Below are 115,343 nucleotides of genomic sequence, written 5' to 3' on the forward strand. Positions count from 1 at the left end.
TTCCATTGACGTGCCCGCTCCATTCGGCTCACCTGGATAACCGGACGTCCAACGACGCGGAAGCCACCGGGTCGTTGGACGTCGTGGGCCATGAGCCTGCCGACAAGACATGACACCCGTGGTCATGTATTTCGTGAGGACTTCGCATGCGCGCCGACCGGTTGGTCTCTCTGGTCCTCCTGCTCCGCCAGCGCGGGCGGATGACAGCGGACGCACTCGCCCGTGAGCTGGAAGTCTCCACAAGAACGGTGCTGCGCGACATGGAGGCACTCTCCGTGGCCGGCGTGCCCGTCTACGCCGAGCGCGGCCGGCACGGCGGATTCGCCCTGCTGCCGGATTTCCGGACGGCACTCACCGGCTTGACCCACGACGAGGCACTCGCCCTGCTCGTCGCCGGATCACGGCGCGGCGGGCAGCTGTTCGGCCTCGGCTCGGCACTCGCCTCGGCCATACTCAAGGTGATCGACGCCCTGCCCGAGAACCTGCGGGACAACGCGGCCGGAGCGGCGCAACGATTACTCGTGGACCCGGAGACCGACCTCCTCTCCCGCCGGGTGGCCCCCGAGGAACTCTCCGAGGCCGTCCTGGCCGAGGTCCGGGACGCGGTGCTCACCGGACACAGGCTGCGCATCCGCTACGAGGCCGTGGGCCAAGGGCCGAAGTGGCGGACGGTGGACCCGATCGGCCTGGTCACCATTCGCGAGCAGGGCTATCTGCTGGCCAAGCGGACCGGTGAGGACCGCACGTACCGGCTGTCCCGGGTGCTCGCCGCCGAGAAGCTCGGCGAACCCACGCACCGCCCGGACCCGGTCGACCTGGACCAGGCATGGCAGGAACGCAAGGCGCGGTTCCGGAGCGGTGGCGACCGGCTCGCCGTTCTGGTGCGGGTGAAACCGGCCCATCGCGAGCGCTTGGTCGGCACCGTGCTGGCCATCCGATCCGAAGAGACCGACCCGGACGGCTGGACCCGCCTGGACGTGGTCTTCCAGGACTCCCGCCACGCGGAGTGGGCACTGTGGGACCACGCCCTGGGCACGGAGGTGCTCGCCCCGACGTGGCTCCGCGCCTCCCTGCACGAGCGCGCCGTGACGGTCGCCTCCCGCTACGCCCTCGTCCGACCGCCCGGCGGTTCACCCCGCCGGCCGACTCCGCCGTACTCCCACGAACGCACCGGCGCCAACCTCGCCTCCCTCGCGGTCCATTCGGGCGACCTCACCGGGCTCGCCCCCCAGGCGCTGGAGACCGCTCTGGCCGACCTGGAGGACGGCGTCGCCGCACTGGCCACCACCACCGGTGCGGCGGCCCTCGACGGCGTGCTCGCCTGTCACCTGCGCCCGGGCGACCACGCCATCGCGCAGTGCTCCCCGTACGGCGGCGGCCGGGCGCGGTTCCGCGCGCTGGAGCGCACCCGCGGCGTGCGGATCAGTTACGTCTCGGGCCGCAGCACCCGGGAGGTCGCCGAGGCGATCCGCCCCACGACCCGTCTGCTGTACCTGGAGACCCTCGCCAGCCCGTCGGCGGACGTCTGCGACCTGTCCGCCATGACGTCGCTCGCGCGCGGGGCCGGACTCACCACGGTGGTGGACAACACCTTCGCCTCCCCGGTGCTGTGCCGACCGCTGCACCACGGGGCGGACGTCGTGGTGCACCTGACGACCGCTTACATCAGCGGCCACACCGACATCACCGGCGGTGTGGCCGTCTTCGCCGACGAGCAGCGGCACCACCGGGTCCGCGGCCGGATCCGCGCCCTGGGCGAGGAGGCCGACCCCTTCACCGGCTGGCTCACCCTGCGCGGTCTGCGCACCCTGTCGCTCCGGATGCGCCAGCACTGCCAGAACGCGGGCGCCCTGGCCCTGCGCCTGGCCGCGCACCCCGCGGTGGTCGCCGTCCACTGGCCGGGCCTGCCCGACCACCCGAGCCACCGGGTGGCCTCCCGGCTGCTGACGGACCACGGCGGACTGCTCGCCTTCGAGGTCGACGGCGGCCACGGGGCCGCCCGCCGGTTCGTCGACCGGGTGACCCTGGCCCAGTCGAGCACCGCCCTCGGCGGCATGGAGACCCGGGTCCACCATCCGGAGGGCTCCGTCCTGCGCGCGGTCGGCGCGGGCGAGGGAACGGTCCGGGTCTCGGTGGGCATCGAGGACCTCGACCACATCTGGTCCGACTTCGTCCACGCGCTCCCCTCGCCCTGGTAGCGGAGGGCTCCCGGCGCGGGTCGCCCGCCGGGGCGGTACGCAGAAGGCCCCCGGACCGATGGTCCGGGGGCCTTCACGCTGTGGGGCTAACAGGATTTGAACCTGTGGCCTCATCCTTATCAGGGATGCGCTCTAACCAACTGAGCTATAGCCCCTCCGCGCGCTGCGCTGACCTCTGAAGATTAGCGCACGACGCGCCCAGTCCCAAAATCGGTGGTCGGCCCCCGGGCGGGGGCCGTGGGCACCGGCTCCGCCGGGGCTACTCGTCCTCGGCGAGGGTCAGCTCGATGCCGCCGACGAAGCCGGCGGAGAGGTTGTAGATGAAGGCGCCGAGGGTGGCCAGCGCGGTGGCGAGCACCACGTCGATCACCGCGATGATGCTGGTGAACATCAGCACCCGTGGCAGCGACAGGAACGACTGGAGGTCGAAGCCGTTCGACTCGTTGGAGCCGGTGGCCTCCGAGATCGTGCCGCCGACCGTCGAGAACACGCCCATCGCGTCCATGACCATCCACAGCACGGCCGCGGCGATGACCGTGCAGATCCCGAGGGCGATGGAGAGCAGGAAGCTGACCTTCATCACGGACCACGGGTCGGCCTTGGCGACCCGCAGCCGCGCCTTGCGGGTGCGGGGCGTGGTGCGCGCACCGGTCCGCGGCCGGCGGACGGCGTCCCCCGGGGTCGTCTGGTACGCCTGGGGCGGGTGGTAGGGCTGGGCGGGCTGCTGGGGGCGTTCGCCCGGCAGCGGGCCCTCGGCACCGGTGGTGCCGCCGGTCGCGGTGGTGGCTCCCGCGGAGGACCCTCCCGGGTACCCCTCGTGCTGCTGGGTCCGGGGACCTCGGGTGTCCGTCACAGTTCCCCCCTGGGAGACGTGGGATTCTTCGTCGGACGCGGGAGGACCCGCGGCGGAGCCCCGGGCGCCGTCCTCACCGGCGCGCGTGCCGGTGGGTGCGGCGGACCGGGTCGGTCGACCCGCCGCCCCGGCGCCCGTGGCTCCGCTCACGTGTCCCTCCTCGCGCTACTCGGCCGCGGGCACCGTGCCCTCGTCCGTGCCCCGGTCCGCACCGCTGGTGCCCGTGACCTCGGCTGCCGCACCGGTGCCCACACCGTCCTCGGCGTCCTCACCGTCGACCTCTTCGGCCTCACGACCGGCCTCGGCGTTGCGCGCGATGCCGACCACGGCGTCGCGCTTGCCCAGGTTGATCAGTTGGACGCCCATGGTGTCACGGCCCGTCTCCCTGACCTCGTTGACTCGCGTGCGAATCACACCGCCGCCGAGCGTGATGGCGAGGATCTCGTCCGTCTCCTCGACCACCAGCGCACCGACCAGCGAACCGCGGTCCTCCACGATCTTGGCGGCCTTGATGCCGAGGCCGCCGCGCCCCTGGACGCGGTACTCGTCGACGGGGGTGCGCTTGGCGTACCCGCCGTCGGTGGCGGTGAAGACGAACGTACCGGGCCGGACGACGTTCATCGAGAGGAGTTGGTCGCCCTCGCGGAAACTCATGCCCTTCACCCCGGAGGTGGCCCGCCCCATCGGGCGCAGCGACTCGTCCGTCGCGGTGAACCGGATCGACTGGGCCTTCTTGCTGATGAGCAGCAGGTCGTCGTCGGCGGAGACCAGTTCGGCGCCGATCAGCTCGTCGTCGGAGCCGTCCTCGGTCTCTCGCAGGTTGATCGCGATGACGCCGCCGGAGCGGGGCGAGTCGTAGTCCTTCAGCGGGGTCTTCTTGACCAGCCCGGCCTTGGTGGCAAGCACCAGGTAGGGCGCCGCCTCGTAGTCGCGGACGGCGAGGATCTCGGCGATCGCCTCGTCCGGCTGGAAGGCCAGCAGGTTGGCGACGTGCTGACCGCGGGCGTCCCGGCCGGCGTCCGGGAGTTCGTACGCCTTCGCCCGGTAGACCCGCCCCTTGTTGGTGAAGAACAGCAGCCAGTGGTGGGTGGTCGAGACGAAGAAGTGGTCGACGATGTCGTCTTCCTTGAGCTTCGTCCCGCGCACGCCCTTGCCGCCCCGCTTCTGGGAGCGGTAGTCGTGGGTCTTGGTCCGCTTGACGTAGCCGCCGCGGGAGATGGTGACGACGATGTCCTCCTCGGCGATCAGGTCCTCAATGGACATGTCACCGTCGAAGGGCACCAGCTGGCTGCGCCGGTCCTCGCCGTACTTCTCGACGATCGCCGCGAGTTCCTCGCTGATGATGCCGCGCTGACGCACCGGCGAGGCGAGGATCGCGTTGTACTCGGTGATCTTCGCCTGGAGCTCGTCGTGCTCCTGGATGATCTTCTGGCGTTCCAGGGCGGCGAGCCGGCGCAGCTGCATCTCCAGGATGGCGTTCGCCTGGATCTCGTCGATCTCCAGCAGCCCCATCAGGCCCGAGCGCGCCACGTCCACGGTGTCGCTGCGCCGGATGAGGGCGATGACCTCGTCGATGGCGTCCAGGGCCTTCAGCAGGCCGCGCAGGATGTGGGCGCGCTCCTCGGCCTTGCGCAGCCGGAAGCGGGTGCGCCGGACGACGACCTCGACCTGGTGGTTCACCCAGTGGCGGATGAACGCGTCCAGCGAGAGGGTGCGCGGCACCCCGTCGACCAGGGCCAGCATGTTGGCGCCGAAGTTGGCCTGGAGGTCGGTGTGCTTGTAGAGGTTGTTGAGGACGACCTTGGCGACCGCGTCCCGCTTGAGCACGATGACCAGGCGCTGGCCGGTGCGGGAGCTGGTCTCGTCGCGGACGTCCGCGATCCCGCCGATCCTGCCGTCCTTGACCAGGTCGGCGATCTTCTGGGCGAGGTTGTCCGGGTTGACCTGGTAGGGCAGCTCGGTGACCACCAGGCACTGGCGGTTCTGGATCTCCTCGACCTCGACCACCGCGCGCATGGTGATGGAGCCGCGACCGGTGCGGTACGCCTCCTCGATGCCCTTGCGGCCGACCACCAGGGCGCCGGTCGGGAAGTCCGGGCCCTTGATCCGCTCGATCAGCGCGTCCAGCAGTTCCTCGTGGCTGGCCTCCGGGTGCTCCAGGCACCACTGGGCGCCGGAGGCGACCTCGCGCAGGTTGTGCGGCGGGATGTTGGTGGCCATGCCGACCGCGATGCCGGCGGCACCGTTGATCAGCAGGTTGGGGAAGCGGGCCGGCAGGACGGTCGGCTCCTGGGAGCGGCCGTCGTAGTTGTCCGTGAAGTCGACGGTCTCCTCGTCGATGTCCCGGACCATCTCCATGGACAGCGGCGCCAGCTTGCACTCGGTGTAGCGCATGGCGGCGGCCGGGTCGTTGCCCGGGGAGCCGAAGTTGCCGTTGGAATCCACCAGCGGCATCCGCATCGACCACGGCTGCGCGAGGCGGACCAGCGCGTCGTAGATCGAGGAGTCGCCGTGCGGGTGGTAGTTGCCCATGACGTCGCCGACGACGCGGGCGCACTTGTAGAAGCCCTTCTCGGGCCGGTAGCCGCCGTCGTACATGGCGTACAGCACGCGGCGGTGCACGGGCTTGAGGCCGTCACGGACGTCCGGCAGCGCGCGCGACACGATGACGGACATCGCGTAGTCGAGGTACGAGCGCTGCATCTCCGTTTCGAGCCCGACGGGCTCGATGCGCACCGTGGTGCCCTCGGTGTCGGGAGCGCCTGCGGGGTTCTGGTCGGTCATTGCTGGTGCGGGTCCTTTCTGTGCGGTCGGACGGAGACCGACTCAGATGTCGAGGAAGCGGACGTCCTTGGCGTTGCGCTGGATGAACTGGCGACGGGCCTCGACGTCCTCGCCCATCAGGACGGAGAAGAGGTCGTCGGCCTGGGCGGCGTCGTCCAGGGTGACCTGGCCGAGGACGCGGTGCTCGATGTCCATGGTGGTGACCCGCAGCTCCTCGGCGTTCATCTCGCCGAGGCCCTTGAAGCGCTGGATCGAGTCCTCCTTGATCCGCTTGCCGCTCTGCCGGCCCAGGTCGATCAGGGCGTCCCGCTCCCGGTCGGAGTAGGCGTACTCGAAGTCGTCCCGACCCCACTTGATCTTGTAGAGCGGGGGGCGGGACAGGTAGACGTGCCCGGCCTCGACCAGCGGACGCATGAAGCGGAACAGGAAGGTCAGCAGCAGGGTGTTGATGTGCTGGCCGTCGACGTCGGCGTCCGCCATCAGGATGATCTTGTGATAGCGGAGCTTCTCGATGTCGAAGTCCTCGTGGACCCCGGTGCCGAAGGCCGAGATCAGCGCCTGGATCTCCTGGTTGTGGAGGATCTTGTCGATCCGGGCCTTCTCCACGTTCAGGATCTTGCCGCGGATGGGCAGGATGGCCTGGTACATCGGGTCCCGGCCGGACTTGGCCGAGCCGCCGGCGGAGTCGCCCTCGACGATGAAGATCTCGCACTTGGTGGGGTCGTTGGACTGGCAGTCGGAGAGCTTGCCGGGCAGCGAAGCGGTCTCCAGCAGGCCCTTGCGCCGGGTCAGGTCGCGCGCCTTGCGGGCCGCCACCCGGGCGGTGGCCGCCTGGATGCCCTTGCGGATGATGTCCGCGGCCTCGTTGGGGTTGCGGTCCAGCCAGTCGTTGAGGTGCTCGTAGACGGCCTTCTGGACGAAGGTCTTGGCCTCCGTGTTGCCCAGCTTGGTCTTGGTCTGGCCCTCGAACTGAGGCTCGCCGAGCTTGACCGAGATGATCGCCGTCAGGCCCTCGCGGATGTCGTCGCCGGTGAGGTTGTCGTCCTTCTCCCGCAGCAGCTTCTTGTCCCGCGCGTACTTGTTGATCAGCGAGGTCAGGGCCGCCCGGAAGCCCTCCTCGTGGGTGCCGCCCTCATGGGTGTGGATGATGTTGGCGAACGAGTACACGCCCTCGCTGTAGCCGCTGTTCCACTGCATGGCGACTTCGAGGGAGAGGCTCTTGTCCTTGTCCTCCGCCTCCAGGTCGATGACGGTCTGGTGGACCACCTCGCCCTTGCGGGAGTTGAGGTACTTCACGAAGTCGACGATGCCGCCCTCGTAGTGGTACGTCACCGTGCGGGCCTGGGCGTCCGTGTCGTCGCTGGGTTGGCCGGTGTCCGCCCCGCTGGTGGCCTTGGCGGAGTCGCGCTCGTCGGTGAGCCGCAGGGTCAGGCCCTTGTTGAGGAAGGCCATCTCCTGGAAGCGCCGGGAGAGCGTCTCGAAGGAGTACTCGGTGGTCTCGAAGACGTCCGGGTCGGCCCAGAAGGTGACCGAGGTGCCCGTCTCCTCCGTCGCCGCGCCCCGCGCCAGCGGCGCGGTGGGGACGCCCGTCTTGTAGTCCTGCGTCCAGTGGTGGCCGTCCGTCTTGATCTCGACGGAGACCTTGCTGGAGAGCGCGTTCACCACGGAGACGCCCACGCCGTGCAGACCGCCGGAGACCGCGTACCCGCCGCCGCCGAACTTGCCGCCGGCGTGCAGCACCGTCAGCACGACCTCGACGGCCGGCTTGCCCTCGGAGGGCACGATGCCGACCGGGATGCCGCGGCCGTTGTCGACCACCCGCACCCCGCCGTCGGCGAGGATCGTGACGTCGATGGTGTCCGCGTGCCCGGCCAGCGCCTCGTCCACGGAGTTGTCGACCACCTCGTACACCAGGTGGTGCAGACCCCGCTCACCGGTCGAGCCGATGTACATGCCGGGGCGCTTGCGGACGGCGTCCAGACCTTCGAGGACGGTGATCGCACTCGCGTCGTACGACGCGCCGTCCGCCGCGGGGGCGTCGGGCGCTGCGGGTACGACCGGGTCGGCCGGTGCGGAGCCGGCGGCCCCGGCGGGTTCGCCGGTTCCGGTGGACGGGATGTTCTCGTTGGGGTTGCCGGAATCGGCCACGAAGCGCCCTTTCTGGCACAGCACAAGCCAGGCTCCCGGCAATGGCCGGAGCGGCTGCGGCGTGTTGCGTTGGTAAGCCTGTATCAGCGTTGCTCGGTGTGTGTCCCACGAGTGGGGCGGGATTGTCCTCCAGTCTACCGGTAGCGCTGACAGTGATGGGGCTTTGCAGGTGCCTGAGTCCGCATGTGCCGCCCTGAACCGGTCTCTTCTGACTCCCCATATGCGCCCCCGGGGCTGAAGTGGTCCAGAGCGGCACTCAGCGCTTCGGCCCGTCAACCACCAGCAACCGTCGGCGACAGCCGCCCCGCCCCGGACCCGACCGGCGCCGGCGAACCCGGCGCACCGCGGGTCCAAACGGGCCGCAGCGGCCCAGGAAAGCGCCCTTCACCTGCGGAAACGTAGACGTCGCGGCTGCCCGGCCGGACGGTGCGGCACGGGACGGGCGGCCCGCGGCTCAGCCGTAGGTGTCCCCGGGCCCGCTGCTGCCCGGCGCCCGCAACGGACCGTAGCGGTGGCCCGGGCCCACCGGACCCACCACCTTGATCAACTTCACCGTGCCGTGGCCCAGGTCCTCGTTGAGCCGGGCCAGCACCTGCGGGGTCAGCAACCGCAGCTGGGTCGCCCACGCGGTGGAGTCGCACTGCACCACCAGCACCCGCGCCTCCTCGTCGTACCGCTGCGGAACGCAGTGCTTGGCGAGGTCCTCCCCGACGAGCTGGGGCCAGCGCCCCATCACCCCGCCGACCGCCGCCGGAGCCTCCCAGCCCCGCTCGGTGATGAGCCGGTTGATGGCCGCACCGAGCGCCATCGGGTCCCGCCCGTCCCCCCGCGCACCGGAGCGCAGCCCGCCCCGCCGCGCCTGCCGCCGCTGGGCCGTGGCGTCCCCCCGGGCCCGCGCCTGCTCCTTCGCCGCCCGCAGCGCCACCCGGGCGAGGTCCACCCCGCTCGGCCCGCCGGCGGGCGCCACGGGCGGCGGGCCGGCCGCCGGGGCGGGGGCCGCGGGAGCGCCGAAGCCCGGCGCTCCGGACCCGGCAAGGTCGCCGAAGCCGTTCACCGTCGCTCCACCCCGCCCCCGGCCACCGCGTACCGGGCGCCGGTGAGCACCCCGGGCACGTCCTCCTCCACCGCCGCCGTCACCAGGACCTGTTCGCCCGGGGCCACCAGGTCGGCGAGGCGCTCCCGACGTCGCGCGTCGAGTTCCGCGAAGACGTCGTCCAGCACCAGCACCGGCTCGTTGCCCTCGGCGCGCAGCAGTTCGTACGAGGCGAGCCGCAGGGCCAGCGCGAACGACCAGGACTCGCCGTGGCTGGCGTACCCCTTCGCGGGCAGCCGGCCGAGCCTCAGCACCAGGTCGTCGCGGTGCGGCCCGACCAGGGTGACGCCGCGCTCCACCTCCTGTTTGCGGGCCTCGCCCAGCGCGTCCAGGAGTTGCCCGTACAGCTCCTCCCGGCCGGCCGCCGGCCCCGGCGCGGAGCACTTGTACTCCAGTGCGAGGGGCCCGCCGCCAGGGGCGAGCTGTTCGTAGGCCTTGTCGGCCAGCGGTTCGAGGGCGGCGACCAGGTCCGTCCGCTGGGCGAGGAGTTCGGCACCGGCCCGGGCGAGGTGCTGGTCCCACACGTCCAGGGTCGACAGGTCCGCGCCGCGCCCGCCGTGCCGGCGGGCGAGCGCCGCCGACTTCAGCAGGGTGTTGCGCTGCTTGAGGACGCGTTCGTAGTCCGCACGCACACCGGCCATCCGCGGGACGCGCGCGGTGACCAGTTCGTCGAGGAAGCGCCGGCGCTCGCCCGGGTCGCCCTTCACCAGCGCGAGGTCCTCCGGCGCGAACAGCACCGTGCGCACGATGCCCAGCACGTCGCGGGGCCTGACCTGCGAGGAGCGGTTGACGCGGGCGCGGTTGGCCCGACCGGGGTTGATCTCCAGTTCGACGAGCTGCTGCCGATCGCCCTGCCGGACCGCGGCCCGGACCACGGCCCGTTCGGCGCCCATCCGCACCAGCGGGGCGTCCGAGGCGACCCGGTGGCTGCCGAGGGTGGCGAGGTAGCCGACCGCTTCGACCAGATTGGTCTTGCCCTGCCCGTTGGGGCCCACGAACGCGGTGACGCCGGGGTCGAGCGGAACCTCGACCCCGGCGTACGAACGGAAGTCGACCAACGACAGGTGCGTGACGTGCATGGTCGCGGCCGACCTCCCTCGGTGCGGTGGCCCCGCGGCGGCGGAGCGGCGACGGGGGCGGAACGACCCCGGTCGCGAACGGTTGTCAGACGGCCCCGGTGCGGGCCCGCGGGGCGCGCGGCCCGCCCGGAGGGGCCGGGTCAGGCCTTCTCGACCGCGTGGCCGCCGAACTGGTTGCGCAGCGCGGCGATCATCTTCATCTGCGGCGAGTCGTCCTGGCGGGAGGCGAAGCGGGCGAACAGCGAGGCGGTGATCGCGGGCAGCGGCACCGAGTTGTCGATCGCGGCCTCGACCGTCCAACGGCCCTCGCCGGAGTCCTGGGCGTAGCCCCGCAGCCCTTCGAGGTGCTCGTCCTCGTCGAGGGCGTTGACCGCGAGGTCGAGCAGCCAGGAGCGGATCACGGTGCCCTCCTGCCAGGAGCGGAAGACCTCGCGCACGTCGGTCACCGACTGCACGGCCTCCAGCAGCTCCCAGCCCTCGGCGTACGCCTGCATCATCGCGTACTCGATGCCGTTGTGGACCATCTTGGCGAAGTGGCCGGCGCCGACCTTGCCCGCGTGGACCGAGCCGAACTCGCCCTCCGGCTTGAGCGCGTCGAAGATCGGCTGGACCTTGGCGACGTTCTCCTTGTCGCCGCCGTACATCAGCGCGTAGCCGTTCTCCAGGCCCCAGACGCCACCGGAGACCCCGCAGTCCACGAAGCCGATGCCCTTGAGGCCCAGCTCCACCGCGTGCTTCTCGTCGTCCGTCCACCGCGAGTTGCCGCCGTCGACGACCACGTCGCCGGGGGACAGGAGCGCGGCCAGCTCGTCGATGGTGGACTGGGTGGCGGCGCCCGCCGGGACCATCACCCACACCACGCGCGGGCCCTTGAGCTTGCCCACCAGCTCTTCGAGGCTGTGGACGTCGGCGAGGTCCGGGTTGCGGTCGTATCCGATGACGGTGTGGCCGGCGCGGCGGATGCGCTCGCGCATGTTGCCGCCCATTTTGCCGAGGCCGACGAGACCGAGCTCCATCAGTGGTTCCTTAAAGTCGCGATGTGGCGTGCGGACACAGTGGTGTTCCTGCGCCCGACCCTACGCCCGCGGCCTTGTGCACAGCTGTGGGTACGGCCGCTCATACGTATCCCCACCTGCGGATCTTCCCCCTGGTGGCGGCCCGGCCCCGGGGACCGGACGCAGCTGCGGCGTCCTCGGGTCCACCGGGCCGGCACCGGCCGGGGCGTGCCGGGTCAGCCGGAGAGGCGGACCGGCATGATCAGGTACTTGTACGCCTCGTCCGCCTCGGCGTCCACCGCGGGACGGCCGCTGAGCAGGGCGGGCTTGGTGGAGGTCGTGAACGACAGCTGGGCCACCGGGGAGTCGATGGCGCTGAGCCCGTCGAGGAGGAAGGTCGGGTTGAAGGCGATGGAGATGTCATCGCCCTCCAGCACCGCGTCGACCCGCTCCACGGCCTGGGCGTCGTCGCTGGAGCCGGCCTCCAGGATCAGCACGCCCTGCTCGAAGCTCAGTCGCACCGGGGTGTTGCGCTCGGCCACCAGGGCCACGCGCTTGACTGCCTCCACGAAGGGGGCGGTCTCGATCACGGCGACCGAGTTGAACTCGGTCGGGAACAGCGTGCGGTACTTCGGCAGGTCGCCCTCCAGCAGCCGGGTGGTGGTGCGGCGGCCGGCGCCCTCGAAGCCGATCAGGCCCTCGCCCGAGCCGGAGCCGGACAGGGCGATGGTGACGCTGTCCCCGCTGGTCAGCGCCTTCGCGGTGTCCAGCAGGGTCTTCGCGGGCACCAGGGCGACCGCGGAGGAGTCCGGGACCTCGGGCTTCCACAGGAACTCGCGCACCGCGAAGCGGTAGCGGTCGGTGGAGGCCAGGGTGACCGTGTCGCCCTCGATCTCGATGCGCACGCCGGTGAGCACCGGGAGGGTGTCGTCGCGGCCGGCGGCGATGGCCACCTGGGCCGCGGCGGCGGCGAAGACCTCGCCCGGCACGGTGCCGGTCGCGGACGGCATCTGCGGCAGCGCCGGGTACTCCTCCACCGGCAGGGTGTGGAGGGTGAAGCGGGAGGAGCCGCAGAGCACCGTGGCCCGAACCCCGTCGGTGGAGATCTCCACCGGGCGGTTGGGCAGGGCGCGGCAGATGTCGGCGAGCAGTCGGCCGGAGACCAGGACGGTGCCGTCCTCCTCGATCTCCGCGTCGACCGAGACCCGTGCGGAGACCTCGTAGTCGAAGCTGGAGAGGCTGAGGGCGCCGTCCTCGGCCTTCAACAGAAGGCCGGCCAGGACCGGCGCCGGGGGACGGGCCGGGAGACTGCGCGCCGCCCACGCCACTGCTTCCGCGAGTACGTCGCGTTCCACCCGGATCTTCACCTAAGCCCGCCTCCTGTGTTGCTGGCCGCTCGCGCCCCGTGGGGGTCGTCCCGCTGTCCGTGCGGCGGTGCCGTTCGTCGCCCCGCCGTTTTCGTCGTCCCCAGGGTGGGGAGGACTCCGGGACCAGTCTGACTCACCGGACTGACAGTAGGTGCCGCTCGCGGTCAAGTCGCGCGAACGGCTCGCGGGCCGCCGGAGCCGAGTTGTCCACACCCCAGGCTTCGAAGCGAATTCCCCGGTAACTCTAGTCGGTAGTAGTAGTAGGGCCTGTGGATACCGTGGATAACCCCGTTCGCGCAGCTCAGCAGCGGTTTTTTGTCCACCGGGCCTGTGGGCGGTGGGGGTGGATAACCTCGCCTCGCTGTGGACGACCAGAAGTTGTGCACACCCCATGCACAGGGAGGGCCGGGTTCTCCCCAGCGCCGTCCCCAGTTTTGCCCCCGTTCCCCACAGGGCAACCCGCCACTTCGATGTGACGCCTTTCACTCGCCACGGTGACGAGGCGCGTTGGGTTGCCGAACAGTGGACAGCGCTGTGGAGAAGCCCCTCGGAGCTGGGGACAACCGGCGCTGAGCTGTGGGCGAGCGGTGGACAACGGGGTGGGGCCCTCGGGGCGCGATCGCTTGTCCACATCCTGTGGAGAGTGGTTGTCCACGAATCCACACCCCCGTGAGCTGGGCTGATGATCGTCACCGGGCACAGCCTGTGGACACCGTTGGGATAACTCCGCAGTCCCCAAGGTGTGGAAACGAAAAAGTCCCCTGATCTGTGGAGAACACCCGTAACCCCCCGTGGGATTCGAACAGCCGCGGCCGGGGCGCCCGGCCGCGGTCGCCCCGGCCGTCGGGCGTCCGGCTCCCTCCCTGGGGCTCCGGAGGCCGTCCCCCGGGCCCGGACGGCCCCGGACCGCGGTCGGCCCCGGGCCCCGGACCGCGGTCGCCCCGGTCGCCGTGGAAGGCCCCGGGGCAGGGCCCGTGCGGCCGGACACGACGACGCCCGCACCCGTGGGGCACACGGGTGCGGGCGTGGGTACCGCCGGGGCTCAGCCGTTCTTGATGCGGTTGGTCAGCTCGGTGACCTGGTTGTAGATGGACCGCCGCTCGGCCATCAGCGCCCGGATCTTCCGGTCCGCGTGCATCACCGTCGTGTGGTCGCGGCCCCCGAACTGCGCCCCGATCTTCGGCAGCGACAGGTCCGTCAGCTCCCGGCACAGGTACATCGCGATCTGCCGCGCGGTCACCAGCACCCGGCTGCGGGAGGACCCGCACAGGTCGTCCACCGTCAGCCCGAAGTAGTCGGCGGTCGCCGCCATGATCGCCGTCGCGGTGATCTCCGGCGCCGAGTCCTCGCCGCCGGGGATCAGGTCCTTCAGCACGATCTCGGTCAGCCCCAGGTCCACCGGCTGCCGGTTCAGCGAGGCGAAGGCGGTCACCCGGATCAGGGCGCCCTCCAACTCGCGGATGTTGCGGGAGATCCGGGAGGCGATGAACTCCAGCACCTCCGGCGGAGCGTTCAGCTGCTCCTGGACCGCCTTCTTGCGCAGGATCGCGATCCGCGTCTCCAGCTCGGGCGGCTGCACATCGGTGAGCAACCCCCACTCGAACCGGTTGCGGAGCCGGTCCTCCAGGGTCACCAGCTGCTTCGGCGGCCGGTCCGAGGAGAGCACGATCTGCTTGTTGGCGTTGTGGAGGGTGTTGAAGGTGTGGAAGAACTCCTCCTGGGTCGACTCCTTGTCCGCGAGGAACTGGATGTCGTCGACCAGCAGGATGTCCATCTCGCGGTAGCGCTTGCGGAAGCTGTCGCCCTTGCCGTCGCGGATGGAGTTGATGAACTCGTTGGTGAACTCCTCGGAACTGACGTACCGCACCCGGGTGCCCGGGTAGAGGCTGCGTGCGTAGTGCCCGATCGCGTGCAGCAGATGGGTCTTCCCGAGGCCCGACTCCCCGTAGATGAAGAGCGGGTTGTACGCCTTCGCCGGGGCCTCGGCGACCGCCACCGCCGCGGCGTGCGCGAACCGGTTCGAGGCGCCGATGACGAAGGTGTCGAACAGGTACTTGGGGTTCAGCCGGGCCGTGGGCTCCCCCGGACCGCCGGTGGACTGGCCGCCGCCGGGCACACCGCTCCCGGTCGGCCCGCCGTGCGGCACCGGCGCACCGGGACGCCGGGGCGGGCCGCCGGGCCCGCCGCGCCCCTCGGACGGGGACGCCGGGGCGTCGAAGCGGCCCGGTCCCCCGTGCGGAGCCTCGGAGGGCTCCCCGCGCTCGCCGGGGTGGCCCGCCCGTCCGGGGGCGCCCTCGTACGGGCGGCGCCGCTGTTCGTACGGCGGGCGGTCCCCGTCGTAGGCCGGCCGCTCCTGGTCGTAGGGCCCGTGCTCGCCCTCGTACGCGGAACGGTCCGGGGCGTAGCCGGTCCGCTCCGGTGCGCCGCGGTAGTCGAGCTCCTGCTGGCCGGGGGAGGCGTAGGGATCGCGCTCCGGGAAGCCGAGCCGCTGCTGGCGCCAGCCGTAGTCGTCCTGCGGACGGGGCCAGGCGCCCGGCTCGGGGCGCTGGTAGTCCGGATAGGCGGGGCGCACGATCGGCAGCTGGTCGGCCCGGCGGCCCGGGTGCTGCTCCCCTGCACCCGGCTGGTCCGAGGGTCCGCCCGGGTGCTCGTCCGGGGCCCGACGGCCGTAGCCGTCGTACGGGTCCCGGTGCGGACGGGCGGGGGGCTCGGGCTCCTCGTAGCGCTGGGGCGGGACGGGCGCCGCGGTCGGCTCGGCGCCGGCGGACTCGTCGACGGTGATCGCGATCCGGATGGGGCGCCCGCACTCCCGGCTCAGCGTCTCGCTGACGATCGGGGCGAGCCGGCCCTCCAACACGTTCTTGGCGAACTCGTTGGGCACGGCCAGCAGCGCGGTGTCGAGCACCAGCGCCAGCGGCTGGCACCGCTTGATCCAGTGCTCGTCCTTCGTCTCGACCCCCTGTCCGCGACCCTCCCCGAGGAGTTGTTCCAGTACGCGTGGCCACACTGCGGCAAGATCGGCAGGTACGTCAGCCACGGGGCACGCTCTCTCACGGGTCCCCGGCGGTCTTCGGGGACGGGTTGGAAGGAAACTCGGGAGATCGAGGGCCCGGAGTCGGCAGGCCGGGAACGATCGGGCGGGGCGGGAGGTCCGGCCGTTGGACGAGACGGAGACGAATCGGGGTCAAGTCACGGTAGTCAGGGCGACCGGTGCGGTTCAAGTTGTTGTCCACAGGCTGTGCACAGTGTCCCCCAGTCTGCGGCAGCGAGGGGACACGCTGCCACCGCGGAGCCCGGAACCCCGGGCCCTGCGGCCCCGACGACCGCGCCGGCCCGCCCCGGGTGCGGCCTCCGGACCGCTGGTTTGACCTGACGGTCCGGCCGCGCGTACCGTAACCAGGTCGAGTTGTCGATGGCTGCTGCCGCCTGCCTCCGATGGGCACAGATCACCTCTCAGTGATCGTGAAAGCGGTGCACTCGGGCGTAATACGAGCTTCTCGTGGGCGCACGGTGACAGCCAGGCGGCAACGGTCCCCGACAACCACCGAGTCATTTCTGGAGCCCCCGAGTGAGCAAGCGCACTTTCCAGCCGAACAACCGTCGTCGCGCCAAGACCCACGGCTTCCGGCTGCGGATGCGCACCCGTGCCGGCCGCGCGATCCTCGCGTCCCGCCGTAGCAAGGGTCGCGCCCGCCTGTCCGCCTGATCCCAGTCAGGTCATGACGTCGTGCTGCCTTCCGAGCATCGGCTGAGGCGGCGCGAGGACTTCGCGACCGCGGTACGTCGAGGACGCCGGGCCGGCCGCCCCTTCCTCGTCGTCCACCTACGCAGCGGTGCCACCGACCCGCACGCGCCCGGGGAGAGCGTCTCCCCGCCGCGTGCGGGTTTCGTCGTGAGCAAAGCCGTCGGCGGCGCGGTCGTGCGCAACACCGTGAAGCGACGGCTCCGCCACCTGATGCGCGACCGCATCGACCGGCTGCCCCCCGGTAGCCTGGTGGTCGTGCGCGCATTGCCCGGCGCGGGCGACGCCGATCCCGCGCACCTGGCCCGAGACCTCGATGCCGCACTCCAGCGGCTCCTGGGAGGCGGTACGCGATGAAGTACCCGCTGCTGGCTCTGATCAAGCTGTACCAGTGGACCATCAGTCCGTTGCTCGGACCGGTCTGCAAGTACTACCCGTCGTGTTCCCACTACGGCTACCAGGCCATCGACCGGCACGGAGCGATCAAGGGCACGGCACTGACCGCCTGGCGGATTCTGCGGTGCAATCCGTGGTCGCTCGGCGGAGTCGACCATGTTCCGCCGCGCAAGCGTCCGCGGTGGCACGAAATGCTGCGCGACGCCTGGCGCGGACGCAAGGGCGGGAACGCCGCCCTCGGCGCCGTCGGGGATGACCACGCCCCCGTGAGCCCGGCCGCCGAGACCCCGTCCCATGCTCAAGGAGCCTGATTAGTGGATGACATCGTCAGTTCGATCGCAGGTTTGTTCAGCTTCATCACCACGCCTGTCTCCTGGGTGATCGTCCAGTTCCACAAGCTGTTCGGCGCGATCTTCGGTCCCGACACGGGCTGGGCCTGGGGTCTGTCGATCATGTGCCTGGTGATCCTCATCCGGATCTGCCTGATCCCGCTCTTCGTGAAGCAGATCAAGGCGACGCGGGCCATGCAGACGCTCCAGCCCGAGATGAAGAAGATCCAGGAGCGCTACAAGAACGACAAGCAGCGTCAGTCCGAAGAGATGATGAAGCTGTACAAGGAGTCGGGCACCAACCCGCTCTCCTCGTGCCTTCCCATCCTGGCGCAGTCGCCGTTCTTCTTCGCCCTGTACCACGTGCTCAGCAGCATCGCGTCGAACAAGACCGTCGGCGTCATCGACCAGTCGCTGCTGGAGAGCGCGCAGAAGGCGCACATCTTCGGCGCCCCGCTGGCCGCGAAGTTCATGGACAGCGCGGAGAAGGTGCAGAGCCTCGACTCCACGCTGCTGAACGTGCGTGTCGTCACCGCGATCATGATCATCCTGATGTCGCTGTCGCAGTTCTACACGCAGCGCCAGCTGATGACCAAGAACGTCGACACCACGGTGAAGACGCCCTTCATGCAGCAGCAGAAGATGCTGATGTACGTCTTCCCGGTCATCTTCGCCGTCTTCGGTGTCAACTTCCCGGTCGGTGTCCTCGTCTACTGGCTGACCACCAACGTGTGGACCATGGGCCAGCAGATGTACGTGATCCGGCAGAACCCCACCCCGGGCAGCAAGGCGCAGGGCGTGTACCTGGAGCGCCTGCTGAAGCAGGTCACGAACAAGAAGAAGATCGGCAACCGGCGGGACCGCGCGGCAGTGAAGATCATCGTGGCGAAGGGGCGCGACCGCAACGAGAACGAGCGCCGCTTCATCAACGGTCTCTCCAAGGTCGGCCTTGCCGCCCAGCCGGACGGTGCCGTGATGGTCAGCGATGTGGTGACCACCGAGGCGGAGGAAGGCCCCACCGGTACCGGTCGGCGTCAGCAGCCGAAGCGGCAGTCGAAGTCCCAGCGGCAGTCTCGACACCCGGACCAGTCGGGCGCCCCGGAGCCCTCCGAGGACGAGGCGAAGCCCACCAAGCCCAAGCCCGCCGGCGGCCAGCCCGGCTCCGGTACCCGCAGCAGGGCCAAGAGTGGCCAGCGCAAGGGTCCGCACCGTCCATCGCACCCCTCCAAGAAGTAAGAAGGAGTCCATTCCGTGACGGAAGGCACCATCTCCGCCGCCGCTGAAGGCGACACCCTCACCCGCCTTGAGCAGGAGGGTGAGATCGCAGCGGACTACCTCGAGGGTCTGCTGGACATCGCTGATCTGGACGGCGACATCGACATGGACGTCGAGGCCGACCGCGCCGCGGTGTCGATCATCAGCGAGGGCGGTCGTGATCTCCAGAAGCTCGTCGGCCGCGAGGGCGAGGTCCTGGAGGCCCTTCAGGAACTGACCCGGCTCGCAGTGCACCGGGAGACCGGCGACCGTAGCCGACTGATGCTCGACATCGCTGGATACCGCGCGAAGAAGCGCACGGAACTGTCGGAACTGGGCGCCCAGGCCGCGGCGGACGTGAAGAACACCGGCGAGGCGGTCAAGCTCAAGCCGATGACTCCCTTCGAGCGCAAGGTCGTCCACGACGCGGTCAAGGCCGCCGGTCTGCGGAGCGAGTCCGAGGGCGAGGAGCCGCAGCGCTTCGTCGTCGTGCTCCCGGCCTGATCGAGACCCCCCGGCCCCGTCTGTGTACAGACGGGGCCGGTCTGTCAGTTCCCAACGGTAGGAAGGACGGTCCCCGTGACGGACACAGCGGAACTCCCGCCGGCGCCCGAGCAGGCCCGTGAGGTGTTCGGCGATCGTTTCCACGACGCCGTCCGGTACGCCGAGTTGCTGGCCGAGGCAGGAGTTCGACGCGGACTCATCGGTCCGCGCGAGGTGCCCCGACTCTGGGAACGACACCTGCTGAACTGCGCGGTCCTCTCCGAGGTGGTGCCGAAGGGCGTCACCGTCTGCGACGTGGGTTCCGGTGCCGGCCTGCCGGGCATTCCGCTGGCCCTGGTCCGCCCGGATCTGAAGATCACCTTGCTGGAGCCCCTGCTGCGCCGCACCAACTTCCTGAACGAGGTGGTGGAGCTGCTGGGCCTGGACCACGTGACCGTGGTGCGCGGTCGGGCCGAAGAGGTCCTCGGCAAGCTGACCCCGGTTCATGTGGTGACGGCACGTGCGGTGGCCCCGTTGGACCGCCTGGCTGCCTGGGGGGTGCCGCTGCTCCGTCCCTACGGGGAGATGCTGCTCCTGAAGGGCGACACCGCGGAGTCCGAGGTCAAGAACGCCGGCGCGGCACTCAGCAAGCTCGGTGCCGAGCGGACCTCCGTCCTCCACGTCGGTGAAGGCGTCGTGGATCCCCTCTCGACGGTGGTGCGGGTCGAGGTCGGGGAAAGCCCCGGCGGAGTCCGTTTCGCGGCGAAGCGCGCGAAGGCCGCCCGGACCAGCCGTACCCGCCGGCGACGCTGACGCTCCTACTCCACACAAGCTGCGGAGGCCCACGCACCGGAGTGTCGCCGTGGTAGGGGACCGGTTGGCTCGGCATGGTGTTTCACGTGAAACGTCGCTCACTGCTGCACGGGATCATTGGCCGCGGCCGGGCTGCGGCCGAACCTCGCGACCGGAGACTCGGCTCCCTGACCCCGACGGGGGGGACGGAGTTTTCCACAGAGACGGATTTCTCCACAGAAGCACGGGCCTCGCTGGTTCCTCACCCCGATGGCATGGCAGGCTCTCTTCATTGCGAGCCTGAAGTCGAGGAGAGTGACGTGCGGTCCGACGCCAACATCGCGGGACCGATGACCGATCCGGTCCCCGGTCCCCGCACCGCGGAAGAGGATGTTTCACGTGAAACACCGCCGGGGGTGGCCGGGGAGGTGCTGCCACGACCGGAGCAGACCCGTGTGATGGTGGTGGCCAACCAGAAGGGCGGTGTGGGGAAGACCACGACCACGGTGAATCTCGCTGCCTCGCTGGCCCTGCACGGCAACCGTGTTCTGGTGATCGACCTCGACCCCCAGGGCAATGCCTCCACCGCCCTCGGCATCGACCACCACGCCGACGTCCCGTCCATCTACGACGTGCTGGTGGAGAGCAGGCCCCTCTCCGAGGTGGTGCAGCCCGTACCCGATGTGGAGGGACTGTTCTGTGCACCCGCCACGATTGACCTTGCTGGCGCGGAGATCGAACTGGTCTCCTTGGTGGCCCGGGAAAGCCGCTTGCAGCGGGCCATCCAGGCATATGAGCAACCTCTTGACTACGTCTTGATCGACTGCCCGCCCTCTCTCGGCCTCCTGACCGTGAATGCACTGGTGGCCGGAGCCGAGGTGCTGATCCCCATCCAGTGTGAGTACTACGCCTTGGAGGGCCTGGGGCAGCTCCTGCGGAACGTTGACCTCGTCCGGGGGCATCTGAACCCCGCACTGCATGTCTCGACGATCTTGCTCACCATGTACGACGGCCGAACCAGGCTCGCCTCCCAGGTGGCCGAGGAAGTCCGGACGCACTTCGGTGAAGAGGTGCTGCGGACGAGCATCCCCCGATCCGTACGGATCTCGGAGGCACCGAGCTACGGGCAGACCGTGCTGACCTACGACCCGGGGTCCAGCGGCGCGCTCTCCTACCTGGAGGCCGCGCGGGAAATCGCACTCCGGGGAGCCGGGGCGGACGGACCGGGTCACCAGAACAAGCAGCAGAACATGGCGGAGGGGATTCAATGAGTGAACGACGTAGGGGGCTGGGCCGTGGACTCGGCGCCCTGATCCCGGCGGCCCCGACGCCAGGGAAGATCATCCCTGCCGCCCAGGGAGGCGGCGCGCCGGTCCTGCCGGCCGGGCGCCCGCGCCCGGCCGAGAACACCGTGCACTTCGCCGAACTTCCCCTGGACTCGATCAGTCCCAACCCTCGTCAACCCCGTGAGGTCTTCGATGAGGTGGCCCTTGCTGAGTTGGTGACCTCCATCAAGGAGGTCGGCCTCCTCCAGCCCGTGGTGGTCCGGCAGGTGGGCGCGGGACGCTATGAGCTGATCATGGGCGAGCGGCGTCTTCGGGCCTGCAAGGAAGCCGGCCTGGAGCGCATCCCCGCCATCGTTCGGGCCACCGAGGACGAGAAGCTCCTCCTGGACGCCCTGCTGGAGAACCTGCACCGGGCACAGCTGAATCCCCTGGAGGAGGCAGCGGCCTACGACCAACTGCTTCGGGACTTCAACTGCACCCATGACCAGCTGGCCGATCGCATCGGCCGGTCCCGGCCTCAGGTCTCCAACACCCTGCGCCTGCTGAGGCTTTCCCCGCAGGTCCAACGCCGTGTCGCGGCAGGTGTGCTCTCCGCAGGGCATGCACGGGCCCTGCTGTCGGTCGAGGACTCTGAGGAACAGGACCGGCTCGCCCTCCGCATCGTGGCGGAGGGCCTCTCGGTCCGAGCGGTCGAGGAGATCGTGACCCTGATGGGGACCGGTCCGCATTCCGCTCCCCGGCCCAAGGGGCCTCGGGCCGGGGGACGGGTCTCCCCCGCGCTCAGCGATCTCGCCACCCGTCTCTCCGACCGGTTCGAGACCCGGGTGAAGGTCGATCTCGGGCAGAAGAAGGGCAAGATCGTCGTCGAGTTCGCCTCGATGGAGGACCTGGAGCGCATCCTCGGCACCCTGGCGCCAGGCGAGGGCCCGGTGCTCCCCGCACCGGCGGAGGACGCGGAGAGCTGAACCTCCGCCGGTGCGGGACGCGTGAAACGAGCGGTGCACACCGCTCGTTTCACGCGTCCGTCAGACGGACGAGATGAACTCCTCCAGGTCGCGCACGATGGCGGCCTTCGGCTTGGCGCCGACGATGGTCTTGGCGACCACGCCGCGCTGGTAGACGTTCAGCGTGGGGATCGACATCACCCCGTACTTGGCGGCAGTAGCCGGGTTCTCGTCGATGTTGAGCTTGACGACCTCGATCTGCTCTCCGTACTCCTGCGCGATCGCCTCAAGCGAGGGCGCGATCTGACGGCACGGACCGCACCAAGCGGCCCAGAAGTCGACCAGAACGGGCTTGTCGCTCTTGAGGACGTCTTCGTCGAAGGAAGCGTCCGTCACATTCTTGAGTGTGCCGGCCACAGGGGGCTCCTGTTCTGTGAAGGGAAAGAGGATCAGACCGCGACAGCGGCGGCAGCCTCGGCATCGGCCAGAGCGGCGAGGTAGCGCTCGGCATCCAGGGCAGCGGAGCAGCCGGTGCCGGCAGCGGTGATCGCCTGGCGGTACGTGTGGTCGACGACATCGCCGGCGCCGAACACGCCCGTCTGGTTGGTACGGGTCGAGGGAGACTCCACCTTCAGGTACCCCTCGTCGTCAAGTTCGAGCTGTCCCTTGAACAGCTCCGTCCGGGGATCGTGACCGATGGCGATGAAGAGGCCGGTCACGGGCAGTTCGGACTCCTCACCCGACTTGAGGTTCCGCAGGGTGAGGCCGGAGAGCTTCGGGTCGCCGTGGATGGCCGCGACCTCGCTGTCCCAGATGAACTTGATCTTCGGGTCGGCGAATGCCCGTTCCTGCATCGCCTTCGAAGCACGCAGCGAGTCCCGCCGGTGCACGATCGTCACGGACTTGGCGAAGCGGGAGAGGAAGGTGGCCTCCTCCATGGCCGTGTCACCACCGCCGATGACGGCAATGTCCTGGTCCTTGAAGAAGAACCCGTCACAGGTGGCGCACCAGGAGACGCCCCGTCCGGACAGGGCGTCCTCGTTCGGCAGTCCGAGCTTGCGGTGCTGGGAGCCCGTCGTGACGATGACGGCCTTGGCGCGGTGCACGGTGCCGGCGGTGTCCGTCACGGTCTTGATCTCGCCCGTGAGGTCGACCTTGACGATGTCGTCCGGGACGAGCTCGGCGCCGAAACGCTCGGCCTGGGCGCGCATGCCCTCCATGAGGGCCGGCCCCATGATGCCGTCCTGGAAGCCGGGGAAGTTCTCGACCTCGGTGGTGTTCATCAGTGCACCGCCGGCAGTCACGGCGCCCTCGAAGACCAACGGCTTCAGGGACGCGCGCGCGGTGTAGAGCGCTGCCGTGTACCCGGCAGGACCGGAGCCGATGATGATCACGTTTCGGACGTCGCTCACGGCTTCATTCCCTCGTCTCTGGAGATCCGTGTGGAAGCTGGAGGGCTCCCACACCACCCAACGGATACTACGGGGCGGGCATTCCCCCGCGTTCTCGTGCCGCGGTCATCGGGGATAGGAGCGGGTGAAGAGGAGTTCACCCGGTCCGTCACAGGACGCGTCCACCACATAGGCGGAGACCCGGGAGCTGTCGGAGGCATGGGGCAGCACGACCAGATACACGGCCTGGCTCCGGTAGGTGCCCTCCTGGACCGCGAGCACCGGATCGGTGCGGCCGATGGCGTCCTGGACGCAAGCGGGTACAGGAGTGTCCGAGTAGAGGCCCGCGGTTCCGCCGAGGGGCGCGCGGAGCGGTGACGGTTCGCCGGCGCCCGTCTCTGCCGGTGTCAGGAGTTCCGCGACCTGGCGGGGGAGGGTCTCCTCCGAGAAGGTGGTGCGGGCGATCTCGGGACGGGGGTCTGCACCACCGTCCCATGCCAGGAGTGCTCCGATGCCGAGGAGGACGGTGAGGGCAGCGCCGATGAGGGCCGCCCGCCGGGATCGTCGCCTCCGCCCGGGTCGTTCCCCACGCCGGGCGGGGCGGGCTCCGTGTGTTTCACGTGAAACACACGGAGGGGTGCCGCCTGGGAGACCGGTCTCGGCAGCCAGGGCGTGGTCTATCCGCGAGACCACGTCCGCGGGCATGGACGCGGGTTGGTCGGCGTCACCCAGCAGGAGCCGGATCTCCTCCAGCGAGCGACAGATCTCCGCGCATTCCTGGCAGGTGTCCAGATGGAGACGCAGGTCCGTGGCCCGGTCGGCCGGCAGCAGGCCCTCGGTGAGGTCCGAGACCTCCTCGACGGAGGGATGTTCCTTCGGGTCGGTGCTCGTCGTCATGCTCTCCCACCTCCGCCCTTCACCGCAGGGGAATCCGTTGCGTCCGGCGTACGCGCTGCGGGTGGGACGGAGGTCCGGGGCGACTGGTTCCCCGGCTGCGGGGTGCGGAGGTGGGAGAGCAAGGGGAGGAGCTTGGCCCTGCCCCGGGAACAGCGGCTCTTCACCGTTCCGGGAGGAACCTCCAACACCCGCGCCGCCTCGGTGACGGAGTACCCCTGCATGTCGACCAGGACGAGGGCGGCTCGTTGGTCCGGGGGAAGGGTGTCCAGCGCGGCGGCCAGCTGCCGCTGGAGGTCGCCGCGTTCGGCCGGGGCATCGGCCGGCTCGTGCGGTTCGAGGAGGTGTTCCAGGCGCTCGGTGTCATCCACGGGCGAGGTCCTCCGGGACGTCGCCTTGCGCACCCGGTCCAAGCAGGCGTTCACCGTGATGCGGTGCAACCAGGTCGTGACGGCTGCCTGACCACGGAAGGCACCCGCGGCGCGATAGGCCGAGATCAGCGCGTCCTGCACGGCATCCGCGGCCTCTTCCCGGTCCCCCAAGGTGCGCAGGGCCACCGCCCAGAGACGGTCCCGGTGCCGCCGTACCAGTTCACCGAAGGCGTTCGGGTCTCCGTCGACATGGCGGGCGAGGAGGTCCTGGTCCTCCACCCCGTTGTACGCGGCGTCGGCCACGGTCGAACCACCCTCCCCGGAACTGCTCAGCCAGTGAACTTCACATCCGTGATGGCCTGCTTGTAACCCGATTCTCGGTACTGCTCCCCCGTGGCGTAGGGCAGTTCGGTCAGCCAGAGGAGGACATAGCGCGTCTTGGCGGGCTTCTCGACGTTGACCTTGAGTTCCCGCCCCGTGGTGCTGGCCGCGGCGAGCTTCTTCATCGAGCTGAGCGGAGCCGAGGAGGAGAGGGACCCAGCAGCGTACAGGCTGGCCGTGGTCCGGTCCCCGCCGTAGTTCAATTCGACCGTCGCGGAGGCCAGCGACTTCTCCGAACCCAGGTCGTAGACGATCCCGACGCCCTGCTTGTAGGGGGCGAGCGGCGGACCGTCCTTGAAGGTGTAGGTGCGCCAGTGCGTCGCCGCGTTGCCGTCGTGGGTCAGTCCGACGTCCTGGGCGCGCTGCGGGTTGCCGTCCGGGTAGTACTCGGCGGCCCCCTGGACGGACAGCGGCTTCGGCTTCTTCTCGGCGTTCTTCTTGTTCGTCGTGACCGTCTCGGTGTCGCGGGGCTCGGCGCCCTTGTCCTGTTCCATCAGGGCATCGGCGAGCTGCCAGCTCCCGAGCCCGAGAGCCGTGATCAGCAGGGCGGACACGGTCCACTTCAGGGCCCTGCCGGTGCGGCTCTGCAAGGGGGGCGGAGGTACGGGCACGGTCGCTCCGGCACCACCGCGGGGCCGACCGTACGAGCCCGGGTGGTAACCCGTCCGCTGGTAGTCCGGTGGCGCCGTGAACAGGGGCTCCGGCGGGCGGACGCGGGGCATCGCCCCCACGGCCTCGACCAGGTCGTCCGGCGTGGTGCAGGGCGGCTCCTGGCGGGAGGCGGTGGCGCCCTCGTTGACCAGGGCCCGCATGGCGAGCTCCGCGAGTCCCCGGTGGACCCCCGCCCGCACCTGGTCGGGAGCGATCAGCCCGACGCCCTTGGGCAGTCCGTGGAGGCCGTGCGCATCGTCCGGATAGGGCCAGCGTTGAGTGAGCGAGGCGTACAGCAGCGCACCGATCGCCTCGGTGTCGGTGCGCTGCGGGGTGGGCGAGACGATGCCGCGCAGCGCGGCGTTCACCGCGAGCCCGCGGATGCGCCACTGGCCCGTGGAGGTCCTGAGCACCGCGCTCGGGGTCAGCCGCAGATGGGACAACCCCTCCCGGTGGGCGGCGGCCATGGCGTGGGAGATCTGGGACACCATCTGGTAGGCGTCGTGGGCCTCCAGGGTTCCGGCGGCGAGCAGGGCGGTCAACTCGGTGGCATCGGGCAGCCACTCGTGGACGACGTAGACGAGGTCGTTCTCCTCGACCGCGTCCAGCACCTGGACGAACCGGGGATCGCCCAACAGGGCGGCGGAGCGGGCAGCGGCGAGGACGGCGCGTGCCCGGGCGTGGTCGGCGGGGAGCACGTGCACCCCGACGGCCCGACGGAGCTTCTCGTCCACGGCCCGCCAGCTGCTGAACCCGTCCAGACGGGTGACGCACTCTTCGAGACGGTAGCGCCGGGCCAACTTGTGCCCGCTGTGGAGTTCCGGCGGAGTGGTCCGCTCGGACCCGCTCGCCGTGTCGCCGTTCTCCGCGTCCGTGTCCGTGGTGTTCTGCTCCCCGGTCTCGCCGGTACTGGCCACCCCGTCGGCCGTGGTCTGCTCCGCCTTGGCGGTCAGCGGCTCGTCACCGCTGTTGTCTGCCACGTCGACGGCAGCCGTGCTCCGTTCCGCCACCGTCGTTCCCGCCTCCCCACTCCTTGCGCGCTGTCGACGCCCACGCCAATTGTGCCCACAGTCCGGTGCTATGCACGACACGCGGTGGTCGCCGATGGTTGTGCGCCTGCCCCGTTCTCAGCGTCCCAGACGTCCCCGCACCATGCCGACCATCGAGTTGAGCTCCTCGATGCGCATCCTGCGGGCCGCGGCGTAGAACACCGCCAGCAGGGCGATCCCCCCGCCGATCAGGGCCAGGGCCGATCCGAGCACTCCCTGGCCGAGGGCCCGGGTGATGAGGTAGCCGACCGCACCGCCGACGAGGGCGGCGGGAACCGACGCCATGGACAGTCGGGCGTAGGTCCGCACCACCTGGGCGCCGTCCAGGTCACCGCCCAGCCGGACCCGCAGCCGCCGCCAGGCCACCCCCACGCCCACCGCATAGGCGAGACCGTAGGAGGCGGCCATGCCGACGACGGCCCAACGCGCGGGCAGGACGACGTAGCAGACCGCGGACGCGGCGGCGTTCACCGCGGCGACGATCACCGTGTTGTAGAAGGGCGTCCGGGTGTCCTCGTAGGCGTAGAAGCCCCGGAGGACCACGTACTGCACCGAGAAGGGGATCAGCCCCAGGCCGAACGCCATCAGGATGTAGCCCATCGACTGGGCGGAGGTCAGCCCGGTGGAGGCGAACAGCAGGGTGCACATGGGCACGCCGAGCGCGACGAACATGAACGCCACCGGCACGATCGCGACCGCCGAGGTGCGCAGACCGCTGGAGAGGTCGTCGCGGACGGCGCCCGGATCGTCGTCGTGGGCGGCGCGGGAGATCCGGGGCAGCAGCGCCGCCATCACGGAGACGGTGATGATGGCCTGGGGCATGCCCCAGATCAGCTGGGCGTTGGAGTACGCCAGGATGCCCGCACCGTCCTGTTCCGCGGCCTTCCCCGCCGCGGTGGCCAACTGGGTGACGATCAGCACGCCTGCCTGGTTGGCGAGGACGAAGAGGACGGTCCACTTGGCGAGCTTCACCGCCTTGCCGAGTCCCTGGCCCTTCCAGTCGAACCGGGGGCGGAACCGGAAACCGGCCTCACGCAGGTACGGAATCATCGCCAGGGACTGGACCACCAGTCCGAGGAGGGTGCCGATGCCGAGCAGCCGGATGCCCTCGTCCGGGATGGTCTCGACCTTCAGGCCGGACTCGGCGGCGCTGCCGTAGACCCAGATGAAGAGGCCGAAGGTGGCGATCATGACGATGTTGTTCAGGACCGGGGTCCACATCATCGCGCCGAACCTGCCGCGTGCGTTCAGGATCTGACCCATCACCACGTGCACGCCCATGAAGAAGATCGTGGGCAGGCAGTAGCGGGCGAAGGCGACGGCCACGCTGTTCGCGGCCTCGTCGTCGGCGATCGAGTCCGACATCAGTTGGACCAGGAACGGAGCGGCGACCACGGAGAGGGCGACGATGAACCCCAGCACCACCATGACCAGGGTCAGGAGGCGGTTGGCGTACGCCTCGCCGCCGTCCTCGTCCTCCTTCATGGCACGGACGAGTTGCGGGACGAACACCGAGTTGAGCCCGCCGCCGATGCTGAGGATGTAGATCATCGTGGGCAGCGTGTAGGCGACGGTGAACGCGTCGCCGAGGAGCGCCGCACCGAGCGCCGCGGTGATGACGACCGTGCGGACGAAGCCGGTGAGCCGGGACACGATGGTGCCCGACGCCATCAGCGCACTGGACTTCAGCACGCTGGAGCCACGGCTCCTGCGGGCCGGCGGGGCTGCGGGCTCGGGCGCCGGAGCGGGCACCACGGGAACCGGCTCGGCCGGCGGCGGGAACGGTGGTGCCGCGGGCGCCGTCGGCGGCGCGCCCTCGTAGCCCGGACGGACACTCCCGCCCGCCTGCTGCTGGTCGCGGAAGAGATGGGCGAAGGCGTCCGGCTCGTGCCGGACGCCCGCCTGGCTGACGAGGTCGTCCACCCCCACGAACTGCGTCGTGCGGGCGTCGTCCCCGTACGGGAGGTGCTGGGTGGGGCCCTCCGGTTCGGGGGCCGGGGGCTGGGCCCACAGCCGGGGGTCCGGAGCGTACTGGGCGGTCGGCGGGGCGTAGAGCTGCTGGGGGTCGGGGTAGGTGCCCGGCGGGGGCGGGGGGTGCGCGGCGCGGTCGTACAGGGCCTCGGTCACGGGGTCCTGGGCGGAGAGGTCCTGGTTCCGGTAGGGATCCTGGGCGTAGGCGTCCTGGACGTACATGTCGGCGGCGGGCTGCTGCGGGTACGCGTGCGGATCGTGGGGTGGCATCCCGGGCTCCCCGGTGGGGGCGGACGGGTCGTGGGGGTCACCACCCGCACCCTGCCCGCGGTCACCGTCGTACGGCGCGTTCATGCTCTACCCCACCTCATCGTCCCCGGCCCCACGGGCCACGACATCGCTCAACGGTCCACTCTCTCACCCGGGCCGGACGGGTCGGTGCTTTCCGCAGCGGTGTCCGGCGCGGGGTCACTCGGCTGCTCGGGTTCCCCGGCCCCCGGACCCGGGCAGGGAGCGTCGTCCCCGGTCGACGCCCGCGGGTTCGTTGCCGGTTCCGTGCCCTCATCGGCGTCGCCCGGGGTCGCGCTGGCCTGCTCCGCCTCCCGACGAGCGGCACGCTTGCGCTGGTGGTACATGCGGAACCCGGCGAGCACCAGCAACAACAGACCGCCCGCGATGACCAGCATCACCGTGGGCGTCACCTCGTTGACCTGCACGCGGAACCGCATGGTCTCGCCGTACTGGGTGCCGTCGGCGGTGAAGAGCTGCGCCTCGACGTCGACGATGCCGTTGGCGTTGGCGTTGGTGTCGAACTTCAGGGTCTGGACGCGTTCGCCGGCCAGCTTCACGGACTGCTCGTCGTACCCCTCGTCACCGATCTTGAGGCGCTTCGGCTTGGTGGAGGTGAGCCGCAGACGGAGGTTGTCCACGCCCTGGACCAGGTTGTTCTTCACCGTGACGGGAATGGTGGCACTGCGTCCGGAGAGCTGGGCGTCGGACTTGTCGATCAGCTGGACGCTGCGCATCAGGGTGATCAGGTGCTCCTCCACCCCGTCGCGGAAGGTGTTCCCCTCCGCGGTCCGGCCGCGCCAGGAGGTCGACATGCCGCGGTGGATCGCCAGCCCGAAGGGCGTCACCACGCGGTGGGGCGCGGTCAGGATCGTGCTGAAGTCGTCGAGCTTGCGTTGCGTGCGCTGGATCTGCTGGAACGCCGTGATGTTCAGTTCCTGCTTGCGCAGCCGCTCGGAGTAGGCGCGTGCGGACGGCACGCGCGTGGTCGCACCGGGATCCGGCTCGGCCTTGGCCGCCGCCGTCAGTTCCTGCAACTCGGTCCAGCGGCCCGCCTGGAGCGTCTGGATCGCCTTGGCCATGGCCTGCGCCTGGCTGCCCGAGGGCATGCGCTGCGGGGCGACCACGATGCTGCGCGGCTCCCCGGGGTCCTGGAGCGAGATCATCAGGCTGTGCGCCAGGAACTCCTGCACGGCCAGTGCGGAGTCCTCCGCCCGGAGGAGATCGCCCCGGAACACCTTGGAGAGCCGGGCGTCGGCCACCACGGCGGTGGTGCCGTCCCCGATGGGACGGGCCGCGCTCGGGGTGTACGGGAGGTTTCCGGTCTCGCTGAGGGAGTCGCTCCGGGCGATGACCGTGTCGGCGCCGGCGGAGGTGGCGACGTCGATCACCGAAGGATCCACGGCTCCCTCGGCCGGCCAGGCGAAGTTGGTGACCGGCTTGACGTGCAGGGTCGTCTCCACGGTCAGGGCCGCCACGTCGGTGGCGCTCTTCAGGTGGCTGAGCGAACCGGAGACGTTCTTGCCCCGGTGCGCGAGGGAGGCGAGGTCGGGATCGGCGAACGGGAGGGCCACCACCGTTTCACCGCGGACGGCTTCCTGGAGGTCGGTGAGCCACCGGCCGGCCACGGCCCGGTTCTTCCCGGCGATCGTGCGGTCCCCGTCCTTGATCCGGTAGCCCTCGGCCATCGCGGCGACGGAGGCCAAGAGGTCCGGATCGATCACCCACGTCACGTCCAGGGAGCTACCGAGGTCCAGCATCTGCTGGAGCCGGCCGCCCGGCCCGATCTCCTTGGCGAGGCCGTCGTCCTCGAAGACCCGGGTCTGCTGGTCGTTCGAGCTGGTCTCGGCGGTGAGATGGGTGGTCGAGATCAACGGCCACAGGAACGCCGTCTTGGTCTTGGCGTCGAAGTCCTCCGGCTGCCACGGCAGGAACGCCCGCTCGATGCCGAGCACCTGGCCGTAGGACTGGGAGGCACTCCCGGTCAGCGCTATCCCGAGCTGGTACACCGCGTCGGTGCCGAGATCCAGTTCCTTCACGGGCACCGAGATGCTGAAGTCCCGGGTGCGTCCGGGCCCCAGCTCGTCGATCTCCTGCACGTACTTCCCGCCCACCGGGGTGCCGTCCACGCCCGGTACGTGTGCGGTACGCCGTTCGGCGGCGTCCAGGGCGCTACGGGTCCGGAGGGGCTGCCCCACCAGGAGGTCGACCCGGCCGTCCCTGATCGTCTGCTTGCCCGTGTTGGTCAGGGTGCCGCGGACGGTCAGGGTGTCGTCCTCGTCCGGGGCCGTGGGCGTGAGGGCGTCCACGGAGACGTCGACCACGCCCTTGGTGCGGTCCACCGCTTGCGGGGCCCGGGCTTCCGGAGCCGCCGCCGCCCCGGAAGCCAGGGGAAGGGTCGCTGTGGCGAGGAGGGGTAGGGAGAGGAAGAGGGCTCCGGTGCGCCGCAGCCAGCGGCGGGCAGGTGAGGGACTGGTCCCCATGAAGTCTGCCGCCTCGGCCACGCGCTCGCCCGTCCCTCGTCGTCGTCAGTGGTCGTCCAGAAGTGCGTCCACGCATGGTAACGATGCAGGCTGCCCGCAAGTGCCACGGTCCACGACGGATCACCAAGAGGATGCGGGTGCGGAGCGACTCGATCAGCATTTCCCCGGATGAATGCACGGAAGTCCGGAGATGGCGCACCCCCCATGCAGGGTACGGGGCCGCTGCCGGTGATCGAGAGGGATTCCCGGTGCCGGGGCACGTACCCTTTTCTGTTGTGCCGAACGCCAAAGAAGACAACCTCAGCGCCCTGAGCCAGGCGCAGCGCCGTGCCGTCAGTGAGCTGCTCCGGGTCTCCCCCGTCGCCGATGAGCTGGCCCGCAGATTCCAGCAGGCGGGGTACTCCCTCGCCCTGGTCGGCGGGTCGGTCCGCGATGCGCTGCTCGGACGCCTCGGCAACGATCTCGACTTCACCACGGATGCCCGCCCCGCGGAGGTGCTGAAGATCGTGCGCCCCTGGGCGGACTCCGTCTGGGAGGTCGGGATCGCCTTCGGCACGGTCGGCTGCCAGAAGGACGCCCGGGTGGAGGACTCCGCCCCTGCCCAGCGGTTCCAGATCGAGATCACGACCTACCGTTCCGAGGCGTACGACCGTACCTCGCGCAAGCCCGAGGTGTCCTACGGCGACTCCATCCAGGACGACCTGGTGCGTCGTGACTTCACGGTGAATGCGATGGCCGTCGCCTTGCCGGCGAAGGAGTTCATCGACCCCTACGGAGGGCTGGAGGACCTGGCCGCCCGAGTGCTCCGGACGCCGGCCGCTCCCGAGGACTCCTTCTCGGACGATCCCCTCCGCATGATGCGGGCGGCCCGGTTCGCGGCACAGCTGGACTTCGAGGTCGCCCCGGAGGTCATCGAGGCGATGACCGCGATGGCGGACCGCATCGGCATCGTCTCGGCGGAACGCGTCCGGGACGAGCTGAACAAGCTCCTCCTCTCCGCTCACCCCCGGGTGGGGCTGAGCCTGCTGGTAGAGACGGGGCTCGCCGAGAAGGTGCTTCCCGAGCTTCCCGCGCTGCGCTTGGAGCGGGACGAGCACCACCGGCACAAGGACGTGTACGAGCACACCCTGATCGTGCTGGAGCAGGCGATGGCCCTGGAGCAGCAGCCGGACCTCATCCTGCGCATCGCCGCTCTGCTGCACGACATCGGCAAGCCGCGGACGCGACGCTTCGAATCCGATGGTCGGGTCTCCTTCCACCACCACGAAGTGGTCGGGGCGAAGATGACCAAGAAGCGCCTCACCGCCCTCAAGTACCCCAATGACGTGGTCAAGGACGTCTCTCGGCTGGTGGAACTGCACCTGCGCTTCCACGGCTACGGAACGGGTGAGTGGACGGACTCCGCCGTGCGCCGCTATGTCCGCGACGCCGGCCCGTTGCTGGAGCGGCTGCACAAGCTGACCCGCTCGGACTGCACCACGCGGAACAAGCGGAAGGCGTCTGCTCTCTCCCGTGCGTATGACGGGCTGGAGCACCGCATCGAGCGTCTTCAGGAGCAGGAGGAGCTGGACGCCATCCGTCCCGATCTCGATGGGAACGAGATCATGGAGATCCTCGGAGTGGGGCCTGGACCGGTGATCGGCCGTGCGTACTCCCATCTGCTGGAGCTCAGGTTGGAGCACGGCCCCATGGAGCGGGACTCGGCGGTGACCGCACTGAAGGAGTGGTGGACGAACCAGTCGGACTGAGCGGCCCTCCGGTCGTGTTTCACGTGAAACACGACCGGGGTCGGGCGGTGTTTCACGTGAAACACCGCCCACGTCCTCGGGTCAGGAGGAGGGCAACCAGCGCGTACAGCGCCGCCACGAGCACGACCAAGAGGACGGAGCGTCCGTCCGGCGGGAGGACCAGGGCTGCCACCCCGGCAGCCCCGACGAAGGCGATGTTGAACAGCACGTCGTACACCGAGAAGATCCGTCCTCGGAACGCATCGTCCACCGCACGCTGCACCACGGTGTCCGTCGCGATCTTGGCTCCCTGTGTGGTGAGGCCGATGGCGAAGGCTCCGATCAGGACCGACGTGGGTGTGAAGGGCAGGATCGAGACGGGCGTGAGGACCGCAGCGGCTCCCGCGCACACCGTGATCCAGCCGAAGGGACCGATCCTCCCCGCCATCCAGGGCGTGATCAGGGCTGCGACGAAGAATCCGGCACCGGAGACGCCCACCGCGAGTCCCAAGAGGGCGAGGCCGTGCGCGCCGGACGGCCAGGCGTAGCGGCACAGCATCAGCACCATGACGGTCAGGGCCCCGTAGCAGAAGCGCATCACCGTCATGGCGGTCAGTGCCCAGGCAGCGCCGCGGCGTCGGTGCGCCGTGAGATGTCTGAGGCCGGCGCCCAGCTCGCGTGCGGTGCTCGTCAGCTGTGTGCTCCAGCGGAGGCGCTGCGGCTCGGGCCCGAGCGCATGCCGCCCGATGCGGAGCGAGGCCAGGGCCGCGCCCAGGTACAGCACCGCCCCGAGGAGGACCACGGCGGCGTCGGAGTCCGAGAAGACCAATCGCACGCCGAAGGCGAGACCACCGCCGGCGGTGGCGGCCACGGTGCCGGCAGTCGGGGACAAGGAGTTGGCGATCACCAACCGCTCGCCGTCCACCACCCGAGGGAGTGAGGCGGACAGCCCGGCGAGGACGAACCGGTTCACGGCGGTGACGCAGAGGGCGGAAGCGTAGAAGAGCCAGTTCGGTACGTCACTCAGGATCAGGACCGCGGTCGCCACGGCCAGCCCGGCGCGCAGCAGGCTGCCGAACAGGAACACCTGGCGGCGGGACCAACGGTCGAGGAGCACCCCCGCGAACGGTCCGACCAGGGAGTAGGGCAGCAGCAGGACCGCCATCGCCGAGGCGATGTCCGCAGCGGAGGTCTGCTTCTCGGGCGAGAAGACCACGTAGGCGGCGAGAGCCACCTGATACACGCCGTCACCACTCTGGGAGAGCAGCCGTACGGTCAGGAGGCGCCGGAACCCCGGGAAGCGCAGAAGGACTCGCAGATCCCTGACGACAGCCATGGGCCTCACCCTCACATACGCGAGGGGTCCCCGGGCATCGCCCGGGGACCCCTCGGCGGCTCCTGGAGGGTGGCGAGGGCCACCCTCTCGGGCCTCGGTGTCAGACCTCCGGTAGCCGGAGGTCCGCAACCCGGGATCAGCGCTCGACTTCACCCTTGATGAACTTCTCCACGTTCTCGCGGGCCTCGTCGTCGAAGTACTGCACCGGCGGCGACTTCATGAAGTAGCTGCTCGCGGAGAGGATGGGGCCGCCGATGCCGCGGTCCTTGGCGATCTTCGCAGCGCGGAGGGCGTCGATGATGACACCCGCGGAGTTCGGGGAGTCCCACACCTCGAGCTTGTACTCCAGGTTCAGGGGGACGTCACCGAACGCACGGCCCTCCAGGCGCACGTACGCCCACTTGCGGTCGTCGAGCCACGCGACGTAGTCGGACGGGCCGATGTGGACGTTCTTCTCGCCGAGCTCCCGGTCGGGGATCTGCGAGGTGACCGCCTGCGTCTTGGAGATCTTCTTGGACTCCAGCCGCTCCCGCTCCAGCATGTTCTTGAAGTCCATGTTGCCGCCGACGTTCAGCTGCATCGTGCGGTCCAGGACGACGCCCCGGTCCTCGAACAGCTTCGCCATCACACGGTGCGTGATGGTCGCGCCGACCTGCGACTTGATGTCGTCGCCCACGATCGGAACACCGGCCTCGGTGAACTTGTCGGCCCACTCCTTCGTGCCGGCGATGAAGACCGGGAGGGCGTTCACGAAGCCGACCTTGGCGTCGATGGCGCACTGGGCGTAGAACTTCGCCGCGGCCTCGGAACCGACCGGCAGGTAGCAGACCAGCACGTCGACCTGGCGGTCCTTGAGGACCTGGACGACGTCGACGGGGGCCTCGGCGGACTCCTCGATGGTCTCGCGGTAGTACTTGCCGAGACCGTCGAGGGTGTGGCCGCGCTGGACGGTCACGCCGCTGGACGGGACGTCGCAGATCTTGATGGTGTTGTTCTCGCTGGCACCGATGGCGTCCGCGAGGTCGAGGCCCACCTTCTTGGCGTCGACGTCGAAGGCCGCGACGAACTCCACGTCACGGACGTGGTAGTCGCCGAACTGCACGTGCATGAGGCCCGGCACCTTGGACGCCGGGTCGGCGTCCTTGTAGTACTCGACGCCCTGCACCAGCGAGGCGGCGCAGTTGCCCACGCCGACGATGGCTACGCGAACCGAACCCATTCCGGTTGCTCCCTGTGTGTACTCGGAGAAGTCCTGAGCGGACTTCACATGGCGGTGTCGTCGGACGGGTCCGGCCGGGAGTCCCCATGCCGGGGCAGGCCGCCCGCTTTCCCTGAGGTGTCCTGCTGAGCCGTCTCGTGTCGGGCGGGGTCCCCGCCGGGGGCCGGGGCGGGCGGCTGCTGCCGCTGCTCCCGTCCGGCCCGCTCGCTCTCGATCAGCTCGTTCAGCCAGCGCACTTCCCGTTCCACGGACTCCATGCCGTGGCGCTGAAGTTCGAGGGTGTAGTCGTCGAGGCGTTCCCGGGTCCTCGCCAGAGAGGCGCGCATCTTCTCGAGACGCTCCTCCAACCGGCTCCGGCGCCCTTCCAGCACGCGCATGCGCACGTCCCTCGACGTCTGCCCGAAGAAGGCGAAGCGAGCAGCGAAGTGCTCGTCCTCGTATGCATCGGGACCTGTCTGGGAGAGCAGGTCCTCGAAGTGCTCCTTACCTTCCGCGGTCAGCCGGTAGACGATCTTCGCGCGGCGCCCCGCCAGTGCTGTGGCGAGGGCGTCTTCGGAGGTGCCTCCGGACTCCTCGATCAACCATCCGTTTGCGACGAGGGTCTTCAGGCAGGGATAGAGCGACCCGTAGCTGAAGGCGCGGAACACCCCCAGCGATGTATTGAGTCGTTTCCGCAGCTCGTAGCCGTGCATGGGGGCCTCGCGCAGCAGGCCGAGAACGGCGAACTCAAGGATGCCGGAACGCCGGCTCATCGTTGCCTTCCTCCTGTCGGTCCGCTGTGCCATCCGCCGGGGCCGGGCCCCTGTACGGCCTTTATGCCGAACTGATGTATCGACTCGATACATCACGACGATAGAACGGCCTTCCGCCTGCGACAAGAGGGGGCACGGTGAACGGCGTCACATCACTGATTCGTGGGAAGCAAGTTGCCTGATTTGGGGTGAACTTCAGGACTAGGCGGGTTTTGACGGTGCGTAGTCTGTGCGGCATGCAGTCCAGCGGAGCCGAGCAGCGCACTCGTGCGTGGTGGTCCTGGGTGCATTGCGGATGGGTGTCGAGCGGTGCCGCATCCGTATGTCGGGGGAACCGGGAAGACAGCCGCCGTTTTCGGGCGCGGGAGCGCCTGCCCTAGGAGTAGTCGTTCGATGAGCGAGCACCGTCGGAAACCGCCGCAGCCGCAGAGCGGCGGACGCGCCGCGGCACGACGCGGCACGTCCGGATCAACGGGGCGTCGTGCGGCCCCGCACCACACCACGGCGTCCCCTTCCGCCTCGTACGGCTCCCCGGAGGGGGGCCAGGACGCGGAAGAGCGCCCCTACGGAGGAAGGGCGGACGCCCGGCGGGCCGCGCAGCGGTCGGGGACCCGCCGCCGCAGCACGGACGGCGGCGGCCGCGGGGCCGGTGGCGGCGGCCGCAGGTCGGGCGGGGGCGGCGGACCCGGTCGCGGGCGGGGCCGCGGGGGCGGTCCGGAGAAGAAGCGCTTCATCGACTACCCGCGGTCGGACAAGTACGGCTGGCGTCGCTGGTTGCCCTCGTGGCGCCTGGTGACGGGCACCTGCCTGGGCTTCCTGGTCCTGATGATGGGGGCCGCGGGGCTGGGGTACGCCCTGGTCGACGTGCCCAACGCCAACAATGCCGCCCAAGCGGAGAGCAACGTCTTCTACTGGGCCGACGGTTCCCAGATGGCGGCCACCGGAGGCACCAAGAACCGCCAGATCGTGGGGGTCGACCAGATTCCCACCTCCATGCAGAACGCCGTCATCGCCGCGGAGAACGCCACGTTCCGCGAGGACCAGGGCGTCGACCCGATGGGCATCGGCCGGGCCATGTTCAACATGGCCACCGGCGGCGAGACCCAGGGCGGTTCGACGATCACCCAGCAGTACGTGAAGAACATGTACCTGAATCAGGAACAGACGATCAGTCGCAAGGTGCAGGAGCTCTTCATCTCGATCAAGGTCGATGCGAAGAAGAGCAAGGACGACATCCTCGCCGGGTACCTGAACACCGCCTTCTACGGGCGCAACGCGTACGGGATCCAGGCCGCGGCGCAGGCGTACTTCGGCCGGGACTCCAAGCAGCTGAGCACCGAGCAGTCCGTTTTCCTCGCCGCCCTCCTCAAGGGGCCGAACCTCTACAACCCCGACGGCGGCGTGGGCGCCGCGGCGACGCCCGAGGCCAACCGCGAGCGGGTCGAGAAGCGCTGGGCGTGGATTCTGGACCGCCAGGTCGACGTGGGCCTGATGGACGCCGCGGAGCGGGCCAAGTTCACCAAGTTCCCCAAGCTGAAGAAGCAGACCTCGACCCTCGGCGGGCAGACCGGCTACCTGGTCGACATCGCCAAGGACTACGTCGCGAAGAAGACCGGGAAGAAGCCCGAGGAACTGGAGCGCGGCGGCTACCACGTCTACACGACGTTCGACAAGAAGAAGGTCCGGCAGCTGGAGAAGGCGGTGAACGACACCCGCAAGGGCTTCCTCGACGAGAAGAAGCGCGAGAAGGACCGGCTGGTGCAGTTCGGCGCGGCCTCCGTGGACCCGGACAACGGCAAGATCGTGGCGCTGTACGGGGGCCCGGGCTACGACAAGGGCCACTACACCAACAACGCCAACACCAGCGGCGTCCCGGTCGGCTCCACCTGGAAGCCCTTCGTCCTGGCCTCGGCGATGGAGTTCGGCACCTACGCCAACGGCCGTGAGCCGCTCTCTCCGATGACCAAGTACAACGGCAACGACCTCATCGTCATCAAGGACCGCAACGGGAATCCGATCAAGGACGCCCAGGGCCGGCCCTTCCGCCAGAAGAACGAGGGCACCAAGCCCTGGGGGCAGGTCACGCTGGTCGAGGCCATGCAGGAGTCCATCAACACCCCGTTCGTCCAGCTCGGCATCGACGTGGGGCTGGCCAACACCCGCACGACGACGAAGAAGCTGGGCATCCTGGAGGAGAGCTTCGACAAGGGGAACCTGGGCAACGCCTCCTTCTCCCTGGGCACCTCGACCCCCAGCGCCATCCGGATGGCCGACTCCTACGCCACGTTCGCCAATTCCGGCAAGCAGTACGAGCCCTACTCGGTGACCAAGGTCGAGTACAAGAAGAACAACCAGACCCAGGTCCTCTCCGGATTCGAGGCGCCCACCGGGCGGAGGGCACTCTCCGAGCCCATCGCGGACACCGTCACCAAGGTCCTGGAGAACGTCGTGCAGAACGGTACGGCGGAGCGGATCAAGGACATCGGGTTCCCGGTCGCGGGGAAGACGGGCACCACGGACAAGAACAAGTCCGCCTGGTTCGTCGGCTACACCCGGGAGCTGTCCACCGCCGTCACCCTCTTCCGGACGGACCCCAAGGAGGGCGAGCTGCTCTCCATGAACGGCACCGGGGGCATGGACTCCATCCACGGCGGTGACATCCCGGCGCAGCTCTGGGAGGACTACATGGCGGAGGCCCTGAAGGACGCGGAGCACAAGCCGTTCCCCGAGCCCAGCAAGGAGGTCGGCAAGGTCTTCGATCCCTCGCCCTCCGCGACCTCCAGTGCCTCGGCCCCCGAGCCGACCAAGGAGGAGACGAAGGAGCCGAGTGCTCCGCCCACCACGAAGGAGGAGGAAGAGGAGGAGGAAGAGGAGGAGAAGCCCACTCCGCCGCCCTCCCCCGACCCGTCCTGCGACCAGTGGGACTGGGACTGCAACAACAGCTCGGCCAACAGCGTCGGCGGTGCCAACGGTGCCAACGGCAGCTCTTCGGACGGTGGGAGCACCGACGGCAGCGCTGCGAACAGCGGGGGCACCAACGCCGGCACCCCCAACGGCGGAACGACCGAAGGCGAAGCCAACGGCGGAGTCTCGACCGGCCCCGGCACCACCGGGCAGACCGGCACGACCGGCACCACCGGGCAGACCGGTGCCGGTGGAAACAACGGGACCAACGGGGGGAACACCGACGGAGGCACCGACGGCGGGTTCCTCGGAGGGTCGGGCTGATCGCTGAAGGCGATCGATGTTTCACGTGAAACGAGGACCGCTGCACGAACGTGCAGCGGTCCTCGTGCGCTCGGACCCTCCGGGGTTCGTACGGCAGGATATGAGCCATGCCCAGTGCCACGACACCGCCCGATGCGCACCCAGCCGCGGCTCCACCGCCTCGGACGGACGTGGTCGCACCGACCCGGGAGGACAAGGTCGCCGCGGTCGGCAGTGAGCTGATCGGAGGCCAGATCGGTCGGCGTGCCCTGGTCGGCGCCCATTGGTGGACCCCGGTGCGGGTCATCGCGCTCATGACGATCGGCATGTTCGCCCTCGGCATGGTGCAGAAGTTCCCCTGCTACGACGGGGGCTGGTTCTTCGGTGCGAGCTCCCAGTACACCCATGCCTGCTACTCGGACATCCCCCACCTGTACCCGGGGAGGGGCTTCGCCGATGGCTTGATTCCGTACTTCGATCGTCTGCCCGGTGAGATGGAGTACCTGGAATACCCGGTGCTCACCGGTGCCTTCATGGAGGTGGCCGCCTGGCTCACCCCGGGCGGGGGCAGTCTTCAGCACCAGCAACAGATCTACTGGTACGTGAACGCCGGAATGCTGATGGTGTGCGCGGTGATCATCGCGGTCTGTGTGACCCGGACCCACCGGCGGCGGCCCTGGGACGGCCTCCTGGTGGCGTTGGCACCGGCCTTCGCACTGACGGCCACCATCAACTGGGACCTGTTCGCGGTGGCCCTGCTGGCAGCCGCGGTGCTGATGTGGTCCCGGGGCCGACCGCTCGCCTTCGGGGTCCTGCTCGGGTTGGCGACCGCCGCGAAGTTCTATCCGTTCCTGGTGCTGGGACCGCTGTTCCTGCTCTGCTTGCGAGCGGGTGCCTGGCGGGCCTTCGGCAAGGCGCTCTTCGGGGCCGCCGGCGCCTGGCTCGTGGTGAACGTCCCGGTCATGGTGCTGGCTCCCGAAGGCTGGGCGAAGTTCTACGCGTTCAGCCGTGAACGCGGTGTCGACTTCGGGTCCGTCTGGTTGATGATCTCGCAGCGGCTGAACGTGCACATCAGCCCCGACAGTGCCAACAACTACGGCATCGCCCTGATGGCGATCGGCTGTGTGGCGATGATTCCGCTGACCCTGATGGCACCGAGACGGCCTCGGTTCGCCCAACTGGCCTTCCTGGTCGTCGCCCTGTTCATCCTCACCAACAAGGTGTACTCCCCCCAGTACGTGCTGTGGCTGATCCCGCTCGCCGTGCTGGCCAGGCCCCGCTGGCGGGACCTCCTGATCTGGCAGGCGGGAGAGGTGGCGTACTTCCTCGGCATCTGGATGTACCTCGCGTACACCACCAGCGGAGACGCCCACCGCGGCCTGCCCCCGGACGGGTACCACGCCGCCATCGTGGCGCACCTGCTGGGCACTACGTACCTGTGCGTGGTGATCGTGCGGGACATCCTGCGGCCGGACCGGGACGTGGTGCGCCGCAACGGTGAGGACGATCCCTCGGGCGGGGTGCTGGACCGGGCGCCGGACGTCTTCGCCTGGGTTTCCGCAGCACGGCGGGAGCGGACCGCGGAGCCGGCACCGGCCCGCGTGGGATGGGGACGCCCCGACCCCCCGGAGGACGCCGTCCGGAAGCCCCCGGAGCCCATCCGCCCCGTCTGACGGAACGACGGGAGGGCGGCACCGACCGGTGCCGCCCTCCCGTGGATCAGCGCTCGACGAGGCGGTCGAACTGGGTCGTCGTGTGCCGCAGGTGCGCCACCAACTCGTCGCCCACCCGCGGCTCGGGAGCGTCCGAAGGCACGAACAGAATCGAGACCTGCATGTGCGGCGGCTCCGCGAACCACCGCTGCTTGCCGCCCCACACGAAGGGAGAGAGGTTGCGGTTCACCGTCGCCAGGCCCGCCCGCGCCACGCCCTTGGCCCTGGGCATCACCCCGTGCAGCGCCTTCGGCGCCTCCAGGCCGACCCCGTGCGAGGTTCCGCCCGCGACGACCACGAGGTAGCCGTCCGACGCCACCTTCTGCTGGCGGTAGCCGAACCGCTCGCCCTTGGCGACCCGGGTGACGTCGAGGACCGCCCCGCGGTACTCCGTGGCGTCGTGGTCGCCCAACCACAGCCGGGTGCCGATGCGGGCACGGAACCGGGTCTGCGGGAACTGCTGCTGGAGCCGGACCAACTCCTCGGCCCGCAGATGGCTGACGAACATGGTGTGCAGCGGCAGGCGTGCCGCCCGCAGCCGGTCCATCCAGCCGATGACCTCTTCGACGGCGTCCGAGCCGTCGGTGCGGTCCAGCGGCAGGTGGATGGCGAAGCCCTCCAACCGGACGTCCTCGATCGCGGCGTGGAGGTGGGGCAGGTCCTGCTCGCTCACCCCGTGCCGCTTCATCGTCGACATCACCTCGATGACGACACGGGCGCCGACCAGGCCGTGCACCCCGTCCACCGAGGACACCGAGCGGATCACCCGGTCCGGCAGCGGGACGGGCTCCTCACCGCGCCGGAACGGGGTGAGGACCAGTAGGTCCCCGCTGAACCAGTCCTTGATCCGTGCGGCCTCGTAGGTGGTGCCCACGGCGAGGATGTCCGAGCCGAAGCGGGTGGCCTCCTCGGCGAGCCGCTCGTGCCCGAATCCGTAGCCGTTGCCCTTGCAGACCGGGACGATGCCCGGGAACTGTTCGAGCACGTGCTTGTGGTGTGCCCGCCAGCGCGCGGTATCGACGTAAAGCGTGAGCGCCATGCCGGTCCCGGTACCTTTCTCGTGGCTGCGGTGTAACAGAGATATCGACGGAAATTCTGCCAAGTGCCCCCGAAGGCCGTTGCACCGGAGGTCGCGGACCGGCCTCAGCGACGCGACATGTAGATGTCGAGGGCCTTGTGGAGCAGCTTGTTCAGCGGGAAGTCCCACTCGCCGAGGTACTCGGCGGCCTGGCCTCCGGTGCCCACCTTGAACTGGATCAGACCGAAGAGGTGATCCGACTCGTCCAGCGAGTCCGAGATCCCGCGTAGGTCGTAGACGGTCGCCCCGAGCGCGTAGGCGTCCCGGAGCATGCGCCACTGCATGGCGTTCGAGGGGCGGAACTCGCGCCCCTTGTTGTCGGAGGCCCCGTAGGAGTACCAGACGTGCCCGCCGACGACGAGCATGGTGGCGGCGGCCAGGTTGTCGTGGCCGTGGCGAGCGAAGTACAGGCGCATGCGGTTGGGGTCCTCGGTGTTCAGGGCCGTCCACATGCGCTGGAAGTACGACAGAGGCCGGGGCCGGAAGCGGTCCCGCACGGCGGTGATCTCGTACAGCCGCTGCCACTCCTGGAGGTCGTGGTAGCCGCCCTGGACGACCTCCACGCCCGCCTTCTCGGCCTTCTTGATGTTGCGCCGCCAGAGCTGGTTGAAGCCCTTGTGCACGTCCTCCAGGGAACGGTTCGCGAGTGGAACCTGGAAGATGTAGCGGGGCTGCACGTCACCGAAGCCCGCGCCGCCGTCCTCGCCCTGCTGCCATCCCATGCGCCGCAGTCGGTCGGCCACCTCGAAGGCGCGCGGCTCGATGAAGTCGGCCTCCACGTCCCGCAGCCGCTTCACGTCCGGGTCCTGGATGCCCTTCTTGATGGAGGTGGACTCCCAACGGCGGATGATCACCGGCGGGCCCATCTTCACCGAGAAGGCACCCTGCTGCTTCAGGTGCGCCAGCATCGGGCGCAACCAGTCGTCGAGGTTCGGCGCGAACCAGTTGATGACCGGACCCTCGGGCAGGTAGGCGAGGTAGCGCTTGATCTTGGGGAGCTGTCGGTACAGCACCAGCCCGGCGCCCACCATCTCGCCGGTCCTGCCGTCGAACCACCCGAGGCTCTCCGAGCGCCACTCCGCCTTCACGTCGGCCCATGCCGGCACCTGCATGTGGCTTGCCGCGGGCAGGCTCTGGATGTACGCCAGGTGCTGCTCTCGGCTGATGGTCCTCAGGGTCAGGCTCATGCGGGGCGCTCCTCGGGCTCGTATGTCCCCATGCTGACAGGGGCTCCGGCTCTCGCGCCGAAGCCTACTGCGCCTGGGGACGGCCCCGACTGGCCCGTGCACCCTTCCCGCGCGGGAAGGGCGCAACGTCGTCAGCTGATCACGCCGCCGAACAGTCCGCCGTGCGCCATGCCGATGAAGAAGCCGACGGCCGAGGCGCCCAGCCCCAGGACCAGCCCGAACCGTTCGCGGGTCGTCTCCGAGATGTACTGGCCGTATCCGCCCACCAGGATGCCCACCAGGCCGGTCCAGGAGCTGAGCAGGTGCAGACCGCTCCAGATCGACGAGATGATCGCGGTCAGTCCCAGGACCAGGGTGACCACGACGAGCGTGTCCTGTAGGGGATGGGGCTTGCCGTCGGTGGCGAAGATCGAAACGCCGGTGTTCGGTCGCATTGCCTGTGCCATGGGCACCTCCTGCGCAAGGGCGGCGCCACGCGGCGCCCTCCTGTCCGATGGGTCCAGAGTGCGACGGGTTACCGGCGGATTTCAACCGGAAGCGGATGAGCGGGTAGTCTGTACGGTCTGCACCGGTGTCTGCCCACGGCCACCGAACCCGGAAGGGGCTCGATTGTCAGTGGTGCCCGATACCGTTGCGCACGCATAACAACCCTCCTGCCACGGAACGACCGTGGCCGTTGAGTCCAGAGGAGGTGGGTTCCACATGCGTCACTACGAGGTGATGGTCATCCTCGACCCCGATCTGGAGGAGCGCGCTGTCTCCCCCCTGATCGAGAACTTCCTTTCCGTGGTCCGCGAGGCCAACGGGAAGGTCGAGAAGGTCGACACCTGGGGCCGTCGTCGTCTCGCCTACGAGATCAAGAAGAAGCCCGAGGGCATCTACTCGGTCATCGACCTCCAGGCCGAGCCTGCGGTCGTCAAGGAGCTCGACCGGCAGATGAACCTGAACGAGTCGGTCCTCCGGACCAAGGTCCTCCGTCCCGAGACCCACTGAGCCAGCGGCTCGGTTCCGGGATTCCCGAGTAGCAGCACAAGCAGCCAGCAGCAATCGCCGAGAGGTTCCCCATGGCAGGCGAGACCGTCATCACGGTCGTCGGCAATCTTGTCGACGACCCCGAGCTGCGCTTCACCCCTTCCGGTGCGGCGGTCGCGAAGTTCCGTGTCGCGTCCACACCCCGCACCTTCGACCGTCAGACCAATGAGTGGAAGGACGGCGAGAGCCTGTTCCTGACCTGCTCAGTCTGGCGCCAGGCGGCGGAGAACGTCGCCGAGTCGCTTCAGCGAGGCATGCGCGTGGTCGTGCAGGGCCGGCTGAAGCAGCGGTCCTACGAGGACCGTGAGGGTGTCAAGCGCACGGTCTACGAGCTGGACGTCGAGGAAGTCGGCCCCAGCCTGAAGAACGCCACGGCCAAGGTCACCAAGACCACCGGTCGCGGTGGCCAGGGCGGGTACGGCGGCGGCCAGCAGGGCGGCGGCAGCTGGGGCGGAGGCTCCGGCGGCCAGGGCGGCCAGGGCGGTGGCCCCGGCGGCCAGGCTCCTGCCGACGACCCCTGGGCCACCACGCCGTCCGGCGGCGGCCAGCAGGGCGGCGGCAGCTGGGGCGGAGGCTCCGGCGGCAACAGCGGCGGCTACTCGGACGAGCCCCCCTTCTGAGGCGGGTTCGTACCACACTTCTTGATCACACAGGAGAAACACCATGGCGAAGCCGCCTGTGCGCAAGCCGAAGAAGAAGGTCTGCGCATTCTGCAAGGACAAGGTCACGTACGTGGACTACAAGGACACGAACATGCTGCGGAAGTTCATTTCCGACCGCGGCAAGATCCGTGCCCGTCGCGTGACCGGCAACTGCACGCAGCACCAGCGTGACGTCGCCACGGCCGTGAAGAACAGCCGTGAGATGGCGCTGCTGCCCTACACCTCCACCGCGCGATAAGGGAAGGGTGACTGACATGAAGATCATCCTCACCCACGAGGTCACCGGCCTCGGTACCGCCGGCGACGTCGTGGACGTCAAGGACGGGTACGCACGCAACTACCTGATCCCGCGGAACTTCGCGATCCGCTGGACCAAGGGCGGCGAGAAGGACGTGGCGCAGATCCGCCGCGCCCGCAAGATCCACGAGATCGCCACCATCGAGCAGGCCAACGAGATCAAGGCTCAGCTGGAGGGTGTCAAGGTTCGCCTTGCCGTCCGCTCCGGTGACGCCGGTCGGCTCTTCGGTTCCGTCACCCCGGCGGATGTCGCCTCCGCGATCAAGGCCGCGGGCGGCCCCGAGGTCGACAAGCGCCGCATCGAGCTGGGCTCGCCCATCAAGACGCTGGGCGCCCACGCGACGTCGGTGCGCCTGCACCCCGAGGTTGCCGCCAAGGTCAACATCGAGGTCATCGCGGCCTGAGCCGTAGCAGAATGGGGCCACACCTCCGGGTGTGGCCCCATTCGTGTGTCTGGACGGCGGGCTGTTTCACGTGAAACACCCGCGACGGTCAGCGGGTGGCACCCGTGACGATCCAGCGACCGGAGCGCGAACGCCACCAGAGCGTCAGCATGCGCACGGCCATCATGAGGCTCATGGCGACCCAGAGGGCGGTGAGTCCCCAGCCGAGGACAGGGACCAGGAGCGCCATCGGAACGAAGGCGATCAAGGTGATCAGCATGGCGCCGGCGAGGTAGGGGCCGTCTCCGGCACCCATCAGGACCCCGTCCAGAACGAAGACGATGCCGCAGATCGGTTGTGCCAGGGCAATGACGATCAGGGCGGGGAGAGCCGCTGTCTGCACGGCGGGATCGCTGCTGAACAGGGGGATGTAAAGGGGGCGCGAGAGGACGACCAAGGCGCCGAGCACCACGCCGGAGACGACCCCCCACTCGACCATGCGGCGGCAGACGGCCTTGGCCCCTTCCGCGTCGTCGGCACCGAGGTAGCGACCGATGATGGCCTGCCCGGCGATCGCGATGGCGTCGAGCCCGAAGGCGAGCAGGCTCCAGAGGTTCAGGATGATCTGATGTGCCGCGGCTTCGGCGTCGCCCAGTCGTGCGGCAACCGCGGTGGCGATCATCAGGATCAGACGGAGGGAGAGGGTGCGCACCAGGAGCGGGGCACCGGCCCAGGCGCTGGCCCGGATGCCGGCTGCGTCCGGGCGGAGGGAAGCGCCGTGGGTACGTGCTCCCCGTACGACCACGTACCCGTACACCGCCGCCATGCCGTACTGGGCGATCACGGTGCCCCAGGCCGATCCAGCGATGCCCAGGCCGGCTCCGTAGACCAGGACGACGTTGAGGACGGCATTGGCCAGGAAGCCGCCGATGGCGACGTACAACGGGGTCTTGGTGTTCTGGAGGCCGCGCAGGATGCCGGTGGCGGCGAGCACGATCAGCATGGCGGGGATGCCGACCGCGGAGACACGGAGGTAGGTGAGGGCATAGGGCGCCGCCGTGTCGGAGGCGCCGAACAGCGAGATCAGGGCCGGTGCGGTCGGCAAGGTCAGCGCGGTGACCGCAATGCCGAGGAACACGGCGAGCCAGACTCCGTCCATGCCCTGGCGTATGGCTCCCGCGAGGTCGCCTGCACCGACCTTGCGGGCGACGGCGGCTGTGGTGGCATAGGCGAGGAAGACGAAGATGCTCACGGCGGTGAGGAGCAGGGCCGAAGCGATGGCGAGTCCGGCCAGTTGCGCGGTGCCGAGATGACCCACGATGGCGCTGTCGGCCATCAGGAACAGGGGCTCGGCGACGAGGGCGCCGAAGGCGGGCACAGCCAGGGTGACGATCTCACGGTCGTGCCGGCGCCGGGCAGCTTTGGTCGTCGCGGGCACATGTGTCATGGGCACCAAGGTAATCGTCCACAGGTAAGAGATGCAATCTGCGATAGGCCCTTACTTTGATCCTTGGGGGGCGCCATGGGGCGGGGCGGTGCCGGATGGATCGGCCCGGCGTGGAAACTTTTTCTTCTGCACAGGCAGTGCGCGGAGAAGGTGCAGGTCAGGGGTGGTGCAGAGGGGCGGGAGAGGGCTTGTTCACAGTCCTGTCCACCGACTCGTGCACAGGTTTCGGCGGGTTCTCCACAGCGTGGGGGCGGTTTTCCACAGAGCTTGTGGATAACCAGATTGGCTGGGGCTGGCTACGGGCCTACCGTGGTCCGGCGCCCGCCCTGTCCTCCGGCGTCGGAAACCAGGGAAACCCGACGCGTCGCAACGGGAGTCGGGACCCTTATTTGTCAGTGTCGTGCCGTAGGAAAGAAGGGCACGGCGAGGTCCGCTCGGCGGACGGGAGGAGGTGGCCCGGGTGAGCATTTCCGAGCCCTTGGACGAGCCGTGGGCTGACAGCGGGCCCAGCGATCGGCTGCCCGCCTCCCGTCAGCGCGGTGACCGGGGCCGGGGCCGCTCGGACCGCACCGACCGGGGCGAGGGTGCGGATTCCTGGGACGGGGCCGGGCCGGCCTTCGAGCGGGTGCCCCCGCAGGACCTCGACGCCGAACAGTCCGTGCTCGGCGGCATGCTGCTGTCCAAGGACGCCATCGCCGACGTCGTCGAAGTCATCAAGGGCCACGACTTCTACCGGCCCGCGCACGAGACGATCTTCCAGGCGATCCTCGACCTCTACGCCAAGGGCGAGCCCGCCGACCCCATCACCGTCGCCGCGGAACTCACCAAGCGCGGCGAGATCACCCGCGTCGGGGGCGCCTCCTATCTGCACGGCCTGGTGCAGACGGTGCCCACCGCGGCGAACGCCGAGTACTACGCGGAGATCGTCCACGAGCGGGCCGTACTGCGCAGGCTGGTCGAGGCCGGCACCAGGATCACGCAGATGGGGTACGCCGCGGACGGCGACGTCGACGAGATCGTCAACAGCGCCCAGGCCGAGATCTACGCCGTCACCGAGCAGCGCACCAGCGAGGACTACCTCCCGCTCGGCGACATCATGGAGGGCGCCCTCGACGAGATCGAGGCGATCGGATCGCGCAGCGGCGAGATGACCGGTGTGCCCACCGGGTTCACCGACTTCGACTCGCTCACCAACGGGCTCCACCCGGGCCAGATGATCGTCATCGCCGCCCGCCCCGCCATGGGCAAGTCGACGCTCGCCCTGGACTTCGCCCGCGCGGCCTCCATCAGGAACAACCTGCCGAGCGTGATCTTCTCGCTGGAGATGGGGCGCAACGAGATCGCGATGCGCCTGCTCTCCGCTGAGGCCCGGGTGGCGCTGCACCACATGCGCTCCGGCACGATGACCGACGAGGACTGGACCCGACTGGCCCGCCGGATGCCCGAGGTCTCGGCGGCCCCGCTGTACATCGACGACTCCCCGAACCTGTCGATGATGGAGATCCGGGCGAAGTGCCGCCGGCTGAAGCAGCGCAACGACCTGCGGCTGGTCGTCATCGACTACCTCCAGCTGATGCAGTCCGGCGGGTCGAAACGGGCCGAGAGCCGTCAGCAGGAGGTCTCGGACATGTCCCGGAACCTGAAGCTCCTCGCCAAGGAGCTGGAACTCCCGGTGATCGCCCTGTCGCAGCTCAACCGTGGTCCCGAGCAGCGCACCGACAAGAAGCCCATGGTCTCGGACCTCCGCGAGTCGGGCTCCATCGAGCAGGACGCCGACATGGTGATCCTGCTCCACCGGGAGGACGCCTACGAGAAGGAGTCGCCCCGCGCCGGCGAGGCCGACCTGATCGTCGCCAAGCACCGCAACGGCCCCACGGCAACCATCACCGTGGCCTTCCAGGGCCATTACTCGCGTTTCGTGGACATGGCCCAGACGTAGGGCGCGTGCCCTCCCCGCGGTGCCGTCGGGCTGGCCGCACGGACACGGGGCGGAGGAGCCGTCCACTGCCGCGGAACTCGCACCGGGCCGTGCAGACGGCTGACTTCGGCGACCGCGAAGATCGTCGCGCTCCAGCGGGAGCCCTCCGGGGCGGACCTCCGCGTCGACGTTGCAGACCCCATCGACTGCCTCGTCCAGGCCCGTGTGGAAGAGGGCCTGGGAACCGTCGGTTCGAGGGCGGCCCCGGCCCCACTCGACCTCGGAGCGGAGTCCCCCGATTCTTGACCTTAAGGTCAAGAAAAGCGTAGGGTTCCGATCATGGGAAGGCCCAAGCAGTTCGATCCGGACGCTGCCGTCGAGGACGCCATGAACGTGTTCTGGCGGAAGGGCTATGCCGCGACCACGCCGCAGGACCTCGTCGACGCGATCGGCATCGGCAAGGGCAGCCTCTACCACGCCTTCGGCAGCAAACACGCTCTGTTCGAACTGGCGCTCCGCCGCTACCGGGACAGTCAAGCCGTCGCCCTCGTCGCGATGTTCGAGGAGCCCGGCCCGGTCAAGGTGCGTTTGCGCAGGACGCTGATGTTCCTCGCCGAGATGGACCTCGCGGATCCGGACCGCCGGGGCTGCATGGCCGTGAACACCGCGGCGGAACTCGCCGGCACGGACCGGGTGGCGACGGAACTCGTCCAGCGCATGTTCGCCCGGACCGAGGACGCCTTCCGTGCGTTGGTCGAAGAAGGGCGACGTTCCGGAGAGATCGCACCGGAGCGTGATCCCGCGGCCTGGGGAAGCCTGTTGCTGAACACGGTCGTCGGCCTGCGGCTCATGGCGCGTGTCGCCGAAGGTCCTGACCGGCTCGTTCGCGTGATCGACGCTACGGTCGACTCCCTCTAGGGCTCAGGGCCGCATCGTCGGAGCTCGTCCCCCGGGGCGACTGCTGCCCATATTTTGTACCTACAGTTCAAAAATTGGGGAATCGTGCACCTCAACCTCACCGCCAAGACGGCCGTCGTCACCGGTGCCAGCCGCGGCATCGGACTCGCCACCGTCCGGGCCCTGACGGCCGAAGGCGTCCGCGTCGTCGGTGCAGCCCGCACCATCACCTCCGAGCTGAAGGAGACCGGCGCACACCCGGTGTCCGCCGATCTGAGCACCGCCGGAGGCGTCGCCACGCTCATGGACGCTGCCCTCGTCGAACTGGGCGGCATCGACCTGCTGGTGAACAACGTCGGAGGCGGGGACGGTGTGGAGCCCGTCGGCTTCCTCGACACCGACGACTCCCAGTGGGTCCGCGTTCTCGACCTCAACCTGCTCAGCGCGGTCCGCGCCGCCCGAGCGGCTCTGCCGAGCCTGATCGAGCGTCGGGGGTCGATCGTCAACGTCGCGTCCATCAACTCCCGTCTGCCCGCCGCCGGCCCGGTCGCCTACAGCGCGGCCAAGGCGGCCCTCGCCGCGCTCGGCAAGTCCCTCGCCGAGGAGTTCGGGCCCCGCGGCGTGCGCGTGAACACCGTCTCGCCCGGAGTGGTCCGCACCGCCCTGTGGGAGGACCCCGAAGGGTTCGGTGGCAAGGTGGCGGCCGGAGCCGGGGTGGAGCACGCGGCCTTCCTCCGGCACATTCCGGAAGCCTTCGGCATCACCACCGGCCGCATCACCGAGCCCGAGGAAGTGGCGGCCCTCATCACGTTCCTCCTCTCCGACGTCGCGGGCAACATCACCGGCGCCGACCACGTCATCGACGGCGGCACCGTCAAGGCGCTCTGAACCGGGGAGTCCCGCGGTGGTGGGCCCGTGGTGGCCCTGGTTTTCCTAGGGGTCCTAGGTTGAAGCTAGGGCCTCTAGGAGAGAGAAGGGTGAGGCATGCCACGGGCGGGCTTGACGACGGAACGCGTGACGGTCGCGGGCGCCGAGTTGGCGGACGAGGTCGGGTTCGACCGGATGACCATGGCCCGGTTGGCGCGGCGTCTCGGGGTGAAGGACGCGTCCCTCTACGCGCACGTCCGCGGGTTGGAAGAGCTGCGCGGCCGGATCGCCCTGCTGGCGGCGGACGAGAAGACCGTCCGTATCGCGGAGGCGACCGCCGGCCGGTCCGGCCGGGACGCGCTGGTGGCGTTCGCCGACGCGTGGCGGGAGTACGCCCACCGGCACCCGGGCCGCTACGCGGCGACGCAGGCCGCGACCGGCATCGACCCCGAACTGGCCGCGCAGGCGCCCGGCCCCCGGCGGGCGATCGAGCTGACCCACGGCGTACTGAGCCACTACCGGCTGGTGGAACCCGAGCTGACGGACGCGGTGCGGCTGCTGCGCAGCACCTTCCACGGGTTCGTCGCCCTGGAGAGCACCGGCGGATTCGCGCACCGACGTTCCCCGGACCGGTCCTGGGAGCGCGTGGTGGACGGTCTGCACACCCTTCTGGAGCACTGGTCCCCGTCCCGAGGAGGAGAGTCCCGATGACCGAACCGACCACCGGCAGGCTGCGGGTGAACGGTGCCGTGTTGCACTACGAGGTGCGCGGTCGGGGGCCGTTCCTGCTGTTGATCCCCGGGGGGACGGGCGGTGCCGCGTCCTTCGACGGCATCGTCGAGGACCTCGCGGGCGACCACACCGTTGCGACCTACGACCCGCGCGGCATCGCCCGCAGCCCCCTGGACGACCCCGGGGCGGAGCAGTCCGTGGCCGAACACGCCGAGGACGCGCTCCGGGTGCAGGAGGCGCTGGCACCGGACGGGTCCGCGCGGGTGTTCGGGGCGAGTTCGGGGGCGATCGTCGCCCTGCACCTGCTCACCGCGCACCCCGAACGCCTGGTGCAGGTCGTGGCACACGAGCCCCCGGTGGTGGAGGTCCTGCCGGACGCGGCTGAGCACCGCGCGTTCCTGGTGCGGGTGCAGGAGGCCCTGCACGGGCAGGGGCTCGCGCCGGCGATGGCCGTGTTCGCCGCGGGGCTGGCGAAGGACGGCGGGGCACCGGCGCCGAAGGCGCGGCCGGGTGCCTCGCCGCGGGCGGCGGCGGACCTGCCCCATTTCCTCGGGCGGATCGTGCCCCGCTTCATGGCCTACGCACCGGACGTGCCCGCCTTGGAGGTGCTGTCGGAGCGCCTGGTGCTCGGCGCGGGGGCGGACTCGCGGGGGGAACTGCCGCATCGCGCGGTGACCGGCCTGGCCGACCGACTGGGCGGGGTGCCGCACCCCTTCCCCGGCGGGCACCTCGCTCTGACCACGCATCCGGTCGAGTTCGGCGAAACCCTGCGGAAGGTCCTGCGGCCGTCGACGTGAACCCGTCGGCCACCGGACTCCGCTCCCCCGGCGGGCCCCGGTTCGCCGGGCCCGCCGGGGGGTGGTGGGGCGCCGGCTCAGAAAGTGTTGGGTAATCGGGTGATTACTGGTTCTTGAGGTCGTCGGCGAGGCGGCGGGCTGCTTCGGTCTCGATGGGGCCGTGTGGTTCGATCTCCTCGCCGGCGAGGCGGGCGGCCATGAGCCGGATCATGGCGACCTTGATCATCGCTTCGGCGTGCGCGGTCTTGCGCTCGTAGTCCCGTGCCAACCGTCTGCACCGTCCCAGCCAGGAGAATGTCCGCTCGACCACCCACCTGCGGGGCAGCACCTGAAACCCTTTCACACCAGCGTTACGCGGCACCGCGACGATCTCCAGGCTCTCGCACTCAGCCGCCCAGCCGACTAGGCCCGCGTCGACCACGTTGACGTAACCACCGTCGACCCAGACCAGTCCGACCTGCGGAAACTCCTGGCGGACACCACCCAGAACCAGCTTCGCGCCCGCCCGGTCCTGCACCGACGCCGAGTGCACCACCACCCGCAGCACGAGCCCGCACGTGTCCACCAGCAGATGCCGCTTGCGACCCCGGACCCGCTTGCCCGCGTCGTATCCGATCGCCTCCCCGCCCTGATGACTGCGGGCCGACTGCGAGTCCAGCACCGCCGCCGACGGCTGCGGATCCCGCCCGTCCACCACCCGCACCCGCTCACGCAACGCATCGTGAACCCGGTCCCAGGTACCGTCCGCCGACCACGCACGAAACCACCGGTACGCCACATCCCACGGAGCAAGATCGTGCGGCACCAACCGCCACGCACACCCGCTGACCAGCACATACAACACAGTGTCCACGACCAGCCGACGCGGGAACTTCAACCGGCGGCCCGCCCGACGCGGATCCCGAACCGGCAACAACGCCTCGATCACCGCCCACTGAGCATCCGTCAAAGACGACTCGTAGGCAGGCTGACACACGCAGACACACATGCCGGTGATCTTCGCGAACACCCACCCACGAAGATCACCGCCAGGGGATCACGTCATGCAGTTGATCAATTACCCAACACTTTCTCAGGCCGCCTCGGGCTGCGGGACCGCCCGCGGGGTGGCGGCGGGCGCGGCGTCCCACTGCCGGGTGGTCCGGAGGTAGGCGTAGATCACGGAGAGCATCGCCGACACCAGCAGCGGTCCGAACAGCCAGGGGAGGTCGGCCATCTGCGTCGCCAGGTAGCGGTAGGACAGCAGCAGCGCCGTGAAGACCCCCACGCCGTAGGCGACTAGGCGGATGCCCGCGGGCTCCCAACCGCGGTCATGGGCCCGCAGCGCCGCCTCGATGGTGAGCGCGAACACCACGCCGGCGAGGAGGTCCACGCCGTAGTGGTAGCCGAAACCCAGGGTGGCGCCGAGCGTGGCGATCAGCCAGAACGTTCCCGCGTAACGCAGGAAACGCGGCCCCCGTCGGGAGTGGACGAAGATGGTGGTGGCCCATGCGGTGTGCAGGCTGGGCATGCAGTTGCGCGGGGTGATCTCGTCGAACGGCACCGCCTGCGGGGTGTCGATGGAGGGCAGCGCGTTCGGCCAGATGTTGGCCACCGCCCACTGCCCGCCGTCGGCGCCGTAGACGAAGACCGGACCGACCACCGGGAAGATCATGTAGATGCCGGGTCCGAGCAGACCGATGACCAGGAAGGTGCGCACCAGGTGGTGGGTCGGGAAGCGGCGCTCGGTCGCCACGTTGCGCAACTGGTACAGCGCGGCGAGGACCGCGGCCACCGCGAGCTGGACGTAGACGTAGTCGAGTACCGCGGGACCGACCGGCTCGGTGGCCTCGACCAGCCGGCCCACCAGCCAGGACGGGTTGCCGAGTGCCTGATCGGCGGTGGCCAGGTACGGGTCCAGGACCTCGGGCTTGGTCTTCGAGGTGATGAGCAGCCAGGCGTCGCCGGTCTTGCGACCGGCCACCAGCAGCAGGCCCAGCCCCACGCCCTTCAGCAGCAGGAGGCGTTCCGAGCCGGTGCGGCGGGTGAAGGCGATGACCACGCAACCCGCCATCACCCACAGCACGCCGCTGCCGAAGTAGTGGCCGTCCGTGACCTCGATGTCGGTGATCCACCGCACCAGCAGGATCGTGAGGTCGATGCCGACGGCGGTGCCCAGGGCGATGAAGCGCTGTCGCCAGGTGAGCACCACCATCATCAGCGCCATGCTCGCGTAGAGCAGGAAGCCCGATTTAGGCGGGAATATCGCTTCCCGTGCCTGGTTGACGATGGGCCCCGGGAGGCCGTAGTGGCGTGCGGCGATCTCCAGCGCGATGAGGAACCCGAGGGTTATCACGCCTGCCGTTGCCCATAGGATCGCCCGCGGTTGGCGCCACGCGGCGAAGTTCATTCTCTGGTGTATTCGCGAAAGCGCCCGCGATGCTATGGATATCAATTGTTGTTTGGCCGATTGTTAGAAGTATGGGTTAATTGGTCACTCTTTGTGCCGGAGAGTGTCGTTTCCGGTGAAGGCGGGCGATGGGGGCGATCGCCGCGGGTTCGATCATTTTATCGAATCGTTCCATGCGGCCCGCGCCGGCCACGGGCGGGGCGCACCGAGCGGTGCCGGACCGTCCGTCCGCACCCTCGGGGTGCGGGACCACCGACCATGATCACCGGGATGGTGCACGGGCCGGGATCACGGTTTGGGGCAAAAGAACTCGACGGAACGGCCCGTTGTGGGTGCACTGGGAAGATGACGACTTCTCCTGATGGACTGCTTCCCACCACCCGCCGCGCCCTGCTGCACCGACTCGCCGCGGCCCAGACGGACGGACGGGCCCCCTCGCTCGTCGCGGCGATCGGTCGGGGCGGAACGACCGTCTGGGAAGGGGCCCGGGCGGCGGGCCCCCTTCCGGGGGAGACCCAGTACCGCATCGGTTCGATCACGAAGACCTTCACCGCCGTGTTGGTGCTCAGGCTGAGGGACGAGGGACTGCTGGATCTAGGCGACCCCTTGGAGAAGCACCTGCCCGGGACGGGCGCCGGCGAGTTGACCATCGCGGAACTGCTGGCGCACACCGGCGGCCTGGCCGCGGAGACGCCGGGCCCGTGGTGGGAGCGCACCCCGGGGGCCCTGCGTCCGGAACTGGCCGACGTGCTGGGGGAGGAGCCGTTCCGCCACCCCAAGGGCCGGGTCCACCACTACTCCAACCCCGGGTACACCCTGCTGGGCGCCCTGGTGGAGGAGGTGCGCGGCGCCCGGTGGGAGGACGTGCTGCGAGAGGAGGTCCTGGAGCCCCTGGGGCTGCACCGGACGGGCAGCCGGCCGCAGTCCCCGCACGCCGAGGGCTGGGCGGTGCACCCCTGGGCAGACGTGCTGCTCCCCGAACCCGTGGAGGACCTGGGATTGATGGCTCCCGCGGGACAACTGTGGTCCACGACCGGCGACCTGGTGCGGTTCGGCATGTTCCTCGCCCGGGGCGACGAACGCGTGCTGAGTGCGGAGTCCGTGCGGGAGATGCGGACGCCGGCCGCCCCCGCCGCGGCCGCGGACCTGGCCGCGGGGACCTCGTACGGGCTCGGCACCCAGATCCTGAACCTCGGCGGTCGCACCCTGATCGGACACTCCGGGTCACTGCCCGGCTTCCTCGCCGCCCTGTTCTTCAACCCGGAGGAGGACGTGACGGCGGTGGTGCTCGCCAACTGCACCTCCGGGCCCCTGGTGGTGGGGGTCGCCGCAGAGTTCGTCCGCATCGTCGCCGAGGCGGAGCCCCGCATCCCCGAGCCATGGCGCCCGGCGCCCCGGGTGGACCCGGCGGTGCTGGAACTCGCCGGGCCCTGGTACTGGGGCGCCACCCCGCATGCGCTGCGGCTCACGGAGGACGGTGGCGTGCTGCTGGGACCGTTGAACGGCTGGGGCCGCGGTTCGCGGTTCCGAGCCCGTCCGGACGGAACCTGGGTGGGCCTGGAGGGGTACTACGCGGGGGAGGTCCTGAGGGTGGCCCGTCGTTCCGACGGCTCGGTCAGCCACCTCGACCTGGGATCGTTCGTCTTCACCCGCGAGCCCTACGAGGCGGGTGCGCCTGTTCCCGGCGGGGTGCACCCCGAAGGGTGGCGCGGCAGCGCCGCCCCGTGAACCCGAGCCGTTCGTTGATCGGCATCGGCGTCCGAGGTGAGCCGCACCCCTGACGTCGTGGCCGACGGCGGCGGGCGCCGCCGTCCCCGAGGGGTACGGGAGTCCTCGATCGCCTGGAGGCCGTCCGCCCGCGGCCCCTCGTACGGCGTTGCCATGGCGGTGGCAGGTCGGACCGTCCGGTGGACGGACGCGACGGTCAGGCAGCGGCCACGGTGACCGGGGCGAAGCGGCGGGTCCAGTCGCCGGGCAGGCCCGCGGTGCCGTGCACCATCACCTCGTTGTGGAAGGCGGTGGTGAGCCCGCGGGCGTGGAGCCAGGCGAGGAAGGCCTCGTGCCGGGTGTCGACGTCCACGCGCACCGGCCGGCGCGCTTCCCGGGCGAGTGAGGTGACGAGGGCCTGCGCGGTCGCGGTGTCCCGGGCGACGAGGGGGCCGATGACCTCGGTCTCCGTGTTGGGCCAGATCGCGGCGTATCCGATGAGGCGCCCGCGGTCCTCCGCGACCCGGATCCGATCCGCGAAGGCCGGGAGGCGGGTGAGGACATGGGTCCGATCGGAGCCGAAGACCTCACCGTCCAGCCGCAGGATCGATCCCAGGTCGTCGGCGGTGGCGGGGCGGGTGGGACCCGCCTCCCCGCCCGGGGTGAAGGTGCCGGAGACGGATTCGACCTGCCCGACCGTGGTGAAGCCCAGTTCCTCGTACAAGGGCTGGCCGCTCCGCGTGGCATGGAGGGTGAGAGGTGTCGAGCCCGCCTCCGCGAGGACGTGCTGCATCATGCGCCGCCCGACCCCCCGCCGTGCATACCGCTCCGCGACGAGGACCATGCCGATCGCCTTGAGGTCGGGGCGACGGGGTGGACCGTAGGAGGTCACCACGCAGGCACTGAGGAGTCCGTGCCCATCGGGGGCGTCCAGGCCGTAGCCGGTCCCGGCGGCGAGGAGCAGACCCCACTTGTGGTCTTCCCGGGACCAGCCGCGGTCCTGCGAGAGATCGGCACAGACAGCGGCGTCCCGGGGGGTCAGTCGGCGGAAGGGGAGAGCGGGGGAAGGTGTCGACACGCTGGTCAGGCTGTCTGACGAAGCCACTCCGCGTCCACCACTTTGCGAGCTCTGGTCCTGATCTTTCGCCTCCGATGGCTCGGTGGCGGGCTCTGTTTCACGTGAAACACCGTCTCGACCGCCGGGTCACCCCAGATCGGGTGCGTGCATCGCCCGCACGCCTTCGATGTTCCCGTCGAGGTAGTGGCGCAAGGAGAGGGGGACCAGATGGACCGAGGCGATGCCGACCCGGGTGAAGGGCACTCGGACGATCTCGTACTCGCCGCACGGCTCCTCCACCTCGGGGCCGTGGCGGAGCGAGGGATCCATGGACGCCATGCGGCAGACGAAGAAGTGCTGCACCTTCACACCGGGGGCGCCCCCGTCCTCACGGAGGTGCTCCACGGTGTCCACGAAGCAGGGCACCACATCGGTGATCTTCGCGCCGAGTTCCTCGTGGACTTCCCGGTGCAGCGCATCGACCACGGTGGCGTCCTCGGCCTCCACCCCTCCGCCCGGCGTGACCCAGTACGGCTCCACGCCGGGCTTGGTCCGCTTGATGAGAATCAACTCGTCGCCGTCCAGCAGGATGGCGCGTGCGGTGCGTTTGACCACGGGACGGACCGTCATGGGAGGAATGTGGCCCGGTTGGTTCCACGTGAAACATCGCGGGCGGTGCCCCGGGACCTCACCCCGACCGCTCCAGGGCCCGGAGGACGTCGTGGATCAGGTCCTGGGGATCCTCGATGCCGGCGGACAGACGGATGAAGCCCTCGGACACCGCGTCACCGCCCCAGCGGCGGCGGCGCTCCGCGGTGGACCGGACCCCGCCGAAGCTGGTGGCGTCGTCCACCAGGGTCAGTGCCTCCAGGAACCGCTCGGCATGGCCACGGGACGGCAAGGTGAAGGACACCACACAGCCGAACCGTCGCATCTGCCGAGCGGCGATGGCGTGGCCCGGGTCCTCGGGCAGTCCGGGGTACCGGAGTCCGGTGACCTCGGGTCGGGTGCGGAGGGCCTCGGCGAGGGCCAGGGCGTTCGCGTTCTGACGATCGGCACGGACCTGGAGGGTGGCCAGGGAACGATGGGCCAGCCAGGCTTCCATGGGGCCGGGGATGGCTCCGATCAGCTTCCGCCAGCGTCGTACGGCAACGGCGGCTTCCGGGCGACAGCTGACGTAGCCGAGGAGGAGGTCTCCGTGCCCCGTGAGCTGCTTGGTCCCACTCCCCACCGAGAAGTCCGCCCCGAGTTCCAGCGGTCGTTGTCCCAGGGGCGTGGCCAGGGTGTTGTCGACCGCCACCATCGCCCCCCGGGCATGGGCGGCGTCGATGGTGCGCCGCAGGTCGCAGACGTCCAATCCGGGGTTGGAGGGCGTTTCGATCCAGAGCAACCGCGCCCCGTCGAGGACCTCCAGCTGTGCGTCCCCCGCGGTCGGGGCCGTGCGCACCGTGATGCCGTACGCGGTGAGCTGCTCCTGGATCAGGGGCAGCACCTGGTACCCGTCCGAGGGCAGGACCACGCTGTCGCCCGCCCGGAGTTGGGAGAAGAGCGTGGCGGACACGGCGGCCATGCCGGAGGCGAACGTCAGCGTCTCGACCGTCCCCTCGGGCGCGGCCGGCGCTTCCAACTCGCTGATCGCCCGTTCCAACCAGGTCCAGGTGGGGTTCTCCTCCCGCGCGTACCGGTAGGGACCCGTCGCCTCACCGGGTAGGTGGAAGTGCGCCGCGAACACCGGCCCCGGTAGTGCCGGCTCGTGCTTCACGGGTTCGGGCAGCCCCGCGCGTACCGCTCGGGTGCCGTCCCCGACGCTCCGCGCCGCGTCCTCCGCCGTCATCGTCCCGTTTCCTTCCTGTCGTCGACGGGTCCGTCGGGCCCGTCAGTCGTCGTCGGGCAGGACCACGTTCAGTGCCCAGGACACGACGGAGATGATGAGCCCGCCGAAGACCGCGGTCCAGAATCCGTCGACGTGGAAGCCCACGTCCAGCTTCTCCGCGACCCACGAGGTCAGCAAGAGCATCAGCGCGTTCACCACGAGGGTGATCAGGCCCAGGGTCAGGATGAACAGGGGGAAGGTCAGGATCTTCACGACCGGCTTGACGACGACGTTCACCAAGCCGAAGATCAGCGCGACGATGATCAGCGCGACCGCCGCCTCCCCGGTGTCCCCGGTGAGAGTGATCTTGTCGAGCAGCCAGATCGCCACGGCCAGGGCGCCGGCGTTCGCGAGCGTCTTGACGAGGAAATTCATCATGTGTCTGATCGTGACAGACGAGCCCGGCCGGGTGACCCCCCCCCCGGGGGCTACCGTTGCCGCGCGACGGCCGCGGGAACGGGCGGGCGGGACGCGGACCGGACAGGGACGGGCAGGCAGATGAAGGCATTCCGACTGGACGAGTTGGAGATCGAGCGGGCCGCGAACGAGGGCGCGTACCTACAGTTCCTGCGGGAGCGGAACATGTCGGTGGGCCTGTACGCGCTCGATGCCGGGGCTCAGGACCCGCAGCAGCCCCACGGCCAGGACGAGGTGTACTTCGTGGTGAGCGGGCGGGCCTCGATCACCGTGGGCCCGGAGACGACGACGGTGGCGCGCGGCAGCGTCGTGTACGTGCCGGCCGGGGTGGAGCACAAGTTCCACCACATCACCGAGGACCTGCGGGTCCTGGTGGTGTTCTCCCCGCCCGAGAGCTGACCGCGACGGCGGTCCGGACTCGGGGTTCCTTCAGGGTGCGCTCAGGGGAGGACAAGGGGCCGTGGGCGTCCGCCGGGCCCGCGCGCGTCCTAGCATCGGGAGCACGTACAGGATGGAGCACCCTCCGGCCCGGGCCCGCGGGTGCGGACGCCGGTGACGCGGAACGGAGGGAAGGAATCGTGCAGGAGATCCTCGCGGGTGTGCCGTGGTGGGTGAAGTGGGTCGCGGTGCCGGTCATCGCGCTCTTCGTGTTCGGCGGGCTGATCGTCGGAGTGCTCTCCTTCCTCGTGGGCGTGCTCTTCAAGGTGCTGGTGCTCGTGGTGCTGGTCGCCGGACTGATCTACGTGGTCCGGAAGTTCACGGCGTCACGGGGTGACGGGTAGCACATCCGCACGGCACGGGAACCGGAGCCGAGGTCCCCCTCCAGAGGGAAGATTGCCTGACATCTGGAGATAGTCCGGATCGGACGACTACAGTCGAACCGGACACCCACTCGCCACGGGAGTGAGCCTTGGCCTCGGATGATCCCGTCCCCACCCTGATCGGCTCCGTGCAGCGCGCCCTGCGACTGCTGGAGGCGGCGGCCTCGCGTCCCGAGGGCGCGCCCGCCAAGCAGTTGGCGCGCGAGGCCGGTGTGGCCCTGCCCACCGCGTACCACCTGCTGCGCACCCTGGCGCACGAGGGCTATGTGCGCCGGGAGCGCGGCGTCTACCGGCTGGCGGAGGCCGCGGGGCGGTTGGGCGGTGCCGGTGCCAAGCAGAATCGTCGCAGCATGATCCAGGACGCGCTCGGGCACTGCCGCGACCTCCTCGGCGCACCGGTGTACTTCGGGGTCTACCGGAACGGCGAGATCGAGCTCGTGGCGGTGGCCGACAGTCCGGCGCACCCCGCCGTCGAGGAGTGGGCCGACTTCCGGGAGACCGGGCACGCCCATGCGCTCGGCCAGTGCCTGTTGTCCCAACTCGGGGAGAAGGCCCGCCGGGACCACCTGCACCGGCACCCCGTCCGCTACGTGACCCCCTACTCCGTGCGGGACGAGGAGAGCTTCCTCAGGCGTCTCGCGGCGGTGGACCGGATGCAACCCGTGCTGGAGCACCAGGAGTACGCCCTGGGCACGGTCTGCGCCGCCCTGCCCCTCATGGTGGGGACCACGGCGATGGCGATCGGTTTCTCGCTGCCCGCGCACCAGGAGGACCGGTTGCTGCCCATGCTCGCCCGGTTGGAGCGAGAAGTCGGAAGACTGCTAGGGACACCCGCTTTCTCTATCAGCATCTGAAAACTCACTCCTTGTGATCTGTCGTGTACGTTAAGCAAGATGCCATGAGTGTCAGGGGGCTGATTCCTGGCCAGTCGACGCCACACGACGGGGTAGCCAATGCGCGAGTCGGTACAGGCAGAAGTCATGATGAGCTTTCTCGTCTCCGAGGAGCTCACGTTCCGCATTCCCGTGGAACTGCGGTACGACAGTGCTGATCCCTATGCGGTACGGCTGACCTTCCATCTTCCCGGCGACGCGCCGGTGAGTTGGACGTTCGGCCGCGAGCTGCTGGTGGACGGGGTCGCCGAGCCGTGCGGGGACGGGGACGTGCACATCGCTCCGGACGATCCGGAGATCCTCAGCGATGTGTTGATCACCCTTCAGGTGGGCGCGGAACAGGCGGTCTTCCGTGCCGGGGTGGCACCGCTCATCGCGTTCCTCGACCGCACGGACAAGATCGTTCCACTGGGGCAGGAGCGGGCCATGGCGGGCTTCGACACGTTGTTGGACCAGGCCCTGGACCGCATCCTCGCGGAGGAGCAGAGCGCCGGCTGACGCCGTGTCACCAACCGTGCGCCTCAGGCCCGGGCCTTGCGACGACGGCCGCGTCCGCCGGGCGGGAGAACCGTCCGTCCGGCGGCCGGCCCGCCGGTCCGGTCCGCGGCCACCACCAGGGTGGCCAGCGCCGTCGTCACCGGTACGGACGCCACGAGCCCGATCGAACCGACCAGGGTGCGGACGATCTCCTCGGCCACCAACTCGCTGTTGGCCACCGCCCCGACGGAGCTCTGCGCGATCGAGAACAGCAACAGCAGCGGCAGCGCGGCGCCCGCGTACGCCAGCACCAGCGTGTTCACCACCGAGGCGATGTGGTCCCGGCCGATGCGGATGCCCGCGCGGTACAGGGCGCGCCGGCTCATGGTCGGATCGGCCTGGTGCAGCTCCCACACCGCCGAGGTCTGGGTGACGGTCACGTCGTCCAGCACGCCGAGCGAGCCGATGATCACCCCGGCCAGCAGCAGCCCGCTCATGTCGATCGACGGGTACAGGCCGTGGATGAGGCCGGTGTTGTCGTCGGTGTCCCCCGACAGCGCCGCCCAGCCGATGAACAGCGAACCCAGCACCCCGATCAGCAGCAGGGACACCAGGGTCCCCAGGACGGCCACCGAGGTCCGGGCGGAGAGCCCGTGGCACATGTACAGCGCGATGAGCATGATCGCGCTCGCCCCGACCACCGCCACCACCAGCGGGTTCGAGCCCTGGAGGATCGCGGGCAGGATGAAGAACGTCAGCACCAGGAAGCTCACCGCGAGGGCGACCAGGGCCATCAGCCCCCGCAACCGCCCGACCAGCACCACGGCGAGCGCGAACACACCGGCGAGCAGGGCCATCGGGAGACGTCGGTTGACGTCCGCCACCGAGTACTGGAGGTCCCGGGGCGCGTCCGGCGCATAGGCGACGATCACCCCCTGCCCGGTCTCCAACTGCCGGGAGGCGTCCGGCTGCACGATCTCCGTGAACGTCCGGCCCGCGTGGGGTCCCGTGGTCACCTCGATGGTGGCCTTGCCGCAGGTACCCGCGGCCCGCTGCTGGGCCTCGCTGCCCTCCGCGGTCGAGGTGTCGCCGGTCGGGGGCACCGCACCGGCGTTGACGGACGCGCAGTCCACCCGGTCGATCCGGGTCACCGTCGCCTGCTGGGTCTGCCGGTCGAAGCCGACCCCGGTGCGTTCGTGGCCGGGCGCGCCGCCCGGCCACAGCACCGCCAACCCCACCAGGACCGCGGTGGCGAAGGGGATCAGGACGGCCGCGATGATGCGCCGCAGCCGCGCCGAGACCGGAGCCGCCGGCCCGTGGGAGTGGGAGTGCCCGTGACCCCCGTGCCCGCCGTGGCCCGAGTGGCCCCCGTGTTCCGGGCCCCGGGGGCCGGAGGGAGGGGCTGGTGGTGCCGGAGCGGGCGGCGGCTGCCAAGGCTGCCCGGGGGGCGGTACGGGGGGCTGCGGCGTCGTGGTCACCGACCGATCATCGCAAGAACGACCGGGGCCCACTGTTCAGCACGCCAGGGATGGCGCTAGCGTGGGAACACCTTTGCACACGCGGGAGCTCGGAGCACCGGGCTGAGAGGGCGCTGACCTCCGTACCCGGGCCCGTTCGACGCCTCGTGCGTCGGGGCTCCGGCGGAGAGCCGCTGCGTCGACCGCTGAACCTGTTACCGGGTAATGCCGGCGTAGGGAGTAGGTCTCATGACCATCGAGGACGCACGCACGCCTGCCGTGACCGCACCGGTCGCGGACGCCGCGGAGGGCTCCGAGCAGCCGGCCGGGTCGACGCCGACCCCCGGTTGGCACAAGGCGTACGTCGAGGGCACCCGCCCCGACCTGCGGGTGCCGGTCCGTCAAGTCCACCTCACCAACGGTCGGTCGGTCACGCTGTACGACACCTCCGGCCCGTACACCGATCCGCACGCCGACACCGACGTGCGCCGCGGGCTGCCGCCCCTGCGGGAGAACTGGATCGTCGCCCGCGGGGACACCGAGGAGTACACGGGGCGTCCCGTCCGTCCGGAGGACGACGGGATCAAGCACACCTCGCCGCGCGGCGGGCTGCGCAACCTCGACGCGGTGTTCCCCGGCCGCCCCCGGCTGCCGCGTCGCGGACGCGACGGGGCGCGGGTCACCCAGCTCGCCTACGCGCGGCGCGGCGAGATCACCCCGGAGATGGAGTTCGTGGCCCTCCGGGAGGAGGTCGAACCCGAGGTGGTGCGCGCGGAGATCGCGGCCGGCCGGGCGGTGCTGCCGGCGAACGTGAACCACCCGGAGATCGAGCCGATGATCATCGGCAAGCGGTTCCTGGTGAAGGTCAACGCGAACATCGGCAACTCCGCGGTGACCTCCTCCATCGAGGAGGAGGTGGAGAAGATGACCTGGGCGACCCGCTGGGGCGCCGACACGGTCATGGACCTCTCCACCGGCCGCAACATCCACACCACCCGCGAGTGGGTGCTCCGCAACTCCCCCGTCCCGATCGGAACGGTGCCGCTCTACCAGGCGTTGGAGAAGGTGGACGGCAAGGCGGAGGAGTTGACCTGGGAGATCTACAAGGACACGGTCATCGAGCAGGCCGAGCAGGGCGTGGACTACATGACCGTCCACGCCGGCGTGCGACTTCCGTACGTCCCGCTCACCGCACGGCGCAAGACCGGGATCGTCTCCCGGGGCGGTTCGATCATGGCCGCCTGGTGCCTGGCGCACCACAAGGAGTCGTTCCTCTACGAGAACTTCGAGGAGCTCTGCGAGATCCTCGCCACCTACGACGTGACCTACTCGCTGGGCGACGGACTCCGCCCGGGCTCCATCGCGGACGCCAACGACGAGGCCCAGTTCGCAGAGTTGCGCACCCTCGGCGAGCTGAACCGGATCGCCAAGGGCTTCGACGTCCAGACCATGATCGAAGGCCCCGGGCACGTCCCGATGCACAAGATCAAGGAGAACATCGACCTCCAGCAGGAGATCTGCGAGGAGGCCCCCTTCTACACCCTCGGCCCGCTGACCACGGACATCGCGCCCGCCTACGACCACATCACCTCCGGCATCGGCGCCGCGATGATCGCCTGGTGGGGGACGGCGATGCTCTGCTACGTCACCCCCAAGGAGCACCTGGGGCTGCCCAACCGCGACGACGTCAAGACCGGCGTCATCACGTACAAGATCGCTGCGCACGCAGCGGACCTGGCCAAGGGGCACCCCGGGGCCCAGGAGTGGGACGACGCGCTGTCGGACGCCCGCTTCGAGTTCCGTTGGGAGGACCAGTTCAACCTGGCGCTCGACCCGGACACCGCGCGCTCCTTCCACGACGAGACGCTCCCCGCCGAGCCGGCCAAGACGGCGCACTTCTGTTCCATGTGCGGCCCGAAGTTCTGCTCGATGAAGATCAGCCGGAGCATCACCGAGCAGTTCGGCGGTGCTGCGGACGCCACCGCGGAGGAGATCGAGGCCGGGATGCTGGAGAAGTCGAAGGAGTTCGCGGCCTCGGGCAACCGGGTCTACCTGCCGATGGCCGACTGACCGCCCCCGGGCGCGCCGGGCCCGGCCCTATTCGGGCCGGTCCCCCGGTCCGCCGGAGTCCGGGCTGCTGTAGCGCGGACGGGAGTAGCTGGGGCGGGCGTCGGTCCGCCCCTGGTCGGGGCTGCTGAACCCCGGCCGGTGGTAGCCCAGGTGGGGCATCCGGCCGGCCGGGGCGGAGCCCACGGGGCTCCCGCCGGAGGGCCCCGCGGTGCGGGGGTCCGGCTCCGCGCTCGGTTCCTCCGGGGCGGGCGCCTCGGCCAGCACGTTCCGCAGGAAGGGCAGGATGCCCCGCTCCCGGAGCGCCTCCCGCCAGCGCTGCCCGGCCGCTTCCACCTCGGCGTCGATGGCGCGCGGTGCGTCGGCCCGCAGGGCGGTCGCGTCGTTGCGCAGGGCGGAGACCAGGATGCCGGCGCCGGCGATCAGGATCGTCACCGCGGTCAGCGCGCCGAAGGCCCAGCCCGTGTTGAGCAGGGTCCGGCCGAGCGCCAGTTGGGGGGCGAGGGCCCGGAGGGCGTAGCCGACGAGCAGGAAGATCACGGCCGCCGTGCCGGCGAGGACCGGGGCCAGGACGGTGAGCACGGCGAGGACCCCCGCGCCGGCGTGCCCCTCGACCGCGGCCGAACCGTCCGTGCGGGCCTCCGCCCGGGCCCGGGCGCGGACCGAGGTGTACGCCTTGTACTCGGCGTCCGCCGCCGAGGTGATCAGGGCGCTGGCGTCCAGGGCCACGGCGCGGAGCCGTTCGAGGGTGAACCGGTCGCCGGAAACGGCCAGTTCCGGATGGTGCGGGACGGTGCGCAGGGTTTCGTCGAGGAGCCGCTCGTACGCGATGCGGTCCTCTCTCGACAGCTGCCGCGGAACGCTGTTCATGTGCATCCCCCGATGCTCCGTGGGGCGGACGGCCCTCCCGGTGGAGGGCCGTCGAGCAGAAACGGAGGGAAGCCCGCCAAGGGTAGGGCGATGGTAGGCCCGACACCGTACGGGGTGACAGTGGATTTCCGAAAATAGTGCTATCGGACCGCAAGATCCTTCGCTCGGGCGGAGGACCGCGCAACGTTCAAGCGTGCAGCGGGAGTTGCTGTACCAACAGGCTTCCGGCCATGGTCACCCCGCCGTCCATGGCGATCGCCAGCCCGTCGGCGTAGACGTGCGGGCCCTCCACCACCGGGCCGCGGCTGTCGTCGCCGTCCTCGGAGACGACCTCGCCCAGCAGGTAGGGGATGGGGCTGTGACCGTGCACGATGCGGGACCCCCCGTAGGCGGCGAGGAGTTCCCGGGCCGCCCGGGGCCCTGCTTCGTCGCGGAAGGCGAAGCGCTTGGTGAACTTGCGGAACAGGTCCCAGCACTCGTCGGCGTCGTTGCGCGTCAGCGTCTCGCGGACGGTGTCGTTCACCTCCTCGACGGAGGCGCCGTACTCCAGGTAGGCGGTGGTGTCCGAGTGGAGCAGCAGGTGGTCGTCCTCCTCGACCATCGCGTCGAGACGGGACATCCACTGGAGGTGGTGGTCCTGGAGGCGGTCCATGTCGGACTTCTGGCCGCCGTTGAGCAGCCAGGCGGCCTGGAAGGTGGCCGTGCCGGCACCGGAGTTGACCGGCGTGTCGCCGAACCGGCGGGCTCCGATCAGCAGCAGTTCGTGGTTGCCCATGAGGGCCTTGCAGTAGCCGCCGGCGGCGGCGGCCTCGGCGGACAGCTTCATCACCAGGTCGATCACGCCGATGCCGTCGGGCCCGCGGTCGGTGAAGTCGCCGAGGAACCACAGGCGGGTGTTGCCCGCGGACCAGTTCCCCTCGGCGTCGATCAGGCCCTTCTCGTGCAGGGCGGTGACCAACTCGGTCAGATAGCCGTGCACGTCGCCGACCACGTACAGCGGGCCGAGCCCCTCCGGCCCGCGCGGGGCGGGCGCCGGGACCGGGGCCGGCGTCACCGGTACCTGGAGGGTGTCACCGCGGTTGATCACCGGCAGGTCGCGCTGGGTCGGCGTGTAGCCCTCCGGTTCCTGACCCGCCGGGTACGGGCCGCCGCCGGAGGGCGGGGAGTAGGCCGCCGCGGCCGGTGGGGGCGGGGCGAGCCGTGGATCGGGATGGGCGGCGGGCCGGTCCGGTGGTACGGGGCCGGCCTCGTGCACATAGGCCGGCACCCGGAAGTCGCGCACCGTCGGCGTCCGCACGACGGGTCCCTGACCTGCCCCCTGAGTCATCGACCCCTCCACCACCTCGCGCCGCAACTGCACCGGATCGGACTGCCTGGTCGCAGCGGCCCGCGGTGTCGTCCGCCCATCATAGGAATGTGGCTCGCGCTGTGTGATGACCCAGGGGTGGTGAATCGGATCGGCGGCCCGGTTCACCGCGCATTTCTCCCGAATTGAGAGGCACCCGGTTTCCGAACCTCCCCGACTAGCCGGTGTGCGGTGACCGGGGAGGGCTGACGGTGGTCCGCGGGTGACGCCGTTCGGAGGAGGTGCGGACGATCAGTTCCGTGGGTATGACCTGCTGCACCGGTTGGTCGGAGTCCGCACCCTCGATCGCGTCGATCAGGAGTTGGACGACGGCTGTGCCGATGCGTCGGGGCTTCAGGGACAGGGTGGTGATCGGCGGCTCGGTGGTGGCGTACACGGTCGACTCGCTGCAACAGACCAGGAGCAGGTCGTCCGGGACCCGCAGCCCGTACCGGCGGGCGGCGGCCAGCAGGTCGGTGCCGTTCGGGTCGAAGAGGCCGTACACCGCGTCGGGGCGGTCGGGTCGGGCCAGCAGGCGGTCCGCGGCCACGGCACCCGCGCACGGGTCGTGCGCCGGGTACGCCTCGTAGACGGGGTCCTGCCCCACCCGCTCGCACCAGTGCAGGTACGCCGTGGTCGACAGGTGGGTGTAGGTGTCGGTGGTGGTGCCGGTGAGCAGTCCGATGCGTCGGGCGCCCGCCGCGGCCAGGTGGTCGAGGATGCCGAGCACGGCCGCCTCGTGGTCGTTGTCCACCCAGGCGGTGACGGGGAGCGAACCGGCGGGCCGGCCGTCCGAGACCACGGGCAGGCCCTGGCGGACCAGCTCGGTGACGACGGGGTCCTTGTCGGAGGGGTCGATCACCACGGTGCCGTCCAGTGCGACGTTGGACCACACGTCCACGGGGCTGCGGCGGGAGGTCGCCGGCAGGATGACGAGGGCGTACCCCCTGGCCAGCGCCGCGGACGTGGCGGCCCGCGCCATCTCGGCGAAGTAGGCGAACTCGGTGAAGGTGAAAGGTTCATCCCCGTACGTGGTCACGGTCAGGCCGATGAGGCCGGACTTGCCGGTACGGAGGGTGCGTGCGGCGGCCGAAGGTCGGTAGCCGAGCCGGTCGGCGACTTCGCGGACGTGACGCCGGGTCGCGTCCGGTAACCGCCCCTTGCCGTTGAGGGCGTCGGAGACCGTCGTGATGGAGACACCGGCGGCGGCGGCCACATCCCTGATGCCCGCTCGACCCGGCCGGCCGCCTCGGCGGGGGGTGTCCGCCCGGCTCACCTGGTGCTTCCCTGCTGCTGTCATGGCGTGCCGATAGTAGGGCTCCGACGGTGGGGTGGGAGGGACGCAGATTCACAGGTTGACAGGCACGTTTCTGCAAGGTTTTTTCTTTGTTTTGCCTGTGAATGACAAGGTAGTTGAGGGAATGGCCGGTGATTGAGGGGTCGCTCGGGGGTGGTGGCCTCTATGGCGGGTCATGTCTCGAAGAGGTCTCAACTCACCTTGACGAGGGATGCGCGCTACGGCGCGAGCCAGGGGCGCGCGGTTTCCTCCGCGCGCTGCCCCCGCGGTGACGCCCGGAGGGGACGAGGGCGGGGGCACCGTGGAGCGGCTGCGCCCGGAGGGGTCGGGGACCTCGCCGGGGGCTTGTGCGGAACCGGAATCCTCTTAGGGTGTGGAGCATTACGGTGCGGTCGACATCGAGGAGCGGCGTGGTGAGCGAGCAGAGTCCCAGGCTTCGGGAAGCGCTGGAGGGGATTCCCGTCTACAAGCCGGGCAAGCCCGCGGCGGTCGGCGGTCCGGTGGCCTACAAGCTGTCCTCGAACGAGAACCCGTACCCCCCGTTGCCGGGGGTGTTGGAGCGGGTGACCGCCGCTGCCGGGGCGTTCAACCGCTACCCGGACCTGGCGGCCACGGAGTTGGTGAACGAGCTGGCCGAACGGTTCGACGTGCCGGTCGACCACCTGGCGACGGGCACCGGGTCGGTCGGCGTCGCCCAGCAGCTGGTCCAGGCGACCGCGGGGCCGGGCGACGAGGTGCTCTACGCCTGGCGCTCCTTCGAGGCGTACCCGATCATCACCCAGGTCAGCGGGGCGACCTCGGTGCAGGTGCCGTTGACCGCGGAGGACGTGCACGACCTGGACGCGATGGCGGACGCGATCACCGAGCGGACCCGCTTGGTCTTCGTCTGCAACCCGAACAACCCCACGGGGACCGTGGTCCGGCGGGCCGCGCTGGAACGGTTCCTCGACCGGGTGCCCGCGGACGTGCTGGTGGTCCTGGACGAGGCGTACCGCGAGTTCATCCGGGACCCGGAGGTGCCGGACGGCGTCCGGCTCTACCGGGACCGGCCCAACGTCTGCGTGCTGCGGACGTTCTCCAAGGCGTACGGGCTCGCCGGGTTGCGGGTCGGCTTCGCGGTGGCCCACGAGCCGGTGGCCGCGGCCTTGCGCAAGACGGCGGTGCCCTTCGGGGTGAGCCAGCTCGCCCAGGACGCGGCGGTGGCCTCGCTCCGGGCCGAGGACGAGCTGTTGGGGCGGGTGGGGGCGTTGGTGGGGGAACGCGGGCGGGTGCACGCGGCGCTGGTCGAGCAGGGGTGGACGGTGCCGCCCTCGCAGGCGAACTTCGTCTGGCTCCGGTTGGGCGACCGCGCGGGTGACTTCGCGGCGGCATGTGAACGGGCCGGGGTGGTGGTCCGGCCCTTCGCGGGCGAGGGCGTGCGGATCTCCCTCGGGGAACCGGAGGCGAACGACCTGTTCCTGCGGGCCGCGGGGGAGTTCCGCGCGACGCTGTGATCACTGTCATGTGAGGGGGCCGTGGGCCCCCTCGTGGAAGGCCCCCGGGCGCCGAGACCTTCGGTTCCGGGGGTCTCTTGTTGTCTGCTCCTGGGTTTCTTGGGGTGAGTCGCGGTTGTTTCCTCCACTAAGGGGGACCCCGGGTGCAAGCGTCGGGAATGGGTGGGACATAATGCTTGTGAATGTGAACGCGTTCACAAGCTCGCCTGGATCATCCTGTTATGTCAGAGATCAAAAGGGCAAGACTGCGGCTGTGAACACGGCACGTAAGGAGAAGGAGACGTGGATCTTGCTCTGGCGCCGGAGACTCTGGCGCGCTGGCAGTTCGGCATCACGACCGTCTACCACTTTCTGTTCGTCCCGCTGACGATCTCCCTGGCGGCACTCACCGCGGGGCTTCAGACGGCGTGGGTGCGCACGGGGAAGGAGAAGTACCTCCGGGCCACCAAGTTCTGGGGCAAGCTCTTCCTGATCAACATCGCCATGGGCGTCGTGACCGGCATCGTGCAGGAGTTCCAGTTCGGGATGAACTGGTCGGACTACTCGCGCTTCGTCGGTGACATCTTCGGGGCACCGCTCGCGTTCGAGGCGCTCATCGCCTTCTTCTTCGAGTCGACGTTCATCGGGTTGTGGATCTTCGGCTGGGACAAGCTGCCGAAGAAGCTGCACCTGGCGACGATCTGGATGGTCGCGATCGGGACCGTCCTGTCCGCCTACTTCATCCTCGCCGCCAACTCCTGGATGCAGCACCCCGTGGGGTACCGGATCAACGAGGTCGCGGGTCGGGCGGAACTCACGGACTTCTGGGCGGTCCTGAGTCAGAACACCACCCTGACCCAGGTCGCCCACACCCTCACGGCCGCCTTCCTCACCGGTGGGGCGTTCATGGTCGGGGTCTCCGCGATCCACCTGGTGCGGGGGAAGCACGTGCCGGTGATGAAGACCTCGCTGCGGCTCGGCCTGGTCACCGTCGCCGTCGCCGGACTGCTCACCGCGGTGAGCGGTGACCGCCTGGCCAAGGTGATGTTCGAGCAGCAGCCCATGAAGATGGCGGCGGCCGAGGCGCTCTGGGACGGCCAGAAGGGTGCGCCCTTCTCGCTCTTCGCCTACGGGGACGTGGACAAGGGCCACAACACTGTGGCCATCGAGATCCCCGGGATACTGTCCTTCCTCTCCAACGACGACTTCAACTCCTTCGTGCCCGGCATCAACGACGTGAACGCCGCGGAGCAGGAGAAGTACGGCCCCGGTGACTACCGGCCCAACATCCCCGTCGCCTTCTGGTCCTTCCGCTGGATGATCGGCTTCGGCATGGCCTCCTTCGCCATCGGCCTGCTGGGACTCTGGCTGACCAGGAAGAAGTTCCTGCTGCCACAGCAGCTGAGGGTCGGCGAGGACGAGATGCCGCACCTGGTGCTCTTCCGCCGACCGCTGCACGCCAAGTGGGCCCGGGGGTACTGGCTGCTGGCCGCCTGGACGCTCGCCTTCCCCCTCATCGCCAACTCCTGGGGCTGGATCTTCACCGAGACCGGGCGCCAGCCCTGGGTGGTGTACGGGGTGCTGGAGACGCGCTCCGCGGTCTCCCCCGGAGTCAGTCAGGGCGAGGTCATCACCTCGATGGTGGTCTTCACCCTGCTGTACGCGGTCCTCGCTGTCATCGAGGTGAAGCTCCTCGCCAAGTACATCAAGGCGGGCCCGCCCGAACTGACCGAGGCCGACCTGAATCCGCCCACCAAGATCGGTGGGCACAGCGACGACCGGCCGATGGCCTTCTCCTACTGACGGAAGGGCGGACATGCAACTCCACGACGTGTGGTTCGTGCTGATCGCGGTCCTGTGGATCGGCTACTTCTTCCTGGAGGGCTTCGACTTCGGCGTCGGCGTCCTGACCAAGCTCCTGGCCCGGGGGCGGCAGGAGAAGCGGGTGCTGATCAACACGATCGGTCCGGTCTGGGACGGCAACGAGGTGTGGCTCCTCAGCGCGGGCGGGGCCACCTTCGCGGCCTTCCCCGAGTGGTACGCCACCCTGTTCTCCGGCTTCTACCTGCCGCTGCTGCTGATCCTCGTGTGTCTGATCGTGCGCGGCGTCGCCTTCGAGTACCGCGCCAAGCGACCGGAGGAGAAGTGGCAGCGGAACTGGGAGAACGCGATCTTCTGGTGCTCGCTCCTCCCCGCCTTTCTCTGGGGCGTCGCCTTCGGCAACATCGTCCGGGGCGTGAAGATCGACCAGGACAAGGAGTACGTGGGGAACGTCCTGGACCTGCTGAACGGCTACGCCCTCCTGGGGGGTCTGGTCACCCTCAGCCTGTTCACCCTCCACGGCGCGGTGTTCGTCGCGCTGAAGACGGTGGGGGACATCCGGCTCCGGGCCCGGGCGCTCGCCACCAAGATCGGTCTGCTGAGCGCGGTGCTCGCCCTGGGCTTCCTGCTCTGGACCCAGCTCGACCACGGGGACGGCAGCAGCCTGGTCGCCAGTGCCGTGGCGGTGGCGGCACTCTGCGCCGCGCTGGCCACCAACCTGGCCGGCCGGGAGGGGTGGGCGTTCGCCTTCTCGGGCGTCACCATCGTGGCCGCGGTGTCCATGCTCTTCCTGACGCTCTTCCCGAACGTCATGCCGTCCTCGCTGGATCCGGCCTGGAACCTCACCGTCGTGAACGCCTCGTCCACGCCGTACACCCTGAAGATCATGACCTGGTGCGCGGGCATCGCCACTCCGGTGGTGCTCCTCTACCAGGGCTGGACCTACTGGGTGTTCCGCAAGCGCATCGGTACCCAGCACATCGCTGAGGCGCACTGACCGTCCCTGTCCGCGGGTGTGTTTCACGTGAAACACACCCGGCTCCCCCGAGGGTGTGTTTCACGTGAAACCGATCGACCCGAGACTGCTCCGCTACGCCCGGGCCACCCGGGGCTTCCTGGCCCTGGTGGTGGGCCTCGGCCTGGTCGGGGCGGGGCTGGTCATCGCCCAGGCCATGTTCCTCGCGGAGATCGTGGTCGGTGCCTTCCAGGACGGGCGCTCGGTGGCGGACCTGAGGACACCGCTGCTGCTGTTGGTGGCGGTGACCGGGGGGCGTTCCGCCGTCTCCTGGCTCACGGAGATCGCTGCCCACCGGGCCAGTGCGGCGGTGAAGTCCGAACTCCGCGGACGGCTGTTGGACCACGCGGGCGCCCTGGGGCCGGGGTGGCTGAGCGGACAGCGGACGGGAGCACTCATCACGCTCGCCACCCGGGGCATGGACGCACTGGACGACTACTTCTCGCGCTACCTGCCCCAACTGGGACTCGCGGTGGTCGTCCCGGTGGCGGTGGGGCTGCGCATCGTCACCGAGGACTGGGTCTCCGCCGCGATCATCGCGGGCACGCTCCCCCTGATCCCCCTCTTCATGATCCTCATCGGCTGGGCCACCCAGGCCCGGATGGACCGGCAGTGGCGGATGCTCTCCCGGCTCTCCGGTCACTTCCTGGACGTGGTCGCCGGATTGCCCACGCTGAAGGTCTTCGGACGGGCCAAGGCCCAGGCCGAGGCGATCCGCACGATCACCGGGGACTACCGTCTCGCCACCATGCGGACGCTGCGGATCGCGTTCCTCTCCTCCTTCGCCCTGGAACTGCTGGCCACCCTCTCCGTCGCGCTGGTCGCGGTCACCATCGGCATGCGGCTGGTGCACGGCGGGCTCGACCTGTACACCGGCCTCGTCATCCTGATCCTCGCCCCCGAGGCGTACCTCCCGGTGCGCCAGGTGGGCGCCCAGTACCATGCCGCCGCCGAAGGGCTCGCGGCGGCGGAGGAGGTCTTCGAGGTCCTGGAGACCGAGGCGCCCCACGGCGGCACCGAGCTGCCGGGCCCGGGGGGACTGCGGTTCGAGGGGGTGGGCGTGCGCTACCCGGGACGCTGGACGGACGCCGTGACCGGGGCGTCCTTCGAGGTGGGTCCCGGGGAGACCGTGGCGCTCGTCGGACCCAGCGGCGCCGGCAAGTCGACCCTGATCGCGGCCGCGCTCGGGTTCGTCCGGCCCGAGCGGGGCCGGGTGCTGGTCGGGGGCGTGGACCTCGCCCGGGTGGACCGGGAGTCCTGGCACCGTCAGGTGGCCTGGGTCCCCCAGCGTCCCCACCTCTTCGCCGGCTCGATCGCCGAGAACGTCCGACTCGCCCGGCCGGACGCCGAGGAGTCCGCGCTCCGCTCCGCCCTGCGGGACGCCGGGGCGCTGGAGTTCGTGGACGCGCTGCCGGCCGGGGTGGACACCCTCCTCGGCGAGGACGGGGCGGGGCTCTCCGCCGGACAACGCCAGCGCCTCGCCCTGGCCCGGGCCTTCCTGGCGGACCGACCCGTGCTGCTGCTCGACGAGCCCACGGCCGCGCTGGACGGGGACACCGAGGCCGGGATCGTCGAAGCCGTACGGAGGCTGGCCGCCCACCGGACCGTTCTCCTGGTGGTGCACCGGCCCGCCCTGCTAGCGGTCGCCGACCGGGTCGTCACCCTTCCGCTGCCCGAAGCCGCCGCGCCGGCGGGGGCCACCGGCCTCCCCGCCCCGGACGGGGCGGAGAGGGCCACCGCCTTCGGCGACGAACTGTTCCAACCGGGACGGGAGCGCGAGGACACGGCCGCCGTCCCGCGCACGGACCCGGGCCGCTCGGTACTGGCACGGGTGCGCGAGATGGCCGGGCCGCGCCGGGGGCGTCTCGCCCTCGCCCTGCTCTTCGGCAGCCTGGCCCTGGGCAGCGCGGTCGGGTTGATGGCGGTCTCCGGCTATCTGATCTCCCGCGCCTCCGAACAGCCCCCGGTGCTGTACCTGATGACGGCCGTCACCGCGACCCGCACCTTCGGCATCGGGCGGGCGGTCTTCCGCTACGCGGAGCGGCTGGTCTCCCATGACGCGGTGCTGCGGATGCTGGCGGAGACCCGGGTCGCCGTGTACCGGCGCCTGGAACGGCTCGCCCCCGCTGGGCTGCGGAAGACCCGCCGCGGTGACCTGCTGTCCCGGTTGGTCGCGGACGTCGACGCCCTCCAGGACTACTGGCTGCGCTGGCTGCTGCCGGCCGGGGCCGCCGTGACGGTCTCGCTCGGCGCCGTCGGGTTCACCACCTGGCTGTTGCCCGAGGCCGGGGCGGTGCTCGCCGTGGGACTGCTGGCCGCCGGGGCCGGGGTGCCGCTGCTGTCGGGCGCGATCGCCCGGCGGGCCGAGCTACGACTCGCCCCCGCCCGCGGGGTCCTCGCGAACCGGGTCGCGGAGCTGCTGAGCGGAACGGCGGAGCTGACCGTCGCGGGGGCCCTCCCCGAGCGGACGGCGCGGGCCCGGCAGGCCGATGCGGTACTCACCGGGATCGCTTCGCGCACCGCGAAGGCGACCGCGCTCGGCGACGGGCTGACCGCCCTGATCACCGGCCTCACCGTCACCGCCACGGCACTGGTCGCGGTGGCCGCGGTGGCCGAAGGCCGCCTGAACGGGGTCACGACCGCCGTCGTGGTGCTGACCCCGCTCGCCGCCTTCGAAGCGGTCATGGGACTGCCGCTGGCCGTCCAGTACCGCCACCGGGTGCGCAGGAGCGCCGAGCGCGTCCAGGAGGTGCTGGACGCGCCCGAGCCGGTACGGGAACCGGAGACGCCCGCCCCGGCTCCGGAGTCGCCGTTCCCGCTCCGGCTGCACCGGCTCAGCGCCCGCTACGAGGGCCAGCGGGACCGGGCGCTGCACGCCGTGGACCTGACCCTGGAGGAGGGGCGACGGATCGCGGTCGTCGGGGCCTCGGGGTCCGGGAAGACCACGCTCGCCCAGGTGCTGGCCCGGTTCCTGGAGCCGGCGTCGGGAACCTACGAGCTCGGCGGGGTGGCCGCGGAGGCCCTGGACGGGGACACCGTGCGGGAGTTCGTGGGATTGTGCGCCCAGGACGCCCACCTCTTCGACAGTTCGGTGCGGGAGAACCTGCTGATGGCCCGGCGGGACGCGGGCGAGGCGGAGCTGACCGCGGTGCTGGAGCGGGTGCGGATGCTGGACTGGGTCGACTCCCTGCCCGAGGGCCTCGACACGCTCGTCGGCGAACACGGGGCCCGGCTGTCCGGTGGGCAACGACAGCGCCTCGTCCTCGCCCGAGCGCTGCTCGCGGACTTCCCGGTGCTGGTCTTGGACGAGCCCGCCGAGCACCTCGACCTGCCGACCGCCGATGCGCTGACCACGGACCTGATGGCGGCCACCGTCGGACGGACCACGGTGCTGATCACCCACCGCCTGGCCGGACTGGAGGAGGTGGACGAGGTGATCGTCCTGGACGCCGGCCGGGTCGTGCAGCGCGGGACGTTCGGGGAACTGGTGGCGGTCGACGGGCCGTTGGCCCGGATGCGGGATCGTGAGGGGGCGACGGAACTGCTGGCCGCGAGGGTCTGACCGCTTGCGGTCCCGGTGTGCACGGCGCTGTCAGTTGCACGGTTCACAGGAGGTTGTGAGGCTTTGGGCATGGCGGGGAAGCGGAGCGAAGAGGGCGTGGGGCTGTCCGGAGAGCTGGCCGCACGGGTCCCGCAGTTGCTGGACGCGATGCGGTCGGTCGGGACCGGGCTGGAGCTCCACTCGACGCTGGACCGGATCTGCGAGACCGCGGCCGAACTGGCCGGGGCCGAGTACGCGGCGATCGGCGTGGTCGCCGAGGACGGCGACGGACTCTCCGACTTCGTCTACCACGGGATCGACGGGGCGACCGCGGAGCGCATCGGACGGTTGCCGGACGGCCATCGCGGGCTGCTGGGCGCCCTGATCCACCACCCGGAGCCGGTGCTCCTGGCGAACCTGACCACCGATCCGCGCTCCTGCGGCTTCCCGCCGAACCACCCGCCCATGCGCAGCTTCCTCGGGGTCCCCATCCGGGTGCAGGGCGAGATCTTCGGCAACCTCTACCTGACGGAGAAGCACGGCGGCGCCGAGTTCGACGAGGACGACCTGAGCATCGTGCGGGTGCTGGCCACGGAGGCCGGCATCGCCATCGGCAACGCCCGGCTGTACGGGGCGGCCCGACAGCGGGAGCGCTGGATCGACGGCTCCGTCGCGGTGACCACCGCGCTGCTGTCCGGCGGCGCCGCCGAGGACGCGCTCCAGGTCGTCGCCGAGCAGGCCCGCGGACTGTCGGACTCGGCGGCCGGACTGGTGCTGCTGCCCGCCGCCGAGGGCGGGCTGGAGGTCGTCGCCGTGGCCTCCCAGGACCACCCCGAGGGGGCCGGCGGGGTCATTCCCCCGGAGAGCCAGATCGCCGCACTGCTGCTCGCCGGCGAACCGGTGTTCCTGGAGGACGCGGCCACCGACCCCCGGGTGCTCAGCGAACTGGTGCGGCGCTTCGGCCCCGTGATGCTGCTTCCCCTCCAGAGCGAGGGACGGGTGCTCGGCTCCCTGGTCACCCTGCGCGAGCGGGGCGCGCGCACCTTCACCGAGGCCGAGCGGACCCTCGCCGGCCAGTTCGCCGCCCAAGCCGCGCTGGCGCTGAAGATGGCGGAGGCGCAGCGGGACCGGGAACGGCTCGCGGTCTACGAGGACCGCGACCGGATCGCCCGTGACCTGCACGACCTGGTGATCCAGCGGCTGTTCGCGACCGGCATGATGCTGGAGGGCGCCCAGCGCAAGTCCGGCGACCCGGCGGTGCAACAGGGCGTGGGCAAGGCCGTCGACGAACTCGACGTGACCATCCAGGAGATCCGCACCGCGATCTTCGCGCTCCAGCAGGGGCCCGCGGAGGCGCCGTCCGGGCTGCGCACCCGGGTGCTCAGGGAGATCAACACGGCGGCCGTGCCGCTGGGGTTCAAGCCCGCGCACCGCTTCGTCGGCCCGGTCGACGCCGTGGTCGGGGAACTCACCGGCAAGAACCTCATCGCCGCCCTGCGCGAGGCGCTCTCCAACGCCTTCCGACACGCGGAGGCCACCAGGATCGAGGTGGTGGTCGACGCGACGGTCCCGCTGCCGGACGGACGGCCCGGGGTGCGGCTGACGGTGGCGGACGACGGGGTCGGCATCCCCGAGGGCGGCCGGCGCAGCGGCCTGCGGAACCTGAAACGCCGTGCCGAGTCCCTGGGCGGCGACAGTTGGTACGGGCCCGGCATCGGGGACGAGGGCACGGGGGCCAGCGTGGTGTGGCAGGCCCCGCACTGATCCGCAGCCCCGTCCCGCCCCGTCCCGCCCCGTCCCGTCCCGCCCCGTCCCGCCCCGTCCCGCCCCGTCCCGTCCCGTCCCGGACCGGTGGCCGCCGGACCTGTTCGGCGGTACCGGTCTGATCCGTCCGGAGCAGTTCGTCCCCCGGGCGCACGCGCATCCCGCGCCGGGCGCCGCACCCCGCGCGACGATCCGTCACATGGCCTTCCCCCGTCGTCGTGCGCGGCGTTCCCGTCACCGTCCGCTGTTCGTCCCGGCCGTCCTGTGCGTGCTGCTCGGCGTGGCCGTCCCGCACGTCAACGCGTCCGAGGACGGTTACCCGCCCGGGCTGCCCGGCCCCGTTGACGGGGACGCCGGCGCCGAGGTGGCGCGGCTGTACGAGGAGGCAGCCGACGCGTCCCGCACCTACGAGGAGGGGCTCCGAGCCGTGGCCGCCACCCGCGCCCGGGCCCGGGAACTGGAGCGGCGGCTCGCCGCCGAGCGCCGGGCCGTGGCGGCGCTCCGCGCCGACCTCGGCCGGATCGCCGCGGCCCAGTACCGGACCGGCGGCGGAGTTCCGTACACCGCGCGGATGCTGCTGACCGACGATCCGCAGGGTGTGGTGCAGGGTCAGCACGCCCTGCGCCAGGCGGGGCTGAGCCTCCGTCAGCGGATCGAGGAGAGCGCTGCCGCGCAGCGGCGGTTGGCGGCGGACGAGGCGGCGGCCTCCCGGGAGTGGCGGACCTTGGAGCGCCGCAACGAACGCTTGGCGGCGCTGAGACGGGAGATCGAGGAGAAGCTCGCCCGGGCGCAGGAGCGGTTGCGGAGCGAGTCGGAGCGGGCGGTGGCGGCGGGGCGGTGCGCCGGCGCGGTGCGCCTGGCGCAACCCGGGCCGCTGCCCGCGGAGGACTGGGTCGCCCCGCTCGACGGGTACGCGCTGTCGGCCGGTTTCGGCGGAACGGGGCAACGGTGGGCGAGCCGGCACACCGGCCAGGACTTCGCGGTGGACGAGGGCACCCCGGTGCGGGCGGTCGGCGAGGGCCGGGTGGTGGGGGTCGGGTGCGGGGGCGCGTTCGGGATCGCCGTGGTGCTGGCGCATCCGGGCGGCTACCACACGCAGTACGCACACCTGTCCTCGGTCGCCGTGGAGCAGGGGGAACGGGTGCGGGCCGGGCAGTGGATCGGACTCTCCGGGACGACCGGGAACTCCACGGGGCCGCACCTGCACTTCGAGGTGCGGCTGACCCCGCAGCTCGGTTCCGGCATCGATCCGGTGCCGTGGCTCGCCCAGCGGGGCGTGGAGCTGTGACCGGACGGGGTCCCGGCGGGGTGGTCAGAGCCCTTCGGCGAGGATCCGCTCGATGACGACGGCGACTCCGTCCTCGTTGTTCCCGCTGGTCAGCAGGGTGGCTGCGGCATGGACGGCCGGGTGGGCGTTGCCCATGGCGAAGGAGGTGCCGGCCCAGGCCAGCATCTCGATGTCGTTCGGCATGTCGCCGAAGGCGATGACCTCGGCGGGGGAGATGCCCCGCTCGGCACAGCACAGCTCCAGGGTGCTGGCCTTGGACACCCCGGGGCCGCTGATCTCCAGCAGGGCGGTCGGACTGGAACGGGTGACGTTCGCCCGTTCCCCCACGGCCGCGCGGGCGAGGTCGAGGAAGGCGTCCGGGGCGAGGGCGGGGTGGTGGGCGAGCAGCTTGAGCACGGGCTGGCCCTCGCCGGCCGCCCCTTCGGCGAGGAGCTTCTCGGCCGGGGCGACGCTCTCGCCGATGTCGAGCTGGAGCGGCGGGTAGTCCGGCTCGTGGTGCAGACCGCCGGTGCGCTCGACCGCGAAGGCGGTCCCGGGGGCCGCTTCCCGCAGGGCCGACACCACCGAGCGGGCCGCCTCCGCGGGCAACTCGCGGACCTTGAGGAAGCGGGGTGCGAGGGGCCCGCCGTGCAGGTCCACGACGGCGGCCCCGTTGCCGCAGATGGCGATGCCGTGCCCGTGCAGATGGGCGCTGACGACGTCCATCCAGCGGGCCGGCCGGCCGGTCACGAAGAAGACCTCGATGCCGGCCGCCTCGGCGGCGGCGAGGGCGGCGACCGTGCGGGGCGAGACGGTCTTGTCGTCCCGCAGCAGGGTCCCGTCGAGGTCCGTCGCGATCAGCCGGGGCGGGCGGGCGGAGGTGGCCGTCGTCCACGGCCGCGGTGAGGGTGACGTCACCCCGCCATTCTCGCGCATATGCCAGCACGTGCGTGCGAAGGTCCGCACAAGTGAGTGATTCTCGTCGGTGCAGCCCTTCCCCTCCGCTCCGGCACCGGTCCTCCCCGCCGTTCCGGGGGCACCGGCGGACCGCCGCCCGGCGGGGTCGTCGGCCGTGCCGGCGCATCGCCGTCCGAGGCGGCGGGGAGCCCTCACGCGCTGACCTGAGGAGACGCGGGGATCCAGGAAGGGCCGAGGGGGGTGCTCAGATCGGTTCGACGGCGATGCGTGGGTGGCACAGCCGGCGCAGATCGTCCGTGTCGCTCGTGATGACAGTGACATCGCCGTGCTCCACGTGAGCCGTGGCCGCGAGCATCGCATCGATGGCGTGCTTCTGACCGTGCAGACTCTCGGCAGCGAGCAGTTTGCTTGCCACCCGTGCGGTCTCCTCCGTGACGGGACGCACCTTGGCCAGGGAAACGGCGTGGTCGAACGCCGCCTGCGGCACCTTCGGGTCGCGTGCCTCCACCAACGTGGCGGCGCTCGTCACAACGAGTAGGTCCAGCCTGCGGGCGACGTCCAGCCATACGGTCATGTCACGGTGCCGGCGGGAGAGTTTGGAGAGGGCCTCACTGTCGAGAACGAGAGTCCCGCTCATGCAGCGTCCGCCGGGGCGGACCCACCGCGGTGGGCGGCGTGGTGGGCGCGGATGCGCTCCGCCCTGTCCGAGACCTCGGCAGGGTCGACGGGGCCGTGTTCCGCTTCAGCGGTGGCGATGTACTCGTCGATGGCCTCGCGCTGGAGCTGCCGCTGCACGGCCTCCTCGATATAGGAGGAGACGCCTTGTTTGCCGGCGCGTGCGCGGATCGCCTCCAGGGTCTCGGCGCGCAGGGAGACGCTGGTGACTCGGGTCTTGCCGGGGCGGGGCGTGTCCATAAGGCAAGTGTAGTACATGACCTATTAATGCGCTGGCGCTTCATGACGTCTACCGTCGGTCGGCGAGGAGCGCGCCGAGGCGGTCACCGATGACGGAGACGCCCGGGCGGGGCTCGTTCTCGTAGTACCAGGGCTTGCGCCGGTGCAGTAGTGCCTCACCGTGCTCGCTCCAGGCGAAGCCGGGATTCCGCAGGAGTCTCCGGAACACCGCGTCGGCGGTCTCGGGATGCGCGGCGGCCAGTCGTCGGATCGGCAGGGGCGTGATCGACTCCTCGCGCAGGTATGTACGCAGCAGGTCCTGGTGCCGCCTACGGCCCGTGAGGGCGGGGTCCGCGAAGAGGTCCCGCAGCATCCCGTAGTCGGCGTAGAAGTTGAGTCCGTCGACCTGGTCGTAGATGACGCCGACGGTGTCCGCTGCCGCGAGTTCTCGCGGCAACTCGAAGAAGGGCAGGTCCAGGCCGGTGATCCGCCTGCCCCGGGCTCGGGCGCTGCCTTGCTGTGAGGCGGCGGCCTCTTGGCGGTGGCGGTAGTAGGCATTGAGGAGATCCCCGGCTTCGGCAGGGGGGAGGATCAGTTCGTCGCCGTCGCAGAACTCGATGAACGCGGCCCGGTCCTCTCTCATCTGCTGCCATCCCTGCTCGATCTTCGCGGGGTTGCGGAAGACCAGCGAGGGTTGGCTGGCGGCCAGTTCGAGCGCCGCCTGTGCGATGTCGGCGGCACTGGACCGGGGGTAGTGGGACATCGCCCCGGACACCAGCCACGCACTGTCGGCCGAATGAACGGGTACCAGGCAGGTATGGAGGAATCCGCCCCTGGACACTCCGCGGAACGCCGCCCGCCCGACATTCGAGTACGTGCGGTACTCCAGGTCGTCGAGAAGGTTGAGCAGGACGACCGAATCGCCGTCCTTGCGCTGGACCTCGAAGATGCCCTCGACCGGGTCGCGCCAGCCGAGCAGCATTGTCCGGTCGGACGCGGTCAAGTCCTTCCGCCCGGTGATGAACCGGTCCACCACGGTCGAGCCATCCGGCAGGCGGTACCGCAGGATGAAGTGGTCGGTGATCCGGATCGCCTCGCCCTCGTCCAGCCGCCGTGCGGCCCCGGCGGCCTCCAGCAAGAGGGGCGTCAGCCACCGGTCGAAGCGGGCGCTCTGAGCGAAGGAGACCAGTTCCCCCTTCAACTCGGCACTTCGCTCGATGAGATCGGTCAGCGACGGTTCAGCGGCACCCTGATGCTCGCCCTGTACGGCCTCAGCCACGTTCAGCCCTTTCGCACGATCCGGTTCCGCGTGAAGTGAGAAGTTGTCCGACCTCAGCCGGCCCAGTGGCGGTACGCCTCGATCCACTCCGCACCCCGGGGCGACGGGCTGGGCAACGGCAGCTCCAGAATGCCGATCGACTGCCGGAGGCGGCCACGAGAGCACAGCGCCACGATCCTGCCATCGGATGTGAGGCCGACGCCGCGCACGGTCACCTCGACGCCGAGAACCACCGTGGTGAAGGGCACGTCGAGGTGCTCCTCAAGCATGGTGAACAGACCGGTGCGCTGCTCGTCATCGCCGTACGCGTCGGCAGTCGCCTCTTCGATCATGACCTCAAGATCGACCCTGCCCAGGGTGCCCATGTCGTCACGGTAGCGGCCTCCGAGGCAAGGCGGGTGTGGCACGGATCTGCTCCGTCGGCATATCCGCCGCGGCGGGGAGCCCGCGTATCGTCGGGGCCATGCGTCTGAGCACCGTGATCCTCCCCGTAGACCGTTGGCGCGAGGGCGGCCGCGCGAAGTGGCAGCGCGCCGAGGAACTCGGCTTCCACACCGCGTACACCTACGACCACCTCTCCTGGCGGACCTTCCGCGACGGCCCCTGGTTCGGTGCCCTGCCCACCCTCACCGCCGCCGCCACCGCCACGGACCGGCTGCGCCTGGGCACGCTCGTCACCTCGCCCAACTTCCGGCACCCCGTCCCGTTGGCGAAGGAGCTGATCTCGCTGGACGACGTCTCCGGCGGGCGGATCACCCTGGGCATCGGCGCGGGCGGCAGCGGCTTCGACGCCACGGCGCTGGGGCGGGAGGCGTGGTCGCCGAGGGAGCGGGCGGACCGGTTCGGCGAGTTCGTGCCCTTGCTCGACCGGCTGCTCACCGAGGGTGCGGTCTCGCAGCGGGGGGAGTTCTACGCGGCCGAGGAGGCCCGGAACCTCCCCGGCTGCGTCCAGCGGCCCCGGCTGCCGTTCGCCGTGGCGGCGACCGGGCCGCGCGGGCTGAAGCTCGCCGCGCGGCACGGGCAGGCGTGGGTGACGACCGGGGACCCGAAGCTGTACGAGGAGGGCACCCCGGAGCAGTCGCGGGCGGCGCTGCGCGGACAGGTCGAGAGGCTCGGGAAGGCGTGCTCGGAGCTCGGCCGGGACCCGGCGGAGCTGGACAGGGTCTTGTTGCACGGTTTCACCCCGGACCGCAACGGGCCGCTGGAGTCGGTGGACGCCTTCGTGGACTACGCCGGACGCCACCGGGACCTCGGCTTCACCGAACTCGTCATCCACTGGCCGGTCCCCGGCTCGGACTTCGCGACCGACCCGGCCGTCTTCGAACGCATCGCCACCGAGGCGCTCGCCCAGCTGGGGTGAGGCCGTCCCGCCGCCCGGCACCGGGGTGACGGGCCGTCAACCTCCGCACCGGCGCGCGCCGTCAATCGGGTGCGGCAATCCGTCCCCTGGTGGAACGAACGGCGGATTCCGGCCGTCTTGGGGTGGGGAACCGTCCTGCTGGTGGGGCAGCAGGAAGGCCCCGGGCGGTGCGCACGGCGGGGTCGACGGTCCTCGTGCCGCGGGGTGCGTTCGAGTGAGGGGCGCTCCCCCGGCGGGGCGCGACCCGCCGCGCACCGGTCCGGGTTCCTCCCCGACGGTGATCCGTACCGCGGCACGTTCCGGGGCCGGGGCGCGCCGTCAGCCGTTTCGTCCGCGGCTTCCCCACGCTGGGCAGGACAACGGAACGGGAACGGCAAGGGATCGGGGAGAAATGCATCGACGCAAGCTCGCGGGCGCCGTGGCACTGGGCACGGCGCTGTTGACGCTCGGAACGGCGCTGCCCGCCCAGGCGGCGTACGCGGCGGAGGGCGCCGCCGGCGCGCGGAGCACCGCACCGGCGACCGGGGCAGCCGCGCCCGCAGCACGGTCCGCCGCGCCCGACACGGCGGCCCTGCGCGCCGTGCTCCAGAAGGCGCTGTCCCAGGGTGCGCCCGGGGCGATGGCACGGGTCGACGACGGCAAGACCACGCACCGGGTGGTGGAGGGGCTCGCCGACCGGAAGGAGCAGCGCCCGCTGAGCACCGCGGACCGCTTCCGCATCGGCAGCGTGTCCAAGACCTTCACGACCGTGGTCCTGCTGCAACTGGTCGCCGAGGGGAAGGTGGACCTCGACGCCTCCGTCAACCGCTACCTGCCCGAGCTGCTGCCGGACGACGCCGTCACGGTGCGGCACGTCCTGAACCACCGCAGCGGGCTGTGGGACTACACCAACGACCTGTTCCAGCAGACGGTGCCCGGCTTCGAGGCGGTGCGGGACAGGGTATTCACGCCGCAGGAACTCGTCGACCTGTCCCTGACCCGGGCCCCGTCCCCCGCGCCGGGCACGGCGTACGGGTACTCGAACACCAACTTCGTGGTGGCCGGCATGCTGGTCGAGGAGGTCACCGGCCGGTCCATCGGGCAGGAGTACCGGTCGCGGATCATCAAGCCGCTGGGGCTGAAGAACACCGTGTACGTGCACCCCGACACGGCGATCCCCGGGCGGCACGCACGGGGCTACCTGACGCCGGACGCGGCGGGTGCGCCGTTGGTGGACTCCACCCGGCAGACCGCCTCCTGGGCGCAGGCGGCGGGGGCGGTGATCTCCCACCCGGGTGACCTCAACCGCTTCCTGTCCGCCCTGCTGGGCGGGCGGCTGCTGCCCGCCGAGGAGCTGGCCGAGATGCAGCGGTGGGCCCCCACCAACGCCGCGGGGACCCAGCACTACGGGCTCGGGCTGCGCCGCCGGGACCTGTCCTGCGGCGTCTCCGTGTACGGGCACACCGGCACCGTGCAGGGGTACTACACATACGCCTTCACCTCGAAGGACGGGAAGCGGAGCGTCAGCGCCCTGGCCAACACCTCGAACAACGGGAGCGTGTTGACCACGATGGCCGGCGTGCTGGAGGCGACGTACTGCGGGGCGGGTGCGGCGGCGCGCACCGCGGAGCGTCCCGCCGAGCGCGGTGGCGTCGACGCCGTGTACGAGGACGTGGCGCCGGGGGTCGCCCGACGCTGAGCAGACCTCGCGAGGGGCGGTCCGGAATCCTTCGGGCCGCCCCTTCCGCGTGCTCCGGCCCGGTTCGGCTTCACGGCCGGATCGGTCCCGTCCGCCGGGGAGGGGAGGGCTCCGACCTGCGCGGACCGGCGGGGGGAAAACGTGCACGACTTTTTGGGTTCAGAGGTTTGATCCACAGTCAAGTTCAGTTATCCACAGCTTGGATGGCGCATCCTGTGGACAACTGGCTTTGATTTTATGGTGATTTGGGGAATTTGCGTTGTTTGTACGCTGGTTGGCCGACAGGGCGGTGAAAAAGGGAAGTTGCTCTCCGTGCGGGTGCCGAGGGCCAGGTGAAAGGTTTCTCTCCATCCCCAACGACCGCGTGGCGCAAGAACCGTGACGGTCCGTGGCCGAGGGGGTCCGGGACGCCGCCGGCAGAAGGGCCGTTGTCATCTCGGCGACCCGAACCGGGCAGCCCTCCGAAGGATCTTGGGCGCGTACCGGGCCAGGGCCCGAACGGCGCGGGCCTCCGGGGACACCGCCACCACGGGGCGGTCGCGGACCACCGCGCCCAGCACCGCCCGCGCCACCCGCTCCGGCGGGTAACCGCGCAGCCGGTACAGCCGGTTGGCGCTGGTCCGACGCCGTTCCTGCTCCGCCGCGTCCGCGCCGGCGAACCGGGTGGTCGCGGCGATGTCGGTACGCACGATCCCCGGGCAGATCGCCGAAACCCCGATGCCCCGGCCGGCCAACTCCGCCCGCAGGGACTCGCTCAGCGCCAGCACCGCCGCCTTGGTGGCGCCGTACACGGGCATGGTGCGGGAGGGCAGGAACGCCGCGGCCGAGGCGATGTTGACGATGTGACCGCCCTGGCCGCGCTCGGCCATCCCGGCCCCGAACAGGCGGCAACCGTGGACCACTCCCCACAGGTTCACGTCGAGCGCCCGTCGCCACTCCTCGGGGGTGGTGTCGAGGAAGGGGCCGGCCAGGCCGACGCCCGCGTTGTTGACGAGGACGTCCACCACCCCGTGCTCGGCGTGAACCCGTGCCGCCAACTCCGCCATGGCGTCCCCGTCGCCCACGTCCACCGCCTCGCTCCACGCCCCGGCCGCCCCCGCCGCCCGGGCCTCCCGGACGGTCCGACGCGCCGCGACCGCGTCGCGGTCCACCACGACCACCCGGGCGCCCGCCCGGGCGAAGGCCAGCGCGGTGGCCCGTCCGATGCCCTTGCCCGCCCCGGTGACCAGCACCAACAGCCCGGCGAACCGCTCCGCGTACCGGTCCGCGCGCCGGCTCCGGCGTCCGGTGGCCCGGGTCGCGCCCGCCGCCGTCTCCGCGTGGTGCGCCGCCACGAAGTCGGCCACCCAGGTGGCCAGCCGGTCCGGATGGGTGCGGGGCACCCAGTGCCGGGCGTCCAGGGTACGACGGGTCAACTCCGGCACCCACCGCTCCAGTCCGTCGAACACGGCCGGCGAGACGAAGGCGTCGTCCGAGGGGACGACCAGTTGCACGGGGACGTGGGCGTACGCGTCCGCCCGCGGGGCGCGCACCCGGGGGCGGACGTTGTCCCGGTACAACCAGGCCCCGCGCGCCCCGTCCGAGGGCGTCGAAGGAGCGGGATGGGCACCGGGCGGGACCCGGTGCGCCCGGGCCAGGAACCCGGGCCACCGCCGACCGAGGCCGCTGCGCCACGCCCGCTCCGCCACCCCCGGTGCGTGCAGGGCGGCGACGTACCAGAACCGGGCGGTCTGGCCCAGCAGTTGCGCGGCGGCGCGCGGTGTCGGGCGGGCCCGGCGCCGGGCGGCCCAGTGCCCGAAGTGGTCGAGGGACGGGCCGGACACCGAGGTGAAGGAGGCGATCCGGCCCCGGGTCCGGTCCACCGTCACGAACTCCCACCCCTGCACCGACCCCCAGTCGTGGCCCACCAGGTGCACCGGCGCGTTGGGACTCACCGCGTCCGCCACGGCCAGGAAGTCCCCGGTCAGCTTCTCCAGGGTGTAGCCCCCGGCCGGCGTCCCGGGCGCCGTCGAACCGCCGTGCCCGCGCACGTCGTAGCGGACCACGTGCAGGTCGTGGCGGTCCACGAGCCGTGCGGCGACCTCGTCCCAGACCTCCTTGGTGTCCGGGTACCCGTGCACCAGCACCACCGTGGGCCGGGCCGGGTCCCCCGCCTCGACCACGCACAACTCGACCCCGTCCGTGCGCACCCGACGTCCGCGCTCCGCCCGCGACCCCATCCGCTCGCCCCTCGACCGTCGCCCGCAGGCGTTCCTCGGCGCGCGCTCGACGGAGCGGGCACCCGTACCGCGGTCACGGAACGTGACCACCTCGACTGTGGCCCCATGGCGAGGAGCACGTCAAGCGGACCCCGGCGGCCCGCGGACGGCTCCGGCGCGGCCCGCTGCCGTGCGACTTCGGACGTACCCCTACGGGAACGTCCTACCCGAGGCTGATCCCGGGCCGGCACCACGGGCTGACGACCCGGCGGGCATCCGCCCCTACGGTCGGAACGTGACTGTGATCGCGACCGAAAGCCTGAGCAAGCGGTTCCCGCGGGTGACCGCTCTCGACCGGCTCTCCGTGGACATCGGGCCCGGGGTGACCGGGCTCGTCGGCGCCAACGGGGCCGGCAAGTCCACGCTCATCAAAATCCTGCTGGGCCTGTCCCCCGCCACCGAGGGCCGTGCCGCCGTGCTCGGGCTCGACGTCGCCACCGAGGGTCCCGCCATCCGCGAACGCGTCGGCTACATGCCGGAGCACGACTGCCTGCCGCCCGACGTGTCGGCGACCGAGTTCGTCGTCCACATGGCGCGGATGTCCGGGCTGCCGCCCACCGCGGCCCGCGAACGCACCGCGGACACCCTGCGCCACGTCGGCCTGTACGAGGAGCGCTACCGCCCCATCGGCGGCTACTCCACCGGCATGAAGCAGCGGGTCAAGCTCGCCCAGGCCCTGGTGCACGACCCGCAGCTGGTCTTCCTCGACGAGCCGACCAACGGCCTCGACCCGGTCGGCCGGGACGAGATGCTGGGCCTGATCCGTCGCATCCACACCGACTTCGGCATCTCGGTGCTCGTCACCTCCCACCTCCTCGGCGAACTGGAGCGCACCTGCGACCACGTCGTCGTGGTGGACGGCGGCAAGCTGCTGCGCTCCAGTTCCACCACCGACTTCACCCAGCAGACCACCACCCTCGCCGTCGAGGTCACCGACTCCGACGAACACCCCGACGGGACCGCGGCCCTGCGCGCGGCGCTCGCCGCCCGCGGCATCACCACCGACGCCGGCAGCGGACTGCCCGGGGCCGGCCACATCGTGCTGCTGACCGCCGACGACGAGGAGACCTACGACCTGGTGCGCGACGTCGTCGCCGACCTCGACCTCGGCCTGATCCGCATGGAACAGCGCCGGCACCACATCGCCGAGGTCTTCCACGACGACCCCGGGACCCACCCGGCGGCCCCGAACGACCAGCAGCGGAAGGAGGCGGTCCGCGATGGCCACTGAGCAGCCCGCGGCCGGGTCCCAGACCCGGATCCACAACATCGGCTACCGCAGCTACGACGGGACCCGACTCGGCCGGGCCTACGCCCGCCGCTCGCTCTTCTCCCAGACGCTGCGCGGCTCCTACGGACTCGGCCGGTCCGCCAAGTCCAAGGTCCTGCCCATGCTGCTGTTCGCGGTCATGTGCACCCCGGCCCTGATCATGGTCGCGGTGGCGGTGGCCACCAAGGCCAAGGACCTGCCCGTCGAGTACACCCGCTACGCGGTCGTCCTCCAGGCGGTCATCTCCCTCTACCTCGCTTCCCAGGCGCCCCAGGCCGTCTCCCGCGACCTGCGGTTCAAGACGGTGCCGCTGTACTTCTCGCGCCCCATCACGCACGCGGACTACGTCCTCGCCAAGTTCGCCGCGATGGCCTCCGCGCTGCTGGTGCTCACCGGCACCCCGCTGCTGATCCTCTACGTGGGCGCGCTGCTCGCCAAGCTCGACTTCGCCGACCAGACCGAAGGGTTCCTCCAGGGCATGGTGTCCGTCGCCGTCCTGTCGCTGCTGTTCGCCGGCATCGGGCTGGTGATCTCCGCGATCACCCCGCGCCGGGGCTTCGGCATCGCCGCCGTGATCGCCGTGCTCACCATCTCCTACGGCGCCGTCTCCACCGTCCAGGCCATCGCCTTCGAACAGGACAGCGCCGGGGCCGTCACCTGGCTCGGACTGCTCTCCCCGGCCACCCTGCTGGACGGGCTGAGCACCGCGTTCCTCGGTGCGGAATCCGCCTTCCCCGGCGGGCACGGCCCGAACGCGACCGAGGGCCTCGTCTACCTGCTCGTGATCACGGGCGTCGTCGTGGGCTGCTACGCCCTGATGGCCCGCCGCTACCGGAAGGCCGGGCTGTGACCACCATCGAGATCGACCACGCCTCCCGCTGGTTCGGCAACGTGGTCGCCGTCAACGACATCACCATGACCATCGGACCCGGGGTCACCGGGCTGCTCGGCCCCAACGGCGCCGGCAAGTCCACCCTCATCAACATGATGGGCGGCTTCCTCGCCCCCTCCAACGGCACGGTCACCCTCGACACCGCGCCCATCTGGCGCAACGAGGGGATCTACGAGCACATCGGCATCGTCCCCGAACGCGAGGCGATGTACGACTTCCTCACCGGCCGCGAGTTCGTCGTCGCCAACGCCGAACTCCACGGCCTCGGCGACGAGGAGGCCCGGGCCGCGCTCGCCACCGTGGAGATGGAGTACGCCCAGGACCGGAAGATCTCCACCTACAGCAAGGGCATGCGCCAGCGGGTCAAGATGGCCTCCGCGCTGGTCCACCAGCCCTCGGTGCTCCTGCTCGACGAGCCGTTCAACGGCATGGACCCGCGCCAGCGCATGCACCTCATGGAGCTGCTGCGGCGGATGGGCGACGAGGGACGCACGGTGCTGTTCTCCTCGCACATCCTGGAGGAGGTCGAGCAACTCGCCTCCCACATCGAGGTGATCGTCGCCGGCCGGCACGCGGCCTCCGGAGACTTCCGCCGCATCCGCCGGCTGATGACCGACCGACCGCACCTCTACACCGTCCGCTCCAGCGACGACCGGGCACTCGCGGCGGCACTGATCGCCGACCAGTCCACCGCGGGCATCGAGGTCGACCTGAAGGAAGGGGTGCTGCGCGTCCAGGCCGTCGACTTCGGACGCTTCACCGCCCTGCTGCCCCGGGTCGCCCGCGCCCACGGCATCCGACTGCTGATGGTCTCGCCGTCCGACGAGTCCCTCGAATCCGTGTTCTCTTACCTGGTCGCGGCGTAGGAGGCCCCCGATGTACGACCCCACTGTCGCCCGACTCACCTACCGGGCTCTGCTCGGCCGCCGCCGCGCCCTGATCCTCTTCGCGCTGCCCGCCCTGCTGATCGCACTGGCCGCGGCCGTCCGCGGCTTCACCGGAGCCGACGACCAGGCCGCCGCGGACGTGCTCGGCGGTTTCGCCCTCGGCACGATGGTCCCGATCATCGGCGTGATCGCCGGCACCGGCGCCATCGCCCCGGAGATCGACGACGGCTCCGTGGTCTACCTGCTGTCCAAGCCGATCAAGCGCTCGTCGATCATCTTCACCAAGCTGATCGTCGCCATCGCGGTGACCATGGTGTTCTCCGCCGTGCCCACCCTGATCGCCGGCTACCTGCTCAACGGCAACGGCCAGCAGATCGCCGTCGCCTTCACCGTCGCCTCCCTCGTCAGCTCCATCGCCTACGCCGCCCTGTTCCTGCTGCTCGGCACCGTCAGCCGGCACGCGGTGGTCTTCGGCCTGGTGTACGCGCTGGTCTGGGAGGCCGTCTTCGGCACCCTGATCGCGGGGGCCCGCACGCTGAGCGTCCAGCAGTGGTCGCGCGCGGTGGCCCACGAGGTGGCCGGCAACGACCTCGTCACCTCCGACGTGAGCCTCACCACGGGGACGGTGCTGCTGGTCGTGGTCACCGTGCTGGCGACCTGGTACGCCGGGCGGAAGCTGCGCACCCTGAAGCTGGCCGGCGAGGAGTGAGCGACTGACGCCGCCTTCACCTCCCCCGGGAACCCCGGGGGAGGTGGAGCCGTTACCACGACACGGCCCGAGGAGGGAGCGACGATGGCAGGGGAGACCACCCCCGGCGGGGGCGAGCCGGACGACTGGGACTCCGTGGAGTTGGACGAGGCGTTCGTCCGCTCCGCCGAGGCCAAGGAACCGTCCGCACGGGCCCGGATGCTCGCCGAGAGGTGGCGGGGTCAGGCCCCGGAGCCCCAGCCCTGGCGCTCCGACGAGCCGCCCGCGGGCTGGTTCTGGTCCAAGGTCAGGCGTCGCAGGTGGCGCCGGCGCTGAGCCCGCGCGCCCGCCGTAATTCGCTGGCGACGGCTTCCCCGGGTGCGGGACAGTGGGGGTGTTCCGCCGGTTCGTCCGGCGTCACCCACCGGGGAGGAGCGCGACGTGCCCGACGACGGTCCGTCCCGCTCCCCGCAGGGCGGTGGGCGGAACGCGGCTCCGGGGTGATCAACCGCTCCGTCGAGTCCGCTCCGTACGGGGAGCCGCCCGGGGCGACCGCTTCGAGCGCGCGAGAGCGCGAGGTCGCCCTCCCGGAGGATTGGCCGAGTGGGAAGGCACCGGCTTGCTAAGCCGTGGTCGGGTGAGAGCCCGCGCGCGTTCGATCCGCGCATCCTCCGCAACGAAGACCGCCTCCGCAACGAAGGGGGGCGGCCGGTCCGCGCCGGTCAGGCGCCGGTGGTCAGCAGCCGTTCCAGGGTCCGGGCGATGCCGTCGTCCTCGTTGGACGCGGTGATCTCGTCCGCGACCGCCCGGACCGTCTCGTGGGCGTTGCCCATGGCCACGCCGTACCCCGCCCATCCGAACATCGGCAGGTCGTTGGGCATGTCGCCGAAGGCGATGGTCTCCGCCCGCTGCACCCCGAGGCGTCGTGCGGCGAGCGACAGACCGGTCGCCTTGGTCAGCCCGGGCGGCAGGAGCTCCACTATCCCGGGCCCCGCCATGACCACCTGGACCAGCCCGCCCACCGCGGCCCGCGCGGCTTCGGTGAGTTCGTCGTCCCCCAGCCCGGGCCGCTGGACGTACAGCTTGTTCACCGGCTCGGCCCACGCCTCGGCCCGGTCGGTGAAGGGGACGTACGGCAGGTCCCCGGTGGTGACGTAGTCGGGCTCGCAGACCACGTTCCCGTCCAGTCCGTCCCGGCTCACGGCCAGCGCCAGCGTGCCCACCACGGCCTCGATCCGCTCCACGGCGAGCCGGGCCACTGCACGGTCCAGGGTCACCGAGGTCAGCAACCGCCGCGCGCCCGCGTCGTACAGCTGGGCGCCCTGGGCGCACACCGCGAGCCCCTCGTACCCGAGGTCCTCCAGGATGTGCCGGGTCCAGGGCACCGCCCGGCCGGTGACCACGATGTGCGCCGCGCCGGCGGCGGTCGCGGCGGCCAGCGCCTCGCGGCTGCGCGCGGAGACCGACTGGTCCTCCCGGAGCAGCGTCCCGTCGAGGTCGGTGGCGATCAAGCGGTAGGGGAAGCCGCCGTCCGCGGTCTCCCGCCGGGCGGCCGGCACGGTCCGGGCCGTGCCGGCGGGCGGGGCGGGGGCGGGACGGACGGGGTCGGCGGGGTTCGGCGCGGGGCTCACGTGCTGATCGACTCCAGGATCGGTTCGGTGCGGGCGCCCGCGCGCGGGCCGTGCCCTACTTGGTCGGTTCGAGGACCTCGCGGCCCCCGAGGTACGGCCGCAGCACCTTCGGCACCACCACGGAGCCGTCCGCCTGCTGGTGGTTCTCCAGGATGGCCACGATGGTGCGCGGCACCGCGCACAGCGTGCCGTTGAGCGTCGCCAGCGGCTGGAGCACCTTCTTGCCGTCGCGGGAGTCCCGCATCCGCACCGACAGCCGTCGGGCCTGGAAGGCGTCGCAGTTGGAGGCCGAGGTCAGCTCGCGGTACTTGCCCTGGGTGGGGATCCACGCCTCGCAGTCGAACTTGCGCGAGGCGGAGGAGCCCAGGTCGCCGCTGGCCACGTCGATCACCTGGAAGGGCAGTTCGAGGCCCGAGAGCCACTGCTTCTCCCAGTCCAGCAGCCGGCGGTGCTCCGCCTCGGCGTCCTCGGGCGCGACGTACGAGAACATCTCGACCTTGTCGAACTGGTGGACGCGGAAGATGCCCCGGGTGTCCTTGCCGTAGGTGCCGGCCTCGCGACGGAAGCACGGCGAGAAGCCGGCGTAGCGCAACGGGAGCCGCTCGGCGTCGAGGATCTCGTCCATGTGGTACGCGGCGAGCGGGACCTCGGAGGTGCCGACGAGGTAGTAGTCGTCCTTCTCCAGGTGGTACACGTTCTCGGCGGCCTGGCCGAGGAATCCGGTGCCCTCCATGGCGCGCGGTCGGACCAGCGCGGGGGTGAGCATGGGGATGAAACCGGCCTCGGTGGCCTGGGCGATGGCCGCGTTGACCAGGGCCAGTTCCAGCAGGGCGCCCACGCCGGTGAGGTAGTAGAAGCGCGAACCGGAGACCTTGGCCCCGCGCTCCACGTCGATGGCGCCGAGGGCCTCGCCCAGCTCCAGGTGGTCCTTGGGCTCGAAGCCCTCGGCGGCGAAGTCCCGGATCGTGCCGTGGGTCTCCAGGACGACGAAGTCGTCCTCGCCGCCCACCGGGACCTCGGGGTGCACGAGGTTGCCCAGCCGCAGGGCGAGGCGCTTGGTCTCCTCGTCGGCCTCGTCCTGGGCGGCGTTCGCGGCCTTCACGGCGGCGGCCAGCTCGGCGGCCTTCCGCAGCAGTTCCTGCTTCTCCTCCCCGGTGGCCCTGGGGACGAGCTTGCCGAGCGCCTTCTGCTCGGAGCGGAGTTCGTCGTAGCGCAGTCCGGAGGACCGGCGCCGCTCGTCGGCGGAGAGCACCGCGTCGACGAGGTCGACGTCCTCTCCACGGGCGCGCTGCGAGGCGCGGACACGGTCGGGGTCCTCACGGAGCTGGCGAAGGTCAATCACCCCACAAGGCTACCGGTGCCCGCTGTTGGCCCACGACTGTCGGTGCCTGTGAGCAATGTCCCGGCGGCCCGGGTGCCGGGCGTGACCGCGGGCCGGGTGCCGGGCCTCCGGACCGCCGGCGGCCGAAAAAGCCCCCGGTCGACAGGGCGAGGGGGGTGGACTCCGGTGGGTCCGGGTCCGCCCCACCGGTACGAAGTGGGGAGTTCAGCTGGTGGGAAGGGGTGCGTTGTCCACAGCGGACGGGGAAGTGGGGTGGTTATCCACAGGCTGTGTGGAAGAACTGTGGATAACGGAGGTGATCGTTCCGCGGGTGGCGTTCCTTCGGGGAGGCGTCGATGAAACCTCCTTTCCTCACCCTTTCGAGGGGAATCGGTTCGCTCGATGGGGCGATCCGCAGGGGAGGAGGGAGATGGCTGGGGAACCCTTCCCTGGTCGGGGGCGGGTTCGGGGGGTCGACGTGTCGACTCCGCCGTACGGAGTTGTCGACTTGTCCCCAGCTTGGAGCAGTGTCCTGTGGATAACTCGGGGACGCTGTGCGGCACCGACCCGGCCCGGCGGAGGCGCGGGTGCGACTAACCGACCGGTGGCGTGAATCGTCCGTCCAGGCAGCGCGTCAACCAGTCGGAAGCCAGGGAGAACGCCTCGTCGGAGGTCCCCGGCCGGACCGGACCCGCCTGGTCGGCGGCGGCCCCCGCCCGCGGGTACGAGCCCAGGAACCTTATCTGCGGGCAGACCCGCTTCAGCCCCATCAACGCCTCGCCCACCCGGCGGTCGGTGAGGTGGCCCTCGGCGTCGATCGAGAAGCAGTAGTTCCCGATGCCCTCACCGGTGGGACGGGACTCGATGCGCATCAGGTTGACGCCGCGGATGGCGAACTCCTGGAGCAGGTCGAGCAGGGCGCCCGGGTGGTCGTCGTCCAGCCAGATCACCACGGAGGTCTTGTCGGCCCCGGTCGGTGCGGCCGGTCGGCCCGGTCGACCCACCAGGACGAACCGGGTGGCGGCGTTCACCGCGTCGTGGATGTCGGTGACCAGGGGCTGGAGACCGTAGGTGGCGGCGGCGAACTCCCCGGCGAACGCCGCGTCGTAGCGGCCCTCCTGCACCAGCCGGGCCCCGTCCGCGTTCGAAGCCGCTGATTCCCAGACCGCGTCCGGGAGGTGCGCCGCCAACCAGTTGCGGACCTGGGGCTGGGCGACCGGGTGCCCGGTCACCGTCTTCACGTCGTCGAGCCGGGTGCCCGGCCTGACCAGCAGGGCGAAGGCGATCGGCAGGACCACCTCGCGGTAGATCATCAGCGGCTCGCCCCGGGACAGCTCGTCCAGCGTCGCGGTGACCCCGCCCTCCACCGAGTTCTCGATCGGCACCAGCGCCCCCGCGGCCTGACCGCTGCGGACCGCGTCCAGCGTGGCGGGCACCGAGACCATCGGGACCAGCTCGCGAGTGGCGGCTTCCGGCAGCGTGCGGAGCGCCGCCTCGGTGAAGGTTCCTTCGGGGCCGAGATAGGTGTAGCGCGTGGCCGACATGCAGCCAGCCTAGTGGAATCCCGCCCCTGGCCGCGGCGCCTCACCCCTCCAGCAAGGCCTGCCCCACGTAGCCGCCCGGCTCCGCGCCGCCCGGCACCGCGAAGAGCCCGCTGGCCTCGTGCCGGATGAAGGGCGACAACGCGTCCCCCCGGTCCAGCTTGCGCTGCACCGGGACGAAGCCGCGGGCGGGATCGGCCTGCCAGCAGACGAACAGCAGCCCCGCGTCCGGCACGCCCTTAGCGTCGTACCCGTCGTGGTACGAGAACGGGCGGCGCAGCATCGTCGCACCCCCGTTCTGGTCCGGGCGGCTGATCCGGGCGTGCGCGTCGAGGGGGATCACCAAGCCGTCCGGCCCCATCGCCTCCAGATCGGGCTCGGTGGTCTCGTCGCCGCCGGTGAGCGGGGACCCGTCGGACTTGTGGCGGCCGATCACCGCCTCCTGCTCCTGGAGGGACAGCCCCTCCCAGGGGTCCAGCAGCATGCGGATGCGCCGGACCACCGCATAGGACCCACCGGCCATCCAGGCGGGGGAGCCGCCCCCGGGGACCGCCGCGGTACCGGTGCCGCTGGGCTCGTCGGGGACGAACACCTGCTGTGCGAACCCGGGGTCCGAGGGCTTCGGGTTCCGGGTGCCGTCCACCTGCCCCATCAGGTTCCGCGCCGTCATCGGACGGGCGGTGGCCCCCGGCGACCGGTTGAAGCCGTTCATCTGCCAGCGCACCCGAGCCGTGCCGCCCGCCTGGGTCTGGAGCGTGCGCAGGGCATGGAAGGCGACGAGCCCGTCGTTCGCGCCGATCTGCACCCAGAGGTCGCCCTCGCTGCGGCGGGGGTCGAGGCGGTCGGAGGAGAAGGGCGGCAGCGGGTCCAGCGCCACCGGGCGCCGGGGTTCCAGTCCGGTGCGGGTGAAGAAGCGGTGGCCGAAGCCGAAGGTCACCGTGAGCATGGCCGGCCCGGAGTCCAGCGCGATCCCGTTGTCCCCCTCGGGGGCCTCCCCCGCCATCAGCCGCTCGGCCGTCGCCGACCAGCGGCGCAGCAGGGCCGCCGCCTCCCGGCGCCCCGCGCCGGGGGCCAGGTCGAAGGCGATGAGGTGGCCCCGGGAGTGGAGGGCGGTGGTGATCCCGGGTTGATGTTTCCCGTGAAACATTGCCGTGTCCGCGCCAACGGAGGAGAGCGGGGTGCCCTCGGGTTCCCCGGACCGGGCCAGGGCGTAGCCGGCGCCCGCGCCCGTCGCGCCGAGCGCGGTGGCCCCGGCGGTGCCGAGCAGACGGCGCCGGGTGACCCCGGAGGGTCCCGGGGCCTCTGCGGAGCGCGGGGTGGAGGTGTCCGTCATCAGCTGATCTTCACGTTCTTCTTCACGGTGACCTGGTCGATGTCGGAGGTGCGTACCGTCACGGCCACCTCCCACTCGCCGGCGACCGGGAGCGTCACTCCGGTCGCACTCCAGTGTCCGGTGGCGATGAGGTCGGGGGTGACCGGCAACGGGCCGATGTCCTTGGCCCGGTGGGTGAAGTCCACCGTGATCTCGGGGACGTTGTACCCGCTGCCGTTGGGGCGCTGTACGTAGAGGTGCAGGCTGTTGGTGCCGGTGAGGCCGGGCTCCAGGTCGATGGTCGCGGTGCCCTTGCCGTCGGCGCCACCGGTGTCGAACGGCAGCTCCACGCTGACCGGGCCGGCGGGCGCGGCGGCCCCGGCGCGGTCGGCGGCCTCCTGGGTGCGGGCGGGCTCGGTCGCGGTCAGCAGGGTGGTGACCCCGAGCAGCACCGCGGCGACCGCGGTCTCCAGCAGGACGGACCGGCGCAGCCCGCTGCGGGCCGGGTCGGCGTCCCGGGCCCGCTTCACCGCCGCGGTGGCCACCGCGGCGCGCTGCCGGGCGAGCTGGGAGGCCCGCTCCCCGTCGGGAGCGTCGGGAGCGGCCTCCTCCGGTTCCGTGGCGGTGACGTCCTCGACGGGCTCGACGTCCTCGGCGGGCTCGCCGGGGCCCGGGGCCAGCCGGGCGGTCCAGCGCCGGGAGAACCAGGCGACGGCGAGCACCACGGCGACCAGCGCCACCTTCAGCAGGAGCAACCGCCCGTAGTCGGTGCCGGTCAGTCCGGACCAGCTGCCGACCTGCCGCCAGGACTGGTAGAGGCCGGTCACCGCGAGGACGACCATGCTGCCGAAGGCGAGCCGGGAGAACCGTCGGACGGCCGTGGGGTCGATCCCCGGCGCCCGGTACAGGGCGACGAGCACGGCGACCAGTCCACCGAGCCAGGCGGCGACGGCCAGCAGGTGCACCACGTCCAGTGGCATGGCCACCCCGGTCTGGATGCCGGTCGAGGCGTGCTCGGAGAGCGCCCAGGTCGCCGCGAGCCCGGTGGCCACCACGGTGCCGCCCACCCCCAGCCCGAAGGCCAGGTCCCGGGAGCGGCCCCGGCCCTCCCCGGATCCGTCGGCTCCGCGGGCCGCCTGCGCGTAGGGGCCGAACAGCACCGCGACGAACAGGGCCGCGGCGGCCAGCAGCAGCAGCCGGGAGACCAGGGCGGCCCCCGTCTTGGTCTGGAGGACCTGCCCGAGCAGCCCCAGGTCGAAGACGTCCCCCAGCTTCCCGGAGGTGGTGTACGCGCCGCGCGTCAGCAGCAGCGCCAGGGTCCCTGAGGTGAGCGCCAGCCAGCCGGTCACCACGATCCGCTGGAGCGGCTGCACCCGGGCCCCGCCCGGCCAGCACACCAGCACGAAGGCGGCGCCGCCGACCAGGAGGACGAAGCCCGCGTACGAGACGTAGCGCTCGACGTCGTAGAGGGTGCCGACCGCCCCGTCCCCGCCCCTGGCCTGGTCCGCGAGGGACACCGAGGTCTCGGAGGGGGCGCCCACGGAGAAGGTGTAGGCCCCCGCGACGGGGTGGCTGTCGGCCGAGACCACCTGGTAGGCCACCGTGAAGGTGCCGTTGGGCAGCCCCGGCTTCAACTGCACGGAGTAGGAGTTGGCACCGGCCTCCGTGGTGGGCCCGGTGTCGGCGCGCTCCCCCTGCGGGTCGAGCACCCGCAGCGAGTCCTCGGCGAGCGCCACGGTCTCCGAGAAGGTGACCGTGACCTGCTCGGGGGCCTCGGCGACCACCGAACCCCGCTGGGGGTCGCTGCCGGTCAGCGCGGCGTGCGCGGCTCCGGGCGCGGCCCCGGCCAGCAGTGCTCCGGTGACCGACAGGAACAGCAGCAGCACGGCCCTCAGACGGGGAACGACGGTCTGCACGGGTGGGGCCCTCCCTCAGTGGTGGTCCGCGGAGGCGGACGGGGGCGACGACGGCGCCGGGGCCGCCGGGTTGTACGTGGCTTCGCGGACCGGCACCCGGAGGGTCATGGTTCCGGCCTTCGCGAAACGCAGCTCCAACGTGACCGTGTCGCCCTGCACGGGCTTGCGGGTCAGCTCCTCGAACATCAGGTGGTTCCCGCCGCGGGCCAGCTCCAGCCGTCCCCGCGCGGGCACCGCGAGGGACTCCTGTTCCTGCATCCGGCCGTCGACGGTGCGGTGCAGGGTGACCGTCTTCGCCAGGTCGCTGGTGACCGAGGTCAGTTCGTCGGCGGCGCCCTCGTTGGTGACCACGAAGTAGCCGGCGGCGAGGTCGGCGGTGGGCGGGGCGGGCAGGTAGGCGCCGCCCACGGTGAGCTTCGGCCCGCGGTCGGCGGCGGTGTCGCCGCCGCAGCCGGTGAGCACCAGCCCGGCGGCGAGTGCGCCGGCGAGGACGGCGGCCCGCCCGGTGCGGGTCACGGGGCCTCCCCCTCGATCAGCTTCGGCAGGTCCGCTGCGTACTGGTCGATGGTGGTGGTGTCGCCGTTGTAGAGGACGTAGCCCTTGTCCGTCTTCGGGGAGAAGGCGATGACCTGCTTGCCGTGCATCGACTCGACCTTGCCCTTGGCGTTCTTCTTCGGCGGGTCGATGGCGATGCCGAGCTGCCGGGCCCCGGCCTGGATGGTGGCGAAGTCGCCGGTCAGTCCGGTGAAGGCGGGGTCCTGGGCCTTGAGCCAGCTGCCGAGCGAGGCGGGGGTGTCCCGCTCCGGGTCGGTGGTCACCAGGATCACCTGGAGCTGCTCCTGGTCGGCCTTCGGCAGCTGCTTCTTGGCCTGGGCGAGGTTGCCCATGGTCAGCGGACAGACGTCGGGGCAGTTGGTGTAGCCGAAGTAGAGGAGGGTCGGCTTGCCCTTGGTCTTCGCCCGCAGGTCGAAGGACTCGCCCCGGGTGTCGGTGAGGACGAGGTCGGGCTTGGTGAAGGGCCGGTCCAGGACCGTGCCGGCCTTGCGCTCCGGCTGGGACTCGACGGAGACGGGGTTGGTGTCGGCCTTGGAGTCCTGGTCGCTCCCGCCGCATGCCGACAGGGTCAGGGCGGCGGCGGTGAGCAGGGCGGAGGCGATGAGGGTCTTCTGGGTACGCATGGGGCAATTCTCCAGAGGGGCGGCGAGGGCCTTTCGGCCGGACCGGGTGTCCGGCCGAAGGCCCTGGTCCGCCCCGGTACAGAGGGGTGTGCGGGCCGGCGCGGGGGCGCCGGCCCGGTGGGTCAGCTCCGGGCGCCGGTGTCGCGGCGGCGACCGGCGAGGACCCCGAAGGCGACGCCGGCCACGCCGACGACGATGCCGACGACGCCGAGCACCCGCGCGGTGGTGTCGCTGCCGCTCGCGTCCGAGGCGTGGTCCTTGGCGTCCTCGCCGTTCTTCGCGTTCTTGCCGTCCTCGGCGTGGGCGTCGTCTTCGGCCTTGTCGGAGGCGCCCGAGGTGCCGCCGTGGTGCCCGTCCGCGGCCTCGCTGAGGGCGAGCACCGGCGCCGGGAACCGTGGTTCCTCGGCGCCCTCCTGGGGCACCTCGATCCAGCGGACGACCTCCTTGTTGGAGTACGTCTGGAGGGCCTTGAAGACCAACTGGTCGCCGTCCTCGGGCAGCTGCCCGACCGAGAGCGGGAACCGCTGGAAGAAGCCGGGCTCGATGCCCTTGCCGTCCGCGGTCCAGGTCACCTTGGTGACGGCCTCGGTGATCTCGCTGCCGTGCACCTTCAGCGGCTTGTCGAGCTTGCCCTTGGTGACCTCGGCCTTCCAACCGGGCACCGGCTGCGGCAGCACGGAGGCCAGCGGCTGCTCGGCGGGGAAGGTGATCTCCAGCTTGGTGGTCGAGGCGTCGTCGCGCTCGTTCGGCACCTTGAAGCCGATCGTCGCGTAACCGCCCTTGGCGGCCTCCCCGTCGGGCTGCACGGTGACGTGCGCCAGCGCGGGCGAGGCCAGCGCGAACAGCGCGGTCACGGAGGTGGCGGCGGTCAGCAGCACGCGGGACTTCACGGTCGGGTTCATCGCGATGCACTCCAGTTGCCATGGCTGCCCATGGCGGTTCGACGGTTCGTTGGTCAATGCGGCGGCCACGGCGGCGCGGCGGGTCCTCCACCGGGGAGGACGCGACCGGACGCGCCCGGGTGGCACGCGGGGGCGGATTCCGCCGTCCCGGCGCCGTCACCGCACCGCTCCCGGGGGTCGCCGGCGCGGCACACCGGCACGGGGGCACGGGTGCGGGCGTCGGCGGACGGCACGGCGCCCCGCGCACGGTGCGGCACGGTGACGCCCGTCGTCGTTCGGGCGGGTACGGGTGGACGCGGGCGGGGCGGTCGGCGCAGCACCCCGAGCACCCGGAGCGGGCACGGGGGCCGGGCCCCTCGGTGGAAGGACCTAGGCGCCGAGGGCCGCGGCGAGCGGCGGACCCCGTCGAACGACCGTGTGGTGGAGTGCCTCGACCCGGGGCCACGGCACCCAGGACCGGTCCGCGACCGGGGTCACCGGCCCGTGGCCCGCCGCCCCGATCGACCCGGAGAGCTGGGCCCGGACGAAGGCGAGGGCGGCGCGCAGCGCCCGTACCGGTGCGCCCTCGGCGACCCCGCGCGCGGAGAGCCGGACCAGCCGGACCAGCGCCAGGTCGCCCCGGCGCAGCAGCCAGCCCGCCGCGGCGGCGGCCAGTGCGTGGCCGAGCAGCATCGGCAGGCTGGGCACCAGCCCGGCGAGCCCGCCGACCTCCGCCGCCTCCTGGTGGTGTGCGGTGCCGGGCAGGGCGCCGGACACGGCGAGGAGGTGCTGCGCCTGCTCCGGTCCGATGGCCGAGGCGCCCGCCCCGCACACCAGCTGCGCGGCCTGGGCGATCAGGGACGCCTCGCCGGCCGTGGTGGCCGTGCCGCCGTGCTGGCCCAGGCCGAACACCGCGTGCAGGACGAGCTGTCCCACGGCCAGCAGCGCGGCGATCCCGGCCAGGGAGCGGGGCCGTCCGGCGAGCGGCAGGGCCACCGCGAACGCCCCGAGGTACCCGGCCGCCACCGTCCACGGGGGGACGGACTCGTACGAGGCCAGGACGTGCCCCGCGGCGGACAGCACGACGCAGACCGCGGCGAACACCGCGGCCCGCAGCAGCCGGAGGTCTCTCCCGCCGCGTTCCTCGCACCTGTGGGGGGCAGTCATGGCGGCGCCATCATCCCATCGGGGGATGCCGGGCGGTGCGGCAGGGCGGAATTCGGTGGCACCCGGCCGAGCGGGGCCGGGGCCGGGCGTGACCCGTTCGGCGGTCCCGGAACCGGCGCGGACGGGCCCGGGGCGCGCCGTCCCGCCGCGGGCCGCGGGGCGTCGCGGCAGGTCGGCCGTATGGGCGGCATCACGTTCGCCGCACGATTGCTGTGACGTCCCGATGGCAATACGTAACGGTATGTCGAGCCGCAACCAGGAGGCAGGAGCATGAGCATCTCGTGGTCTCTCCACTTGCGGCGCGACGCCGCGAGCGTCTCCCTGGCCCGGCGGGTGCTGGTGCGCACGATGGAGACGGCGGGGGTGGACCCGGAGGTCTGCTACGACGTGTCGGTCGCCCTCAGCGAGGCGTGCGCCAACGCGGTGGAGCACGGCGGGGCTTCGGGCGCCTACCGGGTGTCGGCCTACCTCGACGGGGAGAAGTGCCGGATCGAGGTCACCGACTCGGGGCCGGGGTTCCCCGAGGACGGGAGGGGGCCGGCCCGCGCCCGTCCGGTGCCGTCGACCGGGCCCGGGGCCGCGACCGCCGTCGAGGAGGCCGAACACGGGCGGGGGCTGCTGCTGATCCGGGAGTTGGCGGATCACGTCCGTTTCACCAACCGCCCGGGTCCGGGCGGGGCGGTCGTCAGCTTCGACAAGAACCTCAAGTGGCGCGAGGAGGCCCCGTTGGCATCGGTCTGACGGGCGCAGTACGCCGACGCCCCCGTCCGCTCGCGGCGGGACGGGGGCGTCGGCGTCCGGTTCAGCCGCGCTGGAGGCCGGCCATCCACCGCTCGATCTCCTCGGAGCGCCGCGGGAGCGCCGCCGACATGTTCACGTTGCCGTCCTCGGTGACCAGGATGTCGTCCTCGATCCGCACGCCGATGCCCCGGTACTCCTCGGGCACCGTGAGGTCGTCGGCCTGGAAGTACAGCCCCGGCTCCACCGTCAGGCACATGCCCGGCTCCAGGGTGCCCGCCACGTAGGTCTCGGTGCGGGCGGCGGCGCAGTCGTGCACGTCCATGCCGAGCATGTGACCGGTGCCGTGCAGCGTCCAGCGGCGCTGGAGCCCCAGTTCGAGCACCCGCTCCACGGGGCCCTCGACCAGGCCCCACTCGACCAGCCGCTCGGCCAGCACCCGCTGGGACGCGTCGTGGAACTCGCGGAACTTGGCACCCGGCCGCACCGCGGCGATCCCGGCCTCCTGGGCGTCGTACACCGCGTCGTAGATCTTCTTCTGGAGCGCGGTGAAGGTGCCGTCGACCGGCAGGGTGCGGGTGACGTCGGCGGTGTAGAGGGTGTGCGTCTCCACGCCCGCGTCCAGCAGCAGCAGGTCGCCGGCCCGGACGGGGCCGTCGTTGCGGACCCAGTGCAGGGTGGTTGCGTGCGCGCCGGAGGCGCAGATGGAGCCGTAGCCGACGTCGTTGCCCTCGACCCGGGCCCGCAGGAAGAAGGTGCCCTCGATGTAGCGCTCGCTGGTGGCCCGCGCCCGGTCGAGCACCTTGACGACGTCCTCGAAGCCGCGCACGGTCGAGTCCACGGCCTTCTGTAGCTCGCCGACCTCGAAGGCGTCCTTGACCAGCCGGGCTTCGGAGAGGAAGACCCGCAGCTCCTCGTCGCGCTCGGCGGTCACCTTGTCGGTGAGGGCGGCCTCGACGCCCGCGTCCTGGCCGCGCAGCACCCGGACCGGGCCGGTGGCCGCGCGCAGCGCGTCCGGCAGGGTGCGGACGTCGTCGGCGGGGATGCCGTACAGCCGGCCGGCCTCGGCGAGCGAGTCGCGCCGGCCCACCCACAGCTCGCCCTGGCCGTCGAGCCAGAACTCGCCGTTCTCCCGGTCGGAGCGGGGCAGCAGGTAGATCGTCGCCTCGTGACCGGCGTCGGTGGGCTCCAGCACCAGGACGCCGTCCTCGGTCTGGTTGCCGGTGAGGTAGGCGTACTCGACCGAGGCGCGGAAGGGGTAGTCCGTGTCGTTCGAGCGGGTCTTCAGCTTCCCCGCGGGAATGACGAGGCGCTCACCGGGGAAGCGTGCGGACAGGGCCGCGCGGCGGGCCGCCGTCTCGGTCGCCTGCGCGATCGGCGCGAGGTCCTGTCGTTCCGTGTCCGCCCACCCCGATCGCATGTTTTCGGCCAGCTCATCGGATACGCCCGGGTAGAGCCCGTTCTTGCGCTGCGCGATCGGCTCCTCTTCCCCGGTGCCCTCCGCAGCGTCCGCTACGCCCTGTTCCGCCGGGTTCGCCGGGTCCACGGGTGTTTCTGCGGTCTCCGGGTTGAGCTCCTCCGACACGGTCTTCCTCCTTGGATGCGGCTTTGGACCCCCTCCATCGTACGGTCGTGCGGAAGGGGCCCGGCCGGAAGCGGTCGGAAGCGGCCGGGCGGGTGCCGGGGCGGCCGGGGTGCCGCTCGGCTCAGCCGAAGCGGGCGGCCAGCAACACCACGTCCTCGTCGCTGTCCGGGTCCTCCCAGCCCTGCGGCAGCACCGTCCGCAGCACGTGGTCGGCGATCGCCCCGGGGTCGGTCCGCACCGCCTGCGGTACGCCGGCCGCCGCCGCGTGCAGCAGGGCGAAGGCCCGGTCCATGGGCTCGCCGGTGCGCCGGAGCAACCCGTCGGTGAACAGCAGCACCGTTTCTCCTGGTGCGGGGCGCACCTCCACGCTCGGCGCCTCCCAGCAGGCCAGCATGCCCAGCGGGGCGGACAGCGAGGTCTCGACGTACTCGGTCCGTCGTTCGCCGACGAGCAGGGGCGGGCAGTGGCCGGCGCCGGCCAGGACGATCCGGCGCGCCGCGGGCTCGCAGTACGCGAAGAGCGCGGTCGCCCCGCGGGCCGGTTCGGTCAGCCGCAGCAGCAGCTCCAGGTCGGAGAGGACCGCCACCGGGTCCTCGCCCTCCATCACGGCGTAGGCGCGCAGCGAGGCCCGCAGTCGGCCCATCGCGGCGACCGCGCCGGGCCCCGATCCGCTGACCGCACCGACCGCGAGGCCGAGCGCTCCGTCCGGCAGGGGCAGCGCGTCGAACCAGTCCCCGCCGCCGCGCGGACCGCTGTGGTGGCGCACCGCGAGGTCCACGCCGGGCACCCGGGCCAACCGCTGCGGCAGCAGTTCTCCGACCAGGGTCGCGGCGGCGGAGCGGGCCCGTTCCAGTTCGAGCAGCCGGGCGAGGTGCTCGCCGGCCTGACGGACGTACAGCCCCGCCAAGTGGCGCTGGCGCTCGACCGGTTGGGCGGGCTCGTCGTACAACCACACCGCGGCGCCCAGACGTCCCATGGTCCGAGCGGTCAACGGCAGTGCGTAGCTGGCCGCGTAGCCGAGCCGGGCGGCGACCTCGCGGTGGCGCGGGTCCAGGCCGTCGTCGGCCAGCAGGTCGGGCCGGCTGATCTCGCGGTCACCGCCGGTGGAGTCCAGGATCAGGCCGTAGGAGGTCGAGCCCCGGGGGACCGTCTCGATGTGGCCGAGGTCGGCTCGGGCCAGGCCCCAGCCCACCGTGGTGTCGGGCCCCAGGCCGTCCGACGGTTCCAGGACGACCAGTCCGCGACGGGCGCCCACCAGGGCGGCCCCGGCGGCCAGCACCTCGTGCAGGGCCTCGGTCACGGTCGCCGTGCGCGTCAGCCGTTCGGTGAGTTCGTGCAGCGTGCTGAGGTCGAAGACCCAGCCGGCCAGCCGGTCCTGGAGGGCCGCGCCGGCCGGGGGGACCGCGCCCGCCGCGCCGGGGTGCGCCCCGTCCGCGACGGACGCGGGACCGGTGGGGTCGGCGGGGGTGCCGGTGTGCGGAGGTGCGGTGAGCGGGCCGAGGCCGAGTGGCGCGGCAGTGTGGGTGGGGGCCGGAACGGCAGAATCGATTCCGGCCACTTTCGGTGAGGGGGGTGTGGTCATGGAGTCCGATTCCCGGGGTGGTGCGTATTGCTGAATAGCATCGCAAACCCCCTGTCATTCCCGCGGTGCCGACAATGTCTCCACATCTACACGCAGTGGAGAGGGGATGTCCAGCATTGTCCTGCCGGTATCCCTGGTGTCCGTGAGGTATTCGAGGAAGGGTGAGGGCAAGTGAAGTTGGCAAAAAACAGACCATGGGAACGGCCTATTGCGGTCGACTGGCATTGTTCAACCGAGCGTCATAGCGGTTCTGATGGGTACGTAATCGGTGAAGGCCAGGAACGGTCCGGCGCACGGAGCCGTGACCCGGGAACCTGGCGGCGGAACCGGGCGTCATCACCAGCAGTGACCGTGCCCCATCCCCGTGGCACAAGCGGCGAGAGCAACGCGTGACGGCACAGACCCATGCCGCCGCCCACACCACGGCCATGCTCCAGACCGACGCGGCAGCGCAACGGCCGCACCCAAGGATCGGCCCCTCGGGGTGACCCCTGCCCGCCGGCGGGGTCAAGGCGCGCCCGTACGCGCACACGGCGAACAGCCGTCTCGTACGCACGGTTAACTGATCGACACGTACTGTGATGTGGTCTTCGGTGTTCAAGGAAAGGAACGAGCGCTCATGCGCGAGATCCTCGGAAGGCGACGAGGGCACCTGTTCAAGCACGACGACGGGCAGCCCGAAGTGATCGGCGCGGCCCTCACCTTCGCGACGCGATGGCGGTGGCCCGTGCTCCCGGGAGCGGGGGTCGGGCCGCGCGGCGCCGGCTGCTCCTGCCCGGAGCCGGAGTGCGCGGCGCCCGGGGCGCACCCCTTGGACCCCGGGCTGCTCGCCGCCACCACGGACGGGCGGATGGTGCGCTGGTGGTGGACCAACCGTCCCGCGGCGCCGGTGCTGCTGGCGACCGGCGGCGGCGCACCCTGCGCGGTGAGCCTGCCGGCCGCCGCGGCGGCGCGGGCCCTGTCGGCCCTCGACCGGACGGGCATCCGGCTGGGCCCGGTCATCGCCTCCCCGGACCGCTGGGCGCTGCTCGTCGCCCCGTACTCCCTGGAGCGGTTGGGGGAGTTGCTCTACGCGAAGGACCACGTTCCGGGCTCGCTCCGGTTCCACGGTGAGGGCGGCTACCTCGCCCTGCCGCCCTCGGGGACCGGCACGGGGCAGGTGCGGTGGGAGCGGGCGCCGCTGCCCGGCTCGGCCCGACCGTGGGTGCCGGACGTCGAGGCCGTCGTGGACGGGGTGGTGGACGCCCTGGTCCGGGCGGAGGTGAACGCCCCCGAGGCGTAGCCTGGCGGGACGGACGTGGTGGCGGCCCCGAGGGAACCCTCGGGGCCGCCACCACGTCCGGGGCGATGCGTGCCGTCCGTCGTGAACACGCTCCGTATCGACGGGTGCGCCGGCGTGCGGTGGGTGGACGCGGTGCGCGGCGGCGTGTGCCGGGCGCGGTCGGAAGCGGGGCGGCGCGTGCCCGGGGGGTCCGTGCCTCCGGGAACTCCGGATGTTTCGGGTCTCGTGGATCTGGCCGATTCCGAAGGTGGTGCGGCCGGGCCCGGGCCGCAGGGTGCCGGAGCGGGAGCGTCGCCCGCCCGGATGCGGTGAGCGGCGGTGCCGGGGGCGGTGGTTCGCTCAGCACCGGACGAACGGCCTTGACGTCACCGGACGGTGGGACCCGCCGTGATGCGCCCCGTACCGGTGTTCATGACAACTATGCCGGGCGGGAAGGCAGTTGGAGGTGCTGGTGGGAGAGGAGTCGGCTCCCGTGGCGCCCGTCGACGAGACGCGGACATGAGAGCGCCCGGTTGCTGGCGACGGGGGATGCACCAGCAACCGGGCTACCTGAACCGTAACAAGAGATCGCCGGTTCGCAAATTCGATGTCGCCTATTCGGACAGCGATTCCTGCCCCCGTGCGGGCAGTTGTGACAGGAGTCACCCCGTTCTCCTGCTGACTGGTCGGTCAGTGACCGGCATCCGCGGGAGTGCGCGCGCCGTGCGCCCGGCGCGGGGCGGCGCGGGTGGCGGCGGGGGCCGAGGGGGAACGACCGGAAGTCGCCCCCCGTCGCGACATGCGGTTCTAACTCAACGTGACCTGACGGTTGGTGAGGCCCCCGCGAGCCCGGCGCTCCCCGGCGTCCAGCGGGGCGTCCACGTCCAGCGCGGCGCGCAGCCGCTCGGCGAACGCGACCGCGGGCCCCTCGACGTCCCCGGCGGCGACCCCCCGGGGCAGGTCCCACACCGGGACCGTCAACCCGTGCGCCCGGAAGGACCCGACCAGCCGGGTGCCCTCGCCCAGCGAGGACTCCCCCGCGGCGTGCAGCCGGGCCAGCGCGTCGAGGAGCTGCTCCTCCGGATGCGGCATGACCCAGCGCAGGTGGTTCTTCTCCGGGGTCTCGCACCAGTACGCGGCCTCCACTCCGGTCAGTTTGACCGTGGGGATGGCGGCCTCGTTGGCGCGCTCCAGCGAGGCCGCGACGTCCGGGGCCGCGTTCTGCGCGTCCGGCACCCAGAACTCGAAGCCCGGGTGCACGACCGGCACGAAGGCGCCGTCCGGCGCGAGCAGGTCCTGGAGCCGCGGCCCGTCCGCGGGAACCCGGCGGCCCTGCACGGGGGAGCCCGGCGCCGTCTCCAGCGCCCGCAACAGGGTGTCGGCCAGGTCCCGGCTGAGGTCACCGGAGGAGATGTCGTTCTGGACGCCGAGCAGCACCGCGCCGTCGTCCCGGCGCAGTGCGGGCCAGGCCATCGGCAGCACCGTGGCCAGGGTCACCGAGGGCACGCCCTCGGGCAGGCCCTCCTTGAGCGTCAGCTCCACCGTGGCCGCCGGCACCAGTTCGCGCAGCGCCACCCAGTCGGCCTCGCCGGGCAGTCCCTCGAAGGGCCGCTGGACCAGCTCCGTCGCGGCCTGGGAGGCGGCCCGACCGTGGCACGCCTTGTACCGCCGCCCCGATCCGCAGGGGCAGGGCTCCCGGGCTCCGACGACGGGGACCTCCCGGTCGTCGACGCCTGCGGAGCGGGGTTTGGCCTTGGTCTGGGGGCGCTTCTTGGCCATGGTGCGTGTCTCCCGATCACGGCTGGTCTCGTAACCCCGCGAGCCTATCCGCTCCCCCCTGCGGCCCCGCCCCGGCGCCGCGCGCCCCCACCGGGGCCCGGCCGGGTCAGTCCAGGGGGTCGAAGGTGCCGAGGCGGTCCACCCGTTCCAGGGAGCCGAAGCGTTCGAAGACGTCGAGCGCATCGCGGTGCAGGGCCCCGTCGAAGTCCGGCTCGGCACCGGCGCTCCCGTCCCGCGGAGGTGCGGTGACGCGCGTAGCGAAACCGTCGTGCGGAGCCGCCGGCCGCACGCCGTCGCGCACCACGACCCAGACGGTCACCTCGCCGCGGGCGTCGTCGCGCACGCCCCAGTCGTCCGCGAGCGCCGTGATGATGTTGAGCCCGCGGCCCCCGTGGGCGGTGACCGAAGGCGTCGACGGCACGGGGCGGGTCGGGCCGCCGCCGTCGGTCACCTCGACCGTCAACCTGCCCGCCGCGTCGACCCGCCACGCGGCCCTGACCTCGCCGTCGCCCGCGAGGGCATCGCCCAGCGGCCGACCGTGCCGGCACGCGTTGCTCAACAGTTCCGAAAGGATCAGCACCGCGTCGTCGACGACCGTCTCCGGCACCCCGCCGCCGCGGAGCTGCGTCCGCATCCGGCGCCTCGCCGCTCCCACGCCCGCAGGGCCGTGGGGTACGGCCATGCTCGACGACGTGGGCACCTTCTGTGCCACCATCAACGCCACCCCCGAGACCTCCTTCGCCCCACGCCACGGTGTGGATGCCCCATTGGACTGGACCGGAAACCGACCCGCTCGGCTCCGATGACGCACTCCTGTGCGGGGAACACGGAGCGAACGCGCTGGCGCACACCCCGTGAGGAAGAGGGCCTCCCCGGCCGCCGGGCGCAGCGCTCCACGGGGGGCGTGCAGGGGGCTCGGCAGGAGCGCCTCAGCCGCCCCGGCCGAGCCGGGCGAGCACCTGTCGGGGGCGGTTGGTGATGATCGCGTCGACGCCGAGCCGGAGGCAGAGGTCCACGTCGGCGGGGTCGTCGACGGTCCACACGTGCACCCGGTGCCCGGCGCGCCGGAGCCTGGCCACGTACTCCGGGTGGTTGCGCACGATCCGCACGGACGGGCCGGCGATCCGCACGCCGCGCGGCAGCCGTCCCTCGCGCAGCCGGGGGGTGAGGAACTGGGCGAGGTACACCGTGGGCAGCGCGGGAGCGGCGGCCCGCACCCGGTGCAGCGAGCGGGCCGAGAAGCTCATGACCCGCACCGCGGACTCCTCCGGGCTCCGGGGGGCGTCCAGTCCGAACCGCCGGAGCTGTTCGAGGAGGCGCTCCTCGACCTGACCGGCCCAGCGGGTGGGGTGCTTGGTCTCGATGGCCAGCTCGACCCGGCGCGGGGCGTCGGTGACCAGTTCGAGCAGCCGTTCCAGGGTGAGGACGGAGGTGTCCGCCCGGTCCGGCGCGGCCTCCCAGTCCGGACTCTCCTCCCAGCCGGGGCCCTCGCGCCCCGCCGAGCTGCGCTTCCAGGAGCCGAAGTCGAGCGCGGCCAGCTCGGCGAGCTCCAGCGCGGACACCGCACCGCGACCGTTCGACGTACGGTTGACGCGACGGTCGTGCACGCAGACGAGGTGGCCGTCGGCGGTGAGGCGCACATCGCACTCCAGGGCGTCCGCGCCGTCCTCGACGGCCTTCCGGTAGGCGGCCAGGGTGTGTTCCGGCTCGTCCTCGGAGGCGCCCCGGTGGGCGACCACCTGGACGGACCGTGCCGGGGGCCGGGGTACGTGGGTCACCGCGTCATCGTGCCATCCGGAGGCCACCCGGGCGGGACCGACCGGTGATCTCGCCCGGCCGGGGGACCTCTCGTCGACGTGTCCAATATGTCTGGCATAAAGAATGTCATCGTACGCACAGGATCGGCTTATGGTGCCCTGATGCCCCATAGGAAAAGCTACGTGGGACCGCTTCCCTCGCAGACCGGGAACGGCCGTGGGCGGACGGGAGCGGACCGCCAGCGGATCAGGGCAGTGACGCCGGGACGTCAAGGCGTGGCCGACGAACCGTTGACCGACTCGTGGACCGAGGAGACAGAGCTGTGAGCACCGAGCACGAGGGCACACCGGTAACCCCGGAAGCCCCGGCCCACCGCGCCCCGTCCACCCCTGCCGCACCGACCGACGCGCCCGAGCCGGCGGCCGTCCCCGGTGGGGCGCCCACCGCGCAGCCGCCCCTCCCGGCCGCACCGCCGGCCGCACCGGCGTACGCCTCCTACCCGCCGCCGCAGCCGCCCGCGGCCCAGCCGGTCGGCGCACCGGAGGGACCGCCCTTCGCCGCGCCGGTCGCCCCCTCGCCGGTCTCCGAGCAGTGGCCACCGCCCGCCGTGCCCGCCTACACCGCGGCCGGCGGCGGGGGCTGGGGCTCCTCGTACCCCGCCCCCGAAGCCGGGACCCCCGGGAAGCCGCCCGGCCGCCGCCGGGGCGGCCTGGTCGCCGCGGTCGCCGCGGCGGCGCTCCTCGCCGGCGCCCTGGGCGGCGGACTCGGCTACCAGGCCGCCAAGAACAACGACGACTCCAGCAACTCCACGACGGTCGCCGCCTCCGACGGCCCGTCCGAGCTCAAGCGCGAACCCGGCACCGTGGCCGCGGTCGCCGCCACGGCCCTGCCCAGCGTCGTCACGATCGACGCCAAGGGCGGCGACGGCGAGGGCGGCACCGGAACGGGCTTCATCTACGACCGCCAGGGCCACATCCTCACCAACAACCACGTGGTGGCCTCCGCGGCCGACAACGGCGAGGTGTCCGCGACCTTCTCCAACGGCAGGAAGTACGCCGCGGAGGTCATCGGCCGGGCCCAGGGGTACGACGTCGCCGTCCTCAAGCTGAAGAACGCCCCGGGCGACCTCAAGCCGCTGCCGCTCGGCAACTCCGACAAGGTCGCCGTGGGCGACTCCACCATCGCCATCGGCGCCCCCTTCGGCCTCTCCAACACGGTCACCACCGGCATCGTCAGCGCCAAGGACCGCCCGGTCGCCTCCAGCGACGGAGGCAACAGCAAGGCCTCGTACATGAGCGCCCTGCAGACCGACGCCTCGATCAACCCCGGCAACTCCGGAGGCCCCCTCCTGGACGCCCGGGGAGCCGTCATCGGCGTCAACTCGGCGATCCAGTCCGCCGGGAGCGGCATGGGCGGCGCCGGACAGGCCGGCTCCATCGGCCTCGGTTTCGCGATCCCGATCAACCAGGCCACCAACGTCGCCCAGACCCTCATCAAGACCGGCCAGCCCGTGTACGCGGTGATCGGCGCCTCCGTCTCGCTGGAGGAGAACGGCGACGGGGCCACCATCACCCAGGAGGGCGCCGGCGGTTCGGACTCGGTGACCCCGGGCGGCCCGGCCGACAAGGCCGGACTCCAGGCGGGCGACGTCATCACCCAGCTCAACGACACGGTGATCGACAGCGGCCCCACCCTGATCGGCGAGATCTGGACCCACCAGCCGGGCGACACCGTCAAAATCACCTACGAGCGCGACAACAAGGAACGCACGGTCGACCTGGTCCTGGGTGAACGCAAGGGCGACAGCAGCTGACCCGATACCCTGGTCCCCGCGCCGCCCCCACGGGCGGTGCGGGGAGACGTGCCCGAGCGGCCGAAGGGAACGGTCTTGAAAACCGTCGTGGCAGCGATGTCACCGTGGGTTCAAATCCCACCGTCTCCGCAGAGGTAACAGACACGCAGGTCAGAAGGGGTGCCCCGGATCGGGGTACCCCTTCCGCGTGCTCGGGGTGTCTCACCCCGAGCCGCCCGTATCCCGGGGGTGACCAGGGCGTGCGGCCAACCTGCGGCCAGGGTCTACGGTCCTTCGACTTCCTCCTCCTGCTCTGCCAAACCCAGCTCGATCAGGCCGTTCATCCGCTCTTCCTCGCCGTCCAGGACCTTGGCGTAGTAGCGCTGGAGCACCGCCACGCTCTGCCCGGCCCGCCGGGCGGTCTCGGCGAGGCTCACCCCGGAACGGAGCCAGAACGACACACAGGCATGCCGCAGGTCGTACGGGATTGCAGCCAGGGGAGAGGCCACCTGCGAGGCGGTGAGCGCCTTCCGGCGGGCCTCCTTCCACACCGCCCCGTACTCCTGCGACCGGACGGGCCCGCCCCGGACCGCGCTGAACAGACGGCCCTCGGCCGTGGTGCCGGCCGTTTCGAGGTGGGCGCGCAGGATCGCGACCAGGACCGGCGGAATGGGTACCGGCCGGACGGCACGGCGGGCCCGGTGCTTGAGCTGCCGTTCTTCGTACGGCTTGCCGTCGTCGGTCCACGCGGACCCAACCTGCGGCCGGGCGCCGGCGAGCACAAGCCGACCCCAACCCTCCGCGGGCAGTTCGCACTGGTCAGCGCTGAGCATGGACACCTCTTCCGGCCGGAGCGCGGCGTAGTACATGCACGCGAAGAACGCGACCAGGTGGGCGCCGCGCGGACCCTGCGCGCGAACAGCGTCCAGCAGCCGTCGTGCCTGCGCGGGCGTGGCGACGCTGCGGGCGTCCAGCTCCTCCACCGCCTTGGGAGTCTCCCAGTGCACCCGGTGCAGGGGGTTGCCGGCCAACAACTCCTGCTCCACCGCGAGGCGCAGGCAGTTGCTCAACACCGCACGGCGACGCCGGAACGTGTTCGCCGCGGCCGCCTTGCCGTTCGTGAGCTTGGCCAGGTGCTCCAGCACCACGCGGACGCGCTTCGCGCTGTCCAGATCGACGACGGCCGGGGAGTTCCCCTCCACCCACGCCAGTGCCTTGGCCTCCGCTTCCGGGGGGTCCTGGCCATGCCGCCCCGCGTTGAACCCCCACTGGTAGAGCGCGCGGCGCAAGAGGTCTTCCGCCGGCCGTCCCTTCCCGTCCGGACACAGGGCCATCGTGGCGATGGCCAGACTCTCCGCGATGCTCGCGCGGTGCTTCGCCGCCGCGGTCGGCCACTTCCGCGCGGCGTGCGCACGGGCGTGGGCGTACCAACTCGTGCGGTTCCGCTCACGCACCTCCGAGACGGGCAGCCCGGTCTCCGTGTCGAACGGCTCCCCCTTGCGGGCCGCGGTCAGCAATTCGGCACGGCGGGCGTCCGCGAGCGTCTTGGTCGCGAACTTCTCCTGGTACTCCTGCCCGTGGACCAGCCAGCGCAGTTGGAACGGGGCAGCCTTGCTGGAACGCTTCCGGACGTTCCAAATGCGCACGTCATAGCTGTGCATTGTGCTCCTCGCAGAGAGGGGGCCCGCCATATGGCGGGCCCCCTCGGGTCGGTGAACAGTCAGGCGGCGTCGGTGATCTCGTTGCTCTCCCACC

General features: G+C 71.1%; 97 protein-coding genes, 3 tRNA genes and 2 pseudogenes (2 of these 102 running past the window's edge). 46 read left to right on the forward strand and 56 right to left on the reverse strand.

Annotated features, from left to right (window positions below; genetic code table 11):
* On the reverse strand, window positions 1–6 hold the 5' portion of the coding sequence (locus tag ACSMX9_RS14070; protein ID WP_445402660.1) for a RidA family protein. The gene continues 390 nt to the left of window position 1, outside the view; 6 of the gene's 396 nt are visible here — the first part of the coding sequence; the start codon lies at window positions 4–6; its stop codon lies beyond the left edge, outside the window.
* A 140-nt stretch (window positions 7–146) separates the two neighbouring features.
* Here ACSMX9_RS14070 and ACSMX9_RS14075 point away from each other — a divergent pair.
* Together ACSMX9_RS14075 and ACSMX9_RS14080 are read left to right on the forward strand one after the other, a co-directional pair.
* Window positions 147–1,109 (forward strand): annotated as a pseudogene (locus ACSMX9_RS14075) (helix-turn-helix transcriptional regulator); the annotation flags it as partial.
* Between the two features lie 132 nt (window positions 1,110–1,241).
* Window positions 1,242–2,198, forward strand: a pseudogene (locus tag ACSMX9_RS14080) (trans-sulfuration enzyme family protein); the annotation flags it as partial.
* An 81-nt stretch (window positions 2,199–2,279) separates the two neighbouring features.
* Here ACSMX9_RS14080 and ACSMX9_RS14085 read toward each other — a convergent pair.
* From ACSMX9_RS14085 to dnaA, 9 genes are all read right to left on the reverse strand, one after another.
* Window positions 2,280–2,353: transfer RNA gene (locus ACSMX9_RS14085), tRNA-Ile, on the reverse strand.
* Window positions 2,354–2,457: 104 nt separating this feature from the next.
* Window positions 2,458–3,201 carry a DUF3566 domain-containing protein gene (locus tag ACSMX9_RS14090; RefSeq protein ID WP_366115941.1) on the reverse strand — a complete coding sequence of 248 codons (744 nt, stop codon included), beginning with the start codon at window positions 3,199–3,201 and terminating at the stop codon, window positions 2,458–2,460.
* A 15-nt stretch (window positions 3,202–3,216) separates the two neighbouring features.
* Window positions 3,217–5,835: a DNA gyrase subunit A gene (gyrA, locus tag ACSMX9_RS14095; protein WP_445402661.1), complete on the reverse strand. Its 2,619-nt coding sequence runs from the start codon at window positions 5,833–5,835 to the stop codon at window positions 3,217–3,219.
* A gap of 42 nt (window positions 5,836–5,877) precedes the next feature.
* Window positions 5,878–8,007, reverse strand: coding sequence for a DNA topoisomerase (ATP-hydrolyzing) subunit B (gene gyrB / locus ACSMX9_RS14100; protein ID WP_445402662.1), 2,130 nt, complete (start codon window positions 8,005–8,007; stop codon window positions 5,878–5,880).
* Between the two features lie 430 nt (window positions 8,008–8,437).
* Window positions 8,438–8,950, reverse strand: coding sequence for a DUF721 domain-containing protein (locus ACSMX9_RS14105; RefSeq protein WP_445402990.1), 513 nt, complete (start codon window positions 8,948–8,950; stop codon window positions 8,438–8,440).
* An 83-nt stretch (window positions 8,951–9,033) separates the two neighbouring features.
* Window positions 9,034–10,155 (reverse strand): DNA replication/repair protein RecF, encoded by a 1,122-nt coding sequence (recF, locus tag ACSMX9_RS14110; protein ID WP_445402663.1) that lies wholly within the window; start codon window positions 10,153–10,155, stop codon window positions 9,034–9,036.
* Window positions 10,156–10,295: 140 nt separating this feature from the next.
* A complete protein-coding gene (gnd, locus tag ACSMX9_RS14115; RefSeq protein ID WP_445402664.1) occupies window positions 10,296–11,171 on the reverse strand; it encodes a phosphogluconate dehydrogenase (NAD(+)-dependent, decarboxylating) in 876 nt (291 codons plus the stop codon).
* A 215-nt stretch (window positions 11,172–11,386) separates the two neighbouring features.
* Window positions 11,387–12,517, reverse strand: a complete 1,131-nt coding sequence (dnaN, locus tag ACSMX9_RS14120; RefSeq protein WP_445402665.1) for a DNA polymerase III subunit beta — start codon at window positions 12,515–12,517, stop codon at window positions 11,387–11,389.
* Window positions 12,518–13,559: 1,042 nt separating this feature from the next.
* On the reverse strand, window positions 13,560–15,554 hold the full coding sequence (gene dnaA / locus ACSMX9_RS14125; protein ID WP_445402666.1) for a chromosomal replication initiator protein DnaA: 1,995 nt from the start codon (window positions 15,552–15,554) through the stop codon (window positions 13,560–13,562).
* A 531-nt stretch (window positions 15,555–16,085) separates the two neighbouring features.
* Here dnaA and rpmH point away from each other — a divergent pair.
* From rpmH to ACSMX9_RS14165, 8 genes are all read left to right on the forward strand, one after another.
* Window positions 16,086–16,223 carry a 50S ribosomal protein L34 gene (rpmH, locus tag ACSMX9_RS14130; RefSeq protein WP_003956500.1) on the forward strand — a complete coding sequence of 46 codons (138 nt, stop codon included), beginning with the start codon at window positions 16,086–16,088 and terminating at the stop codon, window positions 16,221–16,223.
* Between the two features lie 21 nt (window positions 16,224–16,244).
* Window positions 16,245–16,616 carry a ribonuclease P protein component gene (gene rnpA / locus ACSMX9_RS14135; protein WP_351243879.1) on the forward strand — a complete coding sequence of 124 codons (372 nt, stop codon included), beginning with the start codon at window positions 16,245–16,247 and terminating at the stop codon, window positions 16,614–16,616.
* Window positions 16,613–16,966 (forward strand): membrane protein insertion efficiency factor YidD, encoded by a 354-nt coding sequence (gene yidD, locus ACSMX9_RS14140; protein WP_351243881.1) that lies wholly within the window; start codon window positions 16,613–16,615, stop codon window positions 16,964–16,966. The genes rnpA and yidD overlap by 4 nt, the downstream gene beginning before the upstream one ends.
* A 33-nt stretch (window positions 16,967–16,999) precedes the next feature.
* Window positions 17,000–18,220 carry a membrane protein insertase YidC gene (gene yidC / locus ACSMX9_RS14145; RefSeq protein WP_445402667.1) on the forward strand — a complete coding sequence of 407 codons (1,221 nt, stop codon included), beginning with the start codon at window positions 17,000–17,002 and terminating at the stop codon, window positions 18,218–18,220.
* A gap of 15 nt (window positions 18,221–18,235) precedes the next feature.
* On the forward strand, window positions 18,236–18,742 hold the full coding sequence (locus tag ACSMX9_RS14150; RefSeq protein WP_445402668.1) for a Jag family protein: 507 nt from the start codon (window positions 18,236–18,238) through the stop codon (window positions 18,740–18,742).
* Window positions 18,743–18,817: 75 nt separating this feature from the next.
* A complete protein-coding gene (gene rsmG / locus ACSMX9_RS14155; RefSeq protein ID WP_351243887.1) occupies window positions 18,818–19,534 on the forward strand; it encodes a 16S rRNA (guanine(527)-N(7))-methyltransferase RsmG in 717 nt (238 codons plus the stop codon).
* Window positions 19,535–19,788: 254 nt separating this feature from the next.
* On the forward strand, window positions 19,789–20,784 hold the full coding sequence (locus tag ACSMX9_RS14160) for a ParA family protein (RefSeq protein WP_445402669.1): 996 nt from the start codon (window positions 19,789–19,791) through the stop codon (window positions 20,782–20,784).
* Entirely contained in the window at window positions 20,781–21,764 is a 984-nt protein-coding gene (locus tag ACSMX9_RS14165; protein ID WP_445402670.1) for a ParB/RepB/Spo0J family partition protein, read from the forward strand. Before ACSMX9_RS14160 ends, ACSMX9_RS14165 begins: the two co-directional genes overlap by 4 nt.
* A gap of 60 nt (window positions 21,765–21,824) precedes the next feature.
* Here ACSMX9_RS14165 and trxA read toward each other — a convergent pair whose 3' ends face one another.
* The 7 genes from trxA to ACSMX9_RS14200 all read right to left on the reverse strand — a co-directional run bounded on the left by trxA (window position 21,825) and on the right by ACSMX9_RS14200 (window position 31,243).
* A complete protein-coding gene (gene trxA, locus ACSMX9_RS14170) occupies window positions 21,825–22,160 on the reverse strand; it encodes a thioredoxin (RefSeq protein WP_445402671.1) in 336 nt (111 codons plus the stop codon).
* 32 nt (window positions 22,161–22,192) lie between these two features.
* Window positions 22,193–23,155 carry a thioredoxin-disulfide reductase gene (trxB, locus tag ACSMX9_RS14175; RefSeq protein ID WP_351243895.1) on the reverse strand — a complete coding sequence of 321 codons (963 nt, stop codon included), beginning with the start codon at window positions 23,153–23,155 and terminating at the stop codon, window positions 22,193–22,195.
* Window positions 23,156–23,260: 105 nt separating this feature from the next.
* Window positions 23,261–24,031, reverse strand: coding sequence for a hypothetical protein (locus ACSMX9_RS14180; RefSeq protein WP_445402672.1), 771 nt, complete (start codon window positions 24,029–24,031; stop codon window positions 23,261–23,263).
* Complete coding sequence (gene sigM, locus ACSMX9_RS14185; RefSeq protein ID WP_351243899.1) at window positions 24,028–24,702, reverse strand: RNA polymerase sigma factor SigM; 675 nt, start codon at window positions 24,700–24,702, stop codon at window positions 24,028–24,030. The genes ACSMX9_RS14180 and sigM overlap by 4 nt, the downstream gene beginning before the upstream one ends.
* 26 nt (window positions 24,703–24,728) lie before the next feature.
* Window positions 24,729–26,441: a protein kinase family protein gene (locus tag ACSMX9_RS14190; RefSeq protein WP_445402673.1), complete on the reverse strand. Its 1,713-nt coding sequence runs from the start codon at window positions 26,439–26,441 to the stop codon at window positions 24,729–24,731.
* A gap of 117 nt (window positions 26,442–26,558) precedes the next feature.
* Window positions 26,559–28,805: a murein biosynthesis integral membrane protein MurJ gene (murJ, locus tag ACSMX9_RS14195; RefSeq protein ID WP_445402674.1), complete on the reverse strand. Its 2,247-nt coding sequence runs from the start codon at window positions 28,803–28,805 to the stop codon at window positions 26,559–26,561.
* Between the two features lie 47 nt (window positions 28,806–28,852).
* Complete coding sequence (locus ACSMX9_RS14200; RefSeq protein WP_445402675.1) at window positions 28,853–31,243, reverse strand: DUF6049 family protein; 2,391 nt, start codon at window positions 31,241–31,243, stop codon at window positions 28,853–28,855.
* 254 nt (window positions 31,244–31,497) lie between these two features.
* On the opposite strand from ACSMX9_RS14200, the gene ACSMX9_RS14205 reads away from it, so the two are divergent.
* A complete protein-coding gene (locus ACSMX9_RS14205; RefSeq protein ID WP_445402676.1) occupies window positions 31,498–32,970 on the forward strand; it encodes a CCA tRNA nucleotidyltransferase in 1,473 nt (490 codons plus the stop codon).
* Window positions 32,971–33,022: 52 nt separating this feature from the next.
* On the opposite strand, the gene ACSMX9_RS14210 is transcribed toward ACSMX9_RS14205, so the two are convergent.
* From ACSMX9_RS14210 to ACSMX9_RS14220, 3 genes are all read right to left on the reverse strand, one after another.
* The gene (locus ACSMX9_RS14210; RefSeq protein WP_445402677.1) at window positions 33,023–34,285 is read right to left on the reverse strand and encodes an MFS transporter; all 1,263 of its coding nucleotides are present in this window, start codon (window positions 34,283–34,285) and stop codon (window positions 33,023–33,025) included.
* Window positions 34,286–34,421: 136 nt separating this feature from the next.
* Window positions 34,422–35,504: an inositol-3-phosphate synthase gene (locus ACSMX9_RS14215; RefSeq protein WP_445402678.1), complete on the reverse strand. Its 1,083-nt coding sequence runs from the start codon at window positions 35,502–35,504 to the stop codon at window positions 34,422–34,424.
* Between the two features lie 44 nt (window positions 35,505–35,548).
* Window positions 35,549–36,256: a PadR family transcriptional regulator gene (locus tag ACSMX9_RS14220; protein WP_351243912.1), complete on the reverse strand. Its 708-nt coding sequence runs from the start codon at window positions 36,254–36,256 to the stop codon at window positions 35,549–35,551.
* A 393-nt stretch (window positions 36,257–36,649) separates the two neighbouring features.
* Here ACSMX9_RS14220 and ACSMX9_RS14225 point away from each other — a divergent pair, with 393 nt between their 5' ends.
* The gene (locus ACSMX9_RS14225; protein ID WP_445402679.1) at window positions 36,650–39,484 is read left to right on the forward strand and encodes a transglycosylase domain-containing protein; all 2,835 of its coding nucleotides are present in this window, start codon (window positions 36,650–36,652) and stop codon (window positions 39,482–39,484) included.
* Between the two features lie 107 nt (window positions 39,485–39,591).
* On the forward strand, window positions 39,592–41,136 hold the full coding sequence (locus tag ACSMX9_RS14230) for a glycosyltransferase family 87 protein (protein WP_445402680.1): 1,545 nt from the start codon (window positions 39,592–39,594) through the stop codon (window positions 41,134–41,136).
* A 46-nt stretch (window positions 41,137–41,182) separates the two neighbouring features.
* On the opposite strand, the gene ACSMX9_RS14235 is transcribed toward ACSMX9_RS14230, so the two are convergent.
* From ACSMX9_RS14235 to ACSMX9_RS14245, 3 genes are all read right to left on the reverse strand, one after another.
* Window positions 41,183–42,214, reverse strand: coding sequence for an alanine racemase (locus ACSMX9_RS14235; RefSeq protein ID WP_351243918.1), 1,032 nt, complete (start codon window positions 42,212–42,214; stop codon window positions 41,183–41,185).
* 104 nt (window positions 42,215–42,318) lie between these two features.
* Window positions 42,319–43,440, reverse strand: a complete 1,122-nt coding sequence (locus ACSMX9_RS14240; RefSeq protein WP_351243920.1) for a lipid II:glycine glycyltransferase FemX — start codon at window positions 43,438–43,440, stop codon at window positions 42,319–42,321.
* Between the two features lie 131 nt (window positions 43,441–43,571).
* Entirely contained in the window at window positions 43,572–43,886 is a 315-nt protein-coding gene (locus ACSMX9_RS14245) for a hypothetical protein (RefSeq protein ID WP_445402681.1), read from the reverse strand.
* Window positions 43,887–44,142: 256 nt separating this feature from the next.
* On the opposite strand from ACSMX9_RS14245, the gene rpsF reads away from it, so the two are divergent.
* The 4 genes from rpsF (at window position 44,143) to rplI (ending at window position 45,835) form a co-directional block, all read left to right on the forward strand.
* Window positions 44,143–44,433, forward strand: a complete 291-nt coding sequence (gene rpsF, locus ACSMX9_RS14250; protein ID WP_028804085.1) for a 30S ribosomal protein S6 — start codon at window positions 44,143–44,145, stop codon at window positions 44,431–44,433.
* A 71-nt stretch (window positions 44,434–44,504) separates the two neighbouring features.
* Complete coding sequence (locus tag ACSMX9_RS14255; RefSeq protein ID WP_366115922.1) at window positions 44,505–45,092, forward strand: single-stranded DNA-binding protein; 588 nt, start codon at window positions 44,505–44,507, stop codon at window positions 45,090–45,092.
* A gap of 43 nt (window positions 45,093–45,135) precedes the next feature.
* Window positions 45,136–45,372 carry a 30S ribosomal protein S18 gene (rpsR, locus tag ACSMX9_RS14260; protein WP_003949403.1) on the forward strand — a complete coding sequence of 79 codons (237 nt, stop codon included), beginning with the start codon at window positions 45,136–45,138 and terminating at the stop codon, window positions 45,370–45,372.
* Window positions 45,373–45,388: 16 nt separating this feature from the next.
* Window positions 45,389–45,835, forward strand: a complete 447-nt coding sequence (gene rplI, locus ACSMX9_RS14265; RefSeq protein ID WP_351243927.1) for a 50S ribosomal protein L9 — start codon at window positions 45,389–45,391, stop codon at window positions 45,833–45,835.
* 88 nt (window positions 45,836–45,923) lie between these two features.
* Here the strand turns inward: rplI and ACSMX9_RS14270 are convergent, their stop codons facing one another.
* Entirely contained in the window at window positions 45,924–47,270 is a 1,347-nt protein-coding gene (locus ACSMX9_RS14270) for an MATE family efflux transporter (RefSeq protein WP_445402682.1), read from the reverse strand.
* Between the two features lie 451 nt (window positions 47,271–47,721).
* On the opposite strand from ACSMX9_RS14270, the gene dnaB reads away from it, so the two are divergent.
* From dnaB to ACSMX9_RS14295, 5 genes are all read left to right on the forward strand, one after another.
* On the forward strand, window positions 47,722–49,200 hold the full coding sequence (gene dnaB / locus ACSMX9_RS14275) for a replicative DNA helicase (protein WP_445402683.1): 1,479 nt from the start codon (window positions 47,722–47,724) through the stop codon (window positions 49,198–49,200).
* A 318-nt stretch (window positions 49,201–49,518) separates the two neighbouring features.
* Window positions 49,519–50,097 (forward strand): TetR/AcrR family transcriptional regulator, encoded by a 579-nt coding sequence (locus ACSMX9_RS14280; RefSeq protein WP_445402684.1) that lies wholly within the window; start codon window positions 49,519–49,521, stop codon window positions 50,095–50,097.
* A gap of 84 nt (window positions 50,098–50,181) precedes the next feature.
* Complete coding sequence (locus ACSMX9_RS14285; RefSeq protein WP_445402685.1) at window positions 50,182–50,964, forward strand: oxidoreductase; 783 nt, start codon at window positions 50,182–50,184, stop codon at window positions 50,962–50,964.
* A gap of 96 nt (window positions 50,965–51,060) precedes the next feature.
* Complete coding sequence (locus ACSMX9_RS14290; RefSeq protein ID WP_366115876.1) at window positions 51,061–51,654, forward strand: TetR/AcrR family transcriptional regulator; 594 nt, start codon at window positions 51,061–51,063, stop codon at window positions 51,652–51,654.
* A complete protein-coding gene (locus ACSMX9_RS14295; protein ID WP_445402686.1) occupies window positions 51,651–52,472 on the forward strand; it encodes an alpha/beta fold hydrolase in 822 nt (273 codons plus the stop codon). Before ACSMX9_RS14290 ends, ACSMX9_RS14295 begins: the two co-directional genes overlap by 4 nt.
* 103 nt (window positions 52,473–52,575) lie before the next feature.
* Here ACSMX9_RS14295 and ACSMX9_RS14300 read toward each other — a convergent pair whose 3' ends face one another.
* Together ACSMX9_RS14300 and ACSMX9_RS14305 are read right to left on the reverse strand one after the other, a co-directional pair.
* Window positions 52,576–53,481 (reverse strand): IS5 family transposase, encoded by a 906-nt coding sequence (locus ACSMX9_RS14300; protein WP_445402499.1) that lies wholly within the window; start codon window positions 53,479–53,481, stop codon window positions 52,576–52,578.
* A 63-nt stretch (window positions 53,482–53,544) separates the two neighbouring features.
* On the reverse strand, window positions 53,545–54,861 hold the full coding sequence (locus ACSMX9_RS14305; protein ID WP_445402687.1) for a phosphatase PAP2 family protein: 1,317 nt from the start codon (window positions 54,859–54,861) through the stop codon (window positions 53,545–53,547).
* Window positions 54,862–55,206: 345 nt separating this feature from the next.
* Here ACSMX9_RS14305 and ACSMX9_RS14310 point away from each other — a divergent pair, with 345 nt between their 5' ends.
* Window positions 55,207–56,589, forward strand: coding sequence for a serine hydrolase domain-containing protein (locus tag ACSMX9_RS14310; protein WP_445402688.1), 1,383 nt, complete (start codon window positions 55,207–55,209; stop codon window positions 56,587–56,589).
* Between the two features lie 196 nt (window positions 56,590–56,785).
* Here ACSMX9_RS14310 and ACSMX9_RS14315 read toward each other — a convergent pair whose 3' ends face one another.
* From ACSMX9_RS14315 to ACSMX9_RS14330, 4 genes are all read right to left on the reverse strand, one after another.
* A complete protein-coding gene (locus tag ACSMX9_RS14315) occupies window positions 56,786–57,646 on the reverse strand; it encodes a GNAT family N-acetyltransferase (RefSeq protein WP_445402689.1) in 861 nt (286 codons plus the stop codon).
* Window positions 57,647–57,772: 126 nt separating this feature from the next.
* On the reverse strand, window positions 57,773–58,255 hold the full coding sequence (locus ACSMX9_RS14320; RefSeq protein WP_445402690.1) for an NUDIX domain-containing protein: 483 nt from the start codon (window positions 58,253–58,255) through the stop codon (window positions 57,773–57,775).
* Between the two features lie 58 nt (window positions 58,256–58,313).
* Window positions 58,314–59,459 (reverse strand): cystathionine gamma-lyase, encoded by a 1,146-nt coding sequence (locus tag ACSMX9_RS14325; RefSeq protein ID WP_445402691.1) that lies wholly within the window; start codon window positions 59,457–59,459, stop codon window positions 58,314–58,316.
* Between the two features lie 42 nt (window positions 59,460–59,501).
* Window positions 59,502–59,876: a phage holin family protein gene (locus tag ACSMX9_RS14330; RefSeq protein WP_445402692.1), complete on the reverse strand. Its 375-nt coding sequence runs from the start codon at window positions 59,874–59,876 to the stop codon at window positions 59,502–59,504.
* A gap of 120 nt (window positions 59,877–59,996) precedes the next feature.
* Between ACSMX9_RS14330 and ACSMX9_RS14335 the strand changes: the two genes are divergently transcribed.
* From ACSMX9_RS14335 to ACSMX9_RS14350, 4 genes are all read left to right on the forward strand, one after another.
* The gene (locus tag ACSMX9_RS14335; protein WP_445402693.1) at window positions 59,997–60,314 is read left to right on the forward strand and encodes a cupin domain-containing protein; all 318 of its coding nucleotides are present in this window, start codon (window positions 59,997–59,999) and stop codon (window positions 60,312–60,314) included.
* Between the two features lie 179 nt (window positions 60,315–60,493).
* Window positions 60,494–60,697, forward strand: coding sequence for a DUF5326 family protein (locus ACSMX9_RS14340; RefSeq protein WP_351245293.1), 204 nt, complete (start codon window positions 60,494–60,496; stop codon window positions 60,695–60,697).
* 167 nt (window positions 60,698–60,864) lie between these two features.
* Window positions 60,865–61,590, forward strand: a complete 726-nt coding sequence (locus ACSMX9_RS14345; RefSeq protein ID WP_445402991.1) for an IclR family transcriptional regulator — start codon at window positions 60,865–60,867, stop codon at window positions 61,588–61,590.
* 99 nt (window positions 61,591–61,689) lie between these two features.
* The gene (locus ACSMX9_RS14350; RefSeq protein WP_351245295.1) at window positions 61,690–62,127 is read left to right on the forward strand and encodes an SsgA family sporulation/cell division regulator; all 438 of its coding nucleotides are present in this window, start codon (window positions 61,690–61,692) and stop codon (window positions 62,125–62,127) included.
* Window positions 62,128–62,150: 23 nt separating this feature from the next.
* On the opposite strand, the gene ACSMX9_RS14355 is transcribed toward ACSMX9_RS14350, so the two are convergent.
* Window positions 62,151–63,584, reverse strand: coding sequence for a YibE/F family protein (locus ACSMX9_RS14355; protein WP_445402694.1), 1,434 nt, complete (start codon window positions 63,582–63,584; stop codon window positions 62,151–62,153).
* A 228-nt stretch (window positions 63,585–63,812) separates the two neighbouring features.
* Between ACSMX9_RS14355 and thiC the strand changes: the two genes are divergently transcribed.
* Window positions 63,813–65,633, forward strand: a complete 1,821-nt coding sequence (gene thiC / locus ACSMX9_RS14360) for a phosphomethylpyrimidine synthase ThiC (RefSeq protein WP_445402695.1) — start codon at window positions 63,813–63,815, stop codon at window positions 65,631–65,633.
* Between the two features lie 27 nt (window positions 65,634–65,660).
* On the opposite strand, the gene ACSMX9_RS14365 is transcribed toward thiC, so the two are convergent.
* From ACSMX9_RS14365 to ACSMX9_RS14375, 3 genes are all read right to left on the reverse strand, one after another.
* The gene (locus tag ACSMX9_RS14365; RefSeq protein ID WP_445402696.1) at window positions 65,661–66,506 is read right to left on the reverse strand and encodes a hypothetical protein; all 846 of its coding nucleotides are present in this window, start codon (window positions 66,504–66,506) and stop codon (window positions 65,661–65,663) included.
* Window positions 66,507–66,687: 181 nt separating this feature from the next.
* Window positions 66,688–67,827: a metallophosphoesterase gene (locus tag ACSMX9_RS14370; protein WP_445402697.1), complete on the reverse strand. Its 1,140-nt coding sequence runs from the start codon at window positions 67,825–67,827 to the stop codon at window positions 66,688–66,690.
* 196 nt (window positions 67,828–68,023) lie between these two features.
* Window positions 68,024–69,145, reverse strand: a complete 1,122-nt coding sequence (locus ACSMX9_RS14375; protein ID WP_445402698.1) for a LacI family DNA-binding transcriptional regulator — start codon at window positions 69,143–69,145, stop codon at window positions 68,024–68,026.
* A 410-nt stretch (window positions 69,146–69,555) separates the two neighbouring features.
* Here ACSMX9_RS14375 and hisC point away from each other — a divergent pair, with 410 nt between their 5' ends.
* The 6 genes from hisC (at window position 69,556) to ACSMX9_RS14405 (ending at window position 80,043) form a co-directional block, all read left to right on the forward strand.
* Window positions 69,556–70,635, forward strand: coding sequence for a histidinol-phosphate transaminase (gene hisC / locus ACSMX9_RS14380; RefSeq protein WP_445402699.1), 1,080 nt, complete (start codon window positions 69,556–69,558; stop codon window positions 70,633–70,635).
* A gap of 282 nt (window positions 70,636–70,917) precedes the next feature.
* Complete coding sequence (locus tag ACSMX9_RS14385; protein ID WP_445402700.1) at window positions 70,918–72,417, forward strand: cytochrome ubiquinol oxidase subunit I; 1,500 nt, start codon at window positions 70,918–70,920, stop codon at window positions 72,415–72,417.
* A 13-nt stretch (window positions 72,418–72,430) separates the two neighbouring features.
* Window positions 72,431–73,432, forward strand: coding sequence for a cytochrome d ubiquinol oxidase subunit II (cydB, locus tag ACSMX9_RS14390; protein ID WP_445402701.1), 1,002 nt, complete (start codon window positions 72,431–72,433; stop codon window positions 73,430–73,432).
* Window positions 73,433–73,496: 64 nt separating this feature from the next.
* Entirely contained in the window at window positions 73,497–77,012 is a 3,516-nt protein-coding gene (gene cydD / locus ACSMX9_RS14395) for a thiol reductant ABC exporter subunit CydD (RefSeq protein WP_445402702.1), read from the forward strand.
* 69 nt (window positions 77,013–77,081) lie between these two features.
* Window positions 77,082–78,755: a sensor histidine kinase gene (locus tag ACSMX9_RS14400; protein ID WP_351245315.1), complete on the forward strand. Its 1,674-nt coding sequence runs from the start codon at window positions 77,082–77,084 to the stop codon at window positions 78,753–78,755.
* 199 nt (window positions 78,756–78,954) lie between these two features.
* Window positions 78,955–80,043, forward strand: coding sequence for a M23 family metallopeptidase (locus ACSMX9_RS14405; protein WP_445402703.1), 1,089 nt, complete (start codon window positions 78,955–78,957; stop codon window positions 80,041–80,043).
* A gap of 24 nt (window positions 80,044–80,067) precedes the next feature.
* Here ACSMX9_RS14405 and ACSMX9_RS14410 read toward each other — a convergent pair whose 3' ends face one another.
* The 5 genes from ACSMX9_RS14410 to ACSMX9_RS14430 all read right to left on the reverse strand — a co-directional run bounded on the left by ACSMX9_RS14410 (window position 80,068) and on the right by ACSMX9_RS14430 (window position 83,478).
* Complete coding sequence (locus ACSMX9_RS14410) at window positions 80,068–80,958, reverse strand: Cof-type HAD-IIB family hydrolase (RefSeq protein ID WP_445402704.1); 891 nt, start codon at window positions 80,956–80,958, stop codon at window positions 80,068–80,070.
* 226 nt (window positions 80,959–81,184) lie between these two features.
* Window positions 81,185–81,577, reverse strand: coding sequence for a type II toxin-antitoxin system VapC family toxin (locus ACSMX9_RS14415; RefSeq protein WP_445402705.1), 393 nt, complete (start codon window positions 81,575–81,577; stop codon window positions 81,185–81,187).
* Window positions 81,574–81,855 carry a hypothetical protein gene (locus ACSMX9_RS14420; protein ID WP_445402706.1) on the reverse strand — a complete coding sequence of 94 codons (282 nt, stop codon included), beginning with the start codon at window positions 81,853–81,855 and terminating at the stop codon, window positions 81,574–81,576. The genes ACSMX9_RS14415 and ACSMX9_RS14420 overlap by 4 nt, the downstream gene beginning before the upstream one ends.
* A 49-nt stretch (window positions 81,856–81,904) precedes the next feature.
* The gene (locus ACSMX9_RS14425) at window positions 81,905–83,113 is read right to left on the reverse strand and encodes a hypothetical protein (RefSeq protein WP_445402707.1); all 1,209 of its coding nucleotides are present in this window, start codon (window positions 83,111–83,113) and stop codon (window positions 81,905–81,907) included.
* A gap of 53 nt (window positions 83,114–83,166) precedes the next feature.
* On the reverse strand, window positions 83,167–83,478 hold the full coding sequence (locus ACSMX9_RS14430; RefSeq protein ID WP_351245327.1) for a hypothetical protein: 312 nt from the start codon (window positions 83,476–83,478) through the stop codon (window positions 83,167–83,169).
* A gap of 98 nt (window positions 83,479–83,576) precedes the next feature.
* Between ACSMX9_RS14430 and ACSMX9_RS14435 the strand changes: the two genes are divergently transcribed.
* Together ACSMX9_RS14435 and ACSMX9_RS14440 are read left to right on the forward strand one after the other, a co-directional pair.
* Window positions 83,577–84,473, forward strand: coding sequence for an LLM class flavin-dependent oxidoreductase (locus ACSMX9_RS14435; RefSeq protein ID WP_445402708.1), 897 nt, complete (start codon window positions 83,577–83,579; stop codon window positions 84,471–84,473).
* Between the two features lie 391 nt (window positions 84,474–84,864).
* Complete coding sequence (locus ACSMX9_RS14440; protein ID WP_445402709.1) at window positions 84,865–86,151, forward strand: serine hydrolase domain-containing protein; 1,287 nt, start codon at window positions 84,865–84,867, stop codon at window positions 86,149–86,151.
* 431 nt (window positions 86,152–86,582) lie between these two features.
* On the opposite strand, the gene ACSMX9_RS14445 is transcribed toward ACSMX9_RS14440, so the two are convergent.
* Complete coding sequence (locus ACSMX9_RS14445) at window positions 86,583–88,370, reverse strand: SDR family oxidoreductase (protein ID WP_445402710.1); 1,788 nt, start codon at window positions 88,368–88,370, stop codon at window positions 86,583–86,585.
* 280 nt (window positions 88,371–88,650) lie between these two features.
* Here ACSMX9_RS14445 and ACSMX9_RS14450 point away from each other — a divergent pair, with 280 nt between their 5' ends.
* The 6 genes from ACSMX9_RS14450 (at window position 88,651) to ACSMX9_RS14475 (ending at window position 92,820) form a co-directional block, all read left to right on the forward strand.
* The gene (locus tag ACSMX9_RS14450) at window positions 88,651–89,640 is read left to right on the forward strand and encodes an ABC transporter ATP-binding protein (RefSeq protein WP_445402992.1); all 990 of its coding nucleotides are present in this window, start codon (window positions 88,651–88,653) and stop codon (window positions 89,638–89,640) included.
* A complete protein-coding gene (locus ACSMX9_RS14455; protein ID WP_351245347.1) occupies window positions 89,630–90,529 on the forward strand; it encodes an ABC transporter permease in 900 nt (299 codons plus the stop codon). The genes ACSMX9_RS14450 and ACSMX9_RS14455 overlap by 11 nt, the downstream gene beginning before the upstream one ends.
* Window positions 90,526–91,437: an ABC transporter ATP-binding protein gene (locus ACSMX9_RS14460; RefSeq protein ID WP_445402711.1), complete on the forward strand. Its 912-nt coding sequence runs from the start codon at window positions 90,526–90,528 to the stop codon at window positions 91,435–91,437. The genes ACSMX9_RS14455 and ACSMX9_RS14460 overlap by 4 nt, the downstream gene beginning before the upstream one ends.
* Before the next feature lie 10 nt (window positions 91,438–91,447).
* On the forward strand, window positions 91,448–92,167 hold the full coding sequence (locus ACSMX9_RS14465; protein ID WP_445402712.1) for an ABC transporter permease: 720 nt from the start codon (window positions 91,448–91,450) through the stop codon (window positions 92,165–92,167).
* A gap of 84 nt (window positions 92,168–92,251) precedes the next feature.
* Window positions 92,252–92,482: an SGM_3592 family protein gene (locus ACSMX9_RS14470; RefSeq protein WP_445402713.1), complete on the forward strand. Its 231-nt coding sequence runs from the start codon at window positions 92,252–92,254 to the stop codon at window positions 92,480–92,482.
* Between the two features lie 253 nt (window positions 92,483–92,735).
* Window positions 92,736–92,820 (forward strand) — tRNA-Ser (locus tag ACSMX9_RS14475).
* Window positions 92,821–92,868: 48 nt separating this feature from the next.
* Here the strand turns inward: ACSMX9_RS14475 and ACSMX9_RS14480 are convergent.
* The 9 genes from ACSMX9_RS14480 to ACSMX9_RS14520 form a co-directional block, all read right to left on the reverse strand.
* Window positions 92,869–93,705: an HAD family hydrolase gene (locus tag ACSMX9_RS14480; protein ID WP_445402993.1), complete on the reverse strand. Its 837-nt coding sequence runs from the start codon at window positions 93,703–93,705 to the stop codon at window positions 92,869–92,871.
* A 127-nt stretch (window positions 93,706–93,832) separates the two neighbouring features.
* A complete protein-coding gene (serS, locus tag ACSMX9_RS14485; RefSeq protein ID WP_445402714.1) occupies window positions 93,833–95,119 on the reverse strand; it encodes a serine--tRNA ligase in 1,287 nt (428 codons plus the stop codon).
* Between the two features lie 572 nt (window positions 95,120–95,691).
* Window positions 95,692–96,642, reverse strand: a complete 951-nt coding sequence (gene pheA / locus ACSMX9_RS14490) for a prephenate dehydratase (RefSeq protein WP_445402715.1) — start codon at window positions 96,640–96,642, stop codon at window positions 95,692–95,694.
* A 40-nt stretch (window positions 96,643–96,682) separates the two neighbouring features.
* Window positions 96,683–97,972, reverse strand: coding sequence for an iron uptake transporter deferrochelatase/peroxidase subunit (gene efeB, locus ACSMX9_RS14495; protein WP_445402716.1), 1,290 nt, complete (start codon window positions 97,970–97,972; stop codon window positions 96,683–96,685).
* A complete protein-coding gene (locus tag ACSMX9_RS14500; protein WP_445402717.1) occupies window positions 97,972–99,867 on the reverse strand; it encodes a copper resistance CopC/CopD family protein in 1,896 nt (631 codons plus the stop codon). Before ACSMX9_RS14500 ends, efeB begins: the two co-directional genes overlap by 1 nt.
* A 15-nt stretch (window positions 99,868–99,882) precedes the next feature.
* On the reverse strand, window positions 99,883–100,383 hold the full coding sequence (locus tag ACSMX9_RS14505) for a copper chaperone PCu(A)C (RefSeq protein WP_445402718.1): 501 nt from the start codon (window positions 100,381–100,383) through the stop codon (window positions 99,883–99,885).
* Window positions 100,380–101,045: an SCO family protein gene (locus ACSMX9_RS14510; RefSeq protein WP_445402719.1), complete on the reverse strand. Its 666-nt coding sequence runs from the start codon at window positions 101,043–101,045 to the stop codon at window positions 100,380–100,382. Before ACSMX9_RS14510 ends, ACSMX9_RS14505 begins: the two co-directional genes overlap by 4 nt.
* A 122-nt stretch (window positions 101,046–101,167) precedes the next feature.
* Window positions 101,168–101,947, reverse strand: a complete 780-nt coding sequence (locus ACSMX9_RS14515) for a YcnI family copper-binding membrane protein (RefSeq protein ID WP_445402720.1) — start codon at window positions 101,945–101,947, stop codon at window positions 101,168–101,170.
* A 369-nt stretch (window positions 101,948–102,316) separates the two neighbouring features.
* Window positions 102,317–103,093, reverse strand: a complete 777-nt coding sequence (locus ACSMX9_RS14520; protein ID WP_445402721.1) for a hypothetical protein — start codon at window positions 103,091–103,093, stop codon at window positions 102,317–102,319.
* Window positions 103,094–103,363: 270 nt separating this feature from the next.
* Between ACSMX9_RS14520 and ACSMX9_RS14525 the strand changes: the two genes are divergently transcribed.
* Window positions 103,364–103,834 carry an ATP-binding protein gene (locus tag ACSMX9_RS14525; protein ID WP_445402722.1) on the forward strand — a complete coding sequence of 157 codons (471 nt, stop codon included), beginning with the start codon at window positions 103,364–103,366 and terminating at the stop codon, window positions 103,832–103,834.
* 61 nt (window positions 103,835–103,895) lie between these two features.
* Here ACSMX9_RS14525 and ACSMX9_RS14530 read toward each other — a convergent pair whose 3' ends face one another.
* Together ACSMX9_RS14530 and ACSMX9_RS14535 are read right to left on the reverse strand one after the other, a co-directional pair.
* On the reverse strand, window positions 103,896–105,416 hold the full coding sequence (locus tag ACSMX9_RS14530) for an aminopeptidase P family protein (RefSeq protein ID WP_445402723.1): 1,521 nt from the start codon (window positions 105,414–105,416) through the stop codon (window positions 103,896–103,898).
* Between the two features lie 121 nt (window positions 105,417–105,537).
* On the reverse strand, window positions 105,538–106,998 hold the full coding sequence (locus ACSMX9_RS14535) for a PP2C family protein-serine/threonine phosphatase (RefSeq protein ID WP_445402724.1): 1,461 nt from the start codon (window positions 106,996–106,998) through the stop codon (window positions 105,538–105,540).
* Between the two features lie 619 nt (window positions 106,999–107,617).
* Here ACSMX9_RS14535 and ACSMX9_RS14540 point away from each other — a divergent pair.
* A complete protein-coding gene (locus ACSMX9_RS14540; RefSeq protein WP_445402725.1) occupies window positions 107,618–108,280 on the forward strand; it encodes a bifunctional DNA primase/polymerase in 663 nt (220 codons plus the stop codon).
* A gap of 786 nt (window positions 108,281–109,066) precedes the next feature.
* On the opposite strand, the gene ACSMX9_RS14545 is transcribed toward ACSMX9_RS14540, so the two are convergent.
* The 3 genes from ACSMX9_RS14545 to ACSMX9_RS14555 all read right to left on the reverse strand — a co-directional run bounded on the left by ACSMX9_RS14545 (window position 109,067) and on the right by ACSMX9_RS14555 (window position 111,816).
* Window positions 109,067–110,038, reverse strand: a complete 972-nt coding sequence (locus ACSMX9_RS14545) for a DUF5926 family protein (RefSeq protein WP_445402726.1) — start codon at window positions 110,036–110,038, stop codon at window positions 109,067–109,069.
* Window positions 110,039–110,144: 106 nt separating this feature from the next.
* Complete coding sequence (locus tag ACSMX9_RS14550) at window positions 110,145–110,849, reverse strand: ATP-binding protein (protein ID WP_445402727.1); 705 nt, start codon at window positions 110,847–110,849, stop codon at window positions 110,145–110,147.
* 118 nt (window positions 110,850–110,967) lie between these two features.
* Window positions 110,968–111,816, reverse strand: a complete 849-nt coding sequence (locus tag ACSMX9_RS14555; protein ID WP_445402728.1) for a glycerophosphodiester phosphodiesterase — start codon at window positions 111,814–111,816, stop codon at window positions 110,968–110,970.
* A gap of 302 nt (window positions 111,817–112,118) precedes the next feature.
* Here ACSMX9_RS14555 and ACSMX9_RS14560 point away from each other — a divergent pair, with 302 nt between their 5' ends.
* Window positions 112,119–113,609 carry a trypsin-like peptidase domain-containing protein gene (locus tag ACSMX9_RS14560; protein ID WP_445402729.1) on the forward strand — a complete coding sequence of 497 codons (1,491 nt, stop codon included), beginning with the start codon at window positions 112,119–112,121 and terminating at the stop codon, window positions 113,607–113,609.
* 42 nt (window positions 113,610–113,651) lie between these two features.
* Window positions 113,652–113,738: transfer RNA gene (locus ACSMX9_RS14565), tRNA-Ser, on the forward strand.
* A gap of 134 nt (window positions 113,739–113,872) precedes the next feature.
* Here ACSMX9_RS14565 and ACSMX9_RS14570 read toward each other — a convergent pair.
* A complete protein-coding gene (locus tag ACSMX9_RS14570) occupies window positions 113,873–115,234 on the reverse strand; it encodes a tyrosine-type recombinase/integrase (protein WP_445402730.1) in 1,362 nt (453 codons plus the stop codon).
* 74 nt (window positions 115,235–115,308) lie between these two features.
* Window positions 115,309–115,343, reverse strand: partial view of a helix-turn-helix transcriptional regulator gene (locus ACSMX9_RS14575; RefSeq protein ID WP_445402731.1) — the 3' portion only. It continues 157 nt past the right edge of the window; only the last 35 of its 192 coding nucleotides appear in the window; its start codon lies beyond the right edge, outside the window — the gene reads right to left on this strand; its stop codon occupies window positions 115,309–115,311.

This window comes from Streptomyces sp. LE64, assembly GCF_052606915.1.

Bases quoted from the DNA above. Each gene is read 5' to 3' on its own strand.
- ACSMX9_RS14435 (WP_445402708.1), top strand. From the start codon at position 83,577: ATGCGTCTGAGCACCGTGATCCTCCCCGTAGACCGTTGGCGCGAGGGC.
- cydB (WP_445402701.1), top strand. From the start codon at position 72,431: ATGCAACTCCACGACGTGTGGTTCGTGCTGATCGCGGTCCTGTGGATC.
- ACSMX9_RS14520 (WP_445402721.1), bottom strand. From the start codon at position 103,093: ATGACTGCCCCCCACAGGTGCGAGGAACGCGGCGGGAGAGACCTCCGG.
- efeB (WP_445402716.1), bottom strand. From the start codon at position 97,972: ATGACGGACACCTCCACCCCGCGCTCCGCAGAGGCCCCGGGACCCTCC.
- thiC (WP_445402695.1), top strand. From the start codon at position 63,813: ATGACCATCGAGGACGCACGCACGCCTGCCGTGACCGCACCGGTCGCG.
- ACSMX9_RS14545 (WP_445402726.1), bottom strand. From the start codon at position 110,038: ATGGCCAAGAAGCGCCCCCAGACCAAGGCCAAACCCCGCTCCGCAGGC.
- ACSMX9_RS14535 (WP_445402724.1), bottom strand. From the start codon at position 106,998: ATGACCACACCCCCCTCACCGAAAGTGGCCGGAATCGATTCTGCCGTT.
- ACSMX9_RS14400 (WP_351245315.1), top strand. From the start codon at position 77,082: ATGGCGGGGAAGCGGAGCGAAGAGGGCGTGGGGCTGTCCGGAGAGCTG.
- ACSMX9_RS14525 (WP_445402722.1), top strand. From the start codon at position 103,364: ATGAGCATCTCGTGGTCTCTCCACTTGCGGCGCGACGCCGCGAGCGTC.
- ACSMX9_RS14465 (WP_445402712.1), top strand. From the start codon at position 91,448: ATGTACGACCCCACTGTCGCCCGACTCACCTACCGGGCTCTGCTCGGC.
- gnd (WP_445402664.1), bottom strand. From the start codon at position 11,171: ATGGAGCTCGGTCTCGTCGGCCTCGGCAAAATGGGCGGCAACATGCGC.
- ACSMX9_RS14220 (WP_351243912.1), bottom strand. From the start codon at position 36,256: ATGAGCCGGCGTTCCGGCATCCTTGAGTTCGCCGTTCTCGGCCTGCTG.
- ACSMX9_RS14445 (WP_445402710.1), bottom strand. From the start codon at position 88,370: ATGGGGTCGCGGGCGGAGCGCGGACGTCGGGTGCGCACGGACGGGGTC.
- recF (WP_445402663.1), bottom strand. From the start codon at position 10,155: ATGCACGTCACGCACCTGTCGTTGGTCGACTTCCGTTCGTACGCCGGG.
- ACSMX9_RS14320 (WP_445402690.1), bottom strand. From the start codon at position 58,255: ATGACGGTCCGTCCCGTGGTCAAACGCACCGCACGCGCCATCCTGCTG.
- ACSMX9_RS14245 (WP_445402681.1), bottom strand. From the start codon at position 43,886: ATGGCACAGGCAATGCGACCGAACACCGGCGTTTCGATCTTCGCCACC.
- ACSMX9_RS14335 (WP_445402693.1), top strand. From the start codon at position 59,997: ATGAAGGCATTCCGACTGGACGAGTTGGAGATCGAGCGGGCCGCGAAC.
- ACSMX9_RS14310 (WP_445402688.1), top strand. From the start codon at position 55,207: ATGACGACTTCTCCTGATGGACTGCTTCCCACCACCCGCCGCGCCCTG.
- ACSMX9_RS14210 (WP_445402677.1), bottom strand. From the start codon at position 34,285: ATGGCTGTCGTCAGGGATCTGCGAGTCCTTCTGCGCTTCCCGGGGTTC.
- ACSMX9_RS14240 (WP_351243920.1), bottom strand. From the start codon at position 43,440: ATGAGCCTGACCCTGAGGACCATCAGCCGAGAGCAGCACCTGGCGTAC.
- ACSMX9_RS14180 (WP_445402672.1), bottom strand. From the start codon at position 24,031: ATGACGACGAGCACCGACCCGAAGGAACATCCCTCCGTCGAGGAGGTC.
- ACSMX9_RS14165 (WP_445402670.1), top strand. From the start codon at position 20,781: ATGAGTGAACGACGTAGGGGGCTGGGCCGTGGACTCGGCGCCCTGATC.
- ACSMX9_RS14230 (WP_445402680.1), top strand. From the start codon at position 39,592: ATGCCCAGTGCCACGACACCGCCCGATGCGCACCCAGCCGCGGCTCCA.
- ACSMX9_RS14330 (WP_445402692.1), bottom strand. From the start codon at position 59,876: ATGATGAATTTCCTCGTCAAGACGCTCGCGAACGCCGGCGCCCTGGCC.
- gyrA (WP_445402661.1), bottom strand. From the start codon at position 5,835: ATGACCGACCAGAACCCCGCAGGCGCTCCCGACACCGAGGGCACCACG.
- ACSMX9_RS14510 (WP_445402719.1), bottom strand. From the start codon at position 101,045: ATGCGTACCCAGAAGACCCTCATCGCCTCCGCCCTGCTCACCGCCGCC.
- ACSMX9_RS14160 (WP_445402669.1), top strand. From the start codon at position 19,789: ATGGCAGGCTCTCTTCATTGCGAGCCTGAAGTCGAGGAGAGTGACGTG.
- yidD (WP_351243881.1), top strand. From the start codon at position 16,613: ATGAAGTACCCGCTGCTGGCTCTGATCAAGCTGTACCAGTGGACCATC.
- ACSMX9_RS14410 (WP_445402704.1), bottom strand. From the start codon at position 80,958: ATGCGCGAGAATGGCGGGGTGACGTCACCCTCACCGCGGCCGTGGACG.
- ACSMX9_RS14470 (WP_445402713.1), top strand. From the start codon at position 92,252: ATGGCAGGGGAGACCACCCCCGGCGGGGGCGAGCCGGACGACTGGGAC.
- ACSMX9_RS14370 (WP_445402697.1), bottom strand. From the start codon at position 67,827: ATGACTCAGGGGGCAGGTCAGGGACCCGTCGTGCGGACGCCGACGGTG.
- pheA (WP_445402715.1), bottom strand. From the start codon at position 96,642: ATGTCGGCCACGCGCTACACCTATCTCGGCCCCGAAGGAACCTTCACC.
- ACSMX9_RS14515 (WP_445402720.1), bottom strand. From the start codon at position 101,947: ATGAACCCGACCGTGAAGTCCCGCGTGCTGCTGACCGCCGCCACCTCC.
- ACSMX9_RS14430 (WP_351245327.1), bottom strand. From the start codon at position 83,478: ATGGGCACCCTGGGCAGGGTCGATCTTGAGGTCATGATCGAAGAGGCG.
- ACSMX9_RS14325 (WP_445402691.1), bottom strand. From the start codon at position 59,459: ATGACGGCGGAGGACGCGGCGCGGAGCGTCGGGGACGGCACCCGAGCG.
- ACSMX9_RS14305 (WP_445402687.1), bottom strand. From the start codon at position 54,861: ATGAACTTCGCCGCGTGGCGCCAACCGCGGGCGATCCTATGGGCAACG.
- ACSMX9_RS14235 (WP_351243918.1), bottom strand. From the start codon at position 42,214: ATGGCGCTCACGCTTTACGTCGATACCGCGCGCTGGCGGGCACACCAC.
- ACSMX9_RS14255 (WP_366115922.1), top strand. From the start codon at position 44,505: ATGGCAGGCGAGACCGTCATCACGGTCGTCGGCAATCTTGTCGACGAC.
- rpsR (WP_003949403.1), top strand. From the start codon at position 45,136: ATGGCGAAGCCGCCTGTGCGCAAGCCGAAGAAGAAGGTCTGCGCATTC.
- ACSMX9_RS14540 (WP_445402725.1), top strand. From the start codon at position 107,618: ATGCGCGAGATCCTCGGAAGGCGACGAGGGCACCTGTTCAAGCACGAC.
- rplI (WP_351243927.1), top strand. From the start codon at position 45,389: ATGAAGATCATCCTCACCCACGAGGTCACCGGCCTCGGTACCGCCGGC.
- murJ (WP_445402674.1), bottom strand. From the start codon at position 28,805: ATGAACGCGCCGTACGACGGTGACCGCGGGCAGGGTGCGGGTGGTGAC.
- ACSMX9_RS14350 (WP_351245295.1), top strand. From the start codon at position 61,690: ATGCGCGAGTCGGTACAGGCAGAAGTCATGATGAGCTTTCTCGTCTCC.
- ACSMX9_RS14215 (WP_445402678.1), bottom strand. From the start codon at position 35,504: ATGGGTTCGGTTCGCGTAGCCATCGTCGGCGTGGGCAACTGCGCCGCC.
- ACSMX9_RS14375 (WP_445402698.1), bottom strand. From the start codon at position 69,145: ATGACAGCAGCAGGGAAGCACCAGGTGAGCCGGGCGGACACCCCCCGC.
- ACSMX9_RS14290 (WP_366115876.1), top strand. From the start codon at position 51,061: ATGCCACGGGCGGGCTTGACGACGGAACGCGTGACGGTCGCGGGCGCC.
- ACSMX9_RS14440 (WP_445402709.1), top strand. From the start codon at position 84,865: ATGCATCGACGCAAGCTCGCGGGCGCCGTGGCACTGGGCACGGCGCTG.
- ACSMX9_RS14405 (WP_445402703.1), top strand. From the start codon at position 78,955: ATGGCCTTCCCCCGTCGTCGTGCGCGGCGTTCCCGTCACCGTCCGCTG.
- ACSMX9_RS14455 (WP_351245347.1), top strand. From the start codon at position 89,630: ATGGCCACTGAGCAGCCCGCGGCCGGGTCCCAGACCCGGATCCACAAC.
- ACSMX9_RS14415 (WP_445402705.1), bottom strand. From the start codon at position 81,577: ATGAGCGGGACTCTCGTTCTCGACAGTGAGGCCCTCTCCAAACTCTCC.
- ACSMX9_RS14420 (WP_445402706.1), bottom strand. From the start codon at position 81,855: ATGGACACGCCCCGCCCCGGCAAGACCCGAGTCACCAGCGTCTCCCTG.
- ACSMX9_RS14365 (WP_445402696.1), bottom strand. From the start codon at position 66,506: ATGCACATGAACAGCGTTCCGCGGCAGCTGTCGAGAGAGGACCGCATC.
- ACSMX9_RS14280 (WP_445402684.1), top strand. From the start codon at position 49,519: ATGGGAAGGCCCAAGCAGTTCGATCCGGACGCTGCCGTCGAGGACGCC.
- rpsF (WP_028804085.1), top strand. From the start codon at position 44,143: ATGCGTCACTACGAGGTGATGGTCATCCTCGACCCCGATCTGGAGGAG.
- ACSMX9_RS14225 (WP_445402679.1), top strand. From the start codon at position 36,650: ATGAGCGAGCACCGTCGGAAACCGCCGCAGCCGCAGAGCGGCGGACGC.
- ACSMX9_RS14295 (WP_445402686.1), top strand. From the start codon at position 51,651: ATGACCGAACCGACCACCGGCAGGCTGCGGGTGAACGGTGCCGTGTTG.